The organism is Streptomyces sp. NPDC017529, assembly GCF_044329785.1.
Taxonomy (GTDB): Bacteria; Actinomycetota; Actinomycetes; order Streptomycetales; family Streptomycetaceae; genus Streptomyces.
The window spans coordinates 1-84,103 of sequence record NZ_JBIRJY010000019.1 but is presented as its reverse complement, the minus strand read 5'-3'; the positions used below and the strand labels follow the sequence as shown (position 1 = coordinate 84,103).

General features: G+C 71.9%; 79 protein-coding genes and 3 pseudogenes. 44 read left to right on the top strand and 38 right to left on the bottom strand.

The window, feature by feature from the left end:
* Positions 1-117: 117 nt before the first annotated feature.
* The 3 genes from ACH4K4_RS32170 to ACH4K4_RS32160 form a co-directional block, all read right to left on the bottom strand.
* Positions 118-2,457 (bottom strand): collagenase, encoded by a 2,340-nt coding sequence (locus ACH4K4_RS32170; protein WP_398172181.1) that lies wholly within the window; start codon positions 2,455-2,457, stop codon positions 118-120.
* A 179-nt stretch (positions 2,458-2,636) separates the two neighbouring features.
* Complete coding sequence (locus ACH4K4_RS32165) at positions 2,637-3,296, bottom strand: GntR family transcriptional regulator (RefSeq protein ID WP_398172179.1); 660 nt, start codon at positions 3,294-3,296, stop codon at positions 2,637-2,639.
* Positions 3,297-3,424: 128 nt separating this feature from the next.
* Positions 3,425-4,003 (bottom strand): TetR/AcrR family transcriptional regulator, encoded by a 579-nt coding sequence (locus ACH4K4_RS32160; RefSeq protein WP_398172177.1) that lies wholly within the window; start codon positions 4,001-4,003, stop codon positions 3,425-3,427.
* A 98-nt stretch (positions 4,004-4,101) separates the two neighbouring features.
* Between ACH4K4_RS32160 and ACH4K4_RS32155 the strand changes: the two genes are divergently transcribed.
* A complete protein-coding gene (locus ACH4K4_RS32155; protein ID WP_398172175.1) occupies positions 4,102-4,560 on the top strand; it encodes a nuclear transport factor 2 family protein in 459 nt (152 codons plus the stop codon).
* A gap of 68 nt (positions 4,561-4,628) precedes the next feature.
* Here the strand turns inward: ACH4K4_RS32155 and ACH4K4_RS32150 are convergent, their stop codons facing one another.
* From ACH4K4_RS32150 to ACH4K4_RS32140, 3 genes are all read right to left on the bottom strand, one after another.
* On the bottom strand, positions 4,629-6,239 hold the full coding sequence (locus tag ACH4K4_RS32150; RefSeq protein WP_398172173.1) for a M4 family metallopeptidase: 1,611 nt from the start codon (positions 6,237-6,239) through the stop codon (positions 4,629-4,631).
* A 293-nt stretch (positions 6,240-6,532) separates the two neighbouring features.
* On the bottom strand, positions 6,533-7,051 hold the full coding sequence (locus ACH4K4_RS32145; RefSeq protein ID WP_398172171.1) for a DUF4232 domain-containing protein: 519 nt from the start codon (positions 7,049-7,051) through the stop codon (positions 6,533-6,535).
* Positions 7,052-7,434: 383 nt separating this feature from the next.
* Entirely contained in the window at positions 7,435-8,586 is a 1,152-nt protein-coding gene (locus ACH4K4_RS32140) for a right-handed parallel beta-helix repeat-containing protein (protein WP_398172169.1), read from the bottom strand.
* A 158-nt stretch (positions 8,587-8,744) separates the two neighbouring features.
* Here ACH4K4_RS32140 and ACH4K4_RS32135 point away from each other — a divergent pair, with 158 nt between their 5' ends.
* Both ACH4K4_RS32135 and ACH4K4_RS32130 read left to right on the top strand, forming a co-directional pair.
* Positions 8,745-9,359 (top strand): flavin reductase family protein, encoded by a 615-nt coding sequence (locus ACH4K4_RS32135; RefSeq protein WP_398172167.1) that lies wholly within the window; start codon positions 8,745-8,747, stop codon positions 9,357-9,359.
* A 164-nt stretch (positions 9,360-9,523) separates the two neighbouring features.
* Complete coding sequence (locus tag ACH4K4_RS32130; protein WP_398172165.1) at positions 9,524-10,513, top strand: endonuclease/exonuclease/phosphatase family protein; 990 nt, start codon at positions 9,524-9,526, stop codon at positions 10,511-10,513.
* Positions 10,514-10,525: 12 nt separating this feature from the next.
* Here ACH4K4_RS32130 and ACH4K4_RS32125 read toward each other — a convergent pair whose 3' ends face one another.
* The 4 genes from ACH4K4_RS32125 to ACH4K4_RS32110 all read right to left on the bottom strand — a co-directional run bounded on the left by ACH4K4_RS32125 (position 10,526) and on the right by ACH4K4_RS32110 (position 12,668).
* Complete coding sequence (locus ACH4K4_RS32125) at positions 10,526-10,762, bottom strand: DUF2277 domain-containing protein (protein ID WP_398172163.1); 237 nt, start codon at positions 10,760-10,762, stop codon at positions 10,526-10,528.
* 26 nt (positions 10,763-10,788) lie between these two features.
* Entirely contained in the window at positions 10,789-11,463 is a 675-nt protein-coding gene (locus tag ACH4K4_RS32120) for an alpha-ketoglutarate-dependent dioxygenase AlkB family protein (RefSeq protein ID WP_398172161.1), read from the bottom strand.
* Positions 11,464-11,537: 74 nt separating this feature from the next.
* Entirely contained in the window at positions 11,538-12,407 is an 870-nt protein-coding gene (locus ACH4K4_RS32115; protein WP_398172159.1) for a GNAT family N-acetyltransferase, read from the bottom strand.
* A gap of 78 nt (positions 12,408-12,485) precedes the next feature.
* Positions 12,486-12,668: a hypothetical protein gene (locus ACH4K4_RS32110; protein WP_398172157.1), complete on the bottom strand. Its 183-nt coding sequence runs from the start codon at positions 12,666-12,668 to the stop codon at positions 12,486-12,488.
* 478 nt (positions 12,669-13,146) lie between these two features.
* On the opposite strand from ACH4K4_RS32110, the gene ACH4K4_RS32105 reads away from it, so the two are divergent.
* Both ACH4K4_RS32105 and ACH4K4_RS32100 read left to right on the top strand, forming a co-directional pair.
* On the top strand, positions 13,147-13,353 hold the full coding sequence (locus ACH4K4_RS32105; protein ID WP_398172155.1) for a hypothetical protein: 207 nt from the start codon (positions 13,147-13,149) through the stop codon (positions 13,351-13,353).
* Positions 13,354-13,627: 274 nt separating this feature from the next.
* Complete coding sequence (locus ACH4K4_RS32100; RefSeq protein ID WP_398172153.1) at positions 13,628-14,131, top strand: hypothetical protein; 504 nt, start codon at positions 13,628-13,630, stop codon at positions 14,129-14,131.
* A gap of 25 nt (positions 14,132-14,156) precedes the next feature.
* Here ACH4K4_RS32100 and ACH4K4_RS32095 read toward each other — a convergent pair whose 3' ends face one another.
* The 4 genes from ACH4K4_RS32095 to ACH4K4_RS32080 form a co-directional block, all read right to left on the bottom strand.
* The gene (locus ACH4K4_RS32095; protein ID WP_398172151.1) at positions 14,157-15,383 is read right to left on the bottom strand and encodes a cytochrome P450; all 1,227 of its coding nucleotides are present in this window, start codon (positions 15,381-15,383) and stop codon (positions 14,157-14,159) included.
* A 61-nt stretch (positions 15,384-15,444) separates the two neighbouring features.
* On the bottom strand, positions 15,445-16,656 hold the full coding sequence (locus ACH4K4_RS32090; RefSeq protein ID WP_398172149.1) for a cytochrome P450: 1,212 nt from the start codon (positions 16,654-16,656) through the stop codon (positions 15,445-15,447).
* Complete coding sequence (locus ACH4K4_RS32085; RefSeq protein ID WP_398172147.1) at positions 16,653-19,823, bottom strand: amino acid adenylation domain-containing protein; 3,171 nt, start codon at positions 19,821-19,823, stop codon at positions 16,653-16,655. The genes ACH4K4_RS32090 and ACH4K4_RS32085 overlap by 4 nt, the downstream gene beginning before the upstream one ends.
* Before the next feature lie 56 nt (positions 19,824-19,879).
* The gene (locus ACH4K4_RS32080; RefSeq protein ID WP_398172145.1) at positions 19,880-20,368 is read right to left on the bottom strand and encodes a pyridoxamine 5'-phosphate oxidase family protein; all 489 of its coding nucleotides are present in this window, start codon (positions 20,366-20,368) and stop codon (positions 19,880-19,882) included.
* Between the two features lie 905 nt (positions 20,369-21,273).
* Between ACH4K4_RS32080 and ACH4K4_RS32075 the strand changes: the two genes are divergently transcribed.
* The 7 genes and pseudogenes from ACH4K4_RS32075 to ACH4K4_RS32045 all read left to right on the top strand — a co-directional run.
* Positions 21,274-21,936 (top strand): SGNH/GDSL hydrolase family protein, encoded by a 663-nt coding sequence (locus ACH4K4_RS32075; RefSeq protein WP_398172143.1) that lies wholly within the window; start codon positions 21,274-21,276, stop codon positions 21,934-21,936.
* A gap of 702 nt (positions 21,937-22,638) precedes the next feature.
* The gene (locus ACH4K4_RS32070; RefSeq protein WP_398172141.1) at positions 22,639-22,785 is read left to right on the top strand and encodes a hypothetical protein; all 147 of its coding nucleotides are present in this window, start codon (positions 22,639-22,641) and stop codon (positions 22,783-22,785) included.
* A gap of 142 nt (positions 22,786-22,927) precedes the next feature.
* Complete coding sequence (locus ACH4K4_RS32065; RefSeq protein ID WP_398172139.1) at positions 22,928-24,667, top strand: asparagine synthase-related protein; 1,740 nt, start codon at positions 22,928-22,930, stop codon at positions 24,665-24,667.
* Positions 24,645-24,923: a PqqD family protein gene (locus ACH4K4_RS32060; RefSeq protein ID WP_398172137.1), complete on the top strand. Its 279-nt coding sequence runs from the start codon at positions 24,645-24,647 to the stop codon at positions 24,921-24,923. Before ACH4K4_RS32065 ends, ACH4K4_RS32060 begins: the two co-directional genes overlap by 23 nt.
* Complete coding sequence (locus ACH4K4_RS32055) at positions 24,920-25,414, top strand: lasso peptide biosynthesis protein (protein WP_398172135.1); 495 nt, start codon at positions 24,920-24,922, stop codon at positions 25,412-25,414. The genes ACH4K4_RS32060 and ACH4K4_RS32055 overlap by 4 nt, the downstream gene beginning before the upstream one ends.
* Positions 25,411-26,238, top strand: coding sequence for a methyltransferase domain-containing protein (locus ACH4K4_RS32050; RefSeq protein WP_398172133.1), 828 nt, complete (start codon positions 25,411-25,413; stop codon positions 26,236-26,238). Before ACH4K4_RS32055 ends, ACH4K4_RS32050 begins: the two co-directional genes overlap by 4 nt.
* Before the next feature lie 104 nt (positions 26,239-26,342).
* Positions 26,343-26,762: pseudogene (locus ACH4K4_RS32045) on the top strand (alanine racemase); the annotation flags it as partial.
* A 148-nt stretch (positions 26,763-26,910) separates the two neighbouring features.
* Here ACH4K4_RS32045 and ACH4K4_RS32040 read toward each other — a convergent pair.
* The 4 genes and pseudogenes from ACH4K4_RS32040 to ACH4K4_RS32025 all read right to left on the bottom strand — a co-directional run.
* Positions 26,911-27,066, bottom strand: a complete 156-nt coding sequence (locus tag ACH4K4_RS32040) for a hypothetical protein (RefSeq protein ID WP_398172221.1) — start codon at positions 27,064-27,066, stop codon at positions 26,911-26,913.
* A 5-nt stretch (positions 27,067-27,071) separates the two neighbouring features.
* Positions 27,072-27,260 (bottom strand): hypothetical protein, encoded by a 189-nt coding sequence (locus ACH4K4_RS32035; RefSeq protein ID WP_398172131.1) that lies wholly within the window; start codon positions 27,258-27,260, stop codon positions 27,072-27,074.
* 39 nt (positions 27,261-27,299) lie between these two features.
* Positions 27,300-28,115: an RCC1 domain-containing protein gene (locus ACH4K4_RS32030; RefSeq protein ID WP_398172129.1), complete on the bottom strand. Its 816-nt coding sequence runs from the start codon at positions 28,113-28,115 to the stop codon at positions 27,300-27,302.
* A 102-nt stretch (positions 28,116-28,217) separates the two neighbouring features.
* Positions 28,218-28,811, bottom strand: a pseudogene (locus ACH4K4_RS32025) (PucR family transcriptional regulator); the annotation flags it as partial.
* 197 nt (positions 28,812-29,008) lie between these two features.
* Between ACH4K4_RS32025 and ACH4K4_RS32020 the strand changes: the two are divergent.
* A pseudogene (locus ACH4K4_RS32020) lies at positions 29,009-29,476 on the top strand (DUF4394 domain-containing protein); the annotation flags it as partial.
* A gap of 112 nt (positions 29,477-29,588) precedes the next feature.
* On the opposite strand, the gene ACH4K4_RS32015 reads toward ACH4K4_RS32020, so the two are convergent.
* Positions 29,589-30,263 (bottom strand): SCO2322 family protein, encoded by a 675-nt coding sequence (locus ACH4K4_RS32015; RefSeq protein WP_398172127.1) that lies wholly within the window; start codon positions 30,261-30,263, stop codon positions 29,589-29,591.
* A gap of 366 nt (positions 30,264-30,629) precedes the next feature.
* Between ACH4K4_RS32015 and ACH4K4_RS32010 the strand changes: the two genes are divergently transcribed.
* The gene (locus tag ACH4K4_RS32010) at positions 30,630-32,009 is read left to right on the top strand and encodes a cobyrinate a,c-diamide synthase (protein ID WP_398172125.1); all 1,380 of its coding nucleotides are present in this window, start codon (positions 30,630-30,632) and stop codon (positions 32,007-32,009) included.
* Complete coding sequence (locus ACH4K4_RS32005) at positions 32,006-33,760, top strand: nitrilase-related carbon-nitrogen hydrolase (protein WP_398172123.1); 1,755 nt, start codon at positions 32,006-32,008, stop codon at positions 33,758-33,760. The genes ACH4K4_RS32010 and ACH4K4_RS32005 overlap by 4 nt, the downstream gene beginning before the upstream one ends.
* A 110-nt stretch (positions 33,761-33,870) precedes the next feature.
* Here the strand turns inward: ACH4K4_RS32005 and ACH4K4_RS32000 are convergent, their stop codons facing one another.
* A complete protein-coding gene (locus ACH4K4_RS32000; RefSeq protein WP_398172121.1) occupies positions 33,871-34,758 on the bottom strand; it encodes an undecaprenyl-diphosphate phosphatase in 888 nt (295 codons plus the stop codon).
* A gap of 182 nt (positions 34,759-34,940) precedes the next feature.
* Positions 34,941-35,642 (bottom strand): TVP38/TMEM64 family protein, encoded by a 702-nt coding sequence (locus tag ACH4K4_RS31995; RefSeq protein WP_398172119.1) that lies wholly within the window; start codon positions 35,640-35,642, stop codon positions 34,941-34,943.
* Between the two features lie 196 nt (positions 35,643-35,838).
* Here ACH4K4_RS31995 and ACH4K4_RS31990 point away from each other — a divergent pair, with 196 nt between their 5' ends.
* From ACH4K4_RS31990 to ACH4K4_RS31975, 4 genes are all read left to right on the top strand, one after another.
* A complete protein-coding gene (locus ACH4K4_RS31990; protein ID WP_398172117.1) occupies positions 35,839-36,039 on the top strand; it encodes a hypothetical protein in 201 nt (66 codons plus the stop codon).
* Positions 36,040-36,154: 115 nt separating this feature from the next.
* Positions 36,155-37,330: an elongation factor Tu gene (gene tuf, locus ACH4K4_RS31985; RefSeq protein ID WP_398172115.1), complete on the top strand. Its 1,176-nt coding sequence runs from the start codon at positions 36,155-36,157 to the stop codon at positions 37,328-37,330.
* 106 nt (positions 37,331-37,436) lie between these two features.
* A complete protein-coding gene (locus ACH4K4_RS31980; RefSeq protein ID WP_398172113.1) occupies positions 37,437-38,279 on the top strand; it encodes a patatin-like phospholipase family protein in 843 nt (280 codons plus the stop codon).
* Between the two features lie 211 nt (positions 38,280-38,490).
* A complete protein-coding gene (locus tag ACH4K4_RS31975) occupies positions 38,491-39,282 on the top strand; it encodes a spermidine synthase (protein ID WP_398172213.1) in 792 nt (263 codons plus the stop codon).
* On the opposite strand, the gene ACH4K4_RS31970 is transcribed toward ACH4K4_RS31975, so the two are convergent.
* Complete coding sequence (locus ACH4K4_RS31970) at positions 39,279-40,538, bottom strand: MFS transporter (RefSeq protein WP_398172111.1); 1,260 nt, start codon at positions 40,536-40,538, stop codon at positions 39,279-39,281. The two genes, ACH4K4_RS31975 and ACH4K4_RS31970, sit on opposite strands and share 4 nt — an antisense overlap.
* Before the next feature lie 172 nt (positions 40,539-40,710).
* Here ACH4K4_RS31970 and ACH4K4_RS31965 point away from each other — a divergent pair, with 172 nt between their 5' ends.
* Together ACH4K4_RS31965 and ACH4K4_RS31960 are read left to right on the top strand one after the other, a co-directional pair.
* Positions 40,711-41,175, top strand: a complete 465-nt coding sequence (locus ACH4K4_RS31965; protein WP_360129962.1) for a DUF4442 domain-containing protein — start codon at positions 40,711-40,713, stop codon at positions 41,173-41,175.
* A gap of 313 nt (positions 41,176-41,488) precedes the next feature.
* Positions 41,489-42,136 carry a DedA family protein gene (locus tag ACH4K4_RS31960; RefSeq protein WP_398172211.1) on the top strand — a complete coding sequence of 216 codons (648 nt, stop codon included), beginning with the start codon at positions 41,489-41,491 and terminating at the stop codon, positions 42,134-42,136.
* A gap of 15 nt (positions 42,137-42,151) precedes the next feature.
* On the opposite strand, the gene ACH4K4_RS31955 is transcribed toward ACH4K4_RS31960, so the two are convergent.
* Positions 42,152-43,684 carry an AAA family ATPase gene (locus ACH4K4_RS31955; RefSeq protein ID WP_398172108.1) on the bottom strand — a complete coding sequence of 511 codons (1,533 nt, stop codon included), beginning with the start codon at positions 43,682-43,684 and terminating at the stop codon, positions 42,152-42,154.
* Positions 43,685-44,010: 326 nt separating this feature from the next.
* Here ACH4K4_RS31955 and ACH4K4_RS31950 point away from each other — a divergent pair, with 326 nt between their 5' ends.
* From ACH4K4_RS31950 to ACH4K4_RS31935, 4 genes are all read left to right on the top strand, one after another.
* Positions 44,011-45,036, top strand: coding sequence for an alpha/beta hydrolase (locus tag ACH4K4_RS31950; RefSeq protein WP_398172106.1), 1,026 nt, complete (start codon positions 44,011-44,013; stop codon positions 45,034-45,036).
* A gap of 104 nt (positions 45,037-45,140) precedes the next feature.
* The gene (locus tag ACH4K4_RS31945; protein ID WP_398172104.1) at positions 45,141-45,680 is read left to right on the top strand and encodes a gamma carbonic anhydrase family protein; all 540 of its coding nucleotides are present in this window, start codon (positions 45,141-45,143) and stop codon (positions 45,678-45,680) included.
* Between the two features lie 55 nt (positions 45,681-45,735).
* Positions 45,736-46,698: a non-homologous end-joining DNA ligase gene (ligD, locus tag ACH4K4_RS31940; RefSeq protein ID WP_398172102.1), complete on the top strand. Its 963-nt coding sequence runs from the start codon at positions 45,736-45,738 to the stop codon at positions 46,696-46,698.
* Between the two features lie 308 nt (positions 46,699-47,006).
* On the top strand, positions 47,007-47,306 hold the full coding sequence (locus ACH4K4_RS31935) for a hypothetical protein (RefSeq protein WP_398172100.1): 300 nt from the start codon (positions 47,007-47,009) through the stop codon (positions 47,304-47,306).
* 193 nt (positions 47,307-47,499) lie between these two features.
* Here ACH4K4_RS31935 and ACH4K4_RS31930 read toward each other — a convergent pair whose 3' ends face one another.
* Both ACH4K4_RS31930 and ACH4K4_RS31925 read right to left on the bottom strand, forming a co-directional pair.
* Positions 47,500-47,832, bottom strand: coding sequence for an STAS domain-containing protein (locus tag ACH4K4_RS31930; RefSeq protein ID WP_398172098.1), 333 nt, complete (start codon positions 47,830-47,832; stop codon positions 47,500-47,502).
* Positions 47,833-47,890: 58 nt separating this feature from the next.
* Complete coding sequence (locus tag ACH4K4_RS31925; protein WP_398172096.1) at positions 47,891-48,934, bottom strand: Ppx/GppA phosphatase family protein; 1,044 nt, start codon at positions 48,932-48,934, stop codon at positions 47,891-47,893.
* Positions 48,935-49,175: 241 nt separating this feature from the next.
* Here ACH4K4_RS31925 and ACH4K4_RS31920 point away from each other — a divergent pair, with 241 nt between their 5' ends.
* From ACH4K4_RS31920 to ACH4K4_RS31900, 5 genes are all read left to right on the top strand, one after another.
* Positions 49,176-49,913: an ANTAR domain-containing protein gene (locus tag ACH4K4_RS31920; protein ID WP_398172094.1), complete on the top strand. Its 738-nt coding sequence runs from the start codon at positions 49,176-49,178 to the stop codon at positions 49,911-49,913.
* A gap of 146 nt (positions 49,914-50,059) precedes the next feature.
* Positions 50,060-50,455, top strand: coding sequence for a DUF2795 domain-containing protein (locus ACH4K4_RS31915; RefSeq protein WP_398172092.1), 396 nt, complete (start codon positions 50,060-50,062; stop codon positions 50,453-50,455).
* Between the two features lie 34 nt (positions 50,456-50,489).
* Positions 50,490-50,957 (top strand): DUF5709 domain-containing protein, encoded by a 468-nt coding sequence (locus ACH4K4_RS31910; RefSeq protein WP_398172090.1) that lies wholly within the window; start codon positions 50,490-50,492, stop codon positions 50,955-50,957.
* A gap of 152 nt (positions 50,958-51,109) precedes the next feature.
* Positions 51,110-51,994 carry an SDR family oxidoreductase gene (locus ACH4K4_RS31905; RefSeq protein WP_398172088.1) on the top strand — a complete coding sequence of 295 codons (885 nt, stop codon included), beginning with the start codon at positions 51,110-51,112 and terminating at the stop codon, positions 51,992-51,994.
* 74 nt (positions 51,995-52,068) lie between these two features.
* Complete coding sequence (locus ACH4K4_RS31900) at positions 52,069-53,109, top strand: SDR family oxidoreductase (RefSeq protein ID WP_398172086.1); 1,041 nt, start codon at positions 52,069-52,071, stop codon at positions 53,107-53,109.
* A gap of 22 nt (positions 53,110-53,131) precedes the next feature.
* Here ACH4K4_RS31900 and ACH4K4_RS31895 read toward each other — a convergent pair whose 3' ends face one another.
* On the bottom strand, positions 53,132-53,737 hold the full coding sequence (locus ACH4K4_RS31895; RefSeq protein ID WP_398172084.1) for a flavodoxin family protein: 606 nt from the start codon (positions 53,735-53,737) through the stop codon (positions 53,132-53,134).
* Positions 53,738-53,858: 121 nt separating this feature from the next.
* Positions 53,859-54,350, bottom strand: coding sequence for a DUF6328 family protein (locus ACH4K4_RS31890; protein WP_398172082.1), 492 nt, complete (start codon positions 54,348-54,350; stop codon positions 53,859-53,861).
* Between the two features lie 125 nt (positions 54,351-54,475).
* Between ACH4K4_RS31890 and ACH4K4_RS31885 the strand changes: the two genes are divergently transcribed.
* Entirely contained in the window at positions 54,476-55,279 is an 804-nt protein-coding gene (locus ACH4K4_RS31885; protein WP_398172080.1) for an acyltransferase, read from the top strand.
* A gap of 61 nt (positions 55,280-55,340) precedes the next feature.
* Here the strand turns inward: ACH4K4_RS31885 and ACH4K4_RS31880 are convergent, their stop codons facing one another.
* Positions 55,341-56,102 carry a Mut7-C RNAse domain-containing protein gene (locus tag ACH4K4_RS31880; protein ID WP_398172078.1) on the bottom strand — a complete coding sequence of 254 codons (762 nt, stop codon included), beginning with the start codon at positions 56,100-56,102 and terminating at the stop codon, positions 55,341-55,343.
* A gap of 164 nt (positions 56,103-56,266) precedes the next feature.
* Here ACH4K4_RS31880 and ACH4K4_RS31875 point away from each other — a divergent pair, with 164 nt between their 5' ends.
* Entirely contained in the window at positions 56,267-57,217 is a 951-nt protein-coding gene (locus ACH4K4_RS31875; RefSeq protein ID WP_398172076.1) for a DUF3048 domain-containing protein, read from the top strand.
* Between the two features lie 7 nt (positions 57,218-57,224).
* Here ACH4K4_RS31875 and ACH4K4_RS31870 read toward each other — a convergent pair whose 3' ends face one another.
* Together ACH4K4_RS31870 and ACH4K4_RS31865 are read right to left on the bottom strand one after the other, a co-directional pair.
* A complete protein-coding gene (locus tag ACH4K4_RS31870) occupies positions 57,225-58,442 on the bottom strand; it encodes a cytochrome P450 (RefSeq protein WP_398172074.1) in 1,218 nt (405 codons plus the stop codon).
* Positions 58,443-58,451: 9 nt separating this feature from the next.
* Positions 58,452-58,850: an STAS domain-containing protein gene (locus ACH4K4_RS31865; RefSeq protein WP_398172072.1), complete on the bottom strand. Its 399-nt coding sequence runs from the start codon at positions 58,848-58,850 to the stop codon at positions 58,452-58,454.
* Between the two features lie 67 nt (positions 58,851-58,917).
* On the opposite strand from ACH4K4_RS31865, the gene ACH4K4_RS31860 reads away from it, so the two are divergent.
* The 3 genes from ACH4K4_RS31860 to ACH4K4_RS31850 all read left to right on the top strand — a co-directional run bounded on the left by ACH4K4_RS31860 (position 58,918) and on the right by ACH4K4_RS31850 (position 60,940).
* Positions 58,918-59,532 carry a TetR/AcrR family transcriptional regulator gene (locus ACH4K4_RS31860; protein ID WP_398172070.1) on the top strand — a complete coding sequence of 205 codons (615 nt, stop codon included), beginning with the start codon at positions 58,918-58,920 and terminating at the stop codon, positions 59,530-59,532.
* Between the two features lie 218 nt (positions 59,533-59,750).
* Positions 59,751-60,323, top strand: coding sequence for a helix-turn-helix domain-containing protein (locus ACH4K4_RS31855; protein ID WP_398172068.1), 573 nt, complete (start codon positions 59,751-59,753; stop codon positions 60,321-60,323).
* A gap of 44 nt (positions 60,324-60,367) precedes the next feature.
* A complete protein-coding gene (locus ACH4K4_RS31850; RefSeq protein WP_398172066.1) occupies positions 60,368-60,940 on the top strand; it encodes a YbaK/EbsC family protein in 573 nt (190 codons plus the stop codon).
* 311 nt (positions 60,941-61,251) lie between these two features.
* On the opposite strand, the gene ACH4K4_RS31845 is transcribed toward ACH4K4_RS31850, so the two are convergent.
* On the bottom strand, positions 61,252-61,659 hold the full coding sequence (locus ACH4K4_RS31845) for a CoA-binding protein (RefSeq protein WP_398172064.1): 408 nt from the start codon (positions 61,657-61,659) through the stop codon (positions 61,252-61,254).
* A 233-nt stretch (positions 61,660-61,892) separates the two neighbouring features.
* On the opposite strand from ACH4K4_RS31845, the gene ACH4K4_RS31840 reads away from it, so the two are divergent.
* Entirely contained in the window at positions 61,893-62,513 is a 621-nt protein-coding gene (locus ACH4K4_RS31840; protein ID WP_398172062.1) for a YigZ family protein, read from the top strand.
* Between the two features lie 40 nt (positions 62,514-62,553).
* Here the strand turns inward: ACH4K4_RS31840 and ACH4K4_RS31835 are convergent, their stop codons facing one another.
* The 6 genes from ACH4K4_RS31835 to ACH4K4_RS31810 form a co-directional block, all read right to left on the bottom strand.
* Positions 62,554-63,645, bottom strand: coding sequence for a serine hydrolase domain-containing protein (locus tag ACH4K4_RS31835; RefSeq protein ID WP_398172060.1), 1,092 nt, complete (start codon positions 63,643-63,645; stop codon positions 62,554-62,556).
* Entirely contained in the window at positions 63,645-64,580 is a 936-nt protein-coding gene (locus tag ACH4K4_RS31830; protein ID WP_398172058.1) for a DUF6895 family protein, read from the bottom strand. Before ACH4K4_RS31830 ends, ACH4K4_RS31835 begins: the two co-directional genes overlap by 1 nt.
* Positions 64,577-65,389: a hypothetical protein gene (locus ACH4K4_RS31825; RefSeq protein WP_398172056.1), complete on the bottom strand. Its 813-nt coding sequence runs from the start codon at positions 65,387-65,389 to the stop codon at positions 64,577-64,579. Before ACH4K4_RS31825 ends, ACH4K4_RS31830 begins: the two co-directional genes overlap by 4 nt.
* Positions 65,386-65,580: a hypothetical protein gene (locus tag ACH4K4_RS31820; RefSeq protein WP_398172054.1), complete on the bottom strand. Its 195-nt coding sequence runs from the start codon at positions 65,578-65,580 to the stop codon at positions 65,386-65,388. The genes ACH4K4_RS31825 and ACH4K4_RS31820 overlap by 4 nt, the downstream gene beginning before the upstream one ends.
* A 176-nt stretch (positions 65,581-65,756) precedes the next feature.
* On the bottom strand, positions 65,757-66,311 hold the full coding sequence (locus ACH4K4_RS31815) for an isochorismatase family cysteine hydrolase (protein WP_398172052.1): 555 nt from the start codon (positions 66,309-66,311) through the stop codon (positions 65,757-65,759).
* A gap of 1 nt (position 66,312) precedes the next feature.
* A complete protein-coding gene (locus ACH4K4_RS31810) occupies positions 66,313-67,791 on the bottom strand; it encodes an aminotransferase class I/II-fold pyridoxal phosphate-dependent enzyme (protein ID WP_398172050.1) in 1,479 nt (492 codons plus the stop codon).
* A 338-nt stretch (positions 67,792-68,129) separates the two neighbouring features.
* On the opposite strand from ACH4K4_RS31810, the gene fdh reads away from it, so the two are divergent.
* The 7 genes from fdh (at position 68,130) to ACH4K4_RS31775 (ending at position 75,604) form a co-directional block, all read left to right on the top strand.
* Complete coding sequence (gene fdh / locus ACH4K4_RS31805; RefSeq protein WP_398172048.1) at positions 68,130-71,378, top strand: formate dehydrogenase; 3,249 nt, start codon at positions 68,130-68,132, stop codon at positions 71,376-71,378.
* Positions 71,375-72,310 carry a 4Fe-4S dicluster domain-containing protein gene (locus ACH4K4_RS31800; RefSeq protein WP_398172046.1) on the top strand — a complete coding sequence of 312 codons (936 nt, stop codon included), beginning with the start codon at positions 71,375-71,377 and terminating at the stop codon, positions 72,308-72,310. Before fdh ends, ACH4K4_RS31800 begins: the two co-directional genes overlap by 4 nt.
* A gap of 86 nt (positions 72,311-72,396) precedes the next feature.
* Positions 72,397-73,359 (top strand): NrfD/PsrC family molybdoenzyme membrane anchor subunit, encoded by a 963-nt coding sequence (nrfD, locus tag ACH4K4_RS31795; RefSeq protein WP_398172044.1) that lies wholly within the window; start codon positions 72,397-72,399, stop codon positions 73,357-73,359.
* Positions 73,356-73,730, top strand: a complete 375-nt coding sequence (locus ACH4K4_RS31790; RefSeq protein ID WP_398172042.1) for a hypothetical protein — start codon at positions 73,356-73,358, stop codon at positions 73,728-73,730. Before nrfD ends, ACH4K4_RS31790 begins: the two co-directional genes overlap by 4 nt.
* 161 nt (positions 73,731-73,891) lie before the next feature.
* Complete coding sequence (locus tag ACH4K4_RS31785; RefSeq protein ID WP_398172040.1) at positions 73,892-74,695, top strand: SAM-dependent methyltransferase; 804 nt, start codon at positions 73,892-73,894, stop codon at positions 74,693-74,695.
* 62 nt (positions 74,696-74,757) lie between these two features.
* Positions 74,758-75,177, top strand: a complete 420-nt coding sequence (locus ACH4K4_RS31780) for a helix-turn-helix domain-containing protein (protein WP_398172038.1) — start codon at positions 74,758-74,760, stop codon at positions 75,175-75,177.
* 10 nt (positions 75,178-75,187) lie between these two features.
* Complete coding sequence (locus ACH4K4_RS31775) at positions 75,188-75,604, top strand: VOC family protein (protein WP_398172036.1); 417 nt, start codon at positions 75,188-75,190, stop codon at positions 75,602-75,604.
* 93 nt (positions 75,605-75,697) lie between these two features.
* Here ACH4K4_RS31775 and ACH4K4_RS31770 read toward each other — a convergent pair whose 3' ends face one another.
* Positions 75,698-76,198, bottom strand: coding sequence for a hypothetical protein (locus ACH4K4_RS31770; protein WP_398172034.1), 501 nt, complete (start codon positions 76,196-76,198; stop codon positions 75,698-75,700).
* Between the two features lie 471 nt (positions 76,199-76,669).
* Here ACH4K4_RS31770 and ACH4K4_RS31765 point away from each other — a divergent pair.
* Positions 76,670-84,103: amino acid adenylation domain-containing protein (locus tag ACH4K4_RS31765; protein WP_398172032.1), on the top strand; the 7,434-nt coding region annotated here is incomplete at its 3' end.

Below are 84,103 nucleotides of genomic sequence, written 5' to 3'. Positions count from 1 at the left end.
TGTTTTTTTTTTTTTTCTGTTTGTTTTCGTCGGGTGGGGGTTGTGTTATCCTTTCGGGGGGCGGGGGGGGGGGGGGGGGGGCCCCGGGGGCCCCCCCCCCCCCCCCCCCCCCGCCGGTCAGCTGCGCAGCGGCCCCTCACACGAGAAGGGCGCGCTCCCGGCCCGCCCGTCGGACCACACGTCCACGGTCCCGAAGGAGCAGTCCATGTCGGCGAGGTTGTCGGCCGCGGCCCCCGCGCGGTCCAGCAGGAAGTAGTCGACCGTCTCGGACATGTCGGCGAACACCCGGTCGGGGTCACGGGCATCGGCGAGGTTGGCGGTGATCCGGCCGGTGCAGGTGAAGCGCGACCGGCCGCCCGTCTCGCCGGTGCCCGTGCAGGAAGGCGTGATGTACGTGGCGGCGGCGAAGGCCGACCGGACCTCGGACGCCTCGGCGAAGCGCAGCGAGGCGACGGGGTGGAAGGTGGTGCTGGGCACGTACAGGTCGTCGGCCTTGGCGATCTGGGCGTCGAGGAACGCGTCGTACGCCCGTTGCAGCGCGGCGTCCGCGCCCAGCCGGGTGCGCCAGGCGTCGAACCCCTTCGGGTCGTCCGCGCGCTGGTATCCGTACATCTCCCGGATCAGCGACGGGCGCTGCTGCCACAGGAACTCGAAGAAGGTGCCGGCGTAGTTGTAGAAGCGGAAGCCGTCGCCGGAGTACGTGGCGTGTAGCAGCCGGTCGACGCTCATCCGCGGGCCGCCGCCGGCCGTGTCCGCGATGACGCCCTTGACCAGCGACTTGCGCACCTTCACCCCGTCGTCGCGGGTACCGCCCGCGAAGAACTCGGCGGTGCCCTCGTCCATGGCCGTGGTCAGGTCGCCGGTGTACCAGGGCGCGTCGCCGAAGCTGCCGGGAACGGCCCAGCGGCCGTTGAGGTAGTGGGTGTACTCGTGCCGGAAGAGTTCTTCGAGGGTGAGCGAGGAGTCCTGCGGCACGCGCCGCTGGTAGGTGTAGAAGGTCGCCCCGTTCTCGATGTAGACGCCGCCGTTGTCGGTGCCCATGCCGGTCAGCAGCGGGTGCATGATCTCGTACTCGGCGCGGGACGCGTACAGGTGGACGTGGAGTGTGGCGTTGGTGTCCCCGGCCAGCGGCGCGTCGCTGCCGAGCACCCGGAAGAACTGCGCCTTGACCTTCTTGCTCGCGTAGTAGAGCCGGTCGACGGTGGTCCGGTCGAGCGCGGTACGGACCTCCATGCCGCCCCGGTCGTAGGCGTACGTGTGCGGGAAGATCTCCTTCTCGATCTGCTGGAGGCAGACGTCGTACCGCGCGCACACGCCGTAGTGGTTGAGCCAGCCCGCCACCCGGGCCCACGGCGCGCTGCGGCGGCCGAAGTTGGCCTCGGCGGCGCTCAGCAGCGCCCCGAGGTCCGTGACGACGGCGGGCTTGAGGGCGTCGATCTGGCCGAAGCGCCCGTACTCGCCCAGGGCGTCGCGGACCGCCCAGGCGTTCGCCGTGCCCTTCAGGTGGGTGTGGCCGGCGAAGGTGCGGAAGGCGGCGCGGTACGCGGCGTCGGCGGTCACGGCCGCCCGGAAGGCGGTGTCGTTGTTGCCCGGGTGGACACCCAGGTAGTTGACGGTGAGCGCGGCGAGGGTGGTGCCGCCCCAGGCCGGGTCCGCGGCGGTCGGCGTCCCGCGGTCCATCGTGCCCAGCACCCGCCGCACCAGCGGCAGTTGGTGCTGCCGCAGGCCGGGCGCGCTCGCGGCCGTGAGGGCTTCGCGCAGCGTCTCGGCGTTGTGCCGGGTGGGCTCGAAGGTGCGGGCCGCGCTCCCGTACGCGGCGACGGCCGCCCGCATCGCCGCGACCGTGGGGGCGTCCGTGACGTCGATCTCGTCGCGCGAGAAGTCGTGGTAGGCGACGGCGTGCAGGTAGGTGAACAGCTCGTACAGGTGGGTGGCGTCGGTGGCGTCGTGGCCGGGCGCGAGCGCGCTGATCCGGCGGGACACGGCCTGCACGTGCGCCCGCGACATCACGGGGGCCAGCCGCGCGTCCCAGGCCCAGATCAGCCCGCGCAGACAGCCCTCGACGGTGACGGCGGGGTCGGCGAGGAAGTCCGCGAGCGCGTCCGGGCCGAGGCGGGTGAGGCCGTCCAGGGTGCAGGGGACGGCCGGGGTGCCCCAGCGGTTGCCGCCGGCTCTGCCGCGCCGGGCGGTGCCCGGAGCGAGGTCGCCAGGGACGCGTCCCCTGGCGATCCGGCCGTTGCCGGGCGGCAGGTCCCTGGCCGAGGGCCGCGGTGCGTCGGCGAACCGGTCGGCCCGGTCGGTCCTGTCGGGCACGCCGGACGCGGGGGCCGCCGCGGGCGCGGCGGCCGACGGCCGGCCGGGCGCCGCGCCGTGGGCGGCCTGGGCCGCGGGAAGGGCGAGACCTACCGACAGGACGGCACTCAGCAGGCCCTGGCGCACAGTGCGTAACGGAAACACCGGCTGCTCCTGGGTAGTGGCGGGTAGCAGCACGTACCGACTGCGCTGCGGCCCAAATGCCGTGCTGCTGCAAGGGATTGACGCTACGTCAGGTCGCTGCGCGCCCCGTAACCTAGTAATGTGACATTGCACTGACAACCCGTCGGGCCGGGATTTCGGCGGATCGGCGGCGCCGGCGCTCAGCCGCCGGACCGCGCCCAGAGCGACCTGACGTGCCCGAGGTGCCGCGCCATGCACGCCTCCGCCCCCGCGGCGTCGCCCGCCAGGGCCAGATCCAGCAACTCCAGGTGCTCCTGCGCCGAGGGCAGCAGCTCACCGCGCTCGTCGAGGCCGGCCAGTCCGTAGAGACGGGACCGTTTGCGCAGGTCGCCGACGGTCTCGACGAGCCGCGCATTGCCCGAGAGCGCCAGCAGGCCCAGGTGGAAGCGGCGGTCCGCCTCCAGGTAGCCGATGAGATCGTGGGCCCGCGCGGCGGCGACGATCTCCTCGGCCGGCGGGCGGAGCGCGGCCAGCTCTTCGCGGCGGGCCAGCCGGGCCACCCGGCCCACGGTCGGCACCTCGATCAGGGCACGGATCTCCGCGAACTGGTCGAGGTCGCGCTCGCTCACCTCGGTGACCCGGAACCCCTTGTTGCGTACGGGCTCGACCAGGCCCTCCCGCGTCAGGTCGAGCATGGCTTCCCGCACGGGCGTCGCCGAGATGCCGAAGCCGGCGGCGAGGGTGGGGGCGGAGTGCACGGTGCCGGGGCGGAGCTCGCCGGCGATGAGCGCGGCGCGCAGCGCGTGGGCGGCCCGGTCGCGCAGCCGCTCCTGGCCGGTGATCGGTCCGAGGTGCTTCACATGGCCCCCTGGGCGGGCCCTCGGCGGGCCCTCCGTACCGGCGTCGGACAGGGCAACAGCGTACAAAGTGGCGTTGCGCCGGGGAACGGTCCGGACGCCGGCGGACCCGGTGCCGTCACCGCGCCGGGTCAGGCGCGCCGCGCCGCGCCCGCCGCCTCCGTCAGTGTCACGGCGGCCTGCCTGGCGAGCCGCGCCGCGCCGGGGGCGCCGCTGATCGTGGCCGTGGTGATCGCGCCGTCCACCAGAAGCGCCAACTGGTCGGCGAGCCGGGCCGGTTCGGCGACGTCCAGGTCGCGTACGAGACCGGCGACGTACGCGTGGACGGCGTCCTTGTGGTCGCGTGCGGCGCGGGCCACGCCTTCCGCGACGGCGCCGAGTTCGCCGAACGCGTTGATGAAGGCGCAGCCCCGGAAGCCGGGTGCGGTGAACCAGGTGTGCAGCCAGTCGAACACGGCTGCCGGAGCGTCCTGGGGAGTGGCGGCATGCCTGCCGACGTACTCGGCCAAGTCTGCGCGCCAGTGCTCGTCGCGGCGCCGCAGGTACGCCTCCACCAGCTCGTGCTTGGAAGGAAAGGCCTGGTAGAGCCGCTTGAGCGAGACGCCGGAAGCGGTGCGGATCTCGTCCATGCCGACGGCCTGGATGCCGCGCGCGTAGAAGAGTTCCCCGGCGGCTCCGAGCAGTCGTTCCCGGGCTTCTGCCAGTTGCACAAGGGCCTCCCGCTAGCACTGAGAACGTTCGTTCTCTATAGTAGCCGACCGAGGGAGAACGGTCGTTCTCCACGTGTTCCGCATGCAAGGAGTCCGACATGGCCCCACGCCACCCGCTCCCGCCCTTCACCCGGGAGACCGCACTGCAAAAGGTCCAGGCAGCCGAGGACGCCTGGAACACCTGCGACCCCGCACACGTCGCCCTCGCCTACACCGAGGACTCCGTCTGGCGGAACCGGGACACCTTCCTCACCGGCCGCGGGGCGATCACGGCCTTCCTCCGCGACAAGTGGGCGCGGGAGCTCGACTACGCCCTGCGCAAGGAGCTGTGGGCCTTCGAGGACAACCGGATCGCGGTGCGCTTCCAGTACGAGTTCCACGACGCGGCGGGCCAGTGGTGGCGCGCCTACGGCAACGAACTGTGGGAGTTCACCGGCGAGGGGCTGATGCGGCGCCGGGAGGCCGCCATCAACGACGTCCGGATCGGCGCCGGCGAGCGGCGCATCTTCGGCCCCCGGCCGGCGGCGGGCGGCGAGGCCCCCATGGCCGTCTGGTAACCGTTCCGGCCCGCGGCGCCGGAACGCACTGCACCCCGCCGGGGCCCGGCGGGGTGCAGTGCGGTGCCTTACTTCACGTTGATCGCGGTCCAGGCGGCGGCGACCGCCTTGTACTCGGCGCTGGAGGCGCCGTACAGGTCGGCGGTGGCCTTGAGCGTGCCGGTGCGGGCACCCGCGTACTTCGTGGTGGAGGTGAAGTACGTGGTCAGCGCGCGGTACCAGATCTTCTGGGCCTTGTCGCGGCCGATGCCGGTGACCTTGGAGTTGTCGTAGGTCGGGCTGTTGTAGGTCACACCGTTGATCGTCTTCGTGCCGCTGCCCTCGGACAGCAGGTAGAACCAGTGGTTGGCCGGGCCCGAGGAGTAGTGCACGTCGATGCCGCCCAACGACGAGGACCAGTAGTCCTTGGACGCGCCGTCCTTGGAGGGCTTGTCCATGTAGCGCAGCGGCGTGCCGTCACCGTTGATGTCGATCTTCTCGCCGATGAGGTAGTCGCCCTTGTCGACCGCGTTGTTGGCGTAGAACTCGGTCGCCGTGCCGAAGATGTCGGACGTGGCCTCGTTCAGGCCGCCGGACTCGCCGCTGTAGTTGAGCTTGGCGGTGGCGGCGGTGACGCCGTGGCTCATCTCGTGCGCGGCCACGTCCAGCGCGGTCAGCGGGTTGGCGTTGTTCTGGCCGTCGCCGTACGTCATGCAGAAGCAGGAGTCCTGCCAGAAGGCGTTGACGTAGCTGTTGCCGTAGTGGACGCGGGAGTAGGCTCCCTTGCCGTCGTTGCGGATGCCGTTGCGGCCCAGGACGTTCTTGTAGAAGTCCCAGGTGACCGCCGCGCCGTAGTGCGCGTCCACGGCCGCGGTCTGGCGGCCGCCGCCCCACTTGTCGTCGGCGTCGGTGAAGAGCGTGCCGGTGCCGGACGTGCCCTGGCGCAGGTCGTACGTCTTGTGGCCGCCGCGGGCGCCGTCGGTGAGGTTGTAGGTGCTGCCGCTCTTGGTGGTGGTGAGCGGGACGGTGCCGCTGTACGAGCTGGTGCCCGTGCCGGTCTCGATCGTCTCGTCCTGGAAGAGCTTGGCCCCGGTCTTCGCGTCGGTGATGACGTGCAGCTCGCTGGGCGTGCCGTCCTTCTGGACGCCGGTGACCACGGTCTCGTACGCCAGGACGGGCTTGCCGGAGGCGGCCCAGATCACCTTGCGCGGCGCGTTCTTGGCCTCGGCCTTGGTGTTCTTCTCGGCGGCGGAGGCGGACAGCGCGCTCTTCTTGGCGGCGGCGGCCGGCTGGGCGGCGTCCGTGGTGGACACGGCTATCTTGGCCTGCGTCGCCTTGTCGACCGTGCGGGTGCCGTTCTTCTTCTCGTGGACGACCAGGTCCCCGCCGAGGACCGGCAGGCCCTCGTACGTGCGCTCGTAGCGCGTGTGCACCGTGCCGTCCGCGTCCTTGACGACGTCGCGGGCGACGAGCTTCTCCTGGCCGCCGAGACCGATCTTCTGCGCGGTGACGGCGGCGTCCGCCTGGGCGCTCTTGATCGCGGTCACGCGCTGCTGGGCGGAGAGTGCGACGGCGCTCGCGCCGGTCGCGGCGTCGGGCTGCGCGGTCGCGGACCCGGTCTGGACGGCGACCGCGACCATCGCGGCGGAGGCGACCAGAGCGGCGGCACGGAGGGAGTGCTTGCGGGGGGTGGAGGTCATGCGTCTCAACTCAGTCTCCTAGCGCGGGCCGTATGGGTTCGGCCCGTATGAGGGGGAGGGCACACCCTGTCGGGGCGCCCGGTGGTGCAGGAGTGAATCGAGAGGAGAGTGCCATCAAGAGACCGTGTTTGTCAGGGCTTCAACAAGGATTTCACAGGGGGTTTGACGAAATGCGATTGTTTGTCGGCTATTTATGGTCGGCACATGTCGCTTTTGTGAACGGCAGGTCCGCACGCCGGAGGCCCGGCGCCACGAGCGGACGCCGGGCCTCCGTACGGAACGGATACGCGCGGTCAGGAACTCGGCAGGTTCGCGGACCACGCGGTCACGGACAGCGTGCCGTTGTCTACTTCCTGATCGAACGGGACCACGTTGTGCGCGTTACTGCCCGTGGGTGAGATCTGGAGGTACTTGGCGTGCGCCGTGGCCGCACCGGTGTGCGTCCACACCAGGTCGGCGTAGGCGCTCTTGCCCGGCTTGAGCGTGACCCGGTGGACGCCCGGGTCCTTGGCGAAGTACGTGTCGCCGTGCCGCACCTTGGTCTTCAGCGCCGTGTGCCCGGCACCCTCCAGCGCGAGCCCCGGGTACCCGGAGAACGAGCAGGTGCTCTTGCCGGTGTTCGTCACCCGCAGGTACGTGCCCGCGTGGTTCATCCCGGCCTGGCTGCCGCCCGCGTCCGTGGTGGTGGCCTTCAGTGTCCCCGGCTGGCACGGTGCCGCTCCGGCCTGACCGGTGCCGGCGGCGGACGCCACTCCCGCGCCCGTACCCGCGGCAAGGGCGACGGCGGCGGCAACGGCGGCAGCGGTACGCATACCACGCATGGTCGATCAACTCCCTCTTCTCCGGAACACCGGAGAAAACGCTCGGTGGTGCACCGGCCCGCCTGCCCCACACGCGCGGTTCGATACGTGCCGGACACGGACGGTCCGCTTCCGCGGGCGCCCGTGCCGGGGCGACGGGCCGGTGCGTTCCTCCCTGAACCCGCACGCACCACCCTGGGCGCCGGCGCTGTTGCTCGGCTAACACACGGCTAACGTCCGGGCGTCCTTCACGTACGGCGGCGCCGCCTCCGGTACGCCACGGTGACCGCCCCCGGCAACGGCTCCCACAACAAGCGCCCACACCGTGACCCCGCCCCGGGCCGGGCGGCCGAACCGCCTCCACCGCGCGGGGGAGGCGGCCCTTCCGCCGGGCGTCAGTTCATGGTCGATCCGATGGGGGCGCCGGTGGTCAGGAAGGTGGTCGCCGGGAGCGACCCGTCGGCCCGGCGGGCGCCGTACGCGGTGCGCGCGTCGGTGGACCTGAAAGCGGGCGTCGCCACCCCGCTGTCCCAGTTGTTCCCCGCCGAGACGGCGGCGGAGCCCAGCTTCGCCGGCTGGTCGCCGTTGGCGACGGCCAGGTTCTTCGTCAGGCGGCCCTTGCCCTTGGCGAAGTAGAAGCCCGCCTTCTTGTTGGCGTACGCCGTGTTGCGTTGGACGACGGTGGCGCCGGGGTTGCTGTTCTCGGTGAAGCCGTGCATCGCGTTGTCCCAGGCCGCGTTGTCGTTCACCACGTGGGCGGCGACCGTACCGCCGCCGCCCAGCTTGAACCCGTTGCCGTTGCCCTCGAACGCGGGGTCGTTCCAGCGGTTCTTTCCGTTGCCGTACGCCCAGGTGTGCTCGATGGTGACCGGACCCGCGAACTTCCACAGGTCCAGCCCGTCGTCCGCGTTGCCGAACAGACGCGCCCCGGTGATCCGGTTGCCTTTGCCCGAACCGAACTTCACGGCGATGCCGTCGGCGTTCTGGCCGTGCGTGGCCGGGTCGAAATTGCCGTGGCTGTCCAGGTTCTGCACGAGATTGTCGTTGGTGCCGTCGCCGCGCAGCGTGAAGCCGGAGTCGCCGTTGTCGGCGGTGACCAGGTTCTTGAAGACGCCGCCGGTGGACGAGGTGGCGACGAAGCCGTGGGCGGGCGACTTCCGGAAGGTGAGGTTCTCGACCGTCCAGTAGTCGCCGGATATCCCGGCCAGCCAGGACCCTGCGGGCAGCTTCGAGCCGTCGATCCGCACCTGCTCACCGCCGTACGCGACGAGGGAGATGCGCGCCGTGGGAGTGCCGTCGGCCGAGCTCTTCAGGGGGCGGGTCGGGTAGTACGTACCGCCGCGTACCTGGATGGTGGTGCCGGCCTTGGCGTGCGCGACGGCGTCCTGGAGAGCCGCGGTGGAGGAGACGACGACGGTCTGGGAGGCCGCCCCCGCCGTACCGGGGGCGAGCGCCAGCCAGACACCCCCCGCGCCGGCGGTCAGGGCGACGGCGGTGGCGAGGGTCACGGCGCGGGTCTTGCGGTGGCGGCCGGTGCTGCTGCTCACGGCGGCTGTTCCTTTCGTGGGGGACAGGTACGGAGCGGCCGCGCGGGTGTCGCGTCCACGCGGCCGCCCGCCTCCTTGTCACCGCCGCCCGCGAGAAGGTTGCCGCCGGTACGAAAGTCCGTTGGGCCGCGCCCGGGCCGGGATGGATACTGATCTTCATGCGTATCGACTTCGACCCCGAACAGTACGACCGGCAGGGTTTCTACCGGTTGCTCACGGCGACCGTGGTGCCGCGGCCCATCGCCTGGGTGTCCACCGTCTCCGCCGACGGCGTGGCCAACCTGGCCCCGCACTCGTTCTTCACCATCGCCTGTGTCGCGCCGCCCGTCGTGCAGTTCTCGGCCGTCGGGCGGAAGGACTCGCTCCGCAACGTCGAGGAAACCGGGCAGTTCGTGGTGAATTTCGCGCCGGAAGAGCTGGCCGCGCAGATCAACGAGACGGCGACCGACTTCCCGCGCGGAGTGAGCGAGTTCGACGCGGTGGGCGTGACCGCCGAGCCGAGCCTGCGGGTGAAGCCGCCGCGCGTCGCCGCCTCGCCCGTGGCCTTCGAATGCGAACTGCACAGCACGATGCGGCTCGGCGACTCCACCGTCGTCTTCGGCAAGGTGGTGCACGCGGTCGTGTCGGAGGAGGTCATGACCGACGGGCATCCGGAGATCGGGAAGCTGCGGCCGCTGTCCCGGCTGGGCAAGGACGAGTGGGGCACGCTCGGCGACGTCCGGGAGATCTCCCGCATCCGGTACGCGGAGTGGCAGGGACCGGCCCAGGGCTGAGCGGGCGGCGTCCCGGGGCGCCGGTGCGCGGGAGCCGGAAGCGGCGGAGGGTAGCGCGTTTTCACCCCCGCTCCCTGCCGTCCACTTCCGCAACACCCCGGTCTCCGAGACTCTTCGGTGATCCGGTCCGCAGGCGTAGCGGGCCACCGGCCACTGGAGACGCGATGACGAGATCGACGGGCTGCCCTGCCGCCGTACCGGGCCTCTCACCGGGCGCGGCACCTGACTCCGCGGGCGCGGCGCACGCCTCCGTGGGCCCCTTCAGCCGCCGCGCGGCGCTTCGCGTCGTCGCGGCGACGGCCGTCGCGACGCCCGCCCTGGCGTACGGGGGCGGCGCCGCGCACGCCGCCCGGGGCGACCGCAGGTTGCGCGCCATGACGTTCAACCTCCGGTACGCCTCGAACGAGCGGCCCAACTCGTGGCCCGAACGGCGCCCGGTCATGCGCGACCTGCTGCACCGCGCGGCGCCCCACCTGCTGGGCACGCAGGAGGGCCTCTACCACCAGCTCCAGGACATTGCGGAGGACCTCGGCGAGGACTACGCCTGGCTGGGCACGGGGCGGGCCGGCGGCAGCCGCGACGAGTTCGCGGCCGTCTTCTACGACGTCCACCGGCTCGCCCCGGTCGAGTACGACCACTTCTGGCTGTCCGACACCCCGTATCTGATCGGTTCGGCGACCTGGGGCAACACGGTGATCCGGATGGTGACCTGGGTGCGCTTCCGCGACCTGCGGACCGGCGGCCAGTTCTACGCTCTCAACACTCACCTCGACCACCTGAACCAGTACTCGCGCGAGCGCTCCGCGACCCTGATCACCGACCGGCTGCGCGCGCTGGACCCGGCGCTGCCCCGCATCGTCACCGGCGACTTCAACGTCCCCGCCCACCGGAACCCGGTCTACGACACGATGCTCGGCCGGGGCGCCCTCGTGGACAGCTGGGACACGGCCGAGTCGCGCAGCACGCTGTACGCCACGTACCACGGCTACCGGCCGCTGCAACGCGACGGCGAACGCATCGACTGGATCCTCACCTCGCCCTCGGTCCACACGCACCGCGCCGTCATCGACACGTTCTCCGAGGACGGGCAGTTCCCCAGCGACCACCTGCCGGTACGGGCGGTGCTGGAGTTGCCCGAGGCGGGCAAGGGGTAGCCGGGCCGCCCGTCAGTCCGGCCGGCTCCGGGGGCCGCCGCCGGCACCGCGTACGCGGATGCCGGCGAGCAGGTCGTGCGTCGCGGCCGCCACCGCGTCCACGGCCTGCTCGAACACCTCCCGGTTGTGCGCGGCCGGCGCACGGAACCCGGAGACCTTGCGGACGTATTGCAGAGCCGCCGCCCGGATGTCGTCCTCGGTCACCTCGGGGGCGGCGGGCGGTCGGAGAGTCTTGATGCTGCGGCACATACGTCCAGTGTGCCTCCCGCACCCGGCTACTCCAGGCCGGTGACCCGCAACGTGATGTTCAGGCGCCCGCTCGCCAGCCCGGTCGCGGGGTCGCCGGTCCCCGGCCGTACCTTCGTCACCCCGTGGTACGCGAACCGCGACGGCCCGCCGAAGACGAAGAGATCGCCGGAGGCCAGCTCGATGTCGGTGTAGGGCCGGTTGCGGGACTCGGTGTTGCCGAAGCGGAAGACGCAGGTGTCGCCGATGCTGAGCGAGACGACCGGCGCGCCGGACCGTTCGTCCTTGTCCTGGTGCATGCCCATCCTGGCCTGGCCGTCGTAGAAATTGACCAGCGCCGTGTCCGGTGCGTAGCCGTCTCCCGCGGCCGCGTCCTCGTACGCGTCGACCAGCGCGGCCCGCCCCAGGTCGGCCAGCCAGCCGGGGAGCTCGGCGACGCGGGCGCCGTTGACGTCGTCGGCGGTGCGCTTGTAGGCGTACGGCTGCCAGTGCCAGCCGAGGCACACCGTCTGCACGGACATCACACCGCCGCCCGGCAGCCGGGTGTGCCGGATCGGCACCGGCCCCCGCGCCCAGCCGCGGCACGCGGTCACCAGCTCCCGCTGCCGCTGCGGGGACAGCCAGCCGGGAACGTGCACGGCGCCCGGCGCGGGCCGGCTCCGCAGGCGCTCCGTACCGCCGAAGCCGGGCAGCGGCTCGGTCACGACGGCATCACTCCCGATCGGCGCGTGGCGTGCGCGGCGTACGGGCCCGGCCACGCTTTCCGTTCCAGTTTCCCTTACTCGCCCGGCTCCGCGACCAGCGCGGTGGCGACCCGCCGGAAGCCGAGCCGCTCGTAGATCCGCGCGACGTCGTCGTTGCCGGCCGACAGGAACACGGTCCTGATGCCCCGCTCGCGGGCGTCGGCCACCAGCGCCGCGGTGACCGCGAGCCCGAGCCCGCGGCGGCGCGCGCTGGGCAGCGTCCCCACGCCGACGATCTCACTGACCGCGCCGACCGGCTGGTGCTGTCCCGCGCAGACGGCCGAGCCGCCCTCCTCCGCCACCGCCACCACGGTGTACCCGTTCCGTATGCGCTCGGCCACCCCGTCCACCGAACCGTCGTCGACCAGCTCCCGTACCGTCTCCGCCAGCTCCCGGGCACCCGCCTCGCCCACCAGGGTGTCGGGCTGCCCGAAGGCGACGTGCGGTACGGCGACGGCGTACGCCAGCGCCGGATCACCGGCTTCCAGCACCCGCACGGCCGCGCCCTCGGCCGCGACCCGCGTGTCCGGTGCCTCGCCGCCGTCCAGGCCGAGGGCGAGCAGCGGATGCTCGTGCACCGCCAGCCCGGTTTCCTCCACCGCGGTCCGCAGTCCCGGCGTGGTCTCGGCGACCCACTCGAAGCTCTCGGGTGCGCCCAGCTCCCGCTGCCGGGCCCGGACCCGTGCCACCTCGGCGGCGCTCGCCGCGTCGCCCGTCCACCCCGGGGTCGGCCGCGCGTAGTACGGCCAGCCCCGCCCCTCGCGTACGAAGAGCGTCAGCGCGCCGAAGTCCTCGGCGCGGGCGGCGCTGCGCGGGACCGCGTCGTAATACACCTCGATGCGGGCGAGCAACTGCTCCAACAGAGCGTCGGCGCGGCGGATGTCGTCACTTTCGGCAGGGTTCACCTGCGCATACAAGCAGCAGCGCGCCGCAGGACGCCAACGAATTCCGGTCCCCGGCCGTACGGTGCGGCCGGCTCCGGATCAGCCGGCCCCGACGACGGCGCGGTGCATCGCACGCGTCCATATCTCCAGCAACCGCGCGTACTCCGCGCGGTCCTCAGCCGTCCACGACCGGCCACGGCGGGCGCGCACGAAACGCCGGATCGCTTCGTTCGCGTCGGCGGCCACGGGCGCACCCGTGGGAGGGGGAGGAATCGGGAACATGTCGTACATGCTAGGGGCGGGCACCGACAACGAACCCTCCCCGGAGCGCGCCCGGTTGCCGCACCGCCGCGCCGGCGCGACAGGCGCACCGCACATATGCGGCTGACCAGCGACGACCGGTAAGAGCCCGAAGCGTGGATTGCTCCCTATGTGTCCAGCCCCACACCGCCCGTCCCCGCGCGGGCCGCTCCCGTGCCCGTCCCACCCGCCGCTATGACCACCGTCACCCGTTTGGCGCGCACCGCCCACATCACCGCCACCACGAACTCCGGGCGCCGCACTTCCGCAAGGGGCTTGGCATTGCGGGCGCACACCGGAATTTCTCGCTTGCGCCCTTCCCGCACCAGCCGCTTTCGCCCTATAGGCCAACCGGGTATATCGCCAGAAATCTCGCGTTTCTCCTTTCATATGACCGGCAGTCAAGGGTTCAATCGGCAGTGTCAGTCACTCTCAGCACGCCTCAAAGGAGGATTTGGGTATGCGTTCTGTCATCCGTCCGCTTTTCGTCGGCCTCGCGGTGGTGGGCCTGTCCGCCGCCGGCGCCGTCGCGGCCCAGGCCCATGGTCACGACGACGACCTCGTGAACATCAGCAAGTACACCAACGCGCCGAGCCACGCCTCGCACAACTGGGGCAGCGGCAACTGGAACTCGGCAGCCCGATTCGGGGACCTGGAGCAGGACTAATTGCCCCAGCGCGCCTTGATGGCGGGCACATCCGGCCCAACACCGGGTGTGCCTGCCGGCACGCGAAAGGAATGGGCGAGGCGCCTCTCCCGTCTCGCCCGCCGTTCCTCGCCCAAGGATGTGGCGGTGCCCCGGCAGGACCGGGGCCGTCTGCGCGCCGTCGACCGCGGCCCGCACGATCCCCCGGGCAATTCCTCCCCAACTCTCTTTCAGCGGCTCCGAACTGGGTATCACACAGAAAACCCACCCCCACTTGTGTGCCCCGGAGCCGCAGATGCAGCATGCCCCGCCCGTGCCCGGAGACATCGGTCTCACTCAAATAAGCGGCGATGTAGGCCGCTTGATCCGCATCGGCCAGTGGCTGAACGGCAATGGCTTCGGTGACTATCAGCACGCCTTTCTCGTGCTTCCCGACGGCAAGCTCATCGAAGCCGAACCCGGTGGCGCGGCCATCCGTTCCCTGTCGGTCTACGACGGTGCGAACGTGCTGTACGTGTGTCCGGAAGGACTCACCGACAGGCAGCGCGACGCGGTGTGCGCCGCGGGCCGCCGCTACGAAGGCGTCCCGTACAGCTTCCTCGACTACCTGGCGATCGCCGTCCACCGCCTGCGCCTGCCTTTTCCCGGCGTGCGCCGCTATGTGGCCGCCACCGGCCACATGATCTGTTCCCAACTCGTCGACCAGAGTTACCGCGACGCGGGAATCCACCTGTTCGACGACGGCCGCTGGCCGGGTTACGTCACCCCCATGGCCCTTTACGGCCGCCTGGCGGGCTGACCCGCTCCGACGAGCCCGGCGGGCCTCACCAGGACACAGGTATCCCGGCCGGCATGATGGCCATGCGGTTCGGGTGCCAGGGGACCTCTTCCGGCGGTACGGCCAGCCGGATGCCGGGCAGGCGGTCGAGCAGGACGCGGAAGGCGACGTCGGACTGGCGGCGCACCAGGTGGGCTCCGGGGCAGTGGTGGCGGCCGTAGCCGAAGCGCAGGTGCGGGTTGGGGGAACGGGCGGGGTCGAAGGCCTCCGGGTCGGTGTACGCGGCGGAGTCGTAGTTGGCCGCGTCCAGGGAGAGCAGGATCATCTCGCCCTCCTTGACCCTGGCCGGCCCGAGCTCCGCGTCGGCGGTGACGAAGCGGGGAATCGCGTTGCCCAGGACGACGCTGCACCGCAGCAGCTCTTCCACACACTGCGGCATCGTCTCCGGCCGCTCGCGTACCGCGCTCATGACGTCGGGGCGCTGGAGCAGGTTGAAGGCCGCCACGCCCAGGAAGCCGGCGAAGTCCTCGTAGCCGCTGACGAAGAGGACGGCCAGGATGTTCGACAGCTGCCGTGCCGTCAGCCCCTGGTCGGTGGCGTTGAGGTCGGCGAGGCGGTCCGCGAGGCCGCGTGGCTCGCCGGTGCGGCGGCCGGCCAAGTGCGCCTCCATGTACGCCCGGATCTCTTCCCAGTTGCGGGCGAGGTCCTCATGGCTGGGCGTGACCATGGTCAGATCCAGGTCGGCCCGTACGGCGAGCCAGCTGTGGTCCTCGAAGGGCAGGCCGAGGAGCCTGCACATGCACTGGGCGGCCACCCACTCCGCGAAGCAGCGCTGGAGGTCGCCGGGACTGCCGTCCCTGACCATCGCGTCCAGCCCTTCGCCGGTGACGCCCGCGACCCAGTCGGCGGGCAGTTCGGGCTGGTCACGGCCGAGGGACCGGAGCACTTCGTCACGCAGCCCGGCCTTTTGCAGGTAATTCATGGCGTCGAGCAGTTCGGGCGCGAGGATCGGGGCGTCCTGCCCCGGGCTGTCCGCCTCGGCCAGCACGGAGCGGGCGAAAGCGCGGTCCCGCAGCACGTGCCGGGCCAGCTCGTAACTGGTCACCAGCCACGCCTGCTCACCGGAGTTGGTGCTGACCCGCGCCACGGGGCAGCGGCTGCGCAGCTCGCCGAGTTCGGGGGCGAGCCGGTCGCCCCGCGTGCTGAAGGGGTAGTGGGGGAGGGGCTTGTCGTGGGGGCATTCCTCGGATGCGGGCGCCTGCCATGTGGTCACGTGGTGCGGGCCTCTTTCCTGGGGTCGTCTGGGATGGAGCGCCGGCGGTGCCGGGGCGGGCTCACCAGCGCACGGGAAGCCGGGCCGGTGCGCGCAGCGGAGTGGACTCGTCCCACGGGATGGTCTCCGCCGGGACGGCCAGTTCGATGCCGGGCAGTCGTTCCAGCAGTACCTGGATGGCGATGGCGAGCTGCATACGGGTCAGGTGTCCGCCTGTGCAGGCGTGCGGGCCGTGCCCGAACGCGACGTGAGCGTTGGGCGTCCGGGTCAGGAGGAGGCTGTCGGGCTCGGCGAACGCGTCCGGGTCGCGGTTGGCGGACGCCGGCACGGGGACGACCGCGTCACCGGCGCTGATCCGCTGCCCGTGCAGGGTGAAGTCCTCTGTGGCGACAAGGATGTTGATGGCGTTCATCAGCGGGACGTACCGCAGCAGTTCCTCCACCGCGGTCCCGGTCCGCTCGGGCGCCTCGCGCAGTTCTTTCAGCTGCCCGGGGTGGGTGAGCAGCGCGAGCAGCGCGTTGCCCGTGTGCTGGATGTTGGTCTTGTAGCCGGCCATGAGCATGGTGACCACGAAGCTGACGACGTCGTCCCGGGTGATCTCGCTGCCCGGCCGGCGTGCCTCGGCCAGCAGCAGCCGGATGTAGTCCTCGCCCCCGCCGTCCCGTTCCTTGCGGGCGATGAGTTCGCCGGCGTAATCCTGCAGGGCGTGGAGGGCGGCGAGCACCTCCTCCATGGACAGCCCGGACGCGCCGAGGAGCGCGAGGGTGTGCGGCAGGTAGACGTCGCGGTCCTCGTACGGCAGGCCGACGGTCTCGCACAGCACCCGCAGCGGCAGCGGCTCGGCGTAGGAGGCGACGAGATCCGCCGTACCGCCGTCCGCCCCGGCGACCATCGCGTCGACGAGTTCCCCGGCCATCTCCCGGATGCGCGGCTCCATGAACGCCAGCCGTCGCCGCCCGAACATCGGCAGGACGGCACGGCGTACGCGCTCGTGGTGTGCGCCGGTCATCTCCAGGAAGGTCGGCAGGCACGGCGGCGGGGCGTCGGCCCCCTCGCGGGGCGGCCAGGCCGACAGCAGCGGCCGTACGAGCCGGGGGTCGGCGAACGCGGCGCGCACGTCCTCGTAGCGGCTGAGCAGCCAGCCGGTCTCGCCGTTGGGAAGCCGCGCCTTGACGACGGGCGCCTCGGCACGCAGGCGGGCGTAGGCACACGGCGGCCCGGCGGTACCCAGCTCGGCCTCCGGGACCGGGACGAGGGCTTCGGGGCGGCTCATCCGGTGGGCTCCGTTCCCGTCGTGGCGGCGCGCGGCGCGGCGTGGCCCGGCGCGGGCGCGGGGCGCGCGATGTAGCCGGAGGTGAAGAAGTACTCCAGGTACCGGTCCAGCAGCGCGGAGTCGACCGGGGGGCAGTGCAGCCCGCTGCCCGACAGCGCCTCCTCGGCGTTGCGCCGCCCCAGGACCGGGAAGGTGCCCTTGAGGTACATCTCCTTGACGGACATGTCGGCGTTGCGGCTGCGGTCCACGCACAGCGACACGAACGGCGCCGTGGCGCTCGTCGGATTGGCGGCGACATGCCGGACCAGCTCGCCGACCCATTGGTCGTACGGCAGCGTGCGCAGGGCGAAGCCCGCGGCGCGCATCCGGTCCAGGACGTCCGCCAGCATCGCGGGGCGCGGGTTGGTGAGGTGGTAGACCCGGCCGTCGGCCGGGCGGCGCGTGGCGATGTGCACCACGGACTCGGCGAGGTGGTCTACGGGGACGAAGTCCATCGGCAGCTCGATGTCGGGCGCCAGCCCCGTTTCGGCGATCGTCTTGAACAGCGAGCAGATGGCCGTCTCGGTGTTGCACGCGCCGTGCGTACGGTCCCCCGTCACCTCGTACGGCCGGTACACGGCCACCGGCAGGCCCTGCCCGGCGGCCCGCCGCAGCACGCCCTCGGCGACCCACTTGCTCTCCGCGTAGCCCATGGTGAGGCCGTCGGCGTGGGCCGGCGGCAGGTCCTCGGCCACCTCGCGCACCCCGGCGGTGCCGAATCCGGCGACGACGGCGACGGTCGACACGAAGTGCACCGGCACCCGGCGGGGCGCCGCGATCCGGATGACCTCGCGGGTGCCGTCGACGTTCGCCGGGCGCAACTGCTCGTAGGGGTAGAGGAAGTTGACCCGTGCGCCGTTGTGCACGACCAGGTCCAGGCACCGGGCCAGTTCGCCGGCGTGCCCGGCTTCGAGCCCCAGCCGGGGCTGGGTCAGGTCCCCGGGGAAACACGCCACCCGCCGCCAGTCGGCCTCGTCGAGGTGCAGGCCGTAGCGGGTGAGCGCGGTGCGGATCCGCTGCCGGGCGTGCGCCGGGCTCGTCGCCCGTACGGGGCAGTGGACGCGGGCGTCCGTCGAGTGCAGCAGGCGGTGCAGCAGGAACGCGCCGACGAACCCCGAAGCGCCGGTGAGCAGGACGTCCTTCGGGTCGTGCGGGCGCGGGGCCGGGCCTTCGGCGGGCGGGAGGGCGAAGCCGAGTTCCGTCTCCCGCTCGAAGTCGACCCCGTCCGCCTGCTGCCTGAGGCCGCCGCGTGCCTCGCGTACGGCGGCGGTGAAGCTCTCCAGCGTGGGCGCGGCCAGCAGGGCCCTGATGAGGGCGGAGCCCAGGGCGGCGTCGAGGCCGAGCACGGCGAGGGTACGGGTGACGGCCTCCGAGGCGAGCAGGGAGTCCCCGCCGAGGAGGAAGAAGTCGTCCTGCGGCGCGGGCCGTACACGCAGCACCCGCTGCCACACTTCGGTGAGGACTCCGAGCAGCCCCTCGGCCTTCGGCTCGCCCCCGTCCTGCGCGGCCACCGCGGCGCCTCGGCGGGGCAGCTGCGCGCAGGCCGCGGATTTCAGGCGGGTGCGGTCGACCTTGCCGCCGCTGGTCACCGGGAAGCGGTCCATGGGCACCAGCGCCGGGACGGCCTGCGGCGCCAGCCACTGGGCGCAGTACGCGCGCAGGGCGGACACCGGCAGGGGACGTCCGGGCGCGGCAGCCGTGACATAGGCGGTCAGGGAATCCGCTTCGGCCTCGACGACCGCTTCGCCGACCTCAGGGTGGGCCCGTAACCGGCTCTCCACCTCGTCGAGTTCTATGCGCGCGCCGCGCACCTTGACCTGGCGGTCGAGCCGCCCGCGGTACTCCAGCAGCCCCTCGGCGTGCCGTACGACCCGGTCGCCGGTCCGGTACAGCAGCCCGCCCGGCTCCACCGCAGGCAGCGGCACGAACCGTTCGGCGGTCAGCTTCGGGTCGCCGAGGTAGCCCAGGGCCAGCCCGTCCCCGCCTACGTACAGCTCGCCCTCCTCGCCCGGCGCCGCGACCGAGCCGTCGGTCCGCAGGACGTGGCAGGTGGTGGCGCCGAAGGGGCGGCCCAGGGGGACGTGCGCGGCGTCTTCGGGGAGGGGGCTCAGCACGTGGGCCGTGGAGACCACGGCGTTCTCGGTCGGCCCGTAGAAGTTGACCACCGTGGTGCCGGGGCAGGCCGCGAGGACGGCGTTGGCGAGGCGCGGGTCCATCGCCTCCCCGCCGGCGGAGACGAAGCGCAGCGGGGCCAGTGCCCCGGGCCGGGTCCGGGCGACGAGGTGGAAGACGCTCGTCGTCAGATAGGCCACGGTGACTCCGCCCGCACGGATCAGCCGCTCCAGAGCGGTGGGCGAGAGCAGCTCTTCCCGGTCGGCGATGACCAGGCAGGCGCCGGTGAGCAGCGCGCTCCAGATCTCGATCGTCGAGGCGTCGGAGGACAGGCCGTAGGCGTGCAGCACCCCGTCGCCCGCTGCGGGCGCGGGGAGTTCGGGGTCGGACAGCACCAGGCGGACCACGCCGCGGTGGGATATCGCGACCGGCTTGGGGCGGCCGGTCGTACCGGAGGTGAACACCACGTAGGCGCAGTCGGAGGCGGAGCCGGTACGCGGGGAGCCGTTGCGCGCGTCAGCGGAAGACGGCGGTCCGCCGGCGGGACGGTCGAGGTCGAGGGCGCCGACCTCGACCGTCGCGCGCAGCCCGCGCACCCGGCGCGCGCTGCCCGGTAAGGTGACCGCGGCACGCAGCCCCGCGTCCTCGGCCATGGCCCGTAACCGGGCCGGCGGAAGGTCCTCGTCGAGCGGTACGTACGCACAGCCGGCCTTGAGGATGCCCACCAGCGCCACCAGCGCCTCCAGCGAGCGGTTGCCGCACACTCCGATCAGGTCACCGGGCCGGGCCCCGTGGGCGGCCAGACGTGCCGCCAACGCGTCGGCCTGCGCGTCGAGTTGCCCGTAGGTCACGATGCGCTCCCCGTGCCGGGCCGCCGGGGCGTGCGGCATGGCCGCGGCCTGTGCCTCGAACAGCTCCGGGATACGGCTGTCCCGGGGGTAGCCGGGCGCGAGCGTGCCGGTGGTCCGGCCCGGGAAGCGCGGTAACGGGCGTGACGAAACGTAGGTGTCGGTCATCAAGACTCTCTCGCTCGAACGACTTTCGTGTGGTGCGGGGGTGCGGCGCGGGGCGTTCAGTCCGTACGGACGGCCTCGCCGGCGCCCCCTTCGGCGAAGTCCGCCGCGAAGGCGGCGAAGTCGGCGCTGCGCCAGTGCTGCGGGCGCATCCGGAAGACGACGTCGTCCTTGAGCTGGTCCGAGGTCGCCGCCAGATATCCGCGCGCCTCCTCGGCGTCCAGGTACCGCCGGGCCAGCGCCTCGCGCACGGCAGGGTCCACCGGGTCCTCGACCGCCGTGACGGGCCCCTCGACGCTGACGAACCGGTACGGCCGCCCTTCGTCCTGCACGCAGAGGCTGAACCGCCCGGCGGCGCGCAGGAGCCGGGCCTTGATGGTCTCCCGCCCCGTCTCGACGACGACCTCGCCCCCCGGCTCGTAGCCGAACCAGACCGGCACGATCAGCGGCGCCCGGTCCCCGCCTCTGGAGTCGGTGACGCCCAGGACCCCGACGCGCGGTTCGGCGAGGAATCGCTCACGGTCGTGGCGCGGCATGGCGGGCAGCATGGCGGGCTCCTGTCTCGGGGTCTGCGGCTGAAGTGGTCCTGGCGCGGTGAAGCCACCACGACAACAATCTTGAGAGCGAGGAGATCACTCCCCGACCAAAAGACCGACAAACATACGCTTTGGACGGTTTTGCGAACCGCGCTGTGGCCCTCGTCACGGGCGGCGCGATCTGCGAGCCGCGGCAGCAGGAACTGAAGTCCGGGGACCTGGAGGTCAATCGACCGAGGGAGAGTGGGCCGCCCTCGGCAAGCGGAACGAGGGCGCCGCCTTGGCCCCTGCCGGTAACACCGGACCGCCGGTCGCCCGGCGATCATTTCCGGTCAGGAGCGCGCGGGGCCGTGTCACGGGCGGGCCCGCCGGCCACCGGCGACCACGGGACCACCCCCGTCCCTCTCGTGTGTCGCGGGGACCGGTCCGGGCCAGGGCCGCCGCCGCGTCCAGGCGCCGGCCGGTCTCGTACGCCTCGGCGAAGCGCTCGTCGCCGAGCGCGGCCCCGCGGATCGGTACGGTCGTGGGCGCCGCGCAGACGGGCGCCTCTTCGGCGCCCGGCCGATACGGAGCGTGCCTCGCACCGCGCCGACCAGCTCGCGTGCCCGGGCCGCGGCGGTCATCCCAGCCGCCCGTGCGGTTCCACCGAGCCGCGCGTGCAGGTCGATCAGGCGCAGGTCGATAAAGATCTCGTCGCTGAGGCTGAGCGATCCGAACTCGCCGGCCGGCCGCTGGGCCTTGTTCAGGTCGGCCAGCGCTCCGCCGAGGGGCACATCGGCATGATGGATCTCGACGGTTCGGCGATCCGGGAACCTGAGCCCCCGTCTGTCGTCTGCTGGACCTTCCCTTGTCACCTACTGGTGTTACCTACTGGTTTCCCTTTTCCCCAACCCACACCCACATTTCTAGGAGCACACATGACGATCGCCCTCCGCCCGGGAACCACGGTGATGTTCACCGGCGACTCGATCACCGACAGCCAGCGGCTGGAGAGCGAAGACAGCCTCGGGTTCGGCTATCCGCTGCGCATTGCGGGGGAGTGGGGCTTCCGGCACCCGGACCGGCCCGTGACCTGGCTCAACTCCGGGGTCGGCGGCCACAAGGTGATGGACCTGGAACCCCGGTGGCAGGCGGACGTGCTCGACGCGCGCCCGGACGTGGTGTCGATCCTCGTCGGGGTCAACGACATGAGCTGGCACACCCTGGACCCGAAGGGGTACGTGATTCCCGTGGAGGAATTCCGAGCGGGCTACGACCGCCTGCTCGCGCCCCTCGCCGAGGCGGGCACGGAGCTGATCCTCATCGAGCCGTTCCTCCTGCCGGTCCGCGGCGTCGTCGAAGCCGGTGACGTGCGCGTCGGAGAGGAGGAGCGCAAGGAATGGCGCGCCGACCTGAACCCGAAGATCCAGGCCGTACGGGAACTCGCCGTCGAGTACGGCGCCCAACTCCTCCCCGCCGACCGCATGTTCGCCGAACTCGCCGCGACAACCGCACCGGAACACTGGGCCGAGGACGGCGTGCACCCGACGCCGGCCGGTCATGCCGCACTCGCGGCGGCCTGGCTGCGCCTGGTCGAGTGACCGTGTCGCTGCGGGCCGGGGCTTACGGATGAGGAGGACGCACTCCGACGGCGCACGGGATCGCCGGAGGGGGAGAGGGTTGCGTTCGAGCGCTTTGAGAGGGTGCTGCATAACACGGACAGTGAGACTTCGGCCGGTAATTCCACACCCTCCGGGCGTGATCGTACGAGGCAAAGAATGGCAGGGCGCAAGATGTTTGGCCAAATAGGCATCCTCTATCTTCGTTAGAGAATGCCTGAGTTTGCAGGTCAGCCCATATGCGGCCGTCACCATGAGGAGACTGCGCCAACCTCGTTCCGCCGTCGGCTTCTTGCCGCGCACCATTGACCTACACCCTCCCCCCTGGCCTTCATCGCTCACCTGCCCGCGACGGTTCTCCCGCAGCGAGCGGACGCTGAGCCAGGCGCCCGTGTCCCACCCCTCGGCGAGTGTGCGGCAGGCGCTTGGGGCAGCGGGCAGCGCATGGATTGGGCCATGATCCCCGCCGACCCGTAGGCACGCCGTCTGCGTGTGAGTCTTCCGATGGAGCACCGCTCTGATCGTCTAGGCAGCCTCAGTAACGCTCAGCCGTGTCGGCGTCTGACGCCCCGGTACGGGGTTGTGCGCCGGGGCACGTCCGAATACTCCCTTCCCGGGGCCTGCCGAGGGGACGACCGTAAGGCTGCTGGACCGCTTGTAAGGCGAAACAGCAGGGAGATGACCATGAAGTACGACACCGCTCAGGAAACGCCTGCGAAACGCGTCTATGTCGAGCCTGAGGTCGAAGACCTCGGCAGCGTCGAGGAGTTGACCGCCCACGGCAGCATCCTCCTTCCCGACAACCCGACCCACCGCACTCTGCTCGTCTGAGAACCCGCCTGCTCTTTCCCCACGGCTGTCTTGGAAGGGCTGTGGGGGAGGTGGTTTCGGGACGGACAGCCGGTCCCGCCGGCAGCCGGTCCCGCTGACGGTATGGACGAAAGCCGACACCCATGACCGGAAGGGAACCGCGGTGGAGGACACAGGACGCGTACCGGTGGGGGGCTGGACGGGCTGCTACGGGCACGTCCGCTTCGATGCCGCCGATACGCGTCTCTTCCGCGCCGAGGTGCCCTTCGGGCACCGGCCGAGCCGTCCGGGGGCGAGCCGCCTCGCCGTACAGTGGCGGGCTTCCGGCACACCCGGCATTCCCGCCCCCGCGGACGACGAGTGCCTGCTCCTGACCGGAGTGATCACGGGCCCGGTGACGCGGGAATGGGTGCAGCGCACGGCGAGCGCCCTGAAAGCCGGCCGTTACGCGCACCTGGCGGCCGTCCCCGGCGAACTGGCGGGCTGCCTGGTGACGGAGCGCAAGGTGTACCTCTTCCGCAGCGCCACCAGCAACGAAGGACTGCTCTACCGCAGGGACGGCCCGCTCCTGCGGTGGTCGACCGACCCGTCCGACCTGCTCGACGGGCCGCGGGAGTTCGACCAGGAGACCATCTGGCGCTGCTGCCGCGGCGACATGGTGTTCGTCTACCGCGACATGCAGCCGGTCCTGCCCGGCCAGGTCGTCATCATGGACAGCGACACGACGACCACGGTGGAGTACGACCCCATCGCCCCCCTGGACCTGCCCCGGCGCACCCCGCTGGCGCAATACGCCAGGACGGCCTACGAGTTGATCCTGGAGGCGGTGCGCCCGTACGCCGGCTGCGGCCGCATCGGCATCCTGCTCAGCGGCGGACTGGACTCCAGCGCCGTCCTCACCGCCCTGGTCGAGTGCGGCGCCGACGTGACCGCCTACCACCAGGCCACCGACGATCCCCTCGCCGACGAGTCCGGCTACGCCCGCGAGGTCTGCGAGCACCTGGGCGTGCCGTTCGTGCCCGTCATGATGGACCACGGCGACGGCTACCTGTCCGAGCGCTGGGAGTTCCCGCACCCGTACAACAACATGGCCTTCCGGTGGCTGGAACAGATCGCCGACCGCATACAGCACGACGGCATCACCTTCCTGACGTGGGGCCGCGACGGAGACATGGTCTTCGGCCCCACGCGCTACGGACTCCACGACGTCCTGTACGGAGACCTGAGCCTGCGGGAGAAGGCCGCGCTGAGCCGCGGACTGCTGTGCTCGCGCTGGGAGCTCAGCCGCATCCTGCGCAGCATCGCCCCGTCCTCCTCACTGCTCGACGACTACCTGCCGACCGGTGACAACGCGCGCGCCACCGACTTCCTCACCCCGCGCGCCGGGGTTCCGGACGACCGGTTCGACGACGCCTACTCGGCTCGGGAACACTGCGTGGACCTCACCGTCTGGCGGCCCCGGGGGCTGCAACTGTGCAACCCGCTCGGGACCAAGGACCTGCGCCGTCTGACCGCGCGGATGCCCAACGCCTACCGGCTCCTCCCGTACCAGGGCCGGATGATCACCAAGCCGGTGCTGCGGCTGATCCTCTCCACCCGCCTGCCCGAACGGATCTGGCGCCGCTACGGACGGCTCTGGCTGGATTCACCGCACAAGAACTACGTCCTGGCCCACCGCGAGGTGTTCGCCGACCTCATCGGGCGGCCGGACTCCCACCTCGTACGGATGGGCGTCGTCGATCCGCGGCGGCTCACCGAGGTGCTCAGCGAGCCGATGCTCCTGCGCCGCAACGCCGAACCGCTGCTCAACGCCGCCATGACCGAACTGTTCCTGCGCAGCGACGCCCGGCGCGCGCCCGCCACGGTGAAGGGGAGCACCGATGCCACTCGTGCGACTGGCTGAGCACGCGGTGTTCGACGACACCGACGACGCCGGCGTCATTCTCGACACCCGCGAAGGCGTCTACCTGACCCTGAACTCGACCGCGACCCTGATGCTCCGCGAGGCGCTGCGCCGGGACACCCTGGACGAGGTCGTCCACCACCTGGGCGAACAGATCGACGCCACCACCGAAACCCTGGAGTCCGGGTTCGCCCGTCTCACCAGGCAGCTCCGCGAGCGCACGCTGCTGGCCGGCGAGGAGGGAAACCGCACATGAGCCGGGCCACCACCGCACCCGACTGGGAATTCTTCCTCACCGACATCGAAGGAACGGCCCCCCTGCCGCGGCTGACCGTCCGCCTGCGGACGTATGCGATGGCGCGTACCGCCCGTGCCCTGCTGCTCTACCGCCGGCACGGCTGGAAGACGGCGCACCCCTACCTCAAGCGCCTACGGCCCGGCCCCGGAGCGGCAGCACTGGCCGCCCTCCCAGCCGGCACCGCGATACGCCTGGCCCGACGCGAAATCCTCACCTCCCAGCTGCTCCTTCGCGCGACGATTCCCAACGGCCTCTGTCTGCCGCGCTCCTTCGCACTGGCCACATATCTCTCGGCCCTCGGGCTCCCCGCCCAGGTGACCATCGCCCGGGGACGCACGGTGGCCGTCCCGAGGAACAGCTTCCACTCCTGGACCGAGCTGTACGGGACCGTCCTCAACGACAACCCGGACGTCCAACTCGGCTACACCGTCCTGCAACGCGTCCCATGAGCGCCGAGAGCCCTACGCCCCCGGAGCACTCCGGGCCCGGAACTGGACCCGGGTCCGGGGCCTGGGAACGTTCCTGGCAGTGGTTCGAAGACCATGCGGACCAGTACGAGGAGGCAGTCGTCCAGGCAGCCGATCTCGGCAGCCTGCTCGTGGACCTCGCGGACCCGGCACCGGCGTCCCGTGTGCTGGACGTGGGAGCCGGCAGCGGCGCAGTCACTCGTGCCGCCCTGGCCCGCGGCTGCGTCGTCACCGCTGTCGACGTGGCCCCCGCCATGGTGCGGCGGCTGGCCCGGGACTTCCCGGGCGCCACCGTGTGCCGTATGGACGCGCGCCAACTCGGCTTCGTGGGAGGCTCCTTCGGCACGGTCACCGCCGGCTACCTGCTCGACATCGTCGACGACCCGGGCCGGGTGCTGGGCGAGATCCACCGGGTGCTGGCACCGGGCGGACGCGCCGCCCTGTCGCAGCAGGGCCCGATCCGCGCCTGCTGGCACTGGCTCCGCGAACTGGCCGAGGAGTTCTGGCCCGCGCCGCCCAAGGCCAACAAGGCCGCGACGCCCCGCGACACCACCACCTTGCTGACCGAGGCCGGCTTCGCCGGGATCACCCAGCGGTTGGTCGAGGACCCCCAACCGGTGCCCGGCGCATCCGCCTTGTGGGAGCGGTTGTACGCCCAGGTGGCGGCAGTTGGCATCGAATGGCTGCCACCCGAGCGAGCCGCCGCCTTCCTCCGCCGCTTCATGGCCGGCGCCGAACACATGCAAGCCCACGGCGGCATCGTCCTCCACCGCGATGCGGTCCTCCATCTGTGCAGCGTGCCTTAAAGGTCGTCTCGATTGGCACATGTGGCCTCAGGTGACGGCCCTGTGGTCCTGGTTCGCCGACCTGTCATGATCACCTGGGCGTGTTCCGTGATGGGAGGCGGGAGATGGCGATACCGCTGTGCGATGGGCTGGCTACGCCGGCACTCGTGGTCGATCCGGACGTTCTGGACCGGAACATCTCACAGATGGCTGAGGCTTCGCGGTCTCAAGGGTTCGCTCTGCGCCCGCACGCCAAGAGCCACAAGTGCGCGCAGATCGCCGACCGTCAACTTCGAGCCGGCGCCCGCGGGCTGTCGGTGGCCACCATCAGCGAGGCCGAGGCATTCGCTCGGGCCGGCGTGGACGACCTGTTCATCGCTTACCCTGTGTGGCCCGATGCCGACAAGGCGCAGCGGCTGCGCCGGTTGGCGGACGATGTCGCCCTGAGGGTTGGTGTCGAATCGATCGAAGGCGCGCAGCGGCTGGGCAAGGCCGTGCGCGGCAGCGCCCGGCCGGTCGAGGTGCTGGTCGAGGTCGACAGCGGGAGTCATCGCACCGGAGTACAGCCGCACGCTGCTGGTGAGGTCGGGAAGGCTGCCGCCGACGCGGGACTGGACCAAGCTCACATCGCAGACCGACGCGCCGTCTCGCCGTCGCCGGGGTCTCGGAAGCGGCGCCGTCGGGTGGGAGTGATCAGCCTCCCTGAGACCAAGCGGCGCTCGGCAGCGACAGGTAGACGCCGAAGTCGACGAGCCCGGTTGCTGCGCGGATGCCCGCGTGCAGCGCATCCACGCGCTCTTGGCGGTTGGCTTCCCTGCTGGTGGACCACTTCGACTTGATCTCGATCACCACCGTCAGGCCGCGCGGTCCAGCGGGCTCAGCGGCCGGAAGCGGATCTCGACGTCCCCGGGTCGCAGCTCGCCGTCGTACGGCTCCTCTGGGCACTCCACAGCCAGGGACACCAGGTGAGGCAGCACCGAGCCGAGTTCGCGTAGCTGGGGCTCGGGCACCGTGGGCGCATAGGTCACTTCGACAAGCGGCATCCTCAACACTCTAGACGAAGACCAGGCAAAACTGGCAGCTCAGCCCCTGTCGGCATTGTTCCCCGCGGTCACGACTGTGCCGTTGGCGCGCAGGCCAAGGGTGTGCGTGGAACCGGCCGCCACGGCGATGATGCCGCGCCAGTCGGCGACTTCACACTGTCCGTAGCTGTTGTCTCCCGTTGCAAGCGCCCGCCCGGACGCAGTGAAGCCGCTGGTGTGATAGCTGCCCGCGTCGAGCGCCACCACTTCTTCCCACTCATCGACCTCGCACGCCCCGGTTGTCCGGTCTCCGGTCGCCACTGCCCGCCCGTCGGCTCCGAGGCCGACGGTGTGGAGGTATCCGGCCGCGATGGCGGCGAGGCCGCGCCACCTTTCAACCGCGCACTGACCTCGTCGGTTGTTACCCGCGGCCAGTGCACAACCGTCCGCCCGGACGCCGACCGAGTGCCAGTCGCCGCACGAGAGGGCGACCATCTCGCGCCAGGACTGTACGTCGCACTGGCCTTCCGAACCCCGGCCGGTCGCCAGTACGCGGCCATTCTCCAGTAGCCCGAGCGTGCGGCGCCAACCCGCGGCCACGGCTGTGACTCCTCGCCACCCGGCGACATCGCATTGCCCATCACCGTTCCAGCCCGTTGCCAGCACCGTGCCGTCCGACCGGAGTCCCACCGTATGAGACCTGCCCGTGTTCGACGCGGTATGGACGTTGCCGGCTGCCACCGCGACCACGTCTTCCCATCGCTCGACACGGCATTCATCGGCTGCGGTATCGCCCACGGCGAAAACCGTTCCGTTCCAGCGCCGCCCGACCGAATGACGCCTTCCGGCCGCCAGCCCCGACGGATGAGCGAGCATCCCGCCTCCTTGTGCCGGCGCGAGTTCGCGACATGAGATCCACCCTACGGCTCAGCGCCACGCTCAGGCAGGCGCCGGGTGACGGCCGCGCTGAGTGCAGGCGTCGACGCACGGCACGTCCGCGGCGGCCAGTTCGACGAACACGTCGGCCAGGGTATGCGGCCGGAGCCGGGCGGACGCCGGGCGCAGCGGGGCCGCCCGGCTGATGCGCCGGGCTCGGGCGAGGGCTTCGGGCAGTTCGGGCGGCGCTGCGGTGGCGGTGCCGACCGCGCAGGGCCGGCCGAGGGCCCGGGCGAAGTCCCGTACGAGCTCGGGCAAGTGGGCGGGGACGAGCCAGTAATCCGGCAGTTCCATCTCGACGGCCGAGGCGAGTTCCACCGATAGGGAATCTCCGTTCAACAGTGACCTGGTCAACAGGGCGACCTGCTCGGCATACCGCGTCCGGCGGCGCAGTACCCGTACGAATCCCTGGCAGTAGGCGCCGATTCCCCATTCGCCCTGCGTGACGAACCAGACCATCATGCGCATGATTTCCTCGACACCACCGCCGCGCTGGGCCTCGGTCGCCTCGTTGATCTCGCGCAGCATGAGCGCGGTGTGCAGCCGCAGGACCCGCTGCCGTGCGTCGAGCGACATTCCCGCCCCGGCCAGCAGCTCGCCCATCGATGCGATGTGGAAGAGGTCGTCTGCGGTCAACCGAGGCACCGGGATTTCTCCGCCGGGCGCCGCACCATGGCGTTCGCCCACATGGGAGGGATGCTCCGATGAAAGCAGGCACGAGAAAGAGAACCATGTCGGTGGTTGCGGTCGTGGCCACCGCGGCGGCGCTCGTGTTCGGCACGCCGGGTACCGGTTCGGCCGCGCCCGTCGCCCCCAGCCTGCAGGCGTTCGGCGACCGGCTCCGCGTGATCAGCGAAACCGGCCAGAAGCTGCGACACAACCTCAACGACCACACGACCATCCAGGACCAGAACCTCAACACCCCGCCGATCGAGGGCTCGACCAAGGGCGTCACCGCCGCCGCGTACACAAACAACGACCTCAACGGGGCCACCGGGACCCCCCTGGCCGACATCAACACGACCAGCGACCAGGTCGTCCTACAGTCCCCGGCCAACAACGGCACACTCGTCCCGACCGGCAGCCTCGGCAACAACGCTGGCCTCAACGCGGGCATGGACATCTACAGCACCCTGTCCAACGGGAAGACGGTCGACAACACCGCCTTCGCCTCCCTCACCCCGAACGGCGCAGGCACCCCGTCCCTTTACAGCATCAACATCTTCACCGGCCAGGCCACCGCCATTGCCCAGTTCCCGCTGAACATCACCGACCTGGCCGTCACCCTCACCGGCACCTGACCCTGCCGACCAGTCCGCGCCGCGGCTCATTCACCACCGGACCGCGGCGCGCCACCGCTCACACGACAGACCGGCTCCGGCCGGTGCTCGGCCTTCCGGGGCCGAGGTACGTTCACGAGGTGTTGCGGCGGCGCCGGGCCTGCCACGCGGCCGCGCCGACCAGGGCGACGACGATGCCACCTCCGAGCAGCAGCCCCACGGACGGACCGCCGCCTGAACCGCTGCCGCTGCGAGGGCTATCGCTGCCGCTCGCGCGTTCGGAGCTGTCGGTCACGGCTTCGCCGCAGCCGCGCCGCGGATAGCCAGCGATGGCGCACAGCAACCCCGAGGTTTCGTACCGCAGTGGTGGCGCGGCCTTGGCCAGTGCCTCCGCGGTGGTGGCTTGCGGCGGCAACTGCACGCAGTGCGAACGTACCGACGGGGGCTTCTCCCCGGCCGGGGCGTCCTGTGCCGTGCCGAAGTCCAGGACCAAGGCGATCCGCTTGGTGCCTGTCTTCGTCGGGGTGGAGGCGCAGATCGCCTCGAAGTCGGCGGGAGCACGGGGGGCGACCGACTCTTTCGTTTCCGCTCGGAAAACGGCGAAGCGCAGCCCTTCCACAGCGCCGTCGGCCGGGCGGTAGGTACCCGGGCCTTCGGCTGTGGTGCGCCAGATGCCGTTGTCTCCGTGCCGGAGCGACCAGTACCGGTAGTCGTAGGCGTGGGCGGGTGCTGCGGCGGTCAGCGCGAGGGTCCCTGCGGTGACTGTTGTGGCCAGGCTGTAAGTGATGGGTCTGACGCTGCGTTTCACGGTGTCTTTCGCCTGCCTGCTGCGGACTGCTGCGGAGTGCTACGGACTGAAGGGGATTACGGCGGATCTCCTGGTGCTTGCTGGAATGGAGTGTATGCAGCCGGCCGCACACCGGTGACCCGGTATTCCGCACCATGACTCTGGTGGATCGCGTCGCCGGCGGCCGGGGGAGGAGTGCCGACGAGAGAACCGTCCGGGCCATCACCGCCTACGGCAAAGGACGCCTGCCGAGGCGCTTTTGACAGTGCCGGCCCGGAACCTGGCTGTACGCTGCGTCACTCCACTGAAGATCCGGCTTGTTCTGGAGGGGCAGCAGTGAAGAACACGGCCAGCACCGATCCCGCACCGCGGTCGCGGCCCGCATTCGTGGTCGCCGCGACGCACAGCAGCGCAGGCAAGACGACCGTTACGGCCATTCTGCTGCGCCTCTTGCGTGAACGCGGGCTGAAGGTACAAGCGTTCAAGATCGGCCCTGACTTCATCGACCCCGGATATCACCGGGAGATCACCGGACGCCCCTCGATCAATCTGGACCTGTGGATGATGGGGGCCGAAGGAGTGCGCGCTTCTTTCAGCCGCTGGTCCGCGGAGGCGGATGTGTGCGTGATCGAGGCCATGGGCGGGCTGTACGACGGAGAGAACGGCACGGAGAAGGGGAGCGCGGCGCACATCGCCAAGCTCCTCGGCCTTCCGGTCGTGGTCGTCATGGACGTATGGGGAATGACGCGCACGTCCGGAGCCGTGCTCGGCGGCCTGATGGCCTTCGACCCGGAGGTCCGGATCGCGGCATGCGTCCTGAACCAGGTGGGCAGCCGCACCCACGCCGAGATGGTACTCACCGCGCTGCCGGGCCATCTGCGAGAGCTCGTGGCCGGCTGGGTCGAGCGCAGCGAGCACCTGCGTGTCGACGAGCGGCACCTCGGGCTGACCACGGTCGAAGAGAACCCGACCGCCGCCGCGGAACGCGCTGCCGCACAGGTCGCTTCCGGCCGCACGGTGGATGTGAACCGGCTGCTGGCAACCACCCGCACCGCACTGCCCCACCCCCGCGGAACATCCGCACACCATCCGCCACGCGGAACCGGCCCCGGTGCGTCCCACGTACGACTGGCGGTGGCCCGTGACGCCGCGTTCTGTTTCTACTACGAGGAGAACCTGCGTGCGCTGGAGGAGGCCGGGTTCACGTTGGTGCCGTTCCGGCCCACCGTCGATTCCCGGCTGCCGGACGACACTGACGCGGTCTACCTCGGTGGCGGCTACCCGGAGAGTTTCACCGCCGAGCTGACTGCCAACCGCTCACTGGCGCACGAGCTGAGAACGCGCGCCGGGCACGGAATGCCGATCTACGCGGAGTGCGGCGGGATGATGTACCTCGCCCGGTCGCTGACCGGATTCGACGGAAAAGCCGCGACCATGACCGGTATCCTCCCGATCGACGTGATGATGGACCGTCAATACCTCGCCATCCACTACGTCGATGTGCGTACACAGGCGCCGTCTCCGCTCGGCGAAGCGGGGCAGCGAGCCCGCGGTCAGGAGTTTCACCAGTCCCGTATCACCACTGCCGAGATGGAGCCGAATCTGTACGAGGTGACCACGAGCACGGGTGAACGCCGCCGTGCGGGCTTCCTGCTCGACAACGTAGCGGCCAGCTACATCCATCTCCATTTCAGCATGCACCCGGAAATTCCGCGCAACTTCCTGAGTGCTGCTCTGAGGTACTCGAAGAAGGTGCCCGCCGTATGAGATCGGAGACATCCTTGAAGCGGATTCCGCTGTTCCGTCGCCACCGGCTCCGGTCGGTCGTGATGGCGGCTGTCCTGGCAGGGCTGATTCCCCTGCTGCCGGGCCACGAGCCCACGAGTGCCGCCGCAGCGAACGAATCACCGGCATCCAAGTCCCTCAAGACCGCGGCGATTCACTTCGCCCCGGAGGAAGGGAAGGTGGAGAACAACCGCGCCAAGATGGTCGAGCTGGCCAACCAGGCAGCCGGCAAGGGCGCCAAGCTCGTCGTGCTGCCGGAGATGGCCACCAGCGGCTACTCCTTCTTCAGCCGTGCCGAGATGTCAAAGGCCGCGGAGCAGGTCCCCGGAAAGACGACCGACGCGCTCGGCGCTGTCGCCAGACGGCATCACGCCTACATAGCGTTCGGCATGCCCGTCTACGAGCCGGACACGAACCGGTACTACAACTCGGCCGTGCTTCTCGGCCCGGACGGCAGGGTCCGCGGCGTCTACCACAAGCGCAATCACCTGATCGAATCCTCGTACAACGCCTCCGGCTTCGAACCGATCCCGACCTTCGACACCGAATACGGCAGGATGGCGTTGGTCATCTGCTCCGACATGTTCAACTCCCAGTTCCCCAGAGCGGCCGCGGTGCAGGGAGCGGACATCTTGATCGCGCCCGCCAACGTCGGGATCGACACCGACTTCGTTCGTGTCCGGACATTCGAGAACGACTTCGCCATGATTGTCGCGAACCGCTGGGGCAAGGGCACCAAGGGAAGCAAGCCCGAGGCGTTCACGCAGAACACCTTCACCGTGCCGTCGCCATTCCCCTACGACTTCGATTTCGGGTCACGCAGCGTCATCATGACCCATGACGGCAAGGTCCTCGCGGACGTGAGCGGCCAGTCCGATCAGATCGGCTACGGCGAGGTTCCCGTGCGTACGTCACGGACCTTCCCGGTGGAGCGCAAACCCGCGATGTACTCCCTGATGGGCCAGGACTCCCTGGAGCCGTATACACAAAAGCAGTTCCACCAGCCTGACCCGACCACCTTCACCGCCGCCGCTGTCGACCCCGGCCCCAGCACGACACCCTGGCAGGCAGCCCTCGACGCCGCGGCCAAGGCCACATCCCAGGCCGAGTCATCCGGCAAGAAGCTGCGCCTGATCGTCTTCCCGGCCAACTACTTCCCCGGCTCCGACACGGCGGGCCTCGCGAAGCTCAAGTCGTTCGCCACGGCAAACGGGACCGACCTGCTCATCCACTACCCGGCCACCGGTACCGAGGTGCCCAAGAGCACCCTGATCGCCTCGACGGGGCAGTCCTACGACTACAAGCGCACCCACCACAAGCGCGGCGAAACGCTCCCCGAGGACCGGCTGTCGAACGACTACCTCGTCATCGACCGCGACTACGCCAGGCTCGCCCTCATGCAGGACGTCGACATGATGCCGCCCGAAACCGCCCAGGTCCTCGCCCGCATGGGAGTCGACGTCGTCGCGATGAACACCGACTGGCGTGACCCGGTCCGCAGCGCCCTCTGGAAGAGCCGTACCGGCGACTACCTGCACATCGTCACAGCCAACAAGTCCGGTCCGGAGGGCGTCTACCTCGGTGGCTACAAGGCGGACCCCAGCTTCACCGAGGGCGAGGGCATCGTGATCCGCGACATCACCACCGGCGACGTCCGCGCCAAGCCCTCGGCCCGGTTCTTCGACCCCACCACCATCCTCAAGCCGTGCCAGGAAGAAGCGCACACCTGCTAGTCAGGCTCGACCGTCGGTCGGGTTGGTGTCGCGGAGGCGGCATGCCGCCTCCGCGGCCATCAGGCCGAAGTAGCAGAAACGCATAGTGCACGGCCCCCGAACCGCCCCCCTCACTCCGCCGATTCCCCCGCGTGCGGGCTCAGTACCCCGGCGCCCACCAGGGCGAACAGGACGATGCCCAGCAGGATCCGGTAGATGACGAAGGGCATGAAGCTCTTCGTAGTAATAAAGCGCATGAACCATGCGATAACGGCGTATCCCACCACGAAAGCGATCACCGTGGCGAAGATGGTCGGGCCCCAGGAGACGTGGCTGGCGGTGGCGTCGCTGCCGAAGGCGTCCTTGAGTTCGTAGACGCCGGAGGCCAGTACGGCGGGGATGGCCAGGAGGAAGGAGTAGCGGGCGGCGGATTCGCGGGTGTAGCCCATCAGGAGGCCGCCGCTGATGGTGGCGCCGGAGCGGGAGACGCCGGGGATCAGGGCCATGGCCTGGCAGACGCCGTACAGCAGGCCGTCCTTGACGTTCAGGTCGGTCAGGGACTTGCGCTGTTTGACGGCGCGGTGGCGGCCGCCGGACTCGTCGCGGGCGGCGAGGCGGTCCGCGAAGCCGAGCACGACGCCCATGACGATCAGGGTGGTCGCGATCAGGCGCAGGTCGCGGAAGGGGCCTTCGATGGCGTCCTTGAGGGTGATGCCCAGGACGCCGATCGGGATCGAGCCGACGATGACCAGCCAGCCCATCTTGGCGTCGTGGTCGTGCCGCAGGTCGCGGTTGAAGAGGGAGCGTGCCCAGGTTCCGACGATCCGGGCGATGTCCTTGCGGAAGTAGATCAGTACGGCGGCCTCGGTGCCGATCTGCGTGATGGCGGTGAAGGCCGCGCCGGGGTCGTGCCAGCCCGCGAACGCCGCGGTCAGGCGCAGGTGCGCGCTGGAGGAGATGGGCAGGAACTCGGTCAACCCTTGGACCAGGCCGAGGATGAAGGATTCAAACCAATGCATCGAAACTACGCTATCCAGAGGGTGATCAAGCGCTTACCGGCACGGATGCGTGGCAGGCGGCACGAGGGACGGACAGGACAGGAGTGCGTGCGGGCGGTCGGCGGGATCGGTGACCGGCTGAGGGGCAGCGTAGCGCCCGAAGGTGTCCGAGCGGCCAAAGGGCTCTTTCCGGGCGTCCTCGGTCAACGTCCCCGGAGTGCGGCACGCTTGCGCCAGGCCACGAGCACCGCGGCCAGGCCGGAGAGCGCGATGAAGCCCGTGGAGATGAGGAAGGCGGGCGAGGTGGGCGTCGAGGCGCGGGCCCCGGCGATGACGTACGCGGCGGTGTTGGGCACGCTGCCCAGGGTGGTGGCCAGCAGGAACGCGCCCCAGCCCATGCGGGAGACCGCGGCGCAGTAGTTGGTGGCGCAGAACGGCAGGCCGGGGAAGAGCCGGATCGCCATCATGGAGCGGAAGCCGTGTTCGCTCAGCTGCCGGTCGGCGGCGGTCAGCCAGCGGGCGCGCAGCAGGGGACGCAGCGCGTCCTGGCCCAGCAGGCGGCCGAGTCCGAAGGCCAGGCCCGCGCCGAGGACCGTACCGGCCAGGGCGGACAGGAAGCCGGGCAGGCTGCCGAAGATCGCGCCGGCGGCGAGGTTCAGGACGGGGCGCGGGACGAAGGCGGTGGTGCACACCCCGTACGCCAGTCCGAAGATGACCACGGCGCCGCTGCCGGCCCACTCGGGCGGCCAGCCGTGGGCCAGCAGCCGCTGCGGCTGCCAGACGACCACCGCGACCGCGGAGCCGGCGAGCAGGACGAGGAGTACGGCGAGTCGTGCCCAGGGGGAGAAGAGCACACGCGTGCAGCGCGCGGCGAGGCCGTCGGGCGTTGCGGCGGGTTCGAGCATCCCGGGAGCGTAACCGACAAGCGTGGCGAGAAGGTGTATTCATGATCGCCCGGAGCCGAACCGGGAGGGACGCGGGACGGGGCGCACGGCGGAGGAGCGGGGCGGACGCCGGGCAGGTGGCGGGCGGGGGCGTGCCAACTCGCGGTCGTGGATAAATCGTTCGACGCGGCACGGGTCCGCACGAGATCCTTGGGCCATGACCAGGCAGCCGTACCTCGCGCTCACGTCCGCAGTCGCGGACGCGCCGAGGGCTGCCGTGGACTCGATCGCCGCCCTCGTCGCGGCCCTTGTCACGGCCCTCGGGGCCGACGCCGCGCCCGGCACCGCCGCGGCCCCGGCCGCACCCGCAGCCCCGGCAGGCACCGCCGTCCCCGCGACCGACGGCGCGCGAAGCTGACCCTCTCCGGATCGACCGGCGAACCCCGCAGGGGGAGGGTCGGCGGGGTTCAGGGGTTCTCACGGCGGCGTGTCCCGCCGCCGTGTCCACCGCGTTGCTGCGAGGAAGAACAGCCATGCCCAAGACGGCATACGTGCGGACCAAGCCGCACCTGAACATCGGCACGATGGGTCACGTCGACCACGGCAAGACGACGCTGACCGCCGCGATCACCAAGGTGCTCAGCGAGCGCGGGGGCGGCGCCTTCGTGCCCTTCGACCGGATCGACCGGGCGCCCGAGGAGGCCGCCCGCGGCATCACCATCAACATCGCGCACGTCGAGTACGAGACCGGCACCCGGCACTACGCCCACGTCGACATGCCGGGCCACGCCGACTTCGTCAAGAACATGGTCACCGGCGCGGCCCAGCTCGACGGCGCGATCCTCGTCGTCTCCGCGCTCGACGGGATCATGCCGCAGACCGCCGAGCACGTCCTGCTCGCCAAGCAGGTGGGCGTCCGGTACGTCGTCGTCGCGCTGAACAAGGCCGACGCCGGCGACCCCGAGCTGACCGACCTGGTGGAGCTGGAGGTCCGCGAGCTGCTCACGGCGCACGGCTACGACGGGGACCACGTGCCCGTCGTACGGGTCTCCGGGCTGCGTGCCCTGGAGGGCGACCCGCGGTGGTGCGAGGCGATCGAGGCGCTGCTCGACGCGGTGGACACCTATGTGCCGACGCCGGAGCGGTACCGCGACGCGCCGTTCCTGCTACCGGTGGAGAACGTCCTGACCATCACCGGGCGCGGCACCGTCGTCACCGGCGCCGTCGAGCGCGGCACGGTGCGCGTCGGCGACCGGGTCGCGGTGCTGGGCGCGGACACGGAGACGGTGGTGACCGGCCTGGAGACGTTCGGGAAGCCGATGGAGTCGGCGGAGGCGGGCGACAGCGTCGCGCTGCTCCTGCGCGGCCTGCACCGCGACGAGGTGCGCAGGGGGCACGTCGTCGCGGCGCCGGGCAGTGTGACGCCGCGGCGGCGGTTCACCGCCGAGGTGTACGTGCTGTCCACGGAGGAGGGCGGCCGCCGCACGCCGCTGTCCACGGGCTACCGCCCGCAGTTCTACATCCGTACGGCGGACGTGGTCGGCGACGTCGACCTCGGTGAGCGGGGAATCGCGCGGCCCGGCGAGACGGTGACGTGCACCGTCGAGCTGGGGCGCGACGTCCCGCTGGAGCCGGGCCTCGGCTTCGCCATCCGCGAGGGCGGCAGGACGGTGGGCGCCGGCACCATCCGCACGGTGGCCGGAACGTAACGGCAACCACCGGCCGGGGGCCGGGGCGGGGCCGCGAGAGCTGCCACACTGCCGTACGAGACCGCCGTACGGGGGTGTCCCCGGCGGTACCGGAGAAGGGACCGTGATGACGGGAACGGCGCTGGTACTGGGCGGCGGGGGCTACACGGGCATCGGCTGGGAGATCGGCATGCTCGCCGGGCTCGCCGAGGCCGGTGCCGATCTGGGGGCGGCCGATGTCGTGATCGGGACGTCGGCCGGCGCGATCGTGGGCGCCCAGCTCGCGTCCGGCCGGCTGACGCCGGAGGAGCTGTACGCGCGCCAGTTCGTCCCGGTCCCGGGGGAGTCCGCGGCGCGCATGGGGACGCGGGAGCTGGCCCACTTCGCGTACCTGGCGCTGCGCTCGCGCGACGCCACGGCCTTCGGGGCCCGCATGGGGCGGCTCGCGCTGGCCGCCCGCGCGGCCGCGGGCCCCAGCCGGCGCGACGCCATCGCCGCGCGCCTGGCCTGCCACGACTGGCCGGCGCGGCGGCTGATGATCACCGCGGTGGACGCGGCGACGGGGCGGCGGAAGGCTTTCGACGACACGAGCGGGGTGGAGCTGGTCGACGCGGTGGGCGCGAGCTGCGCGGTGCCCGGCGTGTGGCCGCCGGTGAGCATCGGCGGGAGGTGGTGGATCGACGGCGGCGTGCACTCCAGCGCCAACGCGGATCTGGCCGACGGGTACGGCAGGGTCGTCGTCCTGGCGCCGGTGGCGGCGGGTGGCGGCCCCGTCGCCACCGCGCGCTCCCAGGGGGCGGCCCTGGCCCGGCGCGGGGCCCGGGTGAGCGTCGTCGTGCCGGACCGCGCGGCCCGCGCCGCCTACGGCCGCAACGTCCTGGACCCGGCCAGGCGCGCCGACGCGGCCCGCGCGGGCCGCCGCCAAGCGGCAGCGCACGCCAAGGAAATCCTGGGGGTGTGGGAGGGCTGAGGCGGGGGAGACAGGTGAGGCGTCGGCAATCACACGGCGGGGAACGGGGCCGTTCAGGAGGGGTCGGACCGCGGTCACCGACCGGCACAATAGGACGGTGGACGAAGCAGCCGAGCAGATACCGGGCACGGAGCCGGCCCCGCACGACCCTGACGGGCACGCCGGTCCGGTGCCCGTCACACGGGTCGTCGACGGCGGTACCGCCAAGCTGATGCCGGACGTGGACCGCCCGCACGCCTGGCTGCTGACCGTGGACGGCGCCCCGCAGTCGTACGTCGACCTCGACGCCCCCACCGACCTGGAATTCGAGTACGCGCGCCGGCTCGCGGCCGTCCTGGACACGGCCGCCGCGCCCGCCGAACCGCTCGACGTACTGCACCTCGGCGGCGGGGCGCTCACCCTGCCGCGCTACCTGGCCGCGACCCGCCCGGGGTCCCGCCAGCAAGTGATCGAGGCCGACCGGGGGCTGCTCGCCCTGGTCGCCGAGTGGCTGCCGCTGCCCGCGGACTCCGGCATCGAGGTGCGGGCCGCGGACGCCCGTACAGCCCTGGAAGCCGCGCCGGAGCACAGCGCGGACGTGATCGTGGCGGACGTCTTCGGCGGCTCGCGGGTGCCCGCGCACCTCACCTCCGTCGAGTACGCGCGCGCCGCGGCCCGGGCCCTGCGCCCGCAGGGGCTCTACGCGGCCAACCTCGCCGACAGCGCGCCCTTCGGCTTCCTGCGCGCCCAGCTCGCGAACTTCGCCACCGTCTTCACGAACCTGTGCGTGATCGCCGAGCCGGCGGTGCTGCGCGGCCGCCGCTTCGGCAATGTGGTGCTGGCCGCGTCCCGCGCCGAGCTGCCCCTCGCGCAGCTGGCCCGGCGGGCCGCCGCCGACGTGTTCCCCGCCCGGGTCGAGCACGGCGCGGCGCTCCTGCGGCTGGTCGGTGACGCCGCGCCCGTGCACGACGCGCAGGCGGTACCCTCACCGCGTCCGCCGGACGGCGCGTTCAGCATCGGCTAGGAGTCCGCGCCCCGGCGCGTGAGCCGGCGTACGTCCGGTACGCACAACACGGCCGCCGTCAGCAGCGCGATCAGCGCAGCGCAGCCCCACAGCGCGGTGTTCCGGCCGACGAGATTCTGTACGGGCCCGGCCAGCGCGGTGGCCAGCGGCGTGACCGCCAGCGAGCCGAACCAGTCGTACGACGAGACCCGGGAGAACTTCTCCTCCGGGATCTCCTGGTGCAGCGCCGTCATCCACAGCACGCCGAACACCTCGACGGCGATGCCGGTGCCGAACATCACCAGGATCAGGACGCCGGCCGACACCGGTACGGCCAGCGCGGCCGAGGGCAGGGCGAGCGGGAAGACGCACAGGACGCCGGTGAGCAGGATCCGGCGGGGCCGGACGCGCATCATGAGCAGCGCGCCGCCGACCGTGCCCGCGCCGAACGCGGCCAGCGCCAGCCCCCATGGCTTGGGCCCGCCCAGGTGCTCCTCGGCGACCATCGGCCCGTACACCGCCTCGGCCGCCACCACCACCGCGTTGACGACCGCGAACTGCCCGATCACCGCCCACAGCCACGGCCGGGAGACCACCTCCCGCCAGCCGTCGCGCAGGTCCTTGAGGAGCCCGGCCGCGGGCGGGCGCGCGGGGATGTGGCTGACGTCGAGGAAGGCCCGCAGGGCGCCCGCGACGGCGAAGGCGGCGGCGTCGACCGCCAGTACCCAGCCGGGGCCGACGGCGGCGACCAGCGCGCCGCCGAGCGCGGCGCCGCCGATGTTCGCGCCGTTCATGCTCATACGGAAGAAGGCGAAGGCCCGGCTGGAGTGCTCGCCGGAGACGCTGGAGAGCACCATCCCCTCGGAGGCCGGGGCGAAGAACGCCTGGCCGGTGCCGCCGAGGGCGGCCAGCACCGCCATCTGCCACAGCTGCGCCTGCCCGGCCAGGACCAGCAGCGCGAAGGCGCCCTGCGAGACGCAGCTGAGCGCGTTGGCGGCGACCATGACGCGGTGGCGCGGCAGCCGGTCCGCCACCGCGCCGCCTATCAGGAGGAAGACGACGAGCGGGACCGTACGGGCCGTGGCGACCAGGCCGACGTCGGTGGCCGAGCCGCCGGCGCCGAGCACCGCGAACGCGGCCGCGATCAGCGAGCCGGCGCTGCCGAGGTTGGCGACCACGGCGGCGGTGGTCAGCAGGGTGTAGTTGCGTCCGGCCCAGGCAGGGCGGCGGGAGCGGCGTATGCCGTCGCGGTCGTCCGCGCGCTCGGTCTTCAGCACGGTCGCACCGGGGTGCGCCGCGGGACCGCCTGTCGCGCGGGATGCTGCTTCTGCTCGCCTTCGGGGGGCTGCTGGCCTGGCCACATGAGCCACCACGATAAGCGGGGAGGTCTTCGTGCCGGGACGGCGGGCGGGGCTTCCCCAGAAAGCTACTCGTAGGTAACATGCCGCCATGTCCTCCGAGACCAAGCCGTCGATCGGCGAAATGATGGCGGCCACCGTGCCGATGGCCCGTACGCTCAACCTCGAATTCACCGAGACCACCGCCGAGCGGGCCGTGGTCCGGCTGCCCGACCAGGCGGATTACCACAACCACGTCGGCGGACCGCACGCCGGCGCGATGTTCACCCTCGCCGAGTCGGCCAGCGGCGCGATCGTGCTCGCGGCCTTCGGCGACCAGCTCTCGCGCGCCGTGCCGCTCGCCGTACGGGCCGAGATCGGCTACAAGAAGCTGGCCATGGGCCCGGTCACCGCCACTGCCGAGATCGGCCGCCCGGTCGCCGAGATCGTCGCCGAACTGGATGCGGGGCAGCGGCCGGAATTCCCGGTGAACGTCGCCATCACCAGGGAGGACGGCGCGGTCACCGGCGAGATGACCATCGTGTGGACGCTGCGCCCGAACAACCCCGCCGCCTAGGAAGCGGAGCGCCGCGGCGGCTCCCGGCCGATTCGGCCCGTCGCACAGGCAACTCCGGAGCACCGTGTCGCGTCTCGTACGGGGAAGGCCCGGCCGCCGGCCCCGCCACCCGTGTGCGTACCGGCCCGTCGCGCGAACCGCGGCGGGCCGGTTCCATGACGCGGGAACGGGGGCGGCCGAAGGGGATCGAGTAGGCTTCCCGGGCGCGCTCGCGGGCGCGTAGGCGGGGACTTTGCGATCTTCGACGGCGTCGCCGGGCGCCGGGCAGCGGCCCACGGGGGCCCGACACCTAGTGGAGGAAGCGGCGTTGCAGATGGAGTGGCTGGAGACGGTGCCGGCCTTGAGCGTGTACCTCCTCGTGGGGGTGGTCATCGGCCTGGAGAGCCTCGGCATTCCGCTGCCCGGTGAGATCGTCCTGGTGAGCGCGGCGATCCTCGCGGCGACGCAGGACCACATCAATCCGTGGGTGCTGGGCGGCTGCGCGTCCGCGGGTGCGATCATCGGGGACTCCATCGGCTATCTGATCGGCCGCAAGGGAGGCCGGCCGCTGGTCAGCTGGGCCGGGCGGAAGTTCCCCAAGCACTTCGGTCCCGACCAGGTGGCGATGGCCGAGGAGAAGTTCGAGAAGTGGGGCATGTGGGCGGTCTTCTTCGGCCGGTTCATCGCCCTGCTGCGCATCTTCGCCGGCCCGCTGGCGGGTGTGCTGAACATGCCGTACTGGAAGTTCCTCATCGCGAACGTGCTCGGCGGCATCGTCTGGGCCGGCGGCACCACCGCCCTGATCTACAGCGTCGGTGTCGTGGCCGAGGAGTGGCTCAAGAAGTTCTCCTCGCTGGGCCTGGTGGCCGCGGTGCTCTTCGGCATCGGATCGTTCGTCGTCATGAAGCGGCGTGCTGCGAAGGCGGCGGCCAAGCGCGAGGCGTCGGCGGCGGCCAAGCCGGCCGACGCGATGGCGGAGTGACCGGCGGGCGGTCCGTCAGGTGAGGCCGAGCCCGCAGCGGGGCCCTTGCAGGGAACCGCTGCGGGTTTCGCTTTGCGCGGCGGCCGCGAGGGCGATGGCCAGCAGGGCCTGGCTGTAGGCGGGGCCGGGCCCGTACCAGGCATCCTGGCAGCGGTGCCCGGCCGCCCGGCGCAGGCAGGCCACGGCGGTACCGGTGTCCGCGCGGCGCAGCGCCAGTACGCCGCGGGCGTGCGCGATACGGGCCAGGGTGTCCGTGTCGCCGTGCCGGGCGGCCGCGTGCCGGGCCCGGACGAGCAGGGACTCGGCGGTACGGGGCGCGTCGTCCTGCGCGGCGAGCCAGCCGGCCAGCCACAGGGCGCGGGCCCGTACGGCGGTGTCGTCGGCGCAGTGCCGCAGCAGCCGGCCGAGGTGGGCGCGTCCCTCCCGGCGCCGGCCGCAGAGGGCCCACCGGAACCACAGGGAGACGGCGATGTCGAGCGCGGTGCGGCCGTCGTCCGCGTCCTGCGGGGGCCGGGTCAGTGCCGCTTGCAGGTGGTGCCGCTCGGCCTCCACCAGCCGTACGGCCGCGCGCCGGTCGGCGCCCTGCCAGGCGATCTGTGCCTCGGCGGCGAGCGCCGCACAGGCCATCCGGAAAGCGCGCAGGACCGTGGCCTCCTCGCCCGTGGCCCGGGCGCCCGCGAGGCCGACGGCACGGGCGGCTGGTGGCAGGCGGTAGCGGGCCGGGGAGAGCGGGCGGGCGGCCGCGCAGCCGGCGCCTGTGGTGTCCGCCGGTACGCGTTCGAGTACCGACGCCCGGTGGAGGCGTTCGAGAGTGGCTTCCACCGCGGGGGCAGAAACGTCACTGCAACTGCCGACGCACCCGGCCAGCCACGCGTCGAAGTCCCCGGGCAGAACGGACAGCCGCGCCCACACCAAGCGGTCGGCGGGGGAGCAGGGGGCGAACGCGGGAGGGGGCCCGGGCGGGCGGTCGGCCAGGCCGCGAGCGGGTCCGTACGGTTCGGCCGGCAGCGCGGGGAACGGTTTCAGCGGAACGACGCGTTCCGCGCCGATCCCCAGCGGCTGCCGCGCCGTGGCCACGATCCGCAGCCCGGCCGGTGCGTACGGTCCGGGCCCGGCGGCTTGCGACCGGCCGGGCCCCCTCGCCGTGCCCGCCTCCGCCCGCAGCAATTGCCGCACCAGCCACGCGCAGGCGCCGGCCACCGGATCGCAGTCGTCGAGCAGCACGGTCAGGGCCCGCCGGGCGCAGTGGGCGGCGAGCGCCTGCGGTGATGTGCCGTACGGCAGGCCCGCCGCCCGGTTCAGGGCCGCGGCCACACCGTCGCCGTCCAGTTCCTCCCGGCAGCCGACCCGGACAAAACCGCCACCGGGACCGCCGTCCCCGCGCGCGGCCTCCTCCAGGACAGCCCGGACCAGTGTGCTCTTCCCCACGTTCGCGGGCCCGGTCACGGTCACCAGCGGGCTCCGGGCGAGCAGCCCGCGCAGCGCGCCGTACTCCGCCGCGCGCCCCGCGAGCCCGGGCAGTGGCGGCCCCTGGGCCCCTGCGCTCATCCGTCATCCCCGTCCGCGGCACCGCACCGTGCCGCGCTGTCGCCAGTCGGAAAAACACGATGCCAGAGCCCGCCCGCGAATCCACCGCATCCCGACATACCGATCGAGGGAACCTAAGCCCACCTGTTCGACATCAATATGCCTGGGGGCGCACGACGGGGTGCGCGACCGGGACGCCGTCGTGTGGCAGACGGCAGGTCCGGTACCCCCGGGGGAGCCGGAAACGGCCGACCGGCTGATCTTTATTCTGGTTCTTTCGCCTGACGCGCGGAGAGCAGTGCCCGCTGCCCGCCGCCCGGACATGAGTTTGCAAGGAGTTCGTCCCGATGAAGCGCCTGCGTACCAGTACTGCGGCCGTCGCCGCGGTGAGCCTGATGGCGATGGGGCTCGTGGCCGGTTGCGGCAGCAAGGACCGGGACGACGTGGACGCCTCGCACGTGCCGAAGCTGCGCTCGCAGGCGCGCGAGGCGAGCGACGGGACCGCCAAGGTCGTCCAGCCCACCGGCCCGCGGTCCGACTTCGTGACGCAGCGCACCACCGGTGACGACGGCACCAAGATAGTGAAGACCCGCTGGCACGGGAAGAAGTCCGGATTCAGCGGCGACATATGGGCCTGGGTGCCGCCGCAGTACAACCAGCCCGAGTACGCCAAGAGCGGCTTCCCGGTCCTCATCGCGCTGCCCGGCTCGTACGGGTACCCGAACAACTACTGGATCGGCGGCGACTTCAAGCTGGAGGAGAAGATCGCCGAGTGGTCCCAGGCGGGCAAGACGCTGCCGTTCATCCTGGTGATGCCGGTTCTGAACCCGAAGAAGAAGTACTACGACGGCAGCGACATCCCCGGCCAGCCGAAGATGGGCACCTGGCTGACCGAGGACGTCCCGGCGTTCGCCCGCGCCAATTTCCGTACGTACGACAGCCGTGACGGTTGGGCGTTCATGGGGTCCTCGTCCGGCGGTTTCGCGGGCCTGAAGGCCGTGCTCAAGCACCCGAAGAAGTTCAAGGCGGTCATCGCGAACGGGCCCGACACCGTGCCCGACTCCCCGATGTGGAACGGGCACCCCAAGGAGAAGCAGGCCAACGACCCCCGCTGGCTCGCGGACCAGCTGAAGGCCAAGGGCGGCCCCGACGTCTACGTCGCCTTCGAACTGGGGTCGAAGGAGGTGGCGGTGCCTTACGTGAAGAAGTTCATCAACGAGCACACCGGCGGTCCGGTGCACCACACCCTGTTCGAGATCCCCGACGGCCGGCACAGCGGCCACACCTACATCCAGCGGATGCCGGAATCGCTGCACTGGATCAGCGAGCAGATGCTGGGCCCGGTGGCGATGGACACCCGCCCCGAGTCCTGACGCCCCGCTCCGCCACCGCCCGGCCCGCCTCCGGCGTACGCGCCCCCGTCGCCTACTGTGCCACCAGGCGCGACCCGACCGGACCGGCAGCGAGGAGAACGGCTATGGAGCGGCGAGCACTGATCGCGGGCGTGGGCGGCAAGCAGCCTTCGGTCGACGCGGGGGCGTTCACGGCGCCCACGTCCGTCGTGGTGGGGGACGTCACGCTCGCGCCGGGGGCGAGTGTCTGGTATCACGCCGTGCTGCGCGCCGACGCCGGGCCGGTCGTGCTGGGTGCCGGCAGCAACATCCAGGACAACTGCACCGTGCATGCCGATCCCGGGTTCCCCGTGACGGTCGGCGAGCGGGTCTCGGTGGGCCACAACGCCGTCCTGCACGGCTGCACGGTCGAGGACGACGCGCTGATCGGCATGGGCGCCACGGTCCTCAACGGCGCGCACATCGGCGCCGGGTCGCTGGTCGCGGCGCAGGCGCTGGTGCCGCAGGGGATGCGGGTGCCGCCGGGGTCGCTGGTGGCCGGGGTGCCGGCCAAGGTCAGGCGCGAGCTGACCGCGGAAGAGCGGGACGGCATCCGGCTCAAGGCCGCGATGTACACCGAGCTGGCGCGCAGCCATCGCGCGGTGACGGCGGAGACGGGGGAGTAGGCCGCCGCAGGCCCGACCGGTGGCCGGGCCGGGCGCGGCCGTCGATCATCGGGACATGGCCCCGTCCGGCGCACTGCCCATCCTCAGGCCCATGCTCGCCACCCCCGGCCCGCTGCCCGCCGCCGGGGACGAGGACGCCTGGGCGTTCGAGGCGAAGTGGGACGGCGCGCGGTGCATCGTCAACGCGCCGGGCGACGGGACGCTGGGACTCGTCACCCGGGCGGGCAACGACGCGACCGCGACGTACCCGGAGCTGGCGCCGCTCGGCGAGCGGCTGCGCGGCCGGCCCGCGGTTCTCGACGGCGAGGTGGTGGTCCTCGACTCCGAGGGGCGTCCGGACTTCGGGCTGCTGCAGCGCCGGATGGGCGTCACGAGCCGGCGCCGCGCGGCGGGCCTGGCGGGGGAGTACCCGGTCCACCTCGTCCTGTTCGATGTGCTCCACCTCGACGGCCGGCCGCTGCTGGAGCACCCGTACGAGGAGCGGCGCGCGCTCCTGTCCGGGCTGGAACTGGGCGACGGGCCGCACTGGTCGGTCCCGGCCTACGTGCGGGGCCACGCCGGGCAGACCTGGGAGGCGACGCTGCGCGGCGGCTTCGAGGGCGTCGTCGCCAAACGGCTGACCTCGCGGTACGTCCCCGGCGTCCGCTCGTCCGAGTGGCGCAAGACCAAGCACATGGTGACGCTCGACGTGGTCATCGGGGGCTGGACGGAGGGCCGCGGCGGCCTCGCCGGGCTGCCCGGCGCCGTACTGGCCGGCCTGGACGAGCCGGCGGGGCTGCGGTACGTCGGCTCCGTGGGCTCGGGCCTGTCCGGACGCGAACGCCGCGAACTGGCCCGCTACTTGGAGGTCGTGCGGCGCGACACCTCGCCGTTCGTGAACCCGGTCGACGTGCCGGGCGCCCACTGGGCCGAGCCGCGCCTGGTCGCCGAGGTCACCTTCTCCGGCTGGACCTCCGCCGACCGCCTCCGGCAGCCGACCTGGCACCGGCTGCGCCCCGATCTCACCCGGCTGGACTGACGCCGCCCGCGCGCTCCGCGAGGCCGCCGGTACGTTAGAGGGCCTGCGAACCGGACACAGTCGGCGCCGCCGCGCAACCCGCCGGGCAGCGCCGCGAGACCCGTCGTGCGCGGTCTCAGCGCCGGCGCACAGGCCCTCACCAGCCGCTTTGCCGGACGGCGGGCGACCGGAGCGGACGCGCGATCACATGGCGCGCACACGGCCGGTGGAGTGGTCGCCGTGACCCGGTGGTTTGCCGCGTCCACGCCGGGTGACCCGAAGAGCGAAGCTCCAGTCAGCGTGTACGACCGGCAAGGAAGGGAGCGGCCATGCCCTTGCTCGCCGTGCTCTGGCCTTTGGCGATGCTCGGACTCGTGATCGCCCTGGGCCGGTACGAAGACGCCCTGCTGCACCCCCGCCGGCCCCACCGGCCCGTACCGAAAGAGCCGCAGGCCGCGGTCTCCCGCGGCCGGCAGTACCGGCGGCCGACGCCGTACGGCAGGGCCGCCTCCATCGACCGGTACCGGCACGCGGCACCGCTGACGCGGCTGCCCGCCCACCCGCTGGTCTTCAAGGCCGGCGTGCCCCAGCGCGTACCGCGGCGCCACTGGCACCGCGACGCGCCCTGACGCACGGTGCCCGGGAGTCGAAGGGGCGGCGCCGGCGGCTGTGTTCTCAACCGGTCCGGCGCCTGCCTTCCTGCGGCCGCTTGCGGAAGGCTGGGGGACGGGTAACTCGCCACACCAGTCGGTAAACACCTCATTCGTACTCCGGTGGGCCGAGGTACCCCCCCCGGCGCCGCCGGGGGGTGTCGTCCGGCCGCTACGCGGCTTCGAGGGCGGCGGCCAGGGAGCTGTGCAGGGGAATGGTCCGGTGCACTCCGGTGAGCCGGAACGCCTTGCGCACCATGGGGCGGTCGGCGGCCACGCTCAGCGTCATCCCCTGCGCCCGCGCGGTGCGTTGGCAATGCAGCAGGGTTTGCAGTCCGGCGACGGTGATGAGGGGCGCGCGCAGGTCGATGACGACCCGGCTGGCCCCGGGTGCGAGCAGCAGGCCTTGCAGGCCGGCGGCCACCTGGTCGGTGTTGGCGATGTCGATGATCTCGGGGACCTCGATCACGAGGCGGTCGGCGATGTGGTAGTTCGACAGGTTCATGGCAACTCCGCCCACGGAGGGCGCACGGCGCCCGGCGTGGCATCGATATGGGTGGGTTTCAATCGCCCGGCGTCCGCCCCACCGGCAGCCGGAGCGGCGCACGGGGCGCCGCGCCGCTGACCGTCGGCGTGCCGGGCCGGACGTGCCGGTCCCGCGGTACGGGCGTCGGCCACCAGTCGTTGCCGCCCTGCTCCAGGTGGCGCAGCAGCACGCCCTCGCGCAGCGCCCACGGGCAGATGGTGACCTGGCCGATGCCCATGGACTTCATCGCCTGGTACGCCACGACGGCCCCGGCCGGCGCCTGGCGGCTGCGCGCCGCGGAGATCCCCGGTAGTCCGGCCCGCTCGGCCGTGGTCAGCTCCGACAGCCGCCGTACCGCCTTCTTGAGGTCGCCGCGGGCCAGGCGGCGCGTGACGAACGGGCCGTCGCGGCCGGGCGCGGCCCCGCACAGCCGGGCCAGCTGCTGGAACATCCGGGAGGTGGCCACCACGGTGTGCGGCTCCTCCCAGCGCACCCGCGCCGCCACGTTCTTCAGCGAGGCACGCACGTGCCGGCGCAGTTCCCGCAGGGCTTCCGGCTGCGGCCGGCCCCTGCCCGGCAGGAACTCCCGCGTCAGCCGCCCCGCGCCCAGGGGCAGGGAGAAGGCGAAGTCGGGCCGGGCGCCGCGCCCGAACGCGACCTCCAGCGATCCGCCGCCGATGTCCAGCAGCGCCATCGGGCCCGCCTGGAGACCGATCCAGCGCCGCGCCGCCAGGAACGTCAGCTCGGCCTCCACCTCGCCGGGCAGCACCGCCAGCCGCATACCGCCTTCGGCGCGTACGGTCTCCAGGATCTCGCCGCGGTTGGCGGCGTCCCTGACAACCGCGGTGGCGTACGCGAACAGCCGGTCGCACTCCCACCGGGCCGCCTCCTCGCGGGCCCGCCGCACCGCGGTGGCCAGCCGCCGCGCCGCCTGCGGAGCCAGCGTTCCGTCCACGCCGACGTCCTCGGCCAGATGGACGGGGTCCTTCAGGGAGTGGGTCGGCAGCGGTACGCCGCCGACCACCTCACTGACGAGCAGGTGTACGGAGTTCGATCCCGCGTCGAGGACGGCTAAGCGCATGTCCGTGCGGGTACCCCATTCGGACGGTTTCAGCGCTTGGGACCCCGGACTGTCCGGCCGTGATTCCGGCACGGTCCGCCGCGGCCCGCGTTGCGCCCCGGCGCGGCCGGCCCGCCCCGCGCCCCGGTGCACGCCCGCACTCCAGCCGGGGGCTTGCGCTGCCCGTTCCTGGTTACCCGGCGGCAGACCCATTCCATCAGCGACGGGCAACGGTGCGGCCCGTCGAAAGGGTGAACCCGCCATGTCATCGCCTGACCGAGAAGAACTACTGATCACGGCCCTGCTGGAACTCGCGGATCCGGCCGAGGACCAGGACACCGCCGGCCTCACCAAGCGGCTCGCCGAGTACTGCCTGCTGCTGCCGGGGGTGCAGGCGGGTGGTGTCCTCATCATGGGAGAGCGCCGGCCCATGACGGCGACAGGATGCGGCGAAGCGGCCGAACGGCTGGAGCGGACGCAGATCGAGCTGGACGAGGGGCCGTGCCGGGACGTCTGCCACACGGGCCTGAGCCTGGCCGACGTGCCGCTGCGCCACCCGCAGTGCCGCGCCCGCTGGCCGCGCTTCACCGCCCAGGCGCTGGCCGAAGGCTTCAGCGCCGCCACGGTGCTCCCCGTGCGCTACCGCGCCCGGCGGCTGGGCGCCCTCAGCCTCTTCCACGAGCACCGCGCACTGGCCGGCAGCGAGGTGGCGCTGGGGCAGGCGCTGGCCGACGCGGTCGGCATCGGACTGGCGTACCGCATGGACCTGCACGGCCTCCAGGACCGGACCGGTCAGCTGCAGACCGCGTTGGACAGCAGGATCGTCATCGAACAGGCCAAAGGCGTGCTCTCCGAGCGCCTGGGCAGCACACCCGACGCGGCGTTCACGCTGATGCGCGGGCATGCCCGGGCACACCAGCTGAAGCTGACCGAGGTCGCCGCCCGGATCATCGACGGGCCTGCCGACTCGGGACCCTTCGCCCGGTCCGGGCTCGGCTGACCGGCGCGTTCGCTCTCGGCTTCCGGCTGTTTCGCGAAAGAGGCAGCGGGCACCCCGTAACGCATGGCACGGGAGGGGTACAGACGTGCGGGGCGGAAATGCGGAATGCAGCCAGTCCTGGAGGCAGAAAGACAATGGATCAGGGTATGAACAAGACCGGCCCGGCCCGGGACGACATGCTGAAGAAGCAGATTCAGGGCGAATTGAAGGCCGATCGGGCCCTGCGCGCCGAGGAGGACCACGACCCGGAGCCGTCGGGAGAGGACCAGCCCGACGTGACCCGGAGCGCCGGCGCTCCGTTCGGCGGCAGCACACCGGACGGAATGACGCCCGAGGCCGTGGAAATCCGGACGGAAATGGCCCAGCATCTGGGCCGCAGCGTGTATCCGGCCGACCGGAACGCCATCATCGGCACGCTTCGGCAGAACAACGCGCCGGACCGCTTGGTCGAACTGGCCCAACGCCTTCCGGAGAACGAGCGGTACGAGAACGCGCAGCGCATCGTGGAATCGCTGGGGCTCACGGGAGAGCACCGCGCCTGACGGTCGCGCGACCCGCGCTGGAAAGGGAGCTGGCATGTCCGATGAAGCGATGGGCGACGAGGTATACCAGCCCTCGGCGTCCGACAAACAGGGGACTTCCGACGAACTCGATATGGAAGACGCTCTCGACGAGCCGGACCTCGACGAAATGCTGGACCAGGGGTACTCGCCGCCCGAAAAACCGCTGGCGGTGAACCAGAAGGGCACCACCGCCAACGAACAGCGTGCGGGCGAGAGCCTTGAGGAACGGCTCGACAAGGAGGTGCCGGACGTCGGTCCGCCGGACGGCGACGGCATCGGCGACCAGCCGGACGCCGACGGCGAACCCGTGGACGGCCAGGTGGGAGACGAGCGCGCGGGGCGGATGACCGGCACCGACGAGGGTGACGCGCTGCGGCTGCGCAACGACGAGATCGGCCGCGACGTCGGCATCGACGGCGGTGCCGCCTCGGCGGAGGAGGCCGCGGTGCACATTGTCGACGACCCCGACCTCTCGGGCTGACCACCCGCCGCCGCCACTGTCGCGGAAAAGGGCACCGACGAGGTGGGCGCGCGTCGCCGAGGACCGGCGGGAAAGCCGGCCTCGGTGGCGCGTTCACTGTGCCGGGCCCGATTCCACGCTCGCCCGAAGGGCTCTTATCGGAGGTATGGACGATGACCGGTAACGACCAGCAGAATCCCGTGAAGCAGCACCCGCAGCCGGAATTCCCCCAACAGGACCAGCCGCATCCAGGTGCCACGGACGACATGTCGCCCCGCCCGGACCACGGCGAAACCTCGTACGCGGGCACCGGGCGGCTGCGCGACCGCCGCACGCTGATCACCGGCGGAGACTCCGGAATCGGCCGGGCCGTCGCGCTCGCCTTCGCGCGCGAAGGGGCGGATGTGGCCTTTACTTATCTGGAGGAAGAGGAGAAGGACGCGCGGGAAACCACCCGGCTGATCGAGGAGGCGGGGCAGCGGGCCCTCGCGGTGTCGTGCGACATCCGCGAGGAGGAGCAGTGCCGGAGCCTGGTGGACCGGGTGGTACGGGAATTCGGCCGTATCGACGTCCTGGTCAACAACGCCGCTTACCAGATGGCGCAGCCCGACGGTATCGAAGGAATTACCACGGAGCAGCTCGACCGGGTGATGCGGACCAACGTCTACGGCATGTTCTGGCTTTCCAAGATGTCGTTGCCGCACATTCCCGAGGGCGGCAGCATCATCAACACGACATCCGTCCAGGCGTACCAGCCGAGTCCGCAGCTGCTCGATTACGCGACCACCAAGGGCGCCATCGTCACGTTCACCCACGGGCTGGCGGGCCAGCTCGCCGAACGCGGCATCCGCGTCAACGCGGTGGCGCCCGGACCGGTGTGGACGCCGCTGATCCCCTCGACGCTGCCGGACACCACCGAATTCGGCAAGCAGAGCCCGCTGCAACGCGCGGCCCAGCCCGTGGAGATGGCGCCCGCCTACGTCTTCCTCGCGTCCCAGCAGGCCAGTTACATCACCGCGGAAATCGTGAACGCGACCGGCGGCACACCGCTGCCGTGACCCGCGACCGGTCTCAAGGAGGTCTCCATGCCCAGTGCCGACATCCGCCTCTCCGGCGCCTCGGGCGGTGCCCGGTGAGCCGCCCGCACCGGCCCGCGGCGCAGACCGTCGTCGTCACGGGCGCGAGCGCCGGGATCGGCCGCGCGACGGCCCGTCTCTTCGCGGAGCGCGGCGCCCGCGTGGCGCTGCTCGCCCGCGGCCGTACCGGGCTCGACGCCGCGGCGGCCGAGGTCGAGGCGCGGGGCGGGCGGGCCCTGGTGCTGCCCACCGACGTGGCCGATCCCGGCCAGGTCGAGGCGGCGGCCCAGGCCGTGGAGGACGCCTTCGGGGCGATCGACGTGTGGGTGAACAACGCGTTCAGCTCGGTGTTCGCACCGTTCACGGAGATCGGGGCCGAGGAGTACGGGCGCGCCACCGAGGTCACGTACCTGGGTTTCGTCAACGGCACGCGGGCCGCGCTGCGGCGCATGCTGCCGCGGGACGCGGGCGCGATCGTGCAGGTCGGCTCCGCCCTCGGTTTCCGGTCGGTCCCCTTGCAGTCGGTGTACTGCGGCGCCAAGCACGCCATCAACGGCTTCACGTCCAGCGTCCGCACCGAGCTGCTGCACCAGGGGAGCCGGGTGGCGGTCACCGTCGTCCAGATGCCGGCCGTCAACACCGCGCAGTTCTCCTGGGTGCTGTCCCGGCTGCCGAAGAACCCCCGGCCCGTGGCTCCCGTGTACCAGCCCGAGGTGGCCGCCCGTGCCGTGGTGCACGCGGCCGACCACCCGCGGCGCAAGCAGTACTACGTCGGGCTCTCCACCGCGGCCGCCATCCTCGGCAACCGGGTCGCGCCCGCGCTGCTGGACCGCTACCTCGCCCGTACCGGTTACGACTCGCAGCAGACGGACGAGCGGGCGGACGCCGGCCGGCCGGAGAACCTGTGGCGCCCGGCGGACGGCCCCGGCGGCCGGGACTTCGGGGCGCACGGCGTCTTCGACGGCAGTTCGCACCCGCGCTCGCCGCAAGCGGCTCTCGCCCGCCACCCGGCTCTCGTATCGGCCGCCTCGGCGGCAGCCGGAGTCGCCGCGGGTGTCGCGCTGAGGTCCGTACGGCGGCGGGGACGGGGCCGCTGACCCGGAGGCGGGCAGCCCGCGGCTACGACGACGGCGGGTAGGCGTACTGGCGCAGCAGCCGGACCAGGTGCACCGCGTTCACGGCGAGCGTGCGCGTCGTGGAGGCCACGTTGTCGGGACGTTCGTCCAGGTCCTGGTAGTCCGTGCCGTGCTGCGCCTCGCCCACCCAGTAGGTGACGGCGTTGGGCGCGAGGGAGAAGCCGAGGTCGTTGAGGCCCTGGAAGAGGTCGGCGCTCACCTTGTGCGCGCCGTCCTCGTTCCCGACGACGGCGACGGCGCCCACCTTCCCGTACGTCAACTGCCGCCCCTGGTCGTCGGTCTCGGAGATGTCGGCGTTCATCCGCTCCAGCACGCGCTGGCACAGGCTGGAGGGGTGGCCGAGCCAGATCGGGGTGGCCAGCAGGACGATGTCGGCCGCCATGATCTTCTCGCGCAGCTTCGGCCAGGCGTCCCCGTTGCCCATGTCGGTGGCGACACCCGGACGGACGTCGTGGTCGGCGACGCGGACGGACTCGCACTGCACGCCGAGGCCGGTGAGGTCGGCGAGCACCTGGTCCGCCAGCAACTGGCTGCTGGAGCGGGTGGGGGAGGGGTTCAGCGTACAGACGAACGCCACGGCCCGGATCATGGAAACTCCTCGGAGGTCGGCAGGGCGTGAGCGCCTGTCGTGGTGTCCCCGGTCACATGGTGGACCGTACCCGAAGGTCCCCCGCCCCGCCGGTCGGCGCGACGTCACCGCCGGGCCGCGTTCACTCCTTGGGCGCGTACCGGTGCCGGACCCAGGCGGGCAGCACGAACCAGCACAGCAGGAACCACGCGACGAGGGCGGCGACGATCCACGGGACGGCGCTGTCGTGCAGCGCGACGCGCAGGATGAGCAGGAACGCCGAGATGACGGTGGCCAGCAGGAGCACGATGCCGACGATGGTCATCCGGGACGCCCAGGTGACCGCCTCGGGCTTCAGGTGCCGCCCGGTGACGAGCCGGTGGAAGGCGACCGGGCCGATGAGGGCGCCGTTGGCGGCCGCGCCCAGGCACAGCGTCACCACGTAGACGGCCTTGTCGGACGGGCCGAGGGTGGTGAAGCGGGGGGTGAAGACGACGGTGAGCAGGAAACCGAAGAGGATCTGCACGCCGGTCTGGGCCACCCTGACCTCTTGCAGCAGCTCGCCCCACCGCCGGTCGGCCCGCTCCTCGTCCGACTCGCGACGGCCCTCGGAAGCCTGCCGGGCGGGTTCCATGTCCCAACGATAGGCGGGGCGCGGGGCGCTGTCCCGTCGGCGGTGGGCCGGGTGCGTGCCCCGGTGGGGTGAAGATCACAGGGGCGGGCGGCGCGGGCGGGACGCCGCCTGAGTACGGTGAGCGGGTGCGGAAAAAGCAGAACGTGTTCTCATCCGTGGTGGCGTGGCGCCGCCGCGCCGTCTCCCGAGCGGTGCACCGCGGAGCGCGCTGGGTACGGGAGGCCGGCGCCGTCACGGCCGAGCGCCCCGGGCCCTACCGCTTCCGCCGGCTGGGGGCCGGCGCCCGGCTGGCCTTTCCGCAGGGCACCGTCTTCGGCGAGCCGTGGATCGAGATCGGCGAGTACTGCATCATCGCCCAGGACGTGACGCTGACCGCCGGCATGATGCCCGACCTCGACCTCGGCACCGAGCCGATCCTCACCCTGGGCAACGGCGTGGTCCTCGGCCGCGGCAGCCATGTGATCGCTGACGTCCGGCTGACCATAGGCGACGACTGCTTCTTCGGCCCCGGCGTCTACGTCACGACCACCAACCACAGCTACGACGACCCCGAGCTGCCGGTCGGCAAGCAGTGGCCGCGCAGCGAGCCGGTGGAGATCGGCCCCGGCAGCTGGATCGGTACCGGGGCCGTCGTCCTGCCCGGCGCCCGGCTGGGCCGCAACGTCGTGGTCGCGGCCGGCGCCGTCGTACGGGGCGAGGTCCCCGACCACTCGGTGGTGGCCGGGGCGCCCGCCCGGGTCGTCCGCTCCTGGGACCCGGAAGCGGGGTGGCAGCCACCGCTGCGCACCCCGGCCCCGGTACCGGTACCCGAGGGCGTGACGTCCCGGGAGCTCATGGCGCTGGCCGCGCTGGAGCCCGGGACGGACGGTGCGCTGCCGGTGGTGGCGGAGCACAGGACCGGCGTACCGCGGGGCGCCGACGTCCCGTAAGCGCCGTCGCGTACCCCAACGCGCCCGCCGCGGATCCGCGCGCCACTCCCGTGCCGCCGTTTCACCCGTGCGTGGCGGAACCGCTCCGGGACGCCGCCGCGCCGCCGAACTCGCGCACCGCCTCGTCGACGATGGCCTCCAGCCGTGCGTGGTGCGCACCGTGCCAGTACACGCGCTCGCAGGCGGTGCACTCGGCGAAGACGTCGTACGTACGCCGCGTACCGCCTTCCAGCCGCTCCTGGACCGTGCCCTTCTCGGCGTCCTTGAGCAGCCCGTTGCACGCGGTGCACCGGGTCCACGGCGCGAGCTCCGGCGCGAACCGGCCCAGTACGTCGCGCAATTGCTCGTCGGGGCGGTGGCTGTAGACGTACGCCCCCGCCCAGTTCTCACGCCGGTGCAGCAGGCCCCGGTCCCGGGAGAGCAGCACCCGGCGCTCGGCCGCCGAACGGGCCGCCAGGGCCGGGTCGCCGATGTCCTCGCTCTCGTAGGCGGCGTCCACGCCCAGCAGCCGCAGCCGCCGGGCGAGCGTCCCGAGATGCACGTCGAGCAGGAAGCGCAGCGGCGCCCCCGGTACCTGCTGGGGCCGTTCGACCGCGCACACCTCGACGGACTCGCCGTCGCCCGGCACGTGCGACACCGGCACCTCCCGGCCGTCCACGAGCAGGCGGCCCACTTCGGTGAGCGGGACCCCGAGCGATTCCACGACGTGCCCGAGGGTGGAGGACCCGTCGGTGACCAAGGGAGTCGTACCGGCGCGCCGGTTGGAGGCGACGAAGAGCCGCAGTTCGGGGGCGAAGGCGAGGTGGATTTCGGGTCGGTTCACGCCGCCAGCATGCCATCGCACCGGACCCGCGGGCGTACCAGGGCCGGGGCGTGACCACCCGCCGGAACCCGGTCGCCCTCTCGCCAGGCGGCCTCTCCTGTGGTGTCCTCGACGGGCGGGGAAGCACGGACGGAAGGACGGCGGTGCGGACGAGGAAGCGTACGGTGCCGACCGGGGCGGCGCTGCTCTGTGTTCTGCTGGCCGGCGCGTCGGCCGGCTGTCAGCAATCCGGTGTACCCGCCGGGCACTCGCCGTTCACGGGCAAGGCCGCACGTGCCGCCCCGGTGCTCGCCGTGAAGATCGACAACGTGCGCGCCGCGCGTCCGCAGACGGGGCTCGACGGTGCGGACATCGTCTACGTGGAACGGGTCGAGTCGGGGCTGTCACGGATCCTGGCCGTCTACTCCTCCCGGCTGCCGCCCGTCGTCGGCCCGGTGCGCAGCGCCCGCGAATCGGACCTGGAACTGCTGCGCCAGTTCGGCCGCCCGGCCTTCGCCTACTCCGGTACGCAGGCCAAACTGGAGCCCGTCGTGAAGGCGGCTCCGCTGTACCCGCTGCCGGCGGGAAAGACCGGCGACGCCTACTTCCGCGACCGGAGCCGCCCCGCACCGCACAACCTCTACCTCCGGCCCGAGCACGCCCTGAAGGCGGCCCCCGGCGCGAGCACCGCCCGCGACATCGGCTTCCGCTTCGGCGCCGCGCCGCCGGGCGGGCGGAACACGTCCTCGTACACGGCCCGTTACCCGGCCGCCCGCTTCTCCTTCGCCTGGTCGCCGGAGCGCGGGGGCTGGCTGGTGTCCATGGACGGCGGCCCCGTCAAGGCCGCTTCCGGGCAGCAGCTCGCGGTCGCGACGGTCGTCGTCCAGGGCGTACGGATACGGCCGTCGCGCTATCACGACCGCTGGGGCGCCTACTCCCCGTACACCGAGACCACCGGGTCGGGGCCCGCGCGGGTGCTGCGCGGCGGCAAGGCGTACCAAGGGCGCTGGTCGCGGCCTTCGGCCGACGGCGGCACGGACTTCACCACCTCGGCGGGCGCGCCGCTGGCCTTCGCGCCCGGCCAGGTGTGGGTGGTGTACGTGCCGGAGGAGGCGGTGGGCGGCGGGGCGCGGTAGTGCCGCGTCACACCTCCACCGGCAGGCTGCGCAGCCCCCGGATCACGAAGTCCGGCTTGCGTTCCGGTCCGGCCGCCGGCCGCAGCTTCGGGGCCCTGCGCAGCAATGCCGCCAGCGAAGCGGCCAGTTCGATTCGGGCCAGCGGGGCGCCGATGCAGTAGTGGATGCCCGCGCTGAAGGAGATGTGCGGATTGTCCGTGCGGGCGAGGTCCAGCTCCTCGGGGCGGGCGAAGGCCGCCGGATCGCGGTTGGCCGAGCCGAAGAGCAGAGCCACCTCGCTGCCGCGCGGGATCACCGTGCCGCCGATCTCGATGTCGTCCAGCACCCAGCGCTCGAAGAGCTGGAGCGGCGTGTCGTAGCGCAGCAGCTCTTCCACGGCCGTCGGCAGCAGCGCGGCCGGGTCCGCGCGGAGGGCGGCCAACTGCGCGGGGTGGCGGAAGAGTGCGTGCCAGCCGTTGGCCGTGGCGTTGACCGTCGCCTCGTGCCCCGCGTTCAGCAGCAGGACGCACGTGGAGATCATCTCCTGCTCGCTGAGCGACTCCCCGTCGTCGTACGCGGCGATGAGGCCGGAGACCAGGTCGTCTCCCGGGTCGGCCCGCCGCGTGGCGATCAACCTGCGCAAGTAAGCGGAGAATTCCAGCGAGGCGTCGACCGCCCGCCGGGCCGTAACGGCCGGCGGGTTCAGCTCGTACATCCCGCAGATCGCGGCCGACCAGGGGCGCAGCAGCCGCCGGTCACCCTCCGGGATGCCGAGCATCTCGGCGATCACCGCGACCGGCAGCGGCTCGGCGACCCGCGCCACCAGGTCCCCGCCGCCGTCCGCGACCAGGCCCGCCACCAGCCGGTCCGCCAGGCCCTCGACGTACGGCCGCAGCCGCTCGACCGTGCGGGGCGTGAACGCCTTCGAGACCAGCCGGCGGACACGGGTGTGGGCCGGCGCTTCGAGGTCGAGCATGCCGTGGTCGTTGAGGACGTGGAACGGCTCGTGCTCGGGCGGCGGCGCGGTGCGCCCGAACTCCTCGTGCGTGAAGCGGTGCCGGTAGGTGCGGCCCAGCCGGCGGTCGCGGAGCAGCGCCGACACGTCCGCGTGGCGCGGCACCAGCCACTGGTCGGACGCCGGGAAGTAGTGCGCGCGCCCGCGGGCGCGCAGCTCGGCGTAAGCGGGGTACGGGTCGGCGACGAAGTCCGGCGACCACGGGTCGAACGCTGCCGGGGCATCTCCCATACGCGGAAGCTAGCCGCAGTCGGCCGGGCGTGACCAGCCTTGCGCCGCGGGGGCCGGGCCGCCGCGAGGTGAGGGGCCGCCGCCCTGGGGGTGGGCGAGTTCCCGCAGCCGCCTCGGCTGGCTGCCCCAGTTGCGGGTGCGCGCCGGGATGCGACGCCGTTGCCCGAAGTCTTGCAGGCGCTCCACGAAGTGCAGACCGGCGGAGTCCATGAAGGTGACTTCGGCGATGTCCAGGGTCACACTGTTCGCGACGGCCGGCAGCCCGTCCAGGGCTTGGTCGAGGAGGCGGACGGAGGCGCAGTCGATTTCTCCTCGGGGACTGAGCACGGCTTGATCGCCGTGCAGATGGGTACGGACCGTCAGGATGTTCACGAAGTCCGGGCCAGACAGTTCTGTCTCAGGGGCCATGCCCTTACCGTGTCAGGGTCAGAGGGGTCTGTCCACATCGACCCACCACGCTCGTACAGGGGACACCATGGTTTCAGGCGACGCGACGGCCGCTCGCGCCACGGCTCCGGCCGGCCGTCCGCCCGCCCAGGCACGTGAGCGCATTCTTGAGACGGCCTACGAGCTGTTCTCCCGGCGCGGCATTCGCGCGGTCGGTATCGACGAGGTCATCGCCCGGTCCAACGTGGCCAAGGCCACTCTGTACCGGAACTTTCCCTCCAAGGACGCCCTGGTGCTGGCGTTCCTCAAGCGCCGCGAGCAGCGCTGGACCCTGGGCTTCGTGGAAGCCGGTGCCCGCCGCCGGGGCGCGGGCCCCGAGGAGCGGCTGCTCGCGATCTTCGACGTGTTCGACGAATGGTTCCGCAGCCCCGACTTCGACGCGTGCACCTTCATCAACGTGCTGCTGGAGATGGGCTGGGAACACCCGCTGGGGAAGGCGAGCATCACCTACCTGGAGAACATCCGCGCCATCGTGCGCTCCCTGGCCGAGGAGGCCGGGCTCCACGACACCGAGGACTTCGCCCGCTCCTGGCACATCCTGATGAAGGGGTCGATCATCTCCGCGGCCGAGGGCGACACCGGTGCCGCCCTGCGGGCGCAGGACATGGCACGCGGGCTCATCGAGCGCCACCGGGCGGACTGAGGGGCGTACGGGCGGGTGCGCGGGGCGGGCGGGCTCACCGACCGGGCCGTACGGCGCAGTACAGTGTGCTGAACGCCGAAGTGCACCGCACTCCACCGCGGATCCCGCGCCGCGGTCTCCTCGCCCGGGGCGCGCCGCGCCCTGCCACACCCTCCCGCCATTCCTGCCACTCCTTCCACTCCTTGCCCCTCCTCGTCACCCCTCGGACGGACCGGACCGTGACCGACCTCGACCAGCTCACCCAGTCGCTCGCCCGCAACCTCAAACACTGGCGGGCCGAACGTGGCTACACCCTCGACGCGCTGGCCGCCCGTGCCGGGGTCAGCCGCGGCATGATCATCCAGATCGAGCAGGCCAGGACCAACCCCAGCGTGGGCACCACCGTCAAGATCGCCGACGCGCTCGGCGTCAGCATCACGACGCTGCTCGACTACGAGCAGGGCCCCGACGTGCGGATCGTGGCGCCCGGCGAGGCCGTACGGATGTGGTCCACCGAGGCGGGCAGCCGCACCTCCCTCCTGGTGGGCGGGGAGGCGCCGGGCCCCTTCGAACTGTGGCAGTGGCGCCTGATGCCCGGCGAGCACAGCGCGTCCGACCCGCACCCGCCCGGCACGGTGGAACTGCTCCACGTCTCGGAGGGCGAGCTGACGCTCGTGGTGGACGAGCGGGAGTACCCGGTGCCCGCGGGCGGCTCGGCCACCTTCGAGGCCAAGGCGGCGCACGGCTACCGCAACGACGGCGACCGGCCGCTGGTGATGATCATGGCCGTACTGGCCCCGCCCGCCCCTTGAGACGACGCGGCGTACGGACCGGTGGCGCTGTTAGTTTGACCGGTATGCCCGCGCCCATGGACGCCTTCGACGAAGTCCGCCCCGCCGCCGACTGCCTGGACCTGCTCACCGCGCCGGTCGCCGCCGCGATCCGCGACTGGCGGGGGTCCGTACCGGTGGAACAGCTCCTCTTCGTGGACACCGACCCGGCGATCGCGGACACCGCCCTCCTCGTCGAGCGCCACGGCTCCTGGCTCCTGGAGCAGTCGGCGAACTGCGTGGTCGTGGCGGGCAAGCGCGGCGGCGCGGTGACGCTCGCCGCCTGTGTGATCCTCTCGCACACCCGGGCCGACGTGAACGGGGTCGTGCGGCGCCAACTGGGCGCGCGTAAGGCCTCGTTCGCCCCGATGGACACCGCCGTCGGCGAGAGCGGCATGGAGTACGGCGGCATCACCCCGATCGGGCTGCCCGCGGACTGGCCGCTCCTCCTGGACGCGGCCGTGGCGGACATGCCGTACGCGCTGATCGGCAGCGGCAGCGGCAGCCGGCGCGGCAAGCTGATCGTCCCGGGCAAGGCGCTGGCGGAACTGCCGGGCGCGGTCGTCCTCGACGGGCTGGGGACGGTGCCGGGGCAGTAGCGGGGCGCGGCGGTCGCGGCCTTTCACGACCGACACGGTGCCTGTGGCGCATATGCGCCCCGGGCCCGGACTGGTGAGCGGCATGCCCGAACCGCTCATTCGCTCCATGCCCGGGGCGCCGCGGTCCCCGCCAGGGCACGGGTCCGCCCGGTCGTGGCACATCAAGTGGGTGCACCCCGCCCGCGGACGGACTATTGGAGGCGCGGGACGCCTGTGAAGCGGCGGACACCTTCCGCGTCGAACGGGCGTCGACCACCGGCAGGGACCCGTCGCGCGACCAACTGCCCAGGACACATGGCGCCCCCCATGGCTCAGCCGAGGCGGGGTATTTCGATGGCCGGGCAGCGGTCCATGACCATGGCGAGGCCCGCGGCGCGGGTCTTGTCGTAGGCGGCTTCGTCGACGACGCCGAGCTGGAACCAGACCGCCTTGGCGCCGATTCCCACGGCCTCGTCGGCGATGCCGCCCGCCAGTTCGCTGTTGACGAAGACGTCGACCACGTCGACGGGGAACGGGATCGCGGCCAGCGACGGGTAGCCCTGCTCGCCGTGGACCGTCTCGGCCTTCGGGTGGACGGGGACGACGCGCTTGCCGTAGCGCTGGAGGACCCGGGCGACACCGTAGGCCGCGCGGTTCTCGTTCGATGACAGGCCCACGACGGCCCAGGTGTCGCCGGACTCCCGGAGGATTTTGCGGATCGTCGCCGGATCGCCGTACACAGCTGCCTCCCGTTGGCCGGACCGGGGTCCGTCGGCTCCGGCCGTCCGGTGACGGCCGTGTGCAGGTGCCAACGTGTGCCGGGCTGCGAAGATTCCCGCGGAGCCCGGCGGCTTCCTGGCCGCCCGGGTGCCGCAGGAAGAGGCTGACACGCTGCCGAGGACGACGCCGGCCGGGAAGGCGGGGGGCTCTGTGCGGTGCGCCGGCTGCCCCAGGGGGCGCATAGGGTGGCCTGATGCAGGAGCAGTACCGGACTCTCGCGCGCGAGGGTGTTCACGAGATCGAGATCAACAAGTCCCGCTTCATCTGCGCGCTCGCACCCGTCGCGGCCGAGGCCGAGGCGCAGGAGTTCATCGCGCGGGTCCGAAAGGAGCACCCCACCGCGCGGCACAACTGCTTCGCGTACGTCCTCGGGGCCGACGGCGGCGTGCAGAAGGCGAGCGACGACGGCGAGCCTGGGGGCACCGCGGGCGTTCCCATGCTCCAGATGCTGGTGCGCCGCGAGGTCCGGTACGTCGTCGCGGTGGTCACCCGTTACTTCGGCGGCATCAAGCTGGGCGCCGGCGGGCTGATCCGCGCGTACGGGGGCGTTGTGGGCGAGGCCCTGGACGCGCTGGGCACGGTCACCCGGCAGCGCTTCCGGCTGGTGACCGTCACCGTCGACCACCAGCGCGCGGGCCGGGTGGAGAACGACCTGCGGACGACGGGCCGGGCGGTGCGCGAGGTGACGTACGGGGCGGACGTACGCATCGAGGTCGGGCTGCCCGAATCCGACCTGGCCGCTTTCCGTGCCTGGCTGGCGGACACGACGGCGGGCACGGCGGGGCTGGAGCTGGGCGGCGAGGCGTACGGGTAGGCGGACGGCCGTGCCCTGGCGGGTGGCTGACGGCTGCGGGTCAAGCCGTACGGATCAGGTCCGTCAGCGTGTCGTACGCCTGCTGGATCAAGGGATTTCCGTAGCCCGGAGTGCAGTTGGCCAGGGCTACCAGCGCGGTGTCGTGCCGCGGGCTGAACCCGGCGAAGGCCGTGCAGCCGCGGGTGCCGCCCGAGTGGTGATACAGGTGTGAGCCGTCGGGGCGGGGCCGGATGTTCCAGACGAGGGCGAGCCGCGCCGTGCCGCGCGGCACGACGAGCCGGGGGCGGACGACGTCCTCCAGGGCGGTACGCAGGGGGGCGGACGGCACGCCGGTGACGGCGGCCGTGCCCGGTTCGAGCAGCGCCTCGGTGAGCGTGAGGAGGTCGCGCGCGCTGGCGCGTACGGCGCCCGCGCCGGGCAGGCCCGGGATGCCGAAGGGCGGCCGGGGACGGCGGTGCCAGTAGCCGGTGACCTGGGTGACGCCGGGAGGCGGGTCGGGCGAGGCGCCGGAGTCGTGCAGGCCGAGCGGGCGCAGGACGCGGCAGGCGAGCAGGTCCTCGTACGGCAGTCCGCCGGACGCGCCGCACAAGGCGTGCCCCAAGAGGCCGACGCCGAAGTTCGAGTAGTGCACCCGGGTGCCCGGCCGGCACCGCGGCCGGGTGCGGGCCAGCGCACGCAGCACGTCCGCGCGCGTGAAGGCGGCGTAGGGATTCGAGAGGAGCCGGCGGGCACCGGAGCGCAGCAGCCCCGGAGGCAGCCGGGGCAGGCCCGAGGTGTGGGTGGCCAGGTGGGTGAGGGTGATCTCCGTGCCGCGTACGGGGACGCGCGTGCCCGGCGGCAGGAACCGCGCGGCGGGATCGTGGTGGCCCGCGTCGCCCCGGGCGGCCAGCTCGGCGAAGAGCAAGGCGGTGAACGTCTTGGTGACCGAGCCGATTTCGAAACGGGTGGACGGCTCGACCGGCACGCCGCCCTCGAACGCGGTGCTGCCCCGGACGGCGAAGGACCGCTGCCCGCCCCGGTACAGGCCGACGGCGACGGCGCTCGCGCCGGGGGCCGCCGACAGCAGCGCTTCGAGCGCGGCGCGCACCGGGGCGGGTTCCCCGGCGCGGGCCGCGGCCGGCGTGCCGGTCATCACGTACCGGGCCGCGCCGGTGCGTCCAGCGCCCGGACGAGGGCGGTGGTCCCCGCGACGACGGCCACGATGGTGGGGTGCTGGTGGGCCTCGTAGCGCTCGGCCGCGTCACCCTCCACGGGCTGGTCGTCGCGGGGTACCAGCCCGTCGTCGTGCTGGACGGCGGCCAGCCGCTGCCAGTCGCCGGCCTCGGTGCGCGGCTCGGGCAGACAGGTGCCGATGATCATCAGCTCGGCCATGAGGTCCCAGTGGCCGGTCTCCGCCCAGACGTCGGTCCACACCGGCAGCCACCTGGTGAGGTGGTCCGCGAGGTCCGCGGGCACCCCGTCGGGCAGCCGCCCCCAGTCGGTGAGGTGGAAGACGGTGTGGGTGACGGCGTATGCGGTCAGCCAGTCGATGTGCCAGGGTTCGGGCAGGGCGCCGAGCCATGTGTCCCGGGTCAGGCCCGCCCAGTCGTGTGCTCCGGGGCCGTGGTCGAACCCCACGACGCGTACGGCGTTGGCCACCGCGAGCCGCCGGTTGGGTACGTGTTCCACGGCATGTGTGGACCGCAGCGTGACGGTGTGGGCGATCAGCCGGTCCAACTGCGGGAGCTGGTAACCGCCGCGGGCGAAGTGGGCGTACGTCTCGATGGGGTCGGTCTTGAGGGGATGCCGCAGCAGCCGCTCGTACAGGAGCGAGCCTTCGCCCAGTTGCTGCCAGCAGTACTCCAGCAGTTCGCGGGCGAGGGCGAGTTCGTTCGTACCGGCGACGCCGCTGCGCAGGACCAGGGACGCGGCGAGCGCCGTTTCGCCGATCCCCTTGTAGGCGTCGCCGTCGTCGAGGAGGTCGGCGCGGGGGATGTCGGAGAGCGCCCCGTATTCGCGGTGGGCGTGCAGCCAGGCCAGGGCGCGGGAGCTGATGTCGTGCGCGGTACGCGCCGGGGCGGTGCTCATACGGGCTCCAGGCCGAGCAGCCGGCGGGCGATCGCGGTGTCCAGGGCCGCGCGGTCGCTGCCGCCGAGCAGGGTGATGTGTTCCGTCAGGGGCGCGGGGTCGAAGGGCACGGCGACTCCTTCGGCGTGCAGCCAGGCCAGCCAGCGGGTGATGCGCGCGGCGGTCGGGAAGTCGCGCCGGAGTGTGGCCCGGGCGGCACCGCGGGCCAGCGCCAGAACGCCGGACTTGGCGGCGGCGTGCACGGGCCCGTCCAGTCCCGGCAGGGCGAGCGAGGCCAGCTTTCCCATGCGTGTGGACCAGGGCACCCAGCCCTCCCGTATGCCACTGCCCGCGGCTTCGGGGTCGGATGTGGTGAGCGGCATGCGCCGCGGCGCGTCGTCGTCGCACGGGGGAGGGCCTTGGGGAAGGGCCGCCGGCCGTACGGGTGCGCCGACGGGGTCGATGCGTGCCAGGACCGTGCAGAGGCCCCAGTCGACCCAGGCCATCGTCCAGGCCGCCTCGGGCCCTTCGGGCGGTGCCGGGGGAGGCGGCTCGGCCGGCGGCAAGGCACTCAGTGCCAGGCCGATGGCGGATGTCTCACCGGCCGATGGGATCTGACCGGTCAGTACATATGGCGCGAGCACATCCGCTCCCACGATGCGGACCGCGCCCAGCGCCACGGCCGGGTCGCCGCCGGATTCCGTGCCCGAGGCTTCGACATGGTCCGCGGCCACAGTGGCGCCCCCGGCACCGCGCAGGGTGCCGAGGGCGCGACGGGCCAACTGGTCGGCCGATTCGCTGTGGGCGGTGCGTGAGCGCTCGGTGGTCACCGGCGCTTCGTTTCCTTGGGTTCCTTGGGCGAGAGGAGGAGGCCCAGCAGCAGGACGCCTGCGCCGCCGGCGACGGCTTCCGGCGAGGGGACCGGCGCGTCGCTGAGCGGCGCTTCGGGCTGGGCCGCCACCCACCCGAGCGCTTCCTTGTCGAGTGTGAGGCCGGTGGTCTGGAGAGTCTGGGCAAGCATCATTCGCTCCCTCGAAGAGTGTCATCACCAAAACCGGTGATGCCCCCGATGCCACCTCCCAAAGTACTCCTAAATCGACATATCGACCATTGGAGGTATTGGGGGCCTCTAGAGGTGTGGACCCCTTCGGTTGCGGGGATCGCGCCTGACCGGCCGGATGCGTGACCGGCACACCGTCAGCCGAACAACCCCTCCGCCCTGGAGTCCGTCACATCGGCCCCCATGTTCCGCTCCATCATGCGCAGGGCGGCGTCGGCGAGATCGGCGTGGATGTGCGCCACCGCGTCGCGCGGCACGGTGACGTCGAGGTGGCGGATGTGGGCGTCGAGCGCCGAGTACAGGACGCACTGTTCGGTCACCTGGCCGCAGAGCACGATGCGGTGGATGCCGTGCTGGCCGAGCAGGTACTCAAGTGGCGTCTCGTAGAAGATGGAATGCCGGGCCTTGACCACGAACAGGGACGCGTCGTCGGGCCGGATCGGCTCCACCAGGTCGGCGTGCGGGCCGCGGAGCGCCGGGCTGAGGATCTCGTCGTGGTGCGAACGCCACCGGCCGAAGTTGTCGTTGACGTAGATGACTTCGATGCCCGAGTCGTCGGCGCGGGCCCGTTCGATCACCCTGAGGATGCCGGGCAGCGACGCGCGTACGGACGGCAGCAGCTGGTCGGCGTCCTCGTGTTCGTAGGTGTTGATCATGTCGATCACGACGACCGCCGTGCCGGCCGCACCCATGTCAGCGCGTCCCTTCGACGAGCACCCGGATCGTGCCCAGTTCCGGGTCGGCCGCGTCGGGCACGTTCATCCCGGCCCGCACGCCGCTCGTCAGGTACCGCACCACGGGCCCGTCGAGCCGTTCGCCGGGCAGCGCGGCGGGGATGCCCGGCGGATAGGGCGTCAGCATCTCGGCGGTGATCCGGCCGGCCGCCGCGCTCGCCGGTACGTCCTCGACCGGGCCGAAGTACGCGTCGCGCGGCAGGCAGACCTGCTCCAGGCGGAGTTCGTCCGGCGCCGGCACCTCGACCTCGGGGACCGGGCGCAGGTCCGGCGCGTGCCGCGACAGGTCGTGCAGGGCGTCCAGCAGCACGCCGGCGGTCTTGTCGTCGTCCGCGTGGGTGAGCTGGGCGCTGATCCTGCGGTGGTCGGCGAGGTGGGCGTCGACGGCGTGGTGTTCGCGCAGCCAGTCCGCTGCCCGGTAGCCGGACGTGCCCAGCCCGCTGACGTCGATCACCACGGGCAGCGGGTCGAAGTCGTGGGCCAGGCCGGGGCCGCAGAAGTCGGCCCGGTCGTTGACGTGCAGTCCGTCGATGTCTTCGATGGCGGCACGCACCCGCGCCGCCAGCTCCAGGGCCCGGCCGAGCAGGTCCCGGCCGTGCAGGGCCATCTGCCGCCGCCAGCCGTCGAGCCCCGCGTACAGCAGCACCGAGGGGCTGGTCGTGCCGAACAGGTCCGCGCGCGATTTCAGCACGGTCGGCCGGATCAGGTCGCCTTGGAGGTGGAACACGGAGCCCTGTTCCAAGCCGCTGCCCATCTTGTGGATGCTCGTCACGCAGACGTCGGCGCCGGCGTCCATCGCCCAGGACGGCAGGTCCGGGTGGAAGGGCAGGTGGGCTCCCCACGCCTCGTCCACAATCAGCGGGCGGGAGCGCCGGTGGCACACCTCGGCCAGCGCGCTCAGGTCGGCGCAGCCGCCGTACGGTGTCGGGCTGGTCACCAGCGCGCCGCGGGCATCGGGATGCTCCCCGAACGCCCGCTCGAAGGCCGCGGCCGACGGCGGATGGGCGATCCGGCGCTGCGCGTCCCACTGCGGGTCCAGCCAGACGGGCTCCACCCCGGACAGGATCAGGCCCGACACCACGGACTTGTGCGCGTCCCGGCCGACCAGCAGTTTCTCGTGCGGGCCCGCGACCGACAGCATCGCCGCCTTGACGGACAGGGAACTGCCGCACGTGGAGAAGAACGTGTGCGAGGCGTGCACCGCTTCGGCCATGAGCGCTTCGGCCCGCTCCAGCACCCGGCCCCGGCCGAGCCGGTCGTCCAGCCCGCCGGACGCGAGCAGATCGCTGTGGAAGACCGCGTCGCCCAGCACCTCGCGTACCTGCGGGTCGGCGCCGCGCGCCTGCTTGTGGCCGGGCGGTGTGAAGGACACTTCCTCGGCCCGCCGGTAGCGGGCCAACGCTTCCAGTACAGGGGCCTGGGTGTGATCGGCAGCCATGGGCGAGGGGTTCCCCGGGCCCGGACGGGTCAATCACCGCACCGTTCGATTGCGCCGGTGGCGCGCTCACCCGTACGGCACCGGGCAGGCGCGCCCCGGCGGTACGGGCCGGGCCGCGGGCTGGTGGATCTTTCCCTGCCCGGACGGGTTTTCGCCGCCCACCGCGGGGAACCCGCCCTCGCGCCGCCGGCCGGACACCGGCGGCACCGACGTGCCGCGCGCCGGTGCACCGCCGGCCGTCCCCGCTAGCAGCCGGGACGCCGACGGGCGAGCCTTGAGAAGGCACCCGCCCCCGGGGCCACCCGCCGTGGCAGACCGCAGACGCGCTGGAGGAGACGATGGGCGTGCGCAAACGGGTTCGCGACTGGCCCGTGTACCGGCAGCTGACCGGCGGCGATCCGCTGGGCCGTGGCCGCGCCGCGATGTCGCCGTACACCGAACGGCTGCGTCCGCGCACCGACGGCGCCGACCGGATGGTGCGCTCGGTCTGCCCGTACTGCGCGGTCGGCTGCGGCCAGCAGGTGTACGTCAAGGACGAGAAGGTCGTCCAGATCGAGGGCGACCCGGACTCGCCCGTCAGCCGGGGCCGGCTGTGCCCGAAGGGGGCGGCGACCCTCCAGCTCACCACCGGCCCGTCCCGCCGTCACCAGGTCCTCTACCGGCGCCCGTACGCCACCGACTGGGAGCCGCTGGACCTGGAGACGGCCATGGACATGGTCGCCGACCGGGTCGTCGAGACGCGCCGCCGCACCTGGGAGTGGGAGACCGCCGAAGGGCTCTACACGGCGCGCACCCTGGGCATCGCGAGCCTGGGCGGCGCCACTCTCGACAACGAGGAGAACTACCTGATCAAGAAGCTGCTGACCGGCCTCGGCGTGGTCCAGGTGGAGAACCAGGCCCGGGTCTGCCACAGCTCCACCGTCGCCGGTCTCGGTACCTCCTTCGGACGGGGCGGCGCGACCACCTTCATGCAGGACCTCCAGCACGCGGACTGCATCGTCATCCAGGGCTCCAACTTCGCCGAGGCCCACCCCGTCGGCTTCCAGTGGGTGATGGAGGCCAAGGCGCGCGGCGCCCGGGTCATCCACGTCGACCCGCGCTACACGCGTACCAGCGCCCTGGCCGACCTGCACGTACCCATCCGCGCCGGCAGCGACATCGCCTTCCTCGGCGGGATCGTCAACCATGTCCTGACCGAGGGGAAGGACTTCCGCGAGTACGTCCTGAACTACACCAACGCCGCCACGCTGGTCAGCGAGGAGTTCCGGGACACCGAGGACCTGGACGGCGTCTTCTCGGGCCTGGAGGAGGCCGAACACCACTACGACCCCATGAGCTGGCAGTACGAGGGTGTCGACGTCCAGGCCCCGTCGGGCGAGGTGGACGAGCAGTACGAGGCCCGCGTCCAGGAGGCCGGCGGCTCCGAGTCGCACGGCTCCGGCGGCCCGCCCGCCGGCCACCGGGCGCCGCGCGACGAGACGCTGCGGCACCCGCGCTGCGTCTACCAGATCCTCAAGCGCCATTACGCCCGCTACACCCCCGAGATGGTCGAGCGGATCTGCGGCGTACCGCAGGAGACGTTCCTGCGGGTGTGCGAGGACCTGACCGCCAACTCGGGCCGGGACCGCACCAGCGCCTTCGCCTACGCCGTGGGCTGGACCCAGCACTCGGTCGGCGCGCAGTACATCCGGGCCGCGAGCGTCCTGCAACTGCTCCTCGGCAACATCGGCCGCCCCGGCGGCGGCATCCAGGCCCTGCGCGGCCACGCCTCCATCCAGGGCTCCAGCGACATCCCCACCCTCTTCAACCTGCTGCCCGGCTACCTGCCGATGCCGCACGCCCACGCCCACGAAGACCTGGACACGTTCGTCGAGGCGATCCGTACCGACAAGGGCTTCTGGGGCGACATGCGCGCCTACTTCGTCAGCCTGCTCAAGGCGTACTACGGCGACGCGGCCACCGCCGGCAACGACTACTGCTTCGGCCACCTGCCCCGGCTGACCGGCGCGCACGCCACGTACGAGACCGTCATGGCGCAGCTCGACGGCGCCTGCAAGGGCTACTTCCTCATGGGGGAGAACCCCGCCGTGGGATCCGCCAACACCCGCCTCCAGCGCCTGGGCATGGCCAACCTGGAATGGCTGGTCGTACGGGACTTCTCGCTCATCGAGTCGGCGACCTGGTGGCAGGACGGCCCGGAGATCGAGACCGGCGAACTGCGGACCGAGGACATCGGTACCGAGGTGTTCTTCTTCCCGGCCGCCTCACACACCGAGAAGTCCGGCTCCTTCACCAACACCAACCGCTGGGTGCAGTGGCACCACACGGCCGTCGAACCCGAGGGCGACGCACGCAGCGACCTGTGGTTCATGTACCACCTCGGCCGCCGCATCAAGGCGAAACTGGCCGCCTCCACCGACCCCATGGACCGGCCCGTACAGGACCTGACCTGGGACTACCCGGTGCAGGGGCCGCTGGAGGAGCCGGTCGCCGACGCAGTCCTCGCCGAGATCAACGGGCACGGCCCGGACGGCGCCCCGCTGTCCGCGTACACCGAGCTCAAGGACGACGGCTCCACCAGGTGCGGCTGCTGGATCTACTGCGGCGTGTACGCGGACGGCGTCAACCAGGCGGCCCGCAGGAAGCCGCACACCGAACAGGACTGGGTGGCCAAGGAATGGGCCTGGGCCTGGCCCGCCAACCGCCGCATCCTCTACAACCGCGCCTCGGCCGCCCCGGACGGCACACCGTGGAGCGAACGCAAGGCGTACGTGTGGTGGGACGAGGCCGAGGGCAAGTGGACCGGCCACGACGTACCGGACTTCGTCCCCGACCGCGCCCCGGACTACGAACCCCCCGACGGCGCGAGCGGCCCCGACGCGCTGCGCGGCGACGACCCGTTCATCATGCAGGCGGACGGCAAAGGCTGGCTGTACGCGCCTGCCGGCCTGGTGGACGGGCCGCTGCCCACCCACTACGAGCCGCAGGACTCCCCGTTCGGCAACGCCCTGTACCCGTCCACCCCGCGCTCGCCGGTCCGCCGCATCCACCCGCGCGAGGGCAACCGCTACCACCCGAGCGGCGACGAACCGGGCGCCGACGTCTACCCGTACGTCGTCACCACCCACCGGCTCACCGAGCACTTCACCGCGGGCGGTATGAGCCGCTGGTCGCCCTACCTCGCCGAACTCCAGCCGGAGTTCTTCTGCGAAATCTCCCCGCAGCTCGCCGCCGAACGCGGCCTGGAGCACATGGGCTGGGCCACCATCATCACCGCGCGCAACGCCGTCGAGGCCCGGGTCATGGTGACGGAACGGATCAAACCCCTGACCGTGCAGGGCCGCACGGTCCACCAGATCGGCCTGCCCTTCCACTGGGGACCCAACGGCGTGGTGACCGGCGACGCCGCCAACGAACTCGTCGCCATCGCCCTCGACCCCAACGCCCACATCCAGGAGGACAAGGCGCTGACCGCCGACATCCGGCCGGGCCGCCGGCCACGCGGCCCCGACCTGCCCCAGCTGGTCGCCGCCTACCGCGAACGCGCCGGCATCGACGAGACCACGGGAACGGAGACCCGCGCATGACGGACCACCTGCTCAGCGGCGTCGAACCGGACCCGGCAGGCGACGCGGGCCACCCCGACGCGCCGCCCCGCGCCGGCTTCTTCACCGACACGTCCGTGTGCATCGGCTGCAAGGCGTGCGAGGTCGCGTGCAAGGAGTGGAACGCGATCCCGGAAGACGGGCTGGCCCTCACCGGGATGAGCTATGACAACACGCAGGGCCTCGGCGCCTCGACCTGGCGGCACGTGGCGTTCGTCGAACAGCCGCGGCCGGCTCCCGAGGGGCGAACGGAACTGCCGCTCGCGGACGCGCGGGACGGCACCGGTGCTGCCGGCGGCTCCGGCGGTGACCTCCGCTGGCTGATGTCCTCCGACGTCTGCAAGCACTGCACCCACGCCGCGTGCCTGGACGTCTGCCCCACCGGCTCGCTCTTCCGCACCGAGTTCGGCACCGTCGTCGTCCAGGAGGACATCTGCAACGGCTGCGGCTACTGCGTCCCCGCCTGCCCGTACGGCGTCATCGAGCAGCGCCCCGCCGACGGCCGCGCCTTCAAGTGCACGATGTGCTACGACCGGCTCGGCGCCGGGCAGGAACCCGCCTGCGCCAAGGCGTGCCCGACCGAGTCCATCCAGTACGGCCCCCTGGACGAACTCCGCGAACGGGCGGCGCTCCGCGTCGAGCAGCTCCACGAGGCGGGCGTCACCGACGCGCGGCTGTACGGGCACGAGCCGACGGACGGCGTCGGCGGCGACGGCGCCTTCTTCCTGCTCCTGGACGAACCCGAGGTGTACGGGCTGCCCCCGGACCCCGTCGTCACCACCCGCGACCTGCCCGCCATGTGGAAGCACGCGGGCGCCGCGGCGCTCTCGCTGGCCGGCGGCCTCGCGCTGTCGTTCGCCGCGGCCGCGCTGGCGCGCCCGGCCAGGCCGACCGGACGGAAGGGGTGGCGATGAACGGCTCCGATGCGGAGCGGGGGCCCCGTGGCTCGCGCGCGTCGCGTGGCGCACATGGCTTCAGGGGCTCGCGGGGTGAGCAACTCATGTCGCCGCCCGCCGACTTCGCCTCGTACTACGGCAGGCCGGTCATCAAGGCACCCGCCTGGCGCGCAAGGGACATCGCCGGGTACTTCTTCCTGGGCGGCCTCGCCGGAGCCGGATCGGTCCTGGCGGCGGGTGCCCACGCGACGGGCCGCACCACCACCGCCACCGCGATGAAGATCTCCTCCCTAGCGGCGGTCTCCCTGTCCACCGCCGCGCTCGTCAACGACCTCGGCAGACCGGAGCGGTTCGGCAACATGCTGCGGGTCCTCAAGCCGACCTCGCCGATGAGCGTCGGCTCCTGGCTACTGGCCGGATACGGGCCCGCGGCGGGCGCCGCGGCCGCCTCCGCGGTCACCGGCCGGCTGCCCAGGGCGGGAGCGGCGGCCACCGGCGCCGCCGCGCTCCTCGGGCCTGCCGTCGCCTCGTACACCGCGGTCCTCGCCGCGGACACCGCGGTCCCCGCCTGGCACGGAGCCCACCGCGAACTCCCCTACCTGTTCGCGGCCTCCGCGACGGCGGCCGCCTCCGGGATGGCCCTCGTCGTCGGCCCCACCAGGGAAACCGGGCCGGCGCGCTGCGCCGCCGTCCTGGCCACGGTCGCCGAGAGCGCCGTGACCAAGGCCGCCGAACGGCGCCTGGGCATGGTCGCGGAGACCTACCGCGAGGGCCGCGCCGGACGGCTGCTCCGCGCGGCGAGCGCGCTCACCGCGATCGGTGCCGCCGGCGGGGCGCTGTCCGGGGGCCGCTCACGCCCGCTGGCCGCCGCGAGCGGGCTGGCCCTGCTCGCCGGCTCCGCGTGCACCCGCTTCGGGGTCTTCGCGGCCGGCATCGCCTCCGCCGAGGACCCCAAGTACACCGTCGTACCCCAACGGGCGGCCAAGGAGGCCCGCCGCACCCACCCGCCGGACCCCGGCACCCCGACCACCCCATCGCACAGCGCGGAGAGGACACAGCCCAGATGAACCGCACACCCCACAACGACGAGCCGGCGCAAGTGGTGCTCAGCGCCCAGTCCCCGGCCGACGCCGAGGCCGTGTTCAGCACGCTGCGGGCCTGCTTCGCGTCCGACCGCGCGGACGGCGACACCCCGCACGACCAGCCGAAACAGGCGGGGCACCCGACCGTCTGGACCGAGACCTTCGAGACCTCCGAAGTACGCGGCGAGACCGGCGCCGCGTCACTGTCCGCCTCCGTCACCGCGAACCTCCAGGGCAGCCACCTGGCGGTCGACCGGCTGCGGGAGGTGCTGACCAGCGCGTTCTCCGTCCATTCGGAAGGCGCGGTGTCGGGCGACCAGGAAGTCGAACTGCAACTGGTGCTGGAAAGCGGCTGACCGCCCGCCGGAACGCCGCTTGCCGCGGACCCGTCCCCGGCCCGCGGCAAGCAGCGTTCCCGTAAGCCGGGGGCGTGCGATCAGAGTTGATCGGATACCGCTTAGAATCCCTCTGAAACCGGACCATCGCGGTACCGGTACGACCGGAGGGGGCAAGGGAGTTGGAACAGGGCTACCCGGTGGACCGGATCGACACCGGTACGGCGCACTCGGCACGCGTGTACGACTACATCCTCGGCGGCAAGGACCATTACGCCGTGGACCGCGAGGCCGGCGACGCAATGTGCCGGGAGTGGCCCGCGCTGCCCGTCCACATGCGGGCCAACCGCAAGTTCATGCACCGCGCGGCCCGGTACCTGGCCCGCGAGGAAGGCGTCGGGCAGTTCCTGGACATCGGCACCGGCCTCCCCACCTCCCCGAACCTGCACGAAGTGGTCCAGCAGGCCCGCCCCGACGCACGGGCCGTGTACGTCGACAACGACCCGATCGTGCTGACCCACGCGCGGGCGCTGCTGACCGGCTCCGCCCAGGGCCGGACCGCCTACGTCGACGCCGACATGCGCGACCCCGAGGCCATCATCGGCTCCGAGCAGTTCCAGGAGCTGCTGGACCTGCGGCAGCCGGTCGGCCTGATGATCATCGGAATCCTCCACTTCATCCTCCCGCCCGACGACCACAGCCTGGTGCGCCGCCTCCTGGAGCCGCTGCCGGCGGGCAGCTTCGTGGCCATGACCATCGGAACCGCCGACTTCGCGCCGCGCGAGGTCGGCCGGGTCGCCGACGAGTACGCGCTCCGGGGCATGCCCATGAAGCTGCGCACCCGGGCCGAGGCCGAAGCGCTCTTCGACGGGCTGGAACTGGTGGACCCCGGGCTGACCCAGGTCCACCACTGGCGGCCCGACGCGGACCAGGAGCAGGTCGAGGACCGCGACATCGCCATGTACGGCGGAGTCGCCCGCAAGTAGTGCCCCCCGAGTAGTGCCGTCCGCAGGTAGTGCCGCCCTGCCGGGTATGGGATCGTGATCACGTGAGACTGGAGGACCTCGTCCGGCTGCGCCGGACCCGCGACCAGATGGACCGCGACTACGCGCAGCCGCTCGACGTCCCGGCGCTGGCGCGCACCGCCCTCATGTCGCCGGGCCACTTCTCCCGCAGCTTCCGCGAAGCCTTCGGGGAGACGCCGTACAGCTACCTGATGACGCGCCGGATCGAGCGGGCCAAGGCGCTGCTGCGGCGGGGCGACCTGTCGGTGACGGAGGTCTGCTTCGAGGTCGGCTGTACCTCACTGGGCTCGTTCAGCTCGCGGTTCACCGAGCTGGTCGGCGAGACACCCAGCGCGTACCGGGCCCGCAGCCACGACGAGAGCGCCGCCATCCCGCCCTGCATCGCCAAGATCCACACGCGACCGGTCAGGAATGGAGAAGCCGGACCCGGCCGGCGTCCGTAGCGTTGTCCCCATGAACATCAACCTTTCCGCTTGCTTCATCGCCGTCGACGACCACGACAAGGCGCTCGCCTTCTACCGGGACGTTCTCGGATTCGAGGTGCGCAACGACGTCGCGTTCGAGGGAATGCGCTGGGTGACCGTCGGCTCGCCCACCCAGCCCGACGTGGACATCGTCCTCGAACCGCCCCTCGCGGACCCGAACGCCTCGCCCGCCGACCGGCAGGCCATGGCGGAACTGCTGGCCAAGGGCATGCTGCGCGGCGTCATCTTCCAGACCGACGACTGCGACGCCACCTTCGAACGCATCCGCGCCGCCGGCGGCGAGGTGCTGCAGGAGCCGGTCGACCAGCCGTACGGCGTGCGCGACTGCGCCTTCCGCGACCCCTCCGGCAACATGCTGCGCTTCAACCAGCCCCGCAAGCACTGAACCCCGGCCCCGCGAACGGGGCGCCCCGGCGCCCGGCCCGCGATCACAAGACCGCCCTGTGCCGTCCGTGACCGCGAGCCGGGCCAGGGAGAGTCAGCAGCGGCGCCAGCTGCCGGGCCAGCTGCCGTTGCCCCTGGGCCGCCACCAGCAGCGGTTGTCCGTGCCGATCGTCGCGACGCCGGTGGGGCTCGTGGCGTAGGCGCCGTTCGGGGCGGTCTTGCGTGCCTTGCCGCCGAGCGGCTTCCAACCGCCGCTGCCGCGCCAGGCGTGGAAGACGGAATAGTTGGTGCCGACGACGAAGTACTCGTGGTTGCCGCCGCCCCAGTCGTAGTAGAAGTAATCGAATCCGCAGACGCGCTTGCCGGCGTAGCCGTGCACCTTGATGGGGCACGACGACGCGGCAGCGCTGTCCGTGCTTCCGGCCTTCGCCTTGTCACCGGGCACGTGGACGACGGAGAGCGGCTTCTTCCCGGTGGCACTGGGCGCGGTGGTCGGCGCCGCGGTTGCGGTATTCGGCACCGCCATCAGGCACGCACCGGCAGTAGCAGTGGCCGTGGCCAGCGCTGCCAGCGTTCTCATCGGACGTACGCTCATTCTCGCACTCCTTTATCGGGGAGTCTGCGCCGATTCGGTTGCGAGGACAGTAACGGGACCCGCGCAGTCAGGCCGTCCCACCAGAGCCGCAATTTCCGCAGAAACCTCAGCGGTACGTGCCGAAGCCCGTAAACCTACGGCGTAGGGAACATTCGCGTCCGCCATACCTCATACCGCCGGAGACTGACAAGGGCGGTCGCGGACCGCCCCGGGCCTCGGCCCGCCGACCGGCCGAAGGTCCGGTGCGGTCCGGTGCGGTCCGGTGCGCTGTCCAAAGGGTCAGGCAGCCGGTTGGACGGGTGTCGTACCGATTCCGTCGGCGCGTTGAATACAGGGTGTCTGTCCAAGTGGTGACGTTTGACCCCGCTCACCCAGGCGCGCAGGGTGGAAGACATCGACGGCGAATTCGTCGGGCTGTCACAGAATTCCGAAGTGCTTGGTGAGCTGCGGGCTGCCCGCGAAGGGGGAAGCATGAACGGTCGGACGAATCCCACTCTGCCCCTGTTCGCAAGCCAGGAGGGGATTCGGTCGGCTCAACGTGGGGACCCCGCACCTCGCGCGTACGACATCAGGCAGTACATCGAAATCTCCGGCCCCCTGGACACAACCGTCTTCGAACGGGCATTGCGGCAAGCGATAGCCGAAACCGAAATACTGCGGATGCGAATCACGGAACGCGGTCAGAGCCCTGCCCAGGTGATCGCTCGTGAACCGGTATCGGAATGGAGCCTGCCGCGTATCGACCTCCAAGCCGAAAGTGATCCGAGGCAAGCCGCCTTGGCGCGAATGCAGGCCGAGGCGAGCGTGCTGGGCACCGATTCGCATGTCCTCTTCGCTTTGGGGCCCGGCCGTCACATCTGGTATCAGCGGTACCACCGGCTGCTGATGGACCATTCCGGGGCGGTGCTGCTGGCGCGCCGGGTCGCGTCCCTTTATGGAGCGATGTCACGCGACGCACCCTACGGTTCTCCCGAATACGCTCCACTCGAAGAACTGTTGAGGCAGGAAGCGGCCTACCGGTCATCGGAACAGTACACAGACGACCGCCAGTACTGGCTCGACCGCTTCGCGGACCGCCCCGCCCCGGCCCAGGCCCCTGGGCAATGCCTGCCGGAGGCCGAAGCCGACCTGAGCGAGAGTGACTGCCTCCTCCCGGAAACCGGCGCCGCTCTGCGAGCCGCGGTAGCTCGCACCGGGGCGAGCCGGCGCGCTTTCGCCGTCGCCGCCCTGGCCGCCACCTTGTGCCGGACGACCGGGGCGGACGAGGCGATCCTGGGCATCCCCACCGACGGCCGCGCCAGCGCGTCGGCCCGGCGTACACCGTGCCCGATGGCGAACGTGCTGCCGCTACGACTGCCCGTACCGCCCGGTCTCGGCTTCGCCGAGCTGGCCCGGCGGGCCGACGAGGAGATCGGCGACCTGCTGGATCACCGGCGTTTCCGCGGCGAATGGCTGCGCCGCGACCTCGACTGGCCGGCGGACCGCAGGCAGTTCGGCCCGCTGGTGAGCGTCACACCGGCCGGCAGGCCGCTGCGATTCGGTACGCACCCGGGGCTACTGCGGGAATTGCCCACACGGCCCGTCGAGGACCTCTCCGTGCGGATGCACGGGCCTTCGGCGTCGGACGGCGGCCGTATCCGGGTCAGCCTCGAAGCCGACCCCGGCCGCTACGACCACGCGTGGGCCCGAGCAACCCACCGTTCCCTCGTGAACTTCCTGGAACGGGCCGTCGCAGACCCCATGACCCCGGTGGGCCGGATCGACGTACTGGATGCGCGGGAGCGTGGGGCGGTGGTGGTGTCTGGTTGGAGTGCTACTGCGAAGGGGGAGGGGGAGGGGGCGTCGTGTTCCTCGGTGCCTGAGCTGATTTCGCGGCGGGTGGAGGATGCGCCCGGTGCGGTGGCGGTGACGGATGGCCGGCGTTCTTTGACGTATGGGGAGTTGTGGGCGGCGTCGGGTCGGTTGGCCGGCTATTTGGCTGGTGTGGGCGTGGGGCGTGGTGACCGGGTTGCGGTGGTGATGGAGCGGTCGGTTGAGTTGGTGGTGGCGCTGCTGGCGGTGTGGAGGGCGGGGGCTGCTTACGTTCCGGTGGATGTGGGGTATCCGGTGGAGCGGGTGGGGTTTGTGCTGGCCGATGCGGAGCCGGTGGCGGTGGTGTGTACGGGGGCGACGCGGGCGATTGTTCCGGTGGGGGCGTCGGGGCGGCTTGTGGTGGTGGATGACTCGCGGGTGGCGGCGGAGGTGGCTGTCTGTCCGGTGGCGGAGCCGGTGCTTTTGGGTGGGGAGGATTTGGCGTATGTGATGTATACGTCTGGGTCGTCGGGGGTGCCGAAGGGGGTGATGGTGCCGCACGGCAGTGTGGTGGCTTTGGTGGGTGAGCGTGGTTGGGGTGTGGGGTCGGGGGATGCGGTGTTGTTGCATGCGCGGCATGCTTTTGACGTTTCTTTGTTTGAGGTGTGGGTGCCGTTGGCTGTGGGTGGGTGTGTGGTGGTTGCTGGTGTGGGGTTGGTGGGTGCGGGGCGGATTCGGGCGGTGGTGGGGGCTGGGGTGTCGGCGGTGCATGTGACGGCGGGGTTGTTTCGGGTGTTGGCGGAGGAGTCGCCGGGGTGTTTTGCGGGTTTGCGTGAGGTGTTGACGGGTGGGGATGTGGTGCCGGTTGGTGCGGTGGCGCGGGTGCGGGGGGCGTGTCCGGGGGTGGTTGTCCGGCATTTGTACGGGCCGACCGAGGGCACGTTGTGTGTGTTGTGGCATGTGTTGCGGCCGGGGGATGAGTTGGGTGGGGTGTTGCCGTTGGGTCGTCCGTTGGCGGGGCGCCGGGTGTATGTCCTGGATGCGTTTCTTCGGCCCGTTCCGCCGGGGGTGACGGGTGAGTTGTATATCGCGGGTGCCGGTTTGGCGCGGGGCTATCTGGATCGCCCGGGGTTGTCGGCCGAGCGGTTCGTGGCCTGCCCGTTCGGTGCTTTTGGTGGGCGGATGTATCGGACCGGGGATCTGGTGCGCTGGACCGGTGACGGTGAGTTGGTCTTTGTCGGCCGCGCGGACGAGCAGGTGAAGATCCGTGGTTATCGCGTGGAGCCGGGGGAGGTGGAAGCGGTCCTGGCCGGACACCCGTCGGTCGGGCAGGCCGTCGTGGTGGCGAGCGGGGGACGCGGCGGCGAGCGCCGCCTGATCGGTTACGTGGTCCCGGACACCGCCGCACGCGAGCGGGACGAGAGGGCGGAACAGGAACAGATCGGTGAATGGCACCGGCTGTACGACTCGGTATACAGCACCATGCGCGCCACCGCCTTCGGGGAGGACTTCACCGGCTGGAACAGCAGTTACGACGGCCGGCCGATCCCGCTGCCGCAGATGCGTGACTGGCGTGCGCACACCGTGGAGCGGATCCGGGCACTGCGCCCGCGCCGGGTCCTGGAAGTCGGGATGGGGGCTGGCCTCCTGCTGTCCCAGCTGGCTCCGGAGTGCTCCGTCTACTGGGGCACGGACTTCTCGGCCCCCGTCGTCGAGCGGTTGCAGCGGCAGGTGGACCGCCTCCCCGAGCTGGCCGGGCGCGTCGAACTGCGTGTCATGGCGGCCCATGAGACCGACGGGCTGCCGGAAGGTTTCTTCGACACGATCGTCCTCAACTCCGTCGCACAGTTCTTTCCCGGTCCGGCGTACCTCCAGGACGTGTTGGAGCGGCTGGTCCGGCTACTGGCCCCGGGTGGAGCGCTGTTCGTCGGCGACGTCCGCAACCGGCGTCTGCACCGGGCTTTGAACACCGCGGTCGAGGCGGGCCGCGCCGCGGACCCCGGCGATCTGGCCGCGCTGCGCCGCGCCGTGGAGCGCAGCGTGGTGTTGGAGAAGGAACTGCTGGTCGACCCGGAATTCTTCGTCGCGCTGGCCGGACGGCTGACGGGCATCGCCGGAACGGATATCCGCATCAAACGGGGGTGGCACCACAACGAGCTGACCCGGTACCGGTACGACGTGACGCTGCACAAGGCAGGGGCCGCGGTCCTGCCGGTGTCCGACGCGCCCCGGTACGCCTGGACGGGGAGGAGCGGCGAACTCGCGGTGCTCGCGGAACGCCTCGGCGGCGGACGGCCCGACCGGTTGCGGCTGACTGGGGTGCCCAACAGCCGGACGGCGCACGAGGTCGCCTTGGCCGCCACCGTACGCGGCGACGGCCCCGTGGAGAGCCCGCAGGCCCGCCCGGGTGGCTCGGGTGGCTCGGGCGGCTCGCGGAACGGTAACGGGCTGCCGGGCGGAGCGGGCAGGCCGGTGGCGTCCGTCGAGGCCGAAGACTTCCACGAGCTGGGTGAACGGTTGGGCTATTGGGTGGGAGTCACCTGGTCCGCCGAGGCTCCCGACGCCGTGGACGTCGTCTTCGTCCGGTCGGACCTGGCCGCCTCCGCCGCCCCCGTGGACCTCTACGAGCCCGCCGTACCCGGCCAGGTGCGGCCCGTACCCGGCGGCACGGCAACCGTACTGTCGGAGTGGGCCAACGACCCTGCGGCGAGCCGCGGCACCGGCGAGGTGCTCGCCGCGCTGCACGCGCACCTCGCCGGAAGGCTGCCGGAGTACATGGTTCCCGCGGCGCTGGTGCCGTTGGACCGGCTGCCGCTCACCGCGCACGGCAAGGTCGACCGCAGAGCCCTGCCCGAGCCCGACTTCGCCGGCCGGTCCACCGGCCGGGCGCCGCGTACGGCGGCCGAAGAGGTCCTGTGCGCGCTGTTCGCCGAGGTGCTGGGGCTGGCACACGTCGGGGCCGAGGACAGCTTCTTCGAACTGGGCGGCGACTCCATCATCGTGGTCCAACTGGCGTCACGGGCCCGCCGCGCCGGGCTCCCACTGACGCTCCAGCAGGTCTTCGAGCTCAGGACGCCCGAACGGCTGGCGGAGGCGGCCGGAGCCGCGGAACTCGCCTCGCACGCGGCTGAGGACACGGGCGGCCGCATCCCCTGGACACCCTTCATGCGGTCACGGGACGAGCGGGGGCCTCGTGATCGTTTCGCACAGTGGGTGGTTGTCGGCACTCCGGCAGCCTGGACAGGGGAAGCGCTGCTGGCTGGACTCGCCGCAGTACTGGAGACACACGAGATCCTGCGGTCACGGGCGGTGCCGGGGGAGCAGGCGCTGACCGTGGACGGAGGCGGCACGCCGGGCGCGGCGGCCTTGCTGACGCGGATCGACGCGCGCGATGTCGCGGCCGACGCTCTGGACGACACAGCGGACCGGGCCGCGCGCGAGGCCGCAGACCGGTTGGCTCCGGCTGCGGGGATCATGGTGCAGGCCGTATGGCTGGACACCGGACCCGACCGGGACGGCCGACTCGCTATGGTCGCTCATCACCTGGTGGTGGACGAGGCCTCCTGGCACATCCTCGTACCGGACCTGAAGGCTGCCTGCGAGGCCGCGGCGGCCGGCCGGAGCCCGGCACTCGACCCGGTGGGCACGTCCTTCCGGCGGTGGGCCGGCCTGCTGGCCGCACAGGCAACGCACGAGAGCCGCATCAAGGAGCTGGCCGACTGGACGGCGCTGCTGGACGGCGCTGCGCGGCTGCCAGGCACACCGGCCGGAGCACGTCGGCACACGGTGGTCGCGCAGCGGAAGACCTGGACGGTGGCAGCGCACCGGACGAAGGCGCTGACGGACCGGACGCCGGCGGCCTTCCACTGCGGTGTGCGCGAGGTGCTGCTTGCCGCCCTGGCGGGCGCACTCACCCGCCAGTGGTCGGACCCCGCCCCCGAAATCCTCCTGGACGTCGAAGGGCATGGCCGTGAGCCGTACGAAGGGGCGGACCTGTCACGGACCGTGGGCCGGTTCACCGAAGTGCACCCGGTCAGGCTGTGCGCGGACGGTATCGAACTGGACGAGGCCCTGGCCGGCGGCCCGGCAGCCGGCGAACTGCTGAAGACCGTCAAGGAGCAAGTGCGGGCGGTGCCGGGCGACGGACTGGGCTACGGGCTGCTGCGTCACCACAACCCGGGTACGGGACGAGTGCTCGCGGAGCACCCGGCAGCACAGGTCCTCTTCCGCCACTTGGACCGGCGCGCCGACGGCGGCATTCCCAACGCCCTGGCCGCAGCCCGGGAACCGGCCGGAAGCACCGCGGCCGGCGAAGCCGTCACCCCGGACACGACCACCCCTTACGCACTGGAAGCGGAGGCCGTGACCAGGGACACTCCGGACGGCCCGGAACTGAGTCTCGCACTGCGCTGGCCCGAAGGGACGCTGGACGAAGCCACGGCGGAGGCGCTCGGCCGGTCCTGGCTGGAGCTGCTCGACGGCCTGGCCGAACACACCGGCGCCCCTGGCGCGGGCGGACACGTGCCCACCGATTTCCCGCTCCTGGACCTGACACGGCAGGACGTTGCGGAGCTGACGGCGGCGGTGCCGGGGCCGGCGGACATATGGCCGCTGTCGCCCTTGCAGAAAGGGCTGCTGTTCCAGTCCGCATTCGACGAGCAGGGTCCCGACGTCTACGACGTGTGGTGGTCGCTGACGCTGAACGGTCCACTGGACACCGGCCGGCTACGGGCATCCTGGCAGGCCCTGATGGCCCGTCACGCCGCACTGCGGGCGAGCTTCCACCGCAGCGCGTCCGGAGAGGCCGTACAGGTCGTCGCACGAGAAGTGGTACTCCCTTGGCGAGAGGCGGACGTCTCCCGCCTGTCCGGGGACACGGCATCGGCCGCGGTAGAGGAGCTGATCGACCGCGAACGGCAGGCACGGATCGACCTGACCAAGGCTCCGCTGTGGGGACTGCTGCTGATCCGGCTGGGCGACGAACGGCACCGGCTCATCGTCCACAGCCACCACATCCTCACCGACGGCTGGTCCCTTTCGGTCCTGCACCGGGAACTCTTCGAGATCTACGCGGCGGGAGGCGACGATTCGGAGCTGCCGCGGACGGCTTCATACCGGGAGTATCTGGCATGGCTGGGCCAGCAGGACCAGCAGGCCGCCCAGGATGCCTGGCGGGCGGAGCTGGCCGGAACCGAGGAACCGACACTGGTGGCACCTACCGCACCGGCGCGAGGCCCGGCAGTCCCCGAACGCCTCCACGCCGATGTGCCGGAAGAAGTGACCCGCGCACTGGCGGAACTGGCCCGCACGCACGGCCTGACCCCCAACACCGTGCTCCAGGGCGCGTGGGCGCTGGTGCTGGCGCGGCTGACCGGCCGTACGGACGTGGTGTTCGGCGCGACCGTAGCAGGCCGCCCACCCGAACTGCCCGACGTGGAGAGCATGGTGGGCCTGTTCATCAACACGCTGCCGGTACGCGTGCGGTTGGACGGCGCGCAGCCGGTGCGGGACCTGCTCCAGGACTTGCAGAGGCGACAAGCCGCCTTGTTGCCCCACCAGCACCTGGGCCTGCCCGAACTGCAGAAACTCGGTGGCCCCGGCGCGCGTTTCGACACGCTCATGGTCTACCAGAACTACCCGGGTTGGACGTCACTGCCGGACGGCCTCGGCGGCCTCTCGGCCAGCGCCTCGGACTGGGCGGACGTCAGCCACTACCCACTGGGCCTGAGCGTTGTCCCCGGTGACCGTATGACCTGCAAGCTCGACTACCGGCCGGACGTGTACGACCGTGCTTTCGCCGGCTCGCTCCTGGAACGGTTGGTGCGGGTACTGGAGCAGATCGCGGCGGACCCGGCGGTGCGTGTGGGCCGGGTGGGTTTGCTGGGTGTCGGCGAGCAGGCGCGGGTGGTGGAGGCGGGAAGCGGCGCGACGAGGCCGGTGTCGGCGGTCTCGGTGCCTGAGCTGATCGCTGCCCAGGTGGCCTGTAGGCCGGATGCGGTGGCGGTTTCGGGTGCGGGAACGTCTCTGTCGTATGGGGAGTTGTGGGCGGCGTCGGGTCGGTTGGCCGGCTATTTGTCTGGTGTGGGTGTGGGGCGTGGTGGTCGGGTTGCGGTG

Excerpts from the sequence above, each read along its gene's own strand:
- ACH4K4_RS31945 (WP_398172104.1), top strand. The coding sequence starts at position 45,141 with ATGGAGCGGCGAGCACTGATCGCGGGCGTGGGCGGCAAGCAGCCTTCG.
- ACH4K4_RS32055 (WP_398172135.1), top strand. The coding sequence starts at position 24,920 with ATGAGCCGGGCCACCACCGCACCCGACTGGGAATTCTTCCTCACCGAC.
- ACH4K4_RS31965 (WP_360129962.1), top strand. The coding sequence starts at position 40,711 with ATGTCCTCCGAGACCAAGCCGTCGATCGGCGAAATGATGGCGGCCACC.
- ACH4K4_RS32060 (WP_398172137.1), top strand. The coding sequence starts at position 24,645 with ATGCCACTCGTGCGACTGGCTGAGCACGCGGTGTTCGACGACACCGAC.
- ACH4K4_RS31975 (WP_398172213.1), top strand. The coding sequence starts at position 38,491 with ATGCCGGACGTGGACCGCCCGCACGCCTGGCTGCTGACCGTGGACGGC.
- ACH4K4_RS31865 (WP_398172072.1), bottom strand. The coding sequence starts at position 58,850 with ATGGCCCCTGAGACAGAACTGTCTGGCCCGGACTTCGTGAACATCCTG.
- ACH4K4_RS31830 (WP_398172058.1), bottom strand. The coding sequence starts at position 64,580 with ATGAGCACCGCCCCGGCGCGTACCGCGCACGACATCAGCTCCCGCGCC.
- ACH4K4_RS32145 (WP_398172171.1), bottom strand. The coding sequence starts at position 7,051 with ATGCGTACCGCTGCCGCCGTTGCCGCCGCCGTCGCCCTTGCCGCGGGT.
- ACH4K4_RS31835 (WP_398172060.1), bottom strand. The coding sequence starts at position 63,645 with ATGACCGGCACGCCGGCCGCGGCCCGCGCCGGGGAACCCGCCCCGGTG.
- ACH4K4_RS32075 (WP_398172143.1), top strand. The coding sequence starts at position 21,274 with ATGACGATCGCCCTCCGCCCGGGAACCACGGTGATGTTCACCGGCGAC.
- ACH4K4_RS32000 (WP_398172121.1), bottom strand. The coding sequence starts at position 34,758 with ATGCATTGGTTTGAATCCTTCATCCTCGGCCTGGTCCAAGGGTTGACC.
- ligD (WP_398172102.1), top strand. The coding sequence starts at position 45,736 with ATGGCCCCGTCCGGCGCACTGCCCATCCTCAGGCCCATGCTCGCCACC.
- ACH4K4_RS32070 (WP_398172141.1), top strand. The coding sequence starts at position 22,639 with ATGAAGTACGACACCGCTCAGGAAACGCCTGCGAAACGCGTCTATGTC.
- ACH4K4_RS31790 (WP_398172042.1), top strand. The coding sequence starts at position 73,356 with ATGAACCGCACACCCCACAACGACGAGCCGGCGCAAGTGGTGCTCAGC.
- ACH4K4_RS32135 (WP_398172167.1), top strand. The coding sequence starts at position 8,745 with ATGCGTATCGACTTCGACCCCGAACAGTACGACCGGCAGGGTTTCTAC.
- ACH4K4_RS31950 (WP_398172106.1), top strand. The coding sequence starts at position 44,011 with ATGAAGCGCCTGCGTACCAGTACTGCGGCCGTCGCCGCGGTGAGCCTG.
- ACH4K4_RS31815 (WP_398172052.1), bottom strand. The coding sequence starts at position 66,311 with ATGGGTGCGGCCGGCACGGCGGTCGTCGTGATCGACATGATCAACACC.
- fdh (WP_398172048.1), top strand. The coding sequence starts at position 68,130 with ATGGGCGTGCGCAAACGGGTTCGCGACTGGCCCGTGTACCGGCAGCTG.
- ACH4K4_RS31990 (WP_398172117.1), top strand. The coding sequence starts at position 35,839 with ATGACCAGGCAGCCGTACCTCGCGCTCACGTCCGCAGTCGCGGACGCG.
- ACH4K4_RS31895 (WP_398172084.1), bottom strand. The coding sequence starts at position 53,737 with ATGATCCGGGCCGTGGCGTTCGTCTGTACGCTGAACCCCTCCCCCACC.
- ACH4K4_RS32130 (WP_398172165.1), top strand. The coding sequence starts at position 9,524 with ATGACGAGATCGACGGGCTGCCCTGCCGCCGTACCGGGCCTCTCACCG.
- ACH4K4_RS32150 (WP_398172173.1), bottom strand. The coding sequence starts at position 6,239 with ATGACCTCCACCCCCCGCAAGCACTCCCTCCGTGCCGCCGCTCTGGTC.
- ACH4K4_RS31910 (WP_398172090.1), top strand. The coding sequence starts at position 50,490 with ATGTCCGATGAAGCGATGGGCGACGAGGTATACCAGCCCTCGGCGTCC.
- ACH4K4_RS32030 (WP_398172129.1), bottom strand. The coding sequence starts at position 28,115 with ATGCTCGCTCATCCGTCGGGGCTGGCGGCCGGAAGGCGTCATTCGGTC.
- nrfD (WP_398172044.1), top strand. The coding sequence starts at position 72,397 with ATGTCGCCGCCCGCCGACTTCGCCTCGTACTACGGCAGGCCGGTCATC.
- ACH4K4_RS32125 (WP_398172163.1), bottom strand. The coding sequence starts at position 10,762 with ATGTGCCGCAGCATCAAGACTCTCCGACCGCCCGCCGCCCCCGAGGTG.
- ACH4K4_RS31890 (WP_398172082.1), bottom strand. The coding sequence starts at position 54,350 with ATGGAACCCGCCCGGCAGGCTTCCGAGGGCCGTCGCGAGTCGGACGAG.
- tuf (WP_398172115.1), top strand. The coding sequence starts at position 36,155 with ATGCCCAAGACGGCATACGTGCGGACCAAGCCGCACCTGAACATCGGC.
- ACH4K4_RS31995 (WP_398172119.1), bottom strand. The coding sequence starts at position 35,642 with ATGCTCGAACCCGCCGCAACGCCCGACGGCCTCGCCGCGCGCTGCACG.
- ACH4K4_RS31810 (WP_398172050.1), bottom strand. The coding sequence starts at position 67,791 with ATGGCTGCCGATCACACCCAGGCCCCTGTACTGGAAGCGTTGGCCCGC.
- ACH4K4_RS31955 (WP_398172108.1), bottom strand. The coding sequence starts at position 43,684 with ATGAGCGCAGGGGCCCAGGGGCCGCCACTGCCCGGGCTCGCGGGGCGC.
- ACH4K4_RS31935 (WP_398172100.1), top strand. The coding sequence starts at position 47,007 with ATGCCCTTGCTCGCCGTGCTCTGGCCTTTGGCGATGCTCGGACTCGTG.
- ACH4K4_RS31850 (WP_398172066.1), top strand. The coding sequence starts at position 60,368 with ATGCCCGCGCCCATGGACGCCTTCGACGAAGTCCGCCCCGCCGCCGAC.
- ACH4K4_RS32090 (WP_398172149.1), bottom strand. The coding sequence starts at position 16,656 with ATGAGCCGCCCCGAAGCCCTCGTCCCGGTCCCGGAGGCCGAGCTGGGT.
- ACH4K4_RS31930 (WP_398172098.1), bottom strand. The coding sequence starts at position 47,832 with ATGAACCTGTCGAACTACCACATCGCCGACCGCCTCGTGATCGAGGTC.
- ACH4K4_RS31905 (WP_398172088.1), top strand. The coding sequence starts at position 51,110 with ATGACCGGTAACGACCAGCAGAATCCCGTGAAGCAGCACCCGCAGCCG.
- ACH4K4_RS32110 (WP_398172157.1), bottom strand. The coding sequence starts at position 12,668 with ATGTTCCCGATTCCTCCCCCTCCCACGGGTGCGCCCGTGGCCGCCGAC.
- ACH4K4_RS31915 (WP_398172092.1), top strand. The coding sequence starts at position 50,060 with ATGAACAAGACCGGCCCGGCCCGGGACGACATGCTGAAGAAGCAGATT.
- ACH4K4_RS31925 (WP_398172096.1), bottom strand. The coding sequence starts at position 48,934 with ATGCGCTTAGCCGTCCTCGACGCGGGATCGAACTCCGTACACCTGCTC.
- ACH4K4_RS31960 (WP_398172211.1), top strand. The coding sequence starts at position 41,489 with ATGGAGTGGCTGGAGACGGTGCCGGCCTTGAGCGTGTACCTCCTCGTG.
- ACH4K4_RS31870 (WP_398172074.1), bottom strand. The coding sequence starts at position 58,442 with ATGGGAGATGCCCCGGCAGCGTTCGACCCGTGGTCGCCGGACTTCGTC.
- ACH4K4_RS32085 (WP_398172147.1), bottom strand. The coding sequence starts at position 19,823 with ATGACCGACACCTACGTTTCGTCACGCCCGTTACCGCGCTTCCCGGGC.
- ACH4K4_RS31770 (WP_398172034.1), bottom strand. The coding sequence starts at position 76,198 with ATGAGCGTACGTCCGATGAGAACGCTGGCAGCGCTGGCCACGGCCACT.
- ACH4K4_RS32080 (WP_398172145.1), bottom strand. The coding sequence starts at position 20,368 with ATGCTGCCCGCCATGCCGCGCCACGACCGTGAGCGATTCCTCGCCGAA.
- ACH4K4_RS32035 (WP_398172131.1), bottom strand. The coding sequence starts at position 27,260 with ATGCCGCTTGTCGAAGTGACCTATGCGCCCACGGTGCCCGAGCCCCAG.
- ACH4K4_RS31775 (WP_398172036.1), top strand. The coding sequence starts at position 75,188 with ATGAACATCAACCTTTCCGCTTGCTTCATCGCCGTCGACGACCACGAC.
- ACH4K4_RS32105 (WP_398172155.1), top strand. The coding sequence starts at position 13,147 with ATGCGTTCTGTCATCCGTCCGCTTTTCGTCGGCCTCGCGGTGGTGGGC.
- ACH4K4_RS32050 (WP_398172133.1), top strand. The coding sequence starts at position 25,411 with ATGAGCGCCGAGAGCCCTACGCCCCCGGAGCACTCCGGGCCCGGAACT.
- ACH4K4_RS31820 (WP_398172054.1), bottom strand. The coding sequence starts at position 65,580 with ATGCTTGCCCAGACTCTCCAGACCACCGGCCTCACACTCGACAAGGAA.
- ACH4K4_RS31840 (WP_398172062.1), top strand. The coding sequence starts at position 61,893 with ATGCAGGAGCAGTACCGGACTCTCGCGCGCGAGGGTGTTCACGAGATC.
- ACH4K4_RS32155 (WP_398172175.1), top strand. The coding sequence starts at position 4,102 with ATGGCCCCACGCCACCCGCTCCCGCCCTTCACCCGGGAGACCGCACTG.
- ACH4K4_RS32005 (WP_398172123.1), top strand. The coding sequence starts at position 32,006 with ATGAGATCGGAGACATCCTTGAAGCGGATTCCGCTGTTCCGTCGCCAC.
- ACH4K4_RS31980 (WP_398172113.1), top strand. The coding sequence starts at position 37,437 with ATGACGGGAACGGCGCTGGTACTGGGCGGCGGGGGCTACACGGGCATC.
- ACH4K4_RS31920 (WP_398172094.1), top strand. The coding sequence starts at position 49,176 with ATGTCATCGCCTGACCGAGAAGAACTACTGATCACGGCCCTGCTGGAA.
- ACH4K4_RS32100 (WP_398172153.1), top strand. The coding sequence starts at position 13,628 with ATGCAGCATGCCCCGCCCGTGCCCGGAGACATCGGTCTCACTCAAATA.
- ACH4K4_RS31800 (WP_398172046.1), top strand. The coding sequence starts at position 71,375 with ATGACGGACCACCTGCTCAGCGGCGTCGAACCGGACCCGGCAGGCGAC.
- ACH4K4_RS31860 (WP_398172070.1), top strand. The coding sequence starts at position 58,918 with ATGGTTTCAGGCGACGCGACGGCCGCTCGCGCCACGGCTCCGGCCGGC.